This is a genomic window from Janibacter sp. LM (genome assembly GCF_039631275.1).
Taxonomy (GTDB): Bacteria; Actinomycetota; Actinomycetes; order Actinomycetales; family Dermatophilaceae; genus Janibacter; species Janibacter terrae.
Genome location: NZ_JBDIVG010000006.1, coordinates 1 through 112,140 on the forward strand (window position 1 = coordinate 1; position 112,140 = coordinate 112,140).

A 112,140-nucleotide genomic window follows, 5' to 3' on the forward strand; every position below is an offset into this window, starting at 1 on the left:
CGTCAACGGCTCGCCAGAACACCCACGGAAGCGTCAGGAGAGCCTCAAAATGACGGTTGTCGCCTCGCCGCACCTGCACGAGCCGAGCCAGTGCGCTGGCCGCGGCGAGCCCCGCAAGCACCAGCATCGGAGCCGAGGCGCCGATGCTGTCCTCGTAGGTGTTGAGGACGAAGGGCAGGGCGAAGCCCGTGTACGTGACGACGTAGAAGATGCCGATGACCAGCCCCCGGGTGGAGCGGGGTGCGAGCCGGTCGACGTCGCGCAGGCCCTGCCCGAGGCACAGGCCGTACGCGGCCCCGAAGATGAGCGAGCACAGGACGAAGGTCGCGATGCTCATCCGGCCACCGGCCACACCGGAGATGACGAAGGCGGTGGCCGCCAGCGCCGCTCCGACGACCCCGAGCGGTCGCCAGCCGGCGAGCGGGCGCGTGCCGAGCTGGACGAGGATCCCGGTGCCCAGGGCCAGGACGGCCGCCACCGCCGGCGCATCGGCCCCCCGTACTGGCCACCGATCCGCTCGGTCAGCACGATCATGGCGATGACGACGCAGGAGAAGACCCACAGCCCCATCGGCAGAGAGGCGGCGAGGTCGGGGCCGATGCGCCGGTCCTCGACGAAGGGGGCGGAGCTGCCGTCGCGCGCCGGATGAGGCTTCGTGGCGGGCGCCACGACGCTGGCGTGGTCCGGGAGCAGGCACAGCAGCGCCGAGAGGCCGGTGAGGAGCGCGGGGACGGCGAAGGCCACGACCAGTCCGATCCGGCCGGGGGTGAACTGCGCGATCAGCCCGGAGGCCAGCGGGCCGGCCGCGAACCCGGTGGTGAGCACGACCCCTGCCCGCGCGGCTCCCTTCGTCCAGTCCTGGTCGGCCGCTCACGCGGTCCCCGCACTGGCCACTAGGCCGACTCCCACGCCGACGACGAGCCTGCCGATCAGCACCCCGGCCAGCGTCGGCCAGAGCAGCATGACCACGTTGCCCGCGGCGCACAGGATCAGCCCGGTCAGCACGACCGGCCGTCGACCCCTGCGGTCGGACAGGCCTCCGCCGAGCAGCAGACCCGGCAGCAGACCGAGGGCGTAGAGGCCGAACGCCGCATCCAGACCCGGCTTGGAGATGTGCGCGACCTCCGCAAGCACGGGTAGGAGGGCGGCGAAGTGGTTCGTCGACCATCCCGCGGCCAGAAGCGCCGCGAGCGTGATCGATATCGATCGACGGCGGCCGGTGATCGCAGTACCCGAGTCGCAGATCAAGCGGGATCAGCCGGCCAGATCTCTTCCGACATCTCCAAGAGCCTCTGCAGGGCGGGGGAGGGCTCCTCGGAGCGCCAGGCGAGGTACACCGGCAGATGGTGGGCCGACTCCGCCAGCGGGCGAAAGGTCACCCCTTCGATGTTGAAGCGCGCCACCGAGTCGGGGAGCACTGCCACACCCACCTCGGCGCTCACCAACGACGCCATCATCTGCGTGTCCTTCACCTCCTGGATGATGCGTGGTCGGAACCCGGCGTCGCTGCAGGCGCTGAAGAACACTCCGCGTAGGCTCGAGCCCTGTCCTGGTGGGTACGCGACGAAGTTCTCATCGGCGAGGTCCGCGATCGAGATATTCGATGCCTGGGCCAGCGGATGGTGCGCCGGCACCGCTGCGACGAGGGCCTCCTTCGCGATCAATCGGCCGGTGAGCGCTGAGGTCGATACGCGGTGCCGCAGGAACGCCACGTCGATCCTGCGATCGAGGAGGGCCTCCTCGTTCGCCCCGCTGAAGGGCTCCGGTCGCAGGTCCAGCTGGACGTTGGGGTAGCGCAACCGGTAGGCCCGAGCGAGCTGCGGCAGCAGGAGGCCCGTCGTGATGCCGGTCAGCCCCACGACGATCCTTCCGCGATCGCCGCCGAGAGCCATGAGAGCGGCCTCGCGCGCTCGATCGAGGTCGGCCAGGGCGACTTCGACGTGCTCGCGGTACACCTCGCCCGCACTGGTCAGCCGAACTCGTCTCGTCGTGCGCTCGAACAACATGCAACCGAGGTCGGCCTCGAGCTGCTTGATCAGATGACTCAGGGGTGGCTGCGCCATGTGCAGCCGCTCCGCCGCCCGGCTGAAGTGCAGCTCCTCGGCCACGATGAGGAACGCCCGTAGGTGCTTGAGCTCCATGTCAGTCGGCTCCGATTCATCACTGAAGCATATGAATAGCGTCGATTATTGGTCTTTCAGCATCCCTAAATCCTCCCCTAGTGTTCCAGATCACCAGACCAGAGAAGGCAAAGGAGCCCTCATGCAAGACGTCAGTCTGCGCACCGCCGCGGCACCACGGTGGCACTCACAGATGTACCGATTGCCGGGCGTGATCCTGCTGGTCCTCTCGGTCTACTTCGCCCTGGAGTCGCTGAAGCTCGGCCTCGGCGACGCGACGCGAGTCGGCCCGGGCCTGTGGCCGCTCATGATCTGCGTCTTCACCGCTGCGGCTGCGGGCACGCTCCTCCTCATCGACAAGCGGAGTGACTACGAGGCATGGACGAGGCGCAGCCTTCGCCTGCTGGTGGGCGTCGCGGCCCTGGCCCTGTTCATCGTGGCCTTCGGTCTGGTCGGCTTCGTCCTGCCCGCAGCCGCCCTCATGCTCTTCCTCCTGCGCTTCTTCGCCGCAGAGCCGTGGCGTCTGGCCATCCCGATCGCCCTCGCTACCGCTGTGTGCCTGTACCTGATCTTCGTGGTCGCGCTCGGTGTGCCCTTCCCCGCCGGACCGATCGCCGGGGGGCTGTGACATGGACGTCCTCAACGGCATCAGTCAGGGGTTCGCAGTCGCCCTCGACCCCGTCAACCTGTTGTACGTCTTCCTCGGGGTGCTCATCGGCACCATCATCGGGGTGCTGCCAGGACTCGGCCCCACGGCCACCATCGCGCTCCTGCTGCCGCTGACCTACACGCTGGAGCCGACCACCGCGGTGATCATGCTCGCGGGTATCTACTACGGGTCGATGTACGGCGGGACGATCACCTCCGTCCTGCTGCGGCTTCCCGGTGAAGCGGCCTCGGTCGTGACCACCTTCGACGGTTACCAGATGGCGCGCCAAGGGAGGGCCGGTGCCGCCCTGGGCATCGCGGCCATCGGATCCTTCGTCGGTGGCACGCTCGCCGTGATCGGGCTGACCCTGCTCGCGCCCCTGCTGGCCGGTATCGCGGTCGCCTTCGGCCCGCCGGAGTACGTCGCCCTGGCTCTGCTGGGCATCCTGCTCATCACCTACCTCGGCAGCGGCGCCCTGACGAAGAGCTTGCTCGCCGCCGGACTCGGACTGTTCCTCGCCACCGTCGGGCTCGACCCGATCTCGGGTGGCACCAGGTTCAGCTTCGGACAGGTGTCCTTGATGGAGGGATTCGACTTCGTCGCCGTGGCCATGGGCCTCTTCGGCGTCGGCGAGCTGCTGCACACGCTGGAGCAGGACGAGAAGGTCCAGGCCGTCAAGGTCACGGTCCGCAAGGTCCTCCCTTCGCGCCAGGACATCAAGGACTCGGCCGGTGCCATCGGCCGCGGCTCGGTGCTCGGCTTCTTCCTCGGTGTACTTCCCGGCGGAGGTGGCGTGATCTCCTCGCTGACCTCCTACGCCGTCGAGAAGCGACGGGCAAAGGACCCCAGCCGATTCGGCAAGGGGGCCATCGAGGGCGTGGCCGGTCCAGAGACGGCCAACAACGCCTCGTCGACCGCGGCCTTCATCCCGCTGCTGACGCTCGGTCTGCCGGCCAACGTCGTGCTCGCGCTGATCTACGGAGCGCTGCTGATCCAGGGCATCACCCCGGGACCGCAGATGATCCAGGAGCGTCCGGACGTCTTCTGGGGTGTCATCGCCTCGATGTACATCGGAAACCTGATGCTGCTGATCCTCAACGTCCCACTCGTGACGATCTTCGTGCAGATGCTGCGCATCCGCGCCGGGATGCTGGCGGCACTGGCGCTGATGGTGACGATGGCCGGCGTCTACTCGGTCAACAACAACATCTTCGACATGTGGGTCGTCCTCGGCTTCGGTGTCGTGGGCTGGCTGATGAAGAAGACCGGCTTCGAGCCAGGACCGTTCGTCCTGGCCTTCGTGCTCGGGCCGATCCTCGAGCGGGCGTTCCGACAGTCGCTGATCCTGTCCGGTGGTGACTACGGCATCTTCGTCACCAGACCGATCTCCGGCGGGATCCTCGCGACCATCGCCCTCGTGATCGTGGTCGGCACGCTGATGTCCAAGCGTCGCAACCGGGCCTTCGCCCACGTCGACGGCGACACCTTGCCCGACGGGAGCGACGCGGAGCGCGTCGACGGCGACCACGAGCTCGAGGGGGCCGGCCGTGATCGATAAGACCGTGGCGACCGTCGAAGAAGCGGTCACCGGCATCAAGGACGGCGACACCGTGCTCATCGGCGGTTTCGGCGAGTCGGGGATCCCGAAGACCCTGATCGACGGCGTGCTGGACCTCGGCGTCACCGACCTCACGCTGGTGACCAACAACGCCGGCACCGGCGAGGGCGACATCGCCGCACTCATCCGAGAAGCCCGCGTCGCGAAGATCATCTGCAGCTATCCGCGCTCCGCCGGCTCGATCTGGTTCGAGAAGTACTGGGAAGCCGGACGCATCGAGCTCGAGGTAACCCCTCAGGGCACGTTGAGCGAACGCATGCGAGCAGCGGGCGCCGGCCTGGGGGGCTTCTTCACCCCGGCCGGCGCGGACAGCGAGCTGGCCAATGGAAAGGAGGTCCGGGTCATCAACGGGCGGCAACACGTCTTCGAAAAGCCACTGCCCGGAGACGTGGCACTGGTCCAGGGCCTTCGGGCAGATCGGTGGGGAAACATCATCTACAACAACGTCGCACGCAACTTCGGTCCCACGATGCTCACCGCGGCGAAGCTCGCGGTCGTCGAGGTGCGCGAGATCGTCCCGCTGGGAAGTCTCGACCCCGAAGCCATTGTCTCGCCCGGCATCTTCGTCGACCGGGTGGTCCAGGTGGGGGAGCGGGCATGAACCTGACACCCACACAGGTCGCAGCCCAGGTGGCACGCGACATCCCGGACGGCGCCTACGTCAACCTCGGCATCGGCCAACCGGTGCTCGTGGGCAACGAGGTACCGCACGACCGCGAGATCGTCTTCCACAGCGAGAACGGCATGCTCGGCATGGGCCCGGCACCCGCGCCCGGTGAGGGCAACACCGACCTCATCAACGCCGCCAAGGGCCCGGTGACCCTCCTGCCCGGCGGCTCGTACTTCCACCACACCGACTCGTTCCTGATGATGCGCGGCGGACACATCGACATCAGCGTGCTAGGCGCCTTCGAGGTCTCCGCAGCCGGTGACCTGGCGAACTGGTCGACCGGTGACATGTCCAAGCCGCCCGCCGTGGGCGGGGCGATGGATCTCTCGGTCGGCGCAAAGCAGCTCTTCGTGATGATGACCCACCGGACGAAGGGGGGCACCCCCAAGATCGTCGAGAGGTGCAGCTACCCGCTGACCGCCGCACGCGTCGTCAGCCGGATCTATACCGATCTGGCTGTCCTCGACATCGATGACTCAGGCCTCGTGGTCACCGCCATGGTCGAGTCCCTCAGCCCTGACCGCCTTCGTGAACTCACCGCGGCTCCGCTCCGGTTCGCCGAGGAGGTGAGGACCATCCCGGCACCTCGGACGGCCGATCGGTCCGCTCCGACGATGTAAGCATCTGCACCACCCACCGAACCATGAAGCAAAGGAACACCATGAAGCGACTTCACGTCCTACGTACCGTCGCGGCGGGTATCACCGTCGCCACCCTGACCGCCTGCAGTGCTGGTTCCAGCACCACCGAGTCAGCCGAGCAGTACCCCAGCGACACGATTCGCCTGGTCACGCCCTATGACGCGGGTGGCCCCTCGGACCTGACTGCCCGCACCTATGCCGAGGCCCTCTCCAAGCACCTGGATGGCAACGTCGTCGTGGAGAACAAGCCGGGCGGCTCCGGTGCCGTCGGCACCCAGGAGCTCATGACCGCGGATGCGGACGGTTACACGCTCGGTCTGGTCACCACCGGCACCCTGGTCTCCACCCCGCTCGTCAACGACGTGTCCTACACGCCAGAAGACTTCACCATGCTCGGCGTGATGGCCGAGGTGCCGACCGCTCTCGTGACGAGTGCTGACGCACGCTGGGACAGCGCTGAGGACTTCTTCGCGGAGGCGAAGGCGAAGCCCAACTCCATCTCGGTCGGCGTTCCGGGTGCCTCCACGCCCCAGGCGGTCGAGCTGCGCCGCCTGAAGGACAAGTACGGCATCAAGCTGCGCGTAGTGCCCTTCGACGGCAATGCCGAGCTGATCGCGGCTCAGCTGGGCGGAAACGTCGACGCACTGTGGATCAACTCGTCCGACGACATCATCGGCAACATCGAGAGCGGCAAGTTCAAGGCGCTCGCCGTCGGCAACCCGGAGCGCGACAAGGCAATGCCTGACGCGCCCACCCTCGAGGAGCTGGGTTACAAGGGCCTGGACGACTCAGGGTCCGTCTTCGGCCTGGCTGCTCCCGCCGGCCTCCCCGAGGACATCGCCGCGGAGCTCACGGAAGCACTGGGCAAGGCGAGCGCGGAGCCGAAGGTCAGCAAGACGATCGGCGAGCGTTTCGTCCCGGACGAGTTCAAGGACGGTCAGGAGCTCAAGCAGATCATCAACGAGACCAGCGACATCTACGAGCCGATCCTCGGCAAGTGAACCGACCCGAGGACCAAGGAGAAGTCACATGACTGACGCCTATCTCGTGGACGGTGTCCGGACACCGATCGGTCGTTACGGTGGTGCCTTGGCGCCAGTACGGGCGGATGATCTCGCGGCCCACGTGCTGCGAGACCTGATGGGACGGCACCCGTCCGTCGACTGGGACGCCCTGGATGATGTCGTGCTCGGTTGCGCCAACCAGGCCGGCGAGGACAACCGCAACGTCGCCCGCATGGCGGTCCTTCTGGCCGATCTCCCCGTTGACGTCCCGGGGAGCACGGTCAACCGGCTGTGCGCCTCCGGACTGGACTCTGTGGCCATCGCAGCACGCGCGATCCGCGCCGGTGATGCGGACCTGATGATCGCCGGGGGAGTGGAGAGCATGACGCGGGCCCCCTTCGTCATGCCCAAGTCGTCAAGCCCGTGGGGCCGCTCGGCCGAGGTACACGACACCACCATCGGTTGGCGATTCGTCAACCCGCGCATGGAAACGCTCTACGGCACTGACTCGATGCCGCAGACGGCACAGAACCTCGCTGACGAGCACGGCATCTCCCGGGAGGACCAGGACGCCTTCGCCCTGCGTTCCCAGGAGCGCACTGCCAAGGCGATCGCCAATGGCCGGCTGGCGCGGGAGATCGTCCCGGTCAGCTACGAGACGCGCAGCGGCACAGTGGTGATCGACACGGACGAGCACCCGCGCGAGACGACGCTGGAGAAGTTGGCCGGCCTCCGGCCGATCGTGGCCGGCGGGAGCATCACCGCGGGCAATGCGTCCGGCGTCAACGACGGGGCAGCTGCCGTGCTGGTCGCCTCGGGCGACGCGGTACGTCGGTACGGGCTGATCCCCTTGGCGCGGGTCACGGGTGCGGCAGCCTCTGGCGTGCCGCCGCGGACGATGGGTATCGGTCCCGTCCCCGCCACCCGCAAGCTGCTCGCTCGGCACGGGTTGACGACCGAGCGGATCGATCTGATCGAGCTCAACGAGGCGTTCGCCGCGCAGTCGTTGGCGGTCACCCGCCAGCTCGGCTTGCCCGACGACGCCGACCACGTCAACCCGAACGGCGGCGCGATCGCCCTCGGTCATCCTCTGGGTGCAACCGGTGCCCGTCTGGCTCTGACCACGGCCATGGAGCTGCACGACCGCGGTGCCAACCGGGCCCTGGCGACGCTGTGCGTCGGTGTCGGGCAGGGACTCTCGGTCCTGCTGGAGGCAGCATGAGCACCGGCGCGCAGTTCGAGACCCTCGACTACGAGATCGCCGACGGCATCGCCACGGTCACCATCTCCCGGCCCGAGGTGCGCAACGCACTCAACCGCGCTGTCCTGGCAGACCTGCGTGGGGTGCTGGCCGCCGCGCGTGACGACGACAGCGTCGGGGCGGTGGTGTTCACCGGTGCCGGAGAGAAGGCATTCGTCGCCGGTGCGGACATCAGCCAGCTGGTGAAACACAATCTCCACACCGGTCTGGAATCGCAGATGCAGCGCACGTTCGACGAGCTGGAGTCGTTCGAGAAGCCGACCATCGCGGCGGTCAACGGCTTCGCCCTCGGCGGTGGTTGCGAGCTGGCGATGTCGTGCGACATCCGCATCGCCTCGGCCTCGGCGCGCTTCGGTCTGCCGGAGACCACGCTGGGCATCATTCCCGGGGCCGGCGGTACCCAGCGACTCGGTCGTCTCGTCGGTGTCGGTCGTGCCATCGAGCTCGTACTCACCGGCCGGCTCGTGGGCGCCGACGAGGCCCTGCGCATCGGTCTGGTGACGAGCGTGGTCGAGCCGGAGGACCTGCTCGCCGAAGCACGTAGCACCGCGGAGACCATCCTGACCAAGGGCCCTCTCGCCGTGCGACTGGCGAAGATCGTCATCCGCTCAGGGCTCGACGCGGACCGCACCACCGGCCAGGTCGTCGAGCGGCTCGCACAGTCACTGCTCTACACCACCCAGGACAAGGCCGAGGGCACCACGGCCTTCATCGAGAAGCGCGTCGCGCAGTTCGGAGGACACTGATGAGGCTCACCATCATCGGATCGGGAGCGATGGGCTCACAGATCGCCATGGTCAGCGCACTGTCAGGGCACGACGTCGTGCTGTACGACCTTGATCCGGACGCTCCCGCCCGGGCCGTCACCTCCCTTCGTCACCGCCTGGACCGGCAGGTGGACAAGGGGCGGCGCTCACGTGAGGACGTCGACGCCGCCTTTGCCCGGCTCGGTGTCGTGAGCGACCTCGAGAGTGCCGTCGCCGACGCGGACCTGGTCATCGAGGCGGTCGTCGAGCGGGTCAGCGTCAAGCGGGACCTCTTCGCGCGGATCGGTCGGGTGTGCCCGCAGCACACGGTCCTGGCCTCAAACTCCTCCTCGATCGTCCCGTCGAAGCTCGCGGACGCATCGGGGCGACCGGACCGGTTCTGCAACATCCACTTCTTCAACCCCGCGCTGGTGATGAAGGGCGTCGAGGTGGTGCGCGGACAGGAGACCTCTGACGCGACGATGACCACCGCGGTCGAGTACGTCGAGGGGCTCGGCAAGCAGCCGATCGTGCTCGAGAAGGAGATCTTCGGGTTCGTCGCCAACCGGGTCCTCAACGCGGTCCGTGACGAGGCCATCAGTCTCCACGAGGGCGGCTACGCCTCGGTCGAGGCGATCGACGCCGCCTGCCGCACGGCGCTCGGCTACCCGATGGGGCCCTTCGAGCTGATGGACCTCACCGGCATCGACATCGGCTACCACAGCAAGACCGAGCGGTACGCGGAGACCGGCGATCCCGCGGACCGACCCAGCCGCAGCGTCACCGAGCTCGTGGAGGCCGGCCACCTCGGACGCAAGACCGGCCGCGGCTGGTACACCTACGAGACAGCAGGAGACTGACATGGTGGATCTGTCGCTCAGCGAGGACCAGCAAGCATTCCAGAAGATCGCCCGTGACTTCCTCGACAACGAGGTCGTGCCCCATCGCGCCCAGTGGGACCGCGACGAGCGCGTGGATACCGCGATCATCCCCAAGCTCGGGGAGCTCGGGTTCTTCGGGCTCACCATCCCGGAGGAGTACGGCGGCCTGGGTGGGGACTACATCACCTACTGCATCGGGATGGAGGAGCTCGGGCGGGCCGACTCCTCGGTCCGCGGCATCGTGTCGGTTTCCATGGGTCTGTTCGGCAAGATCGTGCTCGACCACGGCACGGAGGCCCAGAAGCAGGAGTGGCTGCCCGGCATCGCCACGGGCGAGAAGCTGGGCTGCTTCGGCCTGACCGAACCCGACACCGGTTCCGACGCGGGAAACCTGCGGACCCGCGCTACGCGCAACGGCAGCGACTGGGTCATCAACGGGTCCAAGATCTTCATCACCAACGGCTCCTGGGCGGACGTGTGCATCGTCTTCGCGCGCACCGGTGGCCCCGGTCCCAAGGGCGTCTCGGCGTTCCTCGTGCCGACTGATACGCCCGGATTCATCCGGGAGGAGATCCACGGCAAGCTCGGACTCCGAGGCCAGGTGACCTCCTCCCTGACCTTCGAGGACGTGCGCGTTCCCGACAGCGCCATGGTCGGTCAGGAGGGAGGCGGCTTCAAGATCGCCATGAACTCCTTGGACAAGGGTCGGGTCTCCGTCGGCGCCGGGTGCACCGGCATCATCCAAGGCTGCCTCGAGGCAGTGGTCGACTACTCGACGACACGCAAGCAGTTCGGCCGCCAGCTCGCGTCGTTCCAGATGATCCAGGACATGATCGCCCAGATCTCGCTCGATGCGGACGCCGCCCGATTGCTCTCGTGGCGTGCTGCAGACCTCATCGAGCGCGGCCTGCCCTTCAGCATCGAGGCATCGAAGGCGAAGCTCTTCGCGTCCGAGAAGGCGGTCGACGCGGCGAACATGGCGATCCAGGTCTTCGGTGGGTACGGATACGTCGACGAGTACCCCGTGCAGAAGTACATGCGGGACGCCCGGGTCATGACTCTCTACGAAGGCACCTCCCAGATCCAGAAGCTGCTCATCGGTCGCGCCGAGACCGGCGTCAACGCGTTCCTCTGATCTGCACCGACGAAAGGAAAGGACACCCATGCCGCGCAGCCGCCTCGATCCCCTCGATGTCCCGACAGCGGAGCACTACGTCGTCGAGGTGGCGGTCCGGTGGAGTGACCAGGATGCATTGAGCCATGTGAACCACGCTGTCGTGGTCGAGCTCATGGCTGAGGCCCGGATGCTGTGGCTTGCGCGGGACGCGGTCGCCGCGGGCTACGAGGACTTTCTGCGAGCGAAGATGGTGGTCTCGATGAGCATCGACTACTCCGCACCGGTCGAGTACGGCACTCCACTGTCGGTGGGCATGTCCGTTAGCCGCATCGGCGACAAGTCCTACACCCTGAGGCATGTCGGAATCCAAGGTGATCAGACGTGTTTCAGCGGGACGGTCGTGCTGGTCCCTCGGGACGCCGAGAGCGGACGGGCGCGCGCGGTCACCGATGAGGAGCGCGCGTACCTCGAACGCTTCCTGATCGCGAGCAGCGAATGATCGCACTGGACCCCACGGTGTGGGGTCTGCTCGTCGTCGGGGCCTTCGTCGGGGCCGCCTTCCAAGGGATGGTTGGTTTTGGGTTGGCCTTCACGGTGGTGCCCCTGCTGGCGGTCGTGGAGCCCTTGGCCATCCCCACGGTGCCCTTGCTCCTGACCCTTCCCATGGTCGTGGGCAACATGATCGCCGATCTGGCGCACATCGACCTGCGCGGGAGCGGCCTGATCGTCGCGGGACGGGTACCGGGGACACTGATCGGTGCTGGCTTGTTGCTGATCGTGCGGCCGGAGGTTCTGGGGATCGTCGTGGCGTGCGCTCTGCTCGCCTCGGTCCTGATCGGGGTACGTGAGGCGCCTGCGCTGACCGATCGGAATCGACTGGCTGCGGGTCTGGCGTCGGGCATCATGGGGACTGCCGCCGGGCTGGGCGGACCGCCGGTGAGCATGGTCTACCGAGGTCAACCAGCGGCAGTCTTCCGGGCAACCGTCAGCACTGCACTGCTGGCCGGTATCGCTCTGTCCATGGCAGCAGTGGTGGTCCTCGATCGCGGCAGCCAGCAGCATGTGCTGCTGTCCCTCGCCCTTGTGCCCGCGGCAGTGCTGGGCCTCGCCGTCAGCCGGAAGTGGGGACGGAATGTCTCCGGACGACGGCTCCAGCAATTCGTGCTGGGACTCGGCGGCGTTGCCGCCCTCGCCACCATTACCCAGGCAGTCGTCAACCTCTAACCGTCAGCGTCGCGGGGACGGCCACGGCAGGGCGAGGAGATCGCGGTGGTGCACGGTGACGGTCAGCTGCCTGGCAGCCAACTGCTGGAGACGCCAGTTCACGTATTCCGCGGCATCCACCCGCACGGACGGCGACTGCTCGCACGCAGCCGCGACCCAGCCCTCGAGCCACGCCCGCAGCAGGGGAGCGGTGCCCGCGTCCAGACGCCACACGGTCGGGACCAACCGGATGGTGCAGCCCGCGTCCTTCAGCACGTTCGCCGCCACATACACCCCATCCGGTCCGAGCAGCTGGCCCTGCTTCGTGTCCCGTGTCTGGTGTTCATTGAACGCCGTGGCGACCTGCTGGTCATAGGGGTGCGCGGGCATCAGGTCCACGACCCCGACGACGCTCAGCGTGATGAGGGCAGGGCGCCCGGCTGTGGCGATGCTCGCGACCATGCGCTCGATCTCCTCGCGCGTCATCATGTCCAGCAGCGCAGACGCCGTGATGAGTGAGGCGCCGTCGAGGTCCTCAGCCGGGAGACGAGTGATGTCGCGCAGGCGCGTCTCGATGGTGACCTGATGGCCGTCGAGGGACAACGGTGGGGGAGCAGCGGCGGCACGCGCCAGGAGGTCCTCGTCGCGCTCGTAGCCGATCCAGTGCTGGTGGCCCGGCAGCTGGGGTGCGAGCCAGTGGACCATCGAGCCCGAGCCGCAGCCGAGATCGTGGATGACCAGACCGTCTGTCGGGAGGTGGGGGCGGAGGGCTTCGACGAGGTCCTTTGAGCGGGCGGCTGCGTCGGCTGGTTCGCGGAGGGCGAGCCAGTCGGCGTCGGCGCGGGCGAGTTCGTCGGGCATCCTCGCGGGCCAGCGCGAGGACGGCGTTGGGGCCCACCATGACCTCGCCGTCGATCCGCGGCGTGAGGTGCACGCCGAGGAAGGGGTAGCGAGGATCCGGGACCGGGTAGACCAGACCGTGCACGAGATCGCGTCGTTCCGGTCGCAGCAGGTAGTACTCCCCTCGGAAAGGGACGATGCGTGGGTCCTCGTCATCCCCGGCGAGAAGTGCCACGCGGTCGGCCTGCAGACCGGCGCAGAGCACGATCTGCTCAGCACGCACCTCTTGGCCGTCGGCTCCGGTGAGGACGGTCTGAGCACCGGTGGTGTGGATGCCGATGACCTCGAACGACGTGCGGACCGTCCCGCCTGACGTCATGATGTCTGCGGCCATCGCGCGGGTTACGGCTGCATAGTCCACGATCGCGGTGTGGGGGGAGTGCAGGCCGGCCACACCCATCACGTGCGGCTCGATCTCGCGAAGTTCGACTGCATCCAACTCACGGACGTCGGGGACACCGTTGGCCGAGGCCCTCTCCCTGATGGCGGTGAGTCGGGAGCGTTCGACGTCGTCGAGGGCGACGAGGACCTTGCCGCACTCGTCGTAGGAGATGTCGTGCTCGCTGCAGAACTCCTTGAGGAGGTGGATGCCGCGACGGCAGAGTCGTGCCTTGAGCGAGCCCGGCTCGTAGTAGAGGCCGGCATGGACAACACCGCTGTTGTGGCCGGTCTGGTGTGCGGCGAGCACCGACTCCTTCTCCACGACGGTGACCTCGGCTCCCGGACGCAGTTGGAGAATCCGTCGGGCGACGGCGACGCCGAGGATCCCGCCGCCCACGACCGCGTAGCTGGTCGAGGTCATGCCTGCCCCTCGCCCATGACCACGTCCTCATAACGGATCGCCAGCCCGTCCAGGAGGCACGCAAGGCCGAGCTCGAAGCTCTCGGCATCGATCTCCTCGGCGAGCTCGGGTAGGCGGTGTGCCTGCGCGAGGGCGGGGTAGCGCTCGAGGTAGACCTGCGCGTCGTCGGCGAAGCCGCTCGCGAACGTGGTCGAGGCCGCCCCCACGACGAGGTACTTCACCGACCCGGAGATCTCGGTGGCGATGCGGGCCGGCCATCCGGCGGCCAGGAGGCCGCTGTGCACGCGCTCGGACATCGCGAGGAAGTCGTCGCGACGACCGGCCCCCGAGGCGACGAGCGGAACGGCATTGGGGTGAGCTGCCAAGGAGGCCCGGTAGGAGCGTGCCCAGGTCTCGACCCCCCTTCGCCAGTCGCCGTCGGCGAAGCCGCTCGTGTCGACCTGCTGGGTGAGGAGGTTGGCGACGGCGTCGAGGACCGCGTCCCGGTTGGCGTAGTGGCTGTAGAGCGAGGGCGCCTGGACGTCGAGTCGTGCGGCCAGGCGCCGCATGGAGAACTGCGCCAGCCCGTCCTCGTCGATCAGGGCGAGCGCGGCGTCGCGGATGCGTTCCCGGCTGAGGATCGGGGTGCTGGGACGGGCCACGACCACACCTTTCATTGCGTTGACTAACGCTGTTAGGTTAGCATTCCCGCTAAACCTCACACTGTTCGTTTAACTATCCCGGAGGACCCCATGGCTGCGACTCAGACCCTGACCTCGATCTTTGCGATCGACACGCTGCTGACCGATGAGGAGCGCGCGATCCAGGAGACGGTGGCGCGCTACTGCACCGATCGGCTGCGCCCGAACCTTGCCGAGTGGTTCGAGGCCGGGAGCCTGCCGGCCCGCGAGCTCGCCAAGGAACTGGGTGAGCTCGGCGTCCTCGGCATGCACCTCGAGGGCTATGGGTGCGCCGGCATGAGCGCGACCGCCTACGGTCTGGCCTGCCTAGAGCTGGAGGCGGCAGACTCGGGTCTGCGCAGCCTCGTGTCCGTGCAGGGGTCGCTGGCGATGTTCGCCATCCACCACTGGGGCAGTGAGGACCACAAGCAGGAGTGGCTGCCGCGGATGGCGAAGGGGGAGGCCATCGGCTGCTTCGGTCTGACCGAGCCGGACTTCGGCTCCGACCCGGGAGGCATGCGCACCCGAGCCCGTCGCGATGGCGACGACTGGGTCCTCAACGGCACGAAGATGTGGATCACCAATTCCCCGATCGCCGACGTCGCCGTCGTGTGGGCCAACACCGACGAGGAGGAGGGGTCGCGCGGTATCCGCGGCTTCGTCGTGCCGACCGACACCCCGGGCTTCTCCGCTCCGGAGATCAAGCAGAAGCTGTCCCTGCGCGCCTCCATCACCGGTGAGATCGTCCTGGAGGACGTGCGGCTGCCGGGCTCGGCGATGCTCCCCAAGACCGCCGGCCTCTCCGGCCCGCTGTCCTGCCTCAACGAGGCCCGCTTCGGCATCGTGTTCGGTGCGGTCGGGGCGGCGCGTGACTGCATCGAGTCAGCGCTGTCGTACGTCGCTGATCGCCAGGTCTTCGGCAAGCCGCTCGCCGGCTACCAGATCACCCAGACCAAGCTGGCGGACATGAGCCTCGAGTACGGCAAGGGCATGCTCCTGGCCATCCAGCTCGGGCGACTCAAGGACGCCGGGAACATTCGTCCGGAGCAGGTGAGCCTGGGCAAGCTCAACAACGTCCGCGAGGCCATCGCCATCGCCCGTGAGTGCCGAACCCTCTTGGGAGCCAACGGCATCACCCTGGAGTACCCGGTCCTGCGCCACGCCAACAACCTCGAGTCGGTCCTGACCTACGAGGGCACCTCCGAGGTGCACCAGCTGACGATCGGTCGTGCGCTGACTGGGGTTGGCGCCTTCCGCTGACCCAGAGGACGTCATTGCGTGGAAACAGCGCGAACGCGGACCCGTCTCCAGGTCCGCGTTCGCACGGGTGCAACGAGGTTCATCGTTGCCTGCGTTTGACGATCAGATGTCGAAGTACATCTCGAACTCGTGCGGGTGCGGGCGCACCTGCAGCGGGAGCACCTCGTTCTCGTACTTCCAGGTGATCCAGGTGTCGATGAGGTCCTGGGTGAAGACGTCGCCCTCGAGCAGGAACTCGTGGTCGGCCTCGAGAGCCTTGAGGACCTCGGGGAGAGAGGTCGGGACCTGCTCGATGGCCTCGTGCTCCTCCGGCGGCAGCTCGTAGAGGTCCTTGTCGACCGGCTCCGGGGGCTCGATGCGGTTCTTGATGCCGTCGATGCCGGCCATCAGCTGGGCCGCGAAGCACAGGTACGGGTTGCTCGAGGGGTCCGGGATGCGGAACTCGACGCGCTTGGCCTTCGGCGAGTTGCCCGCGATCGGGATGCGGATGCAGGCCGAGCGGTTGCGCGCGGAGTACACGAGGTTGATCGGGGCCTCGAAGCCCGGGACCAGGCGGTGGTAGCTGTTGGCCGTCGGGTTGGTGAAGGCGAGCAGCGCCGGGGCGTGCTTGAGCAGGCCACCGATGTACCAGCGGGCGAGGTCGGACAGGCCGCCGTAGCCCTGCTCGTCGTAGAAGAGCGGCTCGCCGTCCTTCCACAGGCTCTGGTGGGTGTGCATGCCGGACCCGTTGTCGCCGAAGATCGGCTTGGGCATGAAGGTCGCGGTGTGGCCGGCCTGCCAGGCGGTGCTCTTGACGACGTACTTGAACTTCATGATGTCGTCGCCGGACTGGAGCAGGGTGTTGAACTTGTAGTTGATCTCCTGCTGCCCCGCGGAACCGACCTCGTGGTGGCTGCGCTCGACCTCGAGACCGACGTCCTTCATCCTCAGGCAGATCTGGTCGCGCAGGTCGGCGAAGTGGTCCACCGGCGGCACGGGGAAGTAGCCGCCCTTCATGGCCGTCTTGTATCCCTTGTTGCCGCCCTCCTCCTTCCGACCGGAGTTCCACTTGGCCTCGATCGAGTCGAGGAAGTAGTAGGAGCCCTGCGGCTGGGTGTCGAAGCGGACGTCGTCGAAGACGTAGAACTCGGCCTCGGCACCGAAGTACGCGGTGTCGGCGATGCCGGTCGACTTCAGGTACGCCTCGGCCTTCGCCGCGACGTTGCGGGGGTCACGGCTGTACTGCTCGCCCGTGAAGGGGTCGACGATCGAGAAGTTGACGATGAGCGTCTTCTCGTCGCGGAAGGGGTCCAGGTACGCGGTCTTGATGTCCGGCACGAGCTTCATGTCGGACTCGTGGATGGCCTGGAAGCCGCGGATGGAGGAGCCGTCGAACATCTGGCCCTCGGTGAAGAAGTCCTCGTCGATCGACTCGGCCGGCACGTTGAAGTGCTGCATGATGCCCGGCAGGTCGCAGAAGCGGATGTCGACGAACTTGACGTCCTCGGCCTTGATGAACTCAAGAACCTCGTCAGGGGAGCTGAACAAACCATCCTCCTGGGGTGGGGCGGCAGCCCACTCTGACCTGCCGCATCAACTTGTTGGCGTCACCGTAGGCCGGGCCGGTTTCCCGACCATGACCCGGATGTTTCGCCGGTGTTACACGAGACGGTGGTCCCACGCACTGAGATCGAGCCTACCGAGTGGCGGGCCCGGCCGGTGGTCGCGTCCATCGACGGGACGCATAGGCTGCTCCGGTGAGCAGCAGCGCCGGCCGTCGTGTCCCCACCCAGGACGAAGGGGGGAGCGCCGCCCCCTTCGGTCGTCGCGTCCTCGCCCTGCTCGTGGACTGGATCGCCTGCCTGGTCATCACCCACGGCCTGGTCGGCCGGGTCGTCGAGCTGAGCCCGGAGGGCTTCTCCTTCGTGCCGCTCGGTCTGCTCTTCGTGCTCAACACGCTCGGCGTGACGCTCGGCGGCGCGACCTTCGGCCACCGCCTGCTCGGCCTGCGGGTCGTGCCGGTGCACGGGCAGTGGGTCACCCCCCTTCGCTCCGCCGTCCGGGCCGCGCTGCTGTGCCTCTTCATCCCGGCGATCATCATGCTCAAGGACGACGGGCGGGGACTGCACGACCTCGCCGCCGGCACGCGGGTCACGCGCCCCTGACGAGGACGTCGGCTCAGCGACCGCGCAGGGCGCGGCGGTCCATGCGCGCGCGCGTGGGGTCGACCCCGGCGGGGACGCCCTGGCGCAGGCCCGGGAGGGACTTCAGCCGCTTGTTGACGACGGCCATCTCCTCCTTGGACAGCTCGGGGCGCAGCTTGGTGAGCGTCATCCGGATCTTGCGGGGGGCGAGCTCGCCCTCGCCCGAGCCGACGCGGAAGGTGTGGACCGTGACGCCCGGGGCGACCCGGTTGATCTTCTTGGTCTCCTTGACGAAGAGTCGGTCGACGCGGTGCTTGGGGCCCTCGCCGAGGAGCACGACGCCCGGCCGGCCGAGCGCCCGGAAGACGACGGCCGCGGTGTTGATCTCGCTCGGCTTGGTCGCGTCGGCCGCGACCGGCTCCTGGTCGTAGTACCAGCCACGCCGCAGGGCGGACAGGCCACCGATCGAGGCGCCGCGCTGGCCCTCCATCTGCGCGAAGGCCGCCCGCTCACCCCGGCGGGACATCATGATCATCGCGGCCAGCGCGGCGAAGGGGAGCGCGACGAGCAGCGAGGCGAGGACGTGCCCCATGACCAGGCCGATGACGGCGCCCACGGCCAGCACCGCGACGAAGGCGAGCAGCATCCACAGACCGATCTGCGGGTCGATCTGCTTGATCGTCGTGTAGACGGTGCGGAGGCGCTTGAAGGGGTTCTCGCGCTTCGGCTTCTCGGGCTGCTCGTTCTTGCTGGCCATGGGGGTTGAGTCTAGTTCCTCGGGAAGGGGGTGGGGTTCAGCCGTCGGTGCCGGTGGCGGGCTGGTCGAGCAGGGCCTGGGCGCGGGACTTCGCGACGAGCGAGGAGGCCTCCTGGCGGGCCGGCTCGTCGATGGCCTGCTCGAGGTGCGACAGGTGCTCCGGGATGGCCCGGCCCCACTTGCGCATGGCCGTCGCGTAGAGGCGACCGGCGCGGTAGCTCGAGCGCACCAGCGGCCCCGCCATGACGCCCTTGAAGCCGATGTCCTCGGCGAGCTCGCTCCAGTGGACGAACTCCTCCGGCTTGACCCACCGGTCGATCGGGTGGTGCAGCTTGGAGGGGCGCAGGTACTGGGTGATCGTCAGGATGTCGCAGCCGGCCTCGTGCAGGTCGCGGATCGCCTCCTCGACCTCGTGGTCCTCCTCGCCCATGCCCAGGATGAGGTTGGACTTGGTGACGAGCTCCGCCTCGCGGGCCATCGACAGGACCCTGAGGGACTTGTCGTAGGTGAAGGCGGGGCGGATCTTCTTGAAGATGCGCGGCACGGTCTCGAGGTTGTGGGCGAAGACCTCGGGGCGGGCATCGAACACCTGCCCGACGAGCTCGGGCTTGGCGCCGAAGTCGGGCGGCAGGATCTCGACACCGGTGTGCGGGTTGAGCTCGTGGATCGCCCGGATCGTCTCCGCGTACAGGGCGGCGGCACCGTCGGGCTGGTCGTCGCGGGCGACGCCGGTCACGGTCGAGTAGCGCAGGCCCATCTCGCGCACGGACTCGGCCACGCGGCGCGGCTCGTCCATGTCGAGCGACGTGGGGCGGCCGGTCGCGATGTCGCAGAAGTCGCAGCGCCGGGTGCACACGTCACCACCGATGAGGAAGGTCGCCTCACGGTCCTCCCAGCACTCGAAGATGTTGGGGCAGCCGGCCTCCTGGCAGACGGTGTGCAGGCCCTGGCCGCTCACCCGCCCGCGGATGGCGTTGTACTCGGGGCCCATCTTCGCCGTGGTGCGGATCCACTCCGGCTTCCGCTCGATGGGTGTCTCGGCGTTGCGCGCCTCGACGCGCAGCAGACGACGTCCTTCGGGTGCGACGGTCACGCAGCTCTCCTGGCAATCTCGGTGGTCCCGGTGGTGTCCGGAAACCGCTCCAGCCTACGCCGCCCCCGCGGAGGGTCGAAGGGGGGCGACGGGCACCCCCTTCGTCACTAGGATCGAGGTGTCGGGCACACGGACCCGCACGGGGTCACAGGAGGTCGGAATGACGCAGTCACCCATCCACGGGATGAGCCGGGACGAGTGCTGGCAGGAGCTGCGCGGGCACGAGTTCGGGCGGCTCGCCTTCCACCTGGCGGGGGAGGTGCACATCGTCCCGATCAACTACGCGATCGACCGCGAGGTCCTGCTCTTCCGGACCGCCCAGGGCAACAAGCTGCTCGGCGTCGTCATGCAGTCGGACGTGGCCTTCGAGATCGACGGCTACGACTCCGCGCAGGCGTGGTCGGTCGTCGTGCGCGGCCGGGCGCGCGTGCTGGAGTCCACCGATGACCGCGAGCGCGCGGAGGCCTCCCGGCTGCGGTCGTGGGTGCCGACCGACAAGGACGTCTTCGTCGAGATCGCCCCCGAGGAGATCAGCGGGCGGCGCTTCGACCTCGACAAGCCGTGGGAGCACGCGATCCCGCTCCGGTGATCAGGCGGTGGCCGCGGCTCCGCGGGTGAGCGGCAGGTCCTCGGTCATGACCTCGAGCAGGTGGGCCCTGGCCGAAGGGAGGATGTCGGCCACGGTGAGGTCGCGCCCGGTCTCCAGGGCGAGGGTCGAGACGTCCGCGTCCGGGATGCCGCACGGCACGATCGTCTGCGTCCACGACAGGTCGCAGTCGACGTTGAGGCTGAACCCGTGCATGGCGACGTCCCGGGAGACGCGGATGCCGATCTGCCCGAGCTTGCGGTCGCGCGCACCGTCGGCGCCGGGCACCCAGATGCCGGAGCGTCCCGGCACGCGGGTCGCGGTGACGCCCACGTCGGCGGCGACGCGGATCATCATCTCCTCGAGCCGGCGCACGTGGGCGATGACGTCGCGGCGACCGGGCAGGTGGGCGATGGGGTAGCCGACGAGCTGCCCGGGGCCGTGCCAGGTGATCTTGCCTCCGCGGTCGACGTCGATGACCGGCGTGCCGTCGACCGGCCGCTCGTGCGGCTCGGTCCGCTTGCCGGCGGTGTAGACCGCCGTGTGCTCGAGCAGGAGCGTCGTGTCCTCGAGCTCGCCGGCCACGACCGCGGCGTGAACCCGCTTCTGGTGCTCCCAGGCGGTCAGGTAGTCGACGGTGGCGGGCGCGAAGCCCAGCTCCTCAAAACGCATCGGGCCAGCCTACGCCCGGCTCAGCGGGGGAGTCGTCGGGTCTCGACGGGGGTCTCGACCGCCCGGCCGTCCTCCCCCTTCGTCACGATGTACGCCCCCTTGCCGTCGACCTCGGTGACGGCCTCGACGAGCTGGGTGCCGCGGTAGACCAGGCCGACGCCGTCGTCCGTGCAGTGGGTCTCGCCGAGCGTGCCGTCGGCGACCAGACGGTGCACCGTCGGCCGGCGACGGGCCTCGTTGTCGTAGTGCACGCCGTTGTCGTACGGGAGGAGACCAAGCCCGTCGGTGACCGCCCGCAGCTCCGGCCCGAAGGAGTCGGTCGTGCCCCCGCGGAACCAGCAGATCGAGCCGGCGCTCACGCCGGCGAGGACGACGCCGGCCTCCCACACGCGGCGGAAGACCTCGTCGAGCCCGTGCACCCGCCAGACCGCGAGCAGGTTGGCGACGGACCCGCCGTTGACCCAGACGACGTCCTGCGCGAGGAGGTGGTCCTCCATGTCCTCCACCGTCGGCATCGGGAAGAGGTTGAGGTGGGTGACGTCGTACCCGGCCGCCGCGCCCGCCTCGGAGAAGGCGGCGTTGAAGGTGCGCGGGTCACCCATGGCCGTGCCGAGCTGGCAGATCCGCGGGCGCGAGGTCGTGCCGGACAGCTCGACGGCGTGGTGGACGAGCCCGGCGAAGACGAGGTCCCCCCGCTCCGGCCGGACGTAGCCACCGGAGGTGGCGAGGATCGTGGGCTGGTCTGCGGTCATGACCGCAGGTTAACCAGCGTCATCCGAGGAGGCGGCGCCACCACGGCCGGCGGGGCTCCTCGAGCGGCTGCCCGGCGACGCGTTCGGTGAAGGACCCGCCCGGCGTCGTCCCCGAGGCCAACGCCCGCTGGAGGTGCGCCCGCACGTCCGGCGGCAGCTCGTCGAGGGAGGTGTACTCGGTGCCGTTGACGGAGTACGTGGTGGTCACCGCCGGCTCGGGCAGGGGACCGCCCTGCAAGACGTCGGGGATCCCGTCGCCGTCCGTGTCGGGCATCCGCGTGCGGACCAGGTCCTGCACCTCGGGCGGGAGGTCCGCCCAGGAGTCGTAGACCGTGCCGTTGTACTCGATGCGCTCGGAGCGAGGGGCCATGCGCGTCAGGCTAACGAAGGGGGAGCAGGACCGACGGTGAGGTCCGCGGCCGCCTCGTGCCTGTGGAGAACTCCGCGGCTGGATCGACGATCCGGGCCATGGTGGGGGCATGGACGAGATCCCGCCCCAGGTGCCCGGCTACCGGCTGACCCGCCTGCTCGGTCGCGGCTCGACGGCCACGGTGTGGCGGGCCCGGCGCGAGAGCGACGACGAGCTGGTCGCGGTCAAGATCGTGCGCGGTGGCCTGGACGACGAGAGCGTGCGCGAGTACGCGATGCTCCAGCACGCGGCCGGAGAGCACGTGGTCGGCCTGCACGAGATCCTCGAGGTCGAGACGGACGAAGGGGGGTCCACCGCCCTCGTCCTGGAGCTCCTCGCCGGCGGCTCGCTGGAGCGCGTGGTCGCCGAGCGCGGGCACCTCACGCCCGGGGAGACGGTCACGATCATCGCGCCGATCGCCGAGGCGCTCGCCGGCCTGCACGACCTCGGCATCGTCCACGGTGACCTCAGCCCCGGCAACATCCTGCTCGACTCCACCGGGCGGCCGGCGCTCGCCGACCTCGGTTACTCGCGCCTCACCGGCGAGGCACCGGGCGACGTGCACGGCACGGACGGGTTCGTCGCGCCGGAGGTCCTCGAGGGCGGGGACCCGGGGCGGGCCAGCGACGTCCACGCGGTCGGTGCGATCGCCTGGCTCTGCCTCGCCGGCTCGGCTCCGGGGCACATCGCCGCGCGCCCGGAGCTGGGCGACCTCGTGCCCGACGAACCCGCCCTGGTCGAAGCCGTCGAGTCCTGCCTCGCGACCGACCCGGCGCTGCGGCCTGAGGCGGACGAGGTGGCGCGCGCCGTCTTCGACGCGGTGCCCGCGCAGCCGCTGCGGATGACCTCGCCCGGCGACGTCGCGTCGGGCCTGACCCGACGCATCCGCGAGGCGGCGGCCGAGGACGAGCTGCGCACGCCCGCGTGGCAGCTGGAGCTGGCGGCGGCTCGCCCGGCGCAGCCACGTCGTCGGTGGTGGCAGCGTCGCCCCCAGCAGGCCGAGGGGGAGCGGGTACGGCGCGAGCCGCGCCGTGGAGGTCGTCACGCCGCGCCGCGCCGCAGGGACGAGCCCGTCGACCTCTCGCGCGACCCGGACGAGGTGAGCGAGCCGCGCGCGATCGCCCGGTCGGCCGTCGACACGCCTCTGCTCGGCCGGCGAGTCGGGACCGTCGTCGTGCTTGCCGTCGCCCTGCTCCTCGCCGTGATCGTCCCGTGGCGACAGATCGCGACCGCCGAGGACGAAGGGGGCGCCACCCCGAGCCACCCGTCCGCCCGGACGTCATCGGCGCCCGGGCCGGCGACCTCGCTCGCCACGGACCGCTCGGCGCCCAGGCAGGCGGCGAGGGGACTCGCGCAGGAGCTGACCACGCTGCGGCAGCACCTCGTCCTCGACCTCGACCGAGAGGTCGTCGCCCGGCTCGACGAGCCGGGCTCGCCCGCGGCCGCGCGGGACGGCCGGCTCGTCACCTCGTTGCGCGAGAGCGGTCACCGCTACCGGGGGGTGGAGCTGACCGTGCGCTCCGCGCAGCTGCAACGGACGGCGGGGTCGACGGCCGTCCTGCGCACCGTCGTCGACGAGAGCGCCTACACGGTGGTCGGACCGGACGGCGGGCGACGGACCCGGCCCGCGCGCCCGGGGCAGCGGGTCGACCTCGTCCTCGTCTGGCACGACGGGGCCTGGCGCGTCCGGGACGTCCGCGCTGTCCCGGACGTCGCGTCGTCGCCACGGGCGGCCGGACGCACCTGAACCCGCATTCCCCTAGGGCAATGCAGGACTCAGTCGTCGAGCAGGTGGGCGAGCGCCCCGTCGAGGTCGGGGTGGCGGTGCTCGAAGCCGAGATCCTGCAGACGCTGGGGGAGCACCCGGGCCGAGGCGAGGGCCTCGTCGGCGAACTCGCCGAGCACGACCCGGATCGCGGCACGCGGAGCCGGCAGGAGGGCCGGGCGGTGCAGCCGACGGCCGATGGCGCGGGCGACCTCGCGCTGGCGGGCCGGGTGCGGACCGGTGAGGTTGACGGCGCCGGTGACGGAGGGGTCCTCGACGAGCAGGGTGTAGGCGGCGACGACGTCGTCGATCGTGACCCACGGCATCCACTGGCGACCGGAGCCGAGCGGGCCGCCGAGCCCGAGCCGGCCCACTCGCAGCATCGGGGTCAGGGCGCCGCCGTGCGCCGACAGGACGATGCCGGTGCGGGCGTGGGCGACCGGTACGCCGGCTTCGCGGGCCGGGGTGGTCGCGGACTCCCAGTCGCGCACGACATCGGCGAGGAAGGTGTCCGCCTCGGCGGAGTCCTCGGTGAGGACCTCGTCGCCCCGGTCGCCGTAGATGCCGACCGCCGAGGCCGTGACGAGCCGGGTCGGACCCGCACCATCGGCGATCGCCCGCGCCACCAGGTCGGTGCCGTCGACCCGCGAGGAGTGGATCAGTGCCTTGTACTCAGGGGTCCACCGGCGGTCGCCTACCCCGGCGCCCGCGAGGTGCACCACGGTGTCGACGCCCGAGAGGGCCTGCGGCGGCAGGTGCTCCGCGGAGGGGTCCCACTGCCGCTCGTGCCCGGCCGAGGGCTCCCGGCGCACGAGGTGGACGACGTCGTGACCCCCTTCGCGCAGGGACGACGACAGCGCGCCGCCGATCAGTCCGGAGGCTCCGGTGATGGCGACGCGCTGTCGGGGTGAGGTCATGTCAGGCCTCGAAACGGCCTTCCTCGAGGCGTGCCTTGACGGTCCCGAGGAAGCGGGCCGCGTCGGCGCCGTCGACGACCCGGTGGTCGTAGCTGAGCGCCAGGTACATCATCGAGCGGATCGCCAGGGTCTCCCCGCCGTCGTCCGTCGTGATGACGACCGGGCGACGCACGATGGCACCGGTCCCGAGCATCGCGACCTGGGGCTGATTGAGGATCGGGGTGTCGAAGAGCGCACCCCGGCTGCCCGTGTTGGTGATGGTGAAGGTCCCGCCGGACAGGTCGTCCGGCGTGATCTTGTTGTTGCGCGTGCGATCGGCGACGTCCGCGATGGCGCGGGCGAGACCGGCGACGTTGAGGTCACCGGCGTTCTTGACGACCGGCGTGAAGAGGCCCTTCTCCGTGTCCACCGCGATGGAGAGGTTCTCCTGGCCGTGGTAGACGATCTCGTCACCCTCGACGCTCGCGTTGACACCCGGGTGCGCCTTGAGCGCCTCGGCCGTCGCGAGGGCGATGAAGGGGAGGAAGGAGAGCTTCGTGCCCTCACGGCTGACGAAGTCGGCCTTGGCGGCGTCGCGGACGCGGGCCACCTTGGTCATGTCGACCTCGACGACCGTCGTCAACTGGGCGCTGACCTGCAGCGACTCGACCATGCGCTCGGCGATGACCTTGCGCAGGCGCGACATCTTCTCGCGGGTACCGCGCTTGGACGTCGGGACATTGGACTCCATGCCCGCCGGCACACCGGAGGGGGCGGAGGCCACGGCCGGAGCGGCCGGTGTCGCCGCGGCCGGGGCAGCGGGGGCCTCGGCCGGCTGGTTCTTGGCCTTGGCCGCGTCGAGGACGTCCTGCTTGCGGATCCGGCCACCGATGCCGGTGCCCGTCACCTGCGCGAGGTCGATGTCGTTGTCCGCAGCGAGCTTGCGCACGAGCGGCGTGACGTAGGCAGCGGCGTCGCCGGCTGACGACTCCTGCTTCGGAGCCTCCTGCTTCGGGGCCTCGGCCTTGGGGGCCTCCTGCTTGGGTGCCTCGGCCTTCGGGGCCTCCTGCTTGGGAGCCTCCTCTGCCTGGGCGGCCTCGGGCTCCTGCGCAGCGGCCTCGTCGGCGGTGGTGCCCGCGGTGGCGGGCTGCTCCTCGTCGGCCTGCGGCGCGGGCGACTCCTCGGCTGCGGGCGCGGAGCCCGAGCCGGAGCCGCCGACGATCGCCAGGTCGGCGCCGACCTCGACGGTCTCGTCCTCCTGGACGAGGATCTTGGTCAGGGTGCCGGCGACCGGTGAGGGGATCTCGGTGTCGACCTTGTCCGTGGAGACCTCGAGCAGCGGCTCGTCGACCTCGACGGTGTCGCCCTCGGCCTTGAGCCAGCGGGAGACGGTGCCCTCGGTGACGGACTCGCCCAGGGCCGGCATCGCGACCTTGGTGCCCTCGCCGCCCTCGGCGGGGGTGGTCTCGGCGGCCGGGGCCTCCTGCGCCTTCGGCTCCTCGGCGGGAGCCTCCTGCGCCTCCGGCTCCTCCGCGGGAGCCTCTTCGGCCTGGGGCTCCTCGGCGGGGGCCTCCTGCGCGGGCTCGGCCGCGTCACCGGAGTCGTTCGACGCCGGGGCGTCGCCGTCCCCGATGACGGCGAGGTCGGCTCCGACCTCGACGGTCTCGTCCTCCTCGACGAGGATCTCCTGGATCGTCCCTGCCACGGGGGACGGGATCTCGGTGTCGACCTTGTCGGTCGACACCTCGAGCAGTGGCTCGTCCACCTCGACGGTGTCGCCGACGTTCTTGAGCCAACGGGTCACGGTTCCTTCGGTGACGGACTCACCGAGCGCCGGCATGGTCACCCGCTCAGACATGGGCCTCTGCTCCTTCTATCGAGATGGGGTACGTCACAGACTCTCACGAGTCCGTGCGCTGTTGTCCACGGGGTTCGTCACCTGATCAGTGGCGAGCGACGCCTCTCGGCGCCTGAGCTCGTCCTCGTGGCGGCGCCACGCGTCCTGGTAGGAGACGTACCCCTCGACCCACGGCTTCTGGCCGCCGGCCCAGTGGATGATCTTGGGGTCCACGACGTCCTCCTGCGACGGCCTGGCGTTCCAGCCGGGAGCGAGGCCCAGCCGGTCTGCGCCGACGTAGACGTTGAGGATGTGCTGGTCGTGCATGCCGAAGTTGTTGGCGTACGGCAGGAACCGCTCGCAGAAGTCGTCGGCGCGCATCCTGGCCAGGTCGAGGACCATGATCCCGGCGTTGAACCCGACGAAGTCGAAGGGGTGGCGCCGGGTCTCGCGCCGGATGAGCTCCGAGCCCATGCCCGGCTCGAGATCCTTGAGCGAGGCCGGGTTGAAGATGTTGGTGTAGCCGCTCTGCATCGTGCTGGCCTCCGAGTCACGAGCTGCCAGCGGGTGCCCCTGCAGGTCGGTCTCGTAGAGCTCGGCGACGTCGGCCACGGGCAGCGCGTCGATGTCGTGGTAGACCACCCGGTCGACGTCGGTGAGCAGCTGCGGCAGCACCAGGCGGTCCATCGTCGAGACGGTGATGTGCGGGATCATCGCGTGGATGTCGCCGTAGGTCACCTCGTCGCACGGCCACCACGAGAAGGACACGGTCGGGAAGAGCGCCGCGGCCCGGTCGAAGTCGGCCTGCTCGTGCTCGCGCACGAGGACGTTGAGGTGGATCGGTCGGCTCGCGTGCTCCACGAGCCCGTCGACGACGACGAGGAACTGGTCCTTGAGGTTGCCGTCGAGGGCGAGGACGATCTCCATCTCCTCACCGTCCGGACCGTCCTGCGTGCGCGGCACGTCGACACGGCCGGTACGGATCGTCGCGACCGCCTCCTCGACGTCCACGAGCGAAGGGAGGACCACGTCCTGCTCGTTGCGACGTCGGGCGGCTGCCACCCGCTCCGCGGTCACCTCGGACCAGATCGCGCGCACGCTCCCTTCGTCCTCACCGCGCAGGATCGCCGCGAAGACCGGCTCGAGGAGGTCGGCGATACCGCGGCCCATCTCGAAGACCTCGTCACCGGAGAGCGGGGCCAGGCCCGCGAAGCGGATGTCGGACGGGTTGCGCGGCGCGAAGTCGACCTCGCACCCGAGCGCGCGCGCGGGCAGGTAGGCATGCAGGCGACCGGTCACGACCTTGCCGATCGAGCCGGCGTACTCGTCGAGGCTGGCCAGGGCGGTGCGCAGGTTGGTCGCCATGTCGGCGCCCCGCACGTCCTCACGCTCGTTGTGGATGCGGCGAGCCCCACGGGGGGCCGGCAGGTCGATCCACACGGTGGGGGCGTCCGCGGGCCGGGGCGGGGTGTCGTCGGGCCGCACGTAGCGCACGGTCGTCGTCAGGCAGCCGGAGAAGAAGGCCGGGATGCCCTGCCCGAGGAGCAGGTCGACGGTCGAGTGGTCGCGGCAGCCGATCGGCGCGTGCGCCTTGAGGTGCTCGATCGTCTCGTCGGTGAGCAGCGCCCGCTTGTTGAGGTGGAAGGAGACGTACAGCGGCTTGAGGTGCCCCGGGAAGGGGAAGTCGTGCCGGACGCCACCGAGCTTGTGGGCGTACCAGCCGAAGGCGAGCATCCACGTGCCCTCGGGCACCTGCGAGTACGTCGAGGCGTCCCGGTCGACCTGGTGGAGGGTCACCGGCACCTCGGGGGAGTCGACGCGCAGGTCGGCCGGGACCCGCGTGGCGAGGTCGGTGGCGAAGCGCCCGAGGTCACCGTCGTCGAACCGCGCGCCGGTGTGGCGCACGAGGTGCGAGAGCGAGGCGATGGTCTGCACGTAGTCGCCGATGTTGCTCGAGGTGTTGCGGGGGTCGGGCTGGTCGTAGCCGATGACGCCGATCGAGACCGTGCCCGGGGTCGCCGGCGTCGGCTCCGTCGGCCCGGCGGCGATGCGCGGCGCCCACCTGGACATCCACGTGCGGTCGCGGACCAGCGCCTCGGTCTGGGCCTCGTCGAGCTCGCCGCTCGCGAGGTCCGCCGCCGCCGCGGCGTCGAAGCGCTCGGCCAGCCGCGTGCACTGCGCTCCGAGGTCCAGGCCCATGGCGCGGCGAGTGAGGGTCAGCCAGGTGTGCGTGCTGAGCGGCCCCGGGTGCTCCAGTGCGCGCTCCACCGCGTGCTCCGCGAGTGCCCGGTCGTGCTGCCCGGCGAGCAGCACGTACTCGTTGGCGGCGTGGCGCAGCCAGACCTCGTCGGGCAGGGTCGACAGCCGCTCCCAGGCGAACTTGGGCAGGCCCATCTGGTGGGCGATGAGGCCGGTGGCGAGCGTGCCCGCCTGACGGGTCGGTTCGTTGTCGTACAGCCACTGCGCGATCTGCCGGGCGACCGTCAGCTGCGGCGACCCCTTGGCCTCGCGCACGAGCAGCTCCATCGCGCCCTCGAGGCCTTCGCCGTGGGCGAGCGCGGTCGTGAACTGGGCGCGGGTGTGCAGCCAGCGGACGTCGCGCTCGAGCTCACGGCGCTCGTCCGCGGCGGGTGCGTGGCCCGGCGCCGGGCCGAGCTCGCTGGGCAGGCGGTGGCCCTCGGCGGCGGCGCGCAGGCCACGGTAGGCGTAGCCCAGGCCGGCGGCACGATCGGCTGCCTGGGCGCGCTTGGCCTCCAGCGCCTTGAGCGAGTCCTCGGCCGCAGCGAGCTTCGCCGCGGTCGCGTCGAGCTGCGCCCTGGCCTCGTCACGCTGCCGGCGAGCCCGGTCGCGCTGCTCGCGGGCCTTGCGCAGCTCCCCCTTCGCCGTGTCGAGGCGCGCGCGCACCTCGTCGACGCCGCCGATACGGGCGGCCGCGCGCTTGGTGACGCGCTTGGTGGCGCGGGGGAGTGAACGGGGGTCAGGACTCATGGTGCTCCGTGGTCAGGTCGGTGGGGACTGCAGGACAGCCTAGGACGATCACGACGGGCGGTCTCAGGCGTGCGCGTGCAGCGGACGGCCGGCGGCGAGCATCGCGGCCTCGCCAAGGGCCTCGCCCTGGGTGGGGTGCGCGTGCACGAGGGGCGCGACGTCCTCCGGGTGGGCCTCCCAGCCGACGACCAGCTGCGCCTCGCTGATGAGCTCGCTGACGCCGAGGCCGACCATGTGCACGCCGAGCACCGGGCCGTCCTTCGCCCGCACCAGGGTGACCGAGCCGGTCGTGCCGCGGATGATGCTGCGACCGTTGCCGCCCAGCGGGTAGGTGACGGTCTCGACGTCGTGGCCGGCTCCCTTCGCCGCCTCGGTGGACAGCCCGACCGAGGCGATCTCGGGGTCGCAGTAGGTGACCTTGGGGATCGTCACGTCGTCGACCGGGCGCGGGTCGAGGCCGGCGACGTCCTCGGCGACGAAGATGCCATGGGCGAAGCCGCGGTGCGCCAGCTGCAGGCCCGGCACGAGGTCACCGACGGCACGCACGCCCTCGACATCGGTCCGCAGCCGCTGGTCGGTCGGGACGAACCCCCGCTCGAGCGTCACCCCGGCCTCCTCCAGGCCGATGCCCTCGCTGCGGGGCCCGCGACCCACGGCGACCATCACGAGGTCGACCTCGAGCGGGTCGGCGCCCTCGAGGTGGACGACCGCGCGGTGCTCGTCGGCCTCGACGGAGGCGACCCGGGTGGAGGTGAGGGTGGTGATCCCGCGCTTCTTGAACTCGCGCGTCAGGTGCTTGGAGATCGACGGCTCCTCGGCCGCGACGATCCGGTCGAGGGCCTCGACGACCGTCACCTCGGCACCGAAGCTGCGCAGCATCGACGCGAACTCGACGCCGATGACGCCGCCGCCCAGCACGGCGACGCGCTGCGGGATCTCGGCCAGGTCCATCGCCCGGTCGCTCGTCATGACCCGCGGCCCGAGCTCCACGCCCGGGATGGTCCGGGCGTACGAACCGGTCGCCAGGACGACGGTCCTCCCGCTCAGGCGCGTCGTGCCCCCTTCGCCCTCGACCTCGACGGTGCTCGCGTCGACCAGCCGGCCGCGACCGGTGACGACCTCGATCCCGGCCTGTCCGATGAGCCCGGTCAGGCCCCTGTGGAGCTGGGCGACGACCTTGTCCTTGCGCGCGTGCAGCGCGGCCGTGTCGATGCCCTCGAAGCTCGTGAGCACCCCGTGCGACGCCGCCACCCGCGCCCCGTCGGCCAGCTCGGCCGCGTGCAGCAGCGCCTTGGTCGGGATGCATCCGCGGTGCAGGCAGGTCCCCCCGATCTTGTCCTCCTCGACGAGCGCGACCGTCAGGCCCAGCTGCGAGGCCCGCAGCGCGCAGGCGTAGCCGCCGCTCCCCGCTCCGAGGATGACGAGGTCGAAGGGGGACGAGGTCGTGGGGTCGGCCACGGCGAGGCTCCTTTGCGCGTTGGTGTGTCCGGGGTCACGGACCGGCCCAGCGTACGGCCTCGTGCGCGTGGTCCTGCGCGCGTGGTCGTGTGGTCACCCGAGCGGGCGCAGGGCTGGGGGTGGCCCTAAGGACGAAGCCGGCGGACTCTCCCTTCGACTCCCGTCGACCGGACGTGCCGGCTTCGCCCATGAGTCGGGCCGACCCCCACCCTGCGTCCGCTCCGCGTGCGGCGCGGGCTCAAGAGGCGGGGTCCAGCGCCACCCCGTGCCCTGGGCCACGCCGGGACGAGGGCGCGAGGACTCAGCCCAGGCTGGTCAGGTGCTCCAGGAGGGTGCCGACGGCGACGCCGGTGCCGCCCTTGGGGACGTGGCCCCAGGGGGCGCCCTCGTTGAAGGAGGGGCCGGCGATGTCGAGGTGGGCCCAGGGGATCTGCTCGCCGGAGGAGTCCTTGGCGAACTCTTGGAGGAACAGGCCGGCGGTGAGGGCGCCGCCCCAGCGGTCGCCCTTGTGGGCGATGTCGGCGACGGCGGAGTCGAGGCCGGAGCGCAGGTCGGCGGGCAGCGGGAGCGGCCAGCTCGCCTCGTCGGCCCGCTCGGAGGCCACGGTGATGGCGGTGCGCAGGGCGTCGTCGTTGCCCATGACACCGAAGATCTTCGGGCCGAGGGCGACGACGCAGGCGCCGGTGAGGGTGGCGACGTCGAGGATCTGGTCGGGGCCGGACTCGGCGGCCAGGGCCATGCCGTCGGCGAGGACCATGCGGCCCTCGGCGTCGGTGTCGATGATCTCGACGGTCGTGCCGTTGCGCATGGTGACGACGTCGCCGGGGCGCTGGGCGTTGCCGCCGGGCATGTTCTCGGCGAGGCAGAGGTAGCCGGTGACGGCGATGGGCAGGCCGAGCTCGGCGGCGGCGACGACGGTCGCGGCGACGGCGGCGGCGCCGGCCATGTCGGACTTCATCGTCGTCATGCCGGCGGAGGGCTTGATGCACACGCCGCCGGTGTCGAAGGTGATGCCCTTGCCGACGAGGGCGACGTGGGGGACCTTCTTGCTGCGCGGGGCGTAGGAGAGGGTGACGATGCGCGGCGGGCGGCTGCTGCCCTGACCGACACCGACGATGCCGCCGAAGCCGCCAGCGACGAGCGCCTCGTCGTCGAGCACCTCGACGGTGAGCTTGCCGGAGGACGCCTTGGCGACCTGCTGCACCTGCTCGGTGAAGGACTGCGGGTAGAGCAGGTTGGGCGCGGTGTTGACGAGGTCACGGGCCCAGGCGACGTTGCGCGCGACCGTCTCGGCACGGGCGATGACGTCCTTGGGGGAGTCCTTGCGGCCGAGCCCGGAGAAGACGGTGATCTCCCGGTCCTCGGCGGTCGGGGCCGCGGACTTGTGCGCGGTGAAGGCGTAGGCGCCGGAGAAGGCCCCCTCGGCGATCGCGGCCAGCCCGGCCTCGTCGGTGTGCGGGAGGGACAGGGCGACGGAGCCCTTGCCGGCGGCGCGCACGGCGGCACCGGCGGCACGACGAAGGGGGTCGCTGCCCCCTTCGCCCTCACCGAGACCCACGAGCACGACCTTGTCCGCGGAGACGCCCGGGACGGCCGCGAGGGTCGTCGTGTCCCCGACCTTCGTGCTGACCTCGAGGACCGGGACGACGCCAGCGAGGTGCTTGGCCGTGGCCCTGGGCAGGTCCGCGGCGGCGACGACGGTGGCGTCGCCCACACCGGTGACCCCGAGCACGAGGGTGCGACCGGACCACGCGGAGAAGGATCGGGAACCATGGATCAGCGAGGGCACGTCGGGGGCACCTTTCGGTTGGGGAAACGGTGGGTGTACCTCCGGCAGGCTATCCCGGATGACGAGACGGTAGCGTCTGGCGCATGACCGACAGCGACGCCCTGCGCACCTCCCCGATCCACGAGCGCCACGTGGCGCTGCAGGCCAAGATGGCCGACTTCGGCGGCTGGGAGATGCCGATCGAGTACCCGGGCGGCGGAGTCGTCGCGGAGCACACCGCGGTCCGCGAACGGGTGGGCCTGTTCGACGTGAGCCACCTGGGCAAGGCGCGGGTCTCCGGGCCCGGGGCCGCCGAGCTCGTCAACTCCACCCTGACCAACGACCTCGGGCGCATCGCCCCCGGGCAGGCCCAGTACACGATGTGCTGCAACGAGTCCGGCGGCGTCGTGGACGACCTCATCGCCTACCTGCGCAGCGACGACGACGTCTTCCTCATCCCCAACGCGGCCAACACCGCGACCGTCGTGCAGATGCTCCGGGACGCCGCGCCCGAGGGCGTCGAGGTGAGCGACCTGCACGAGGACTACGTCGTCCTCGCCGTGCAGGGCCCCAAGAGCGACGAGGTGCTCACCGCCCTCGGCCTGCCCGTCGACCACGACTACATGTCCTACGACGACGCGCAGTGGCAGGGCCACGACATCACCGTCTGCCGCACCGGCTACACGGGGGAGCGCGGCTACGAGCTGGTCGCCCCGGCCGCGGCCGGCCTCGAGCTGTGGGACGCGATCGTCGAGGCGATGGCCCCCTTCGACGGGCTGCCGTGCGGTCTCGGTGCCCGCGACACGCTGCGCACCGAGATGGGCTACCCGCTGCACGGCAACGACCTGTCGCCGGAGATCACCCCGGTCATGGCGCGCTCCGCCTGGGCGGTCGGCTGGGACAAGGAGACCTTCTGGGGCAAGGACGCGCTCGTCGCCCAGCGGGTGGCCAAGTCCTCCAGGCTCCTGCGGGGCCTGCTCGTCACCGGCCGCGGCATCCCGCGCAGCCACTGCGCGGTCCTCGTCGACGGCGTCGAGGTCGGTGAGGTCACCTCCGGCACCTTCAGCCCCACCCTCAAGCAGGGCATCGCCCTCGCGCTCCTCGACCGCTCGGTCACCGACGGCGACGAGGTCGTCATCGACGTCCGCGGCCGCGAGGTCGCGGCCACGGTGACCAAGCCCCCCTTCGTGCAGGTGCAGGTGAGGCAGGCATGAGCGACTCCTACCGCTGGCGGCTCGAGGACTCCTCGGGCGCGCCGTTGGTCAACGGCCCGGGCCACACCGTGCCCTTCCCGACGCAGGCGGACGCTGAGGCGTGGTTCGCCGAGTCGTGGGAGGACCTCGCCGACGCCGGCGTCGCGCAGGTCAGCCTCCTGCACGAGTCGGAGGTCGTGTACGGCCCGATGTCGTTGACGCAGGCCTGAGCCCTCAGCGGGGGGTGCCGCCGCGCTCGACCATCGGCTTGGGCATGCGCGTGCGCCGGATCTGGAAGCAGCGCATCACGGTGTACATGGCCAGGCCACGGGTCGGGGTGTCGGCGCCGAAGCGCTCGTGGATCCTGACCTTGGTCCGGCGCCACAGCAGCACGGCGTCGATGACCGCGATGATGATCAGCAGGTAGACGGCGAGGAAGACGTAGGTCGCCCACTCCGCGGCGAAGAGGCTGAGCACGAGGACCGCCAGCATGAGCGGCAGCAGCCACTCGCCGAGGTTGAACCGTGCGTCGACGCTGTCGCGCACGAAGCGGCGCACGGGGCCCTTGTCGCGCGGCGGCAGGTGCTCCTCGTCGCCGGTCATCATCGCCTGACGCGTCTTCTGCGCGTGCTCGCGGCGGGCGGCGCGGTCCGCGGCCTTGGCGGCCTTGCGGTCGGTCTGCACGAGGGGACGCCTGCGCGCGGCCTCCTGGTCGCGGCGCTTGGGGGTCGGGCGGTTCTTGGCGCCCTCCCGCTGGGGGCGGTCGCCGGGAGCGCGGTCGGCAGAGACCGCCTGGGCATTGTCCTTCTTGCGTCCGAACACGAGGAGAACTCTAGGTGGTGCGGGTGGACGTCCCGGACCCGCCCGGTCGCGATAGCGTCGGGCCCGTGACCGACACCACCCTCACCGCAGACCAGATCGAGGCCATCCGCGGGCGCGTCCGCGAGCTCATGCCGCAGGTGCGCGCCGACCTCGAGGACCTCACCCGGATCCCGAGCGTCAGCCTCGACTCCTTCGACCAGGCCCACGTGCAGGCCTCCGCCGAGCGCACGGCGCAGCTGCTGCGCGCGGAGGGCCTGGACGTCGAGATCGTCAGCGAAGGGGGCCGTCCCGCCGTCATCGGGCACGTCGACGGGCCCGAGGGCGCACCGACCGTCCTGCTCTACGCGCACCACGACGTGCAGCCCCCGGGTGACCTCGACGACTGGGACAGCGACCCCTTCGAGCCGACGGAGCGCGACGGTCGTCTCTACGGCCGCGGGGCGGCAGACGACAAGGCCGGCGTCATGGCGCACGTCGCCGCCCTGCGGGCGCACTCCGGCGACCTGCCGGTGGGCGTGACGATCTTCGTCGAGGGCGAGGAGGAGATCGCGAGCGAGTCGCTGCCGCGGCTGCTCGAGCGGCACGGCGACAAGCTGACCTCGGACGCGATCGTCCTCGCCGACTCGCTCAACTGGGCCATCGGCACGCCCGCGCTCACGACGACGCTGCGTGGCTCCCTTCGGGCCGTCGTCACGGTGCGCACCCTCGACCACGGGGTCCACTCCGGCATGTTCGGCGGTGCCTGCCCCGACGCGATCACCACGCTGTGCCGCCTCCTGGCCACGCTCCACGACGACCAGGGCGATGTCGCGATCGAGGGCCTGGTCCACGGCGACGCCCCCGAGATCGACTACGACGAGGCGCGGCTGCGCGAGGAGTCGGGCCTGCTCGAGGCGACCGAGCTCATCGGCACCGGCACGATCCCGTCGCGCCTGTGGACCAAGCCGGCCGCGGTCGTCATCGGCATCGACGCCCCGGCCGTCGACGAGGCGGGCAATGTCCTCGCCGCGAGCGCGCGGGCCAAGATCAACCTGCGGCTCAACCCGACCCAGGACCCGCAGGAGGCCTGGGCCGCCCTGCAGCGCCACCTCACCGAGTACGCGCCGTGGGGTGCGACGGTCGAGGTCGAGCTCGACGAGCAGGGCTGGGGCTTCGCCGCGGACGCGACCGGACCGGTCTACGACGAGGCGCGGGCCGCCTTCGCCGACGCGTGGGGCAACGACCCGGTCGACGTGGGCATCGGTGGGTCCATCCCCTTCGTCCAGGCCTTCGCCGAGAAGTTCCCCGACGCGGCGATCCTCGTCACCGGCGTGGAGGACCCCGACACCCGCGCCCACGGGGCCAACGAGTCGCTGCACCTGGGCGAGTTCGAGAAGGTGTGCATCGCCGAGGCGCTGCTGCTCGCCCGGCTCGGCGCGATGCCGCGGGGCTGAGCGATGCCGTCCCTCGTCGCGGTCCACGGTGACATCACGACCCAGCAGGTCGACGCGATCGTCAACGCCGCCAGCACCGCCGTGCGCGGCGGCGGGGGAGTCGACGGTGCGATCCACCGGGCCGGGGGGCCGGCGGTGCTCGAGGACTGCATCGCCCGCTTCCCGCAGGGGCTGGCGACGGGGGACGCCGGGTGGACGACGGCGGGGGACCTCCCTTCGCGCTGGGTGATCCACACCGTCGGGCCCAACCACGCCGCGGGACAACGCGATCGCTCGCTGCTGGTCTCCTGCTACACGCGCTCGCTCGCCGTCGCCGACGAGCTCGGCGCCCGCAGCGTGGCCTTCCCGCTCATCAGTGCGGGGATCTACGGCTGGCCCAAGGGCGACGCGATCGATGCGGCCGTCGAGACGATCGCGGGGGCGTCGACGGCGGTCGAGGAGGTGCGGATCGTCGCCCTCGACGCGGCGACCTTCGCGCAGGTCGGCGCGAGGCTGGATTGAAGTTCAAATTTCAACTAATATGGCTCCCATGGCACAGGGCACATACGTCGAGAAGGACTTCAACCGCGACACCGCGTACATCGAGGACCGGATCACCGCGGACGGCAGCAGCGAGTGGCCGGTCGAGCCGGGCCGCTACCGGCTCGTCGTCTCGCGCGCGTGCCCGTGGGCCAACCGCGCGATCATCGTGCGCCGCCTGCTCGGTCTCGAGGACGTCATCTCCATGGGCGTCACCGGCCCGACGCACGACGCCGACTCCTGGACCTTCGACCTCGACGAGGGCCACCTCGACCCGGTGCTGCAGATCCCGCGGATCAAGGACGCCTACCTCCGGCGCTTCCCCGACTACCCGAAGGGGATCACCGTCCCCGTCATGGTCGACGTGCCGAGCGGGCAGGTCGTGACCAACAACTTCCCGCAGATCACGGAGGACCTCACGACGCAGTGGCGCGAGTACCACCGCGAGGGTGCTCCCGACCTGTGGCCCGAGCACCTCCGCGAGGAGATGGCCGAGGTCAACAAGCGCGTCTACACCGAGGTCAACAACGGCGTGTACCGGTGCGGGTTCTCCGGCGACCAGGCCGCGTACGACGCGGCGTACGAGCGGCTGTGGGCCGCGATGGACTGGCTCGAGGAGCGCCTCGCGACGCGCCGGTACCTCATGGGCGACCACATCACCGAGGCCGACGTCCGGCTGTTCACGACGCTCGCGCGGTTCGACGCGGTCTACCACGGGCACTTCAAGGCCAACCGGTCCAAGCTCACCGAGATGCCCGTGCTGTGGGCATACGCGCGTGACCTCTTCACCACGCCCGGCTTCGGTGACACGACGGACTTCGTGCACATCAAGAGCCACTACTACGAGGTCCACACGGACATCAACCCCACCGGCATCGTCCCCGCGGGGCCGGACTACTCCAGCTGGCTGCAGCCGCACGGCCGCGAGTCGCTCGGGGGGTCCCCCTTCGGTCCCGGTGGCACCGCCCCCGGCGCGCCGAGCGAAGGGGAGCGCGTCCCCGTCGCGCACAACCCGCTCCTCGACGAGACGGGCATGGTCCGCACGGCCTGACCCTCGTGCGGGGAGCCGTTCGGGAGACGTTCACGCGGGATCAGCGGGGGCGACACCTGCTGTCGGCAGGCTCGCGGGTGCCATCTCGCCCCCCTTCCCGAGGAGCTCCCATGACCCCCGCAACCCGCGCCCTCGCGGCCACCGTCGGCGCACTGGCCCTGACCATGCCCGTGGGCGCGGCCACCGCTGCCCCCGTCGAGCTCGGCACGCCGCTGGCCCAGGCGCACGCGCACAACGACTACGAGCACGAGCGACCGCTCCTGGACGCGCTGGAGCACGGCTTCACCTCGGTCGAGGCCGACGTCTGGCTCGTCGACGGTGAGCTCCGCGTCGCGCACGACTCGTGGGAGCTCGCGGACGCCCCGACCCTCGAGGAGGCCTACCTCGACCCGCTCAGCGAGATCGCCGGCCGAGGCGGCCAGGAGATCTACCCGGGCTACGACGGGGACTTCCAGCTGCTCATCGACATCAAGAGCGAGGGACCGACGACCTGGGCGGCGGTCGAGGACGAGCTCGAGGAGCACCAGCAGGTCTTCACCCGCGTGCACAGGGGCAAGGTCAAGGACCGCGCAGTGGAGGCCGTCATCAGCGGCAACCGCCCGCGGGCGGAGATGGCCGCCGCCACGACGCGGTACTCCTTCTACGACGGTCGCTCGAGCGACCTCGGCTCCGGCGCCGACGAGACCTTCATGCCACTCGTCAGCGAGAACTGGACCAAGCTCTTCACCTGGCAGGGCGTCGGAGAGATGCCCGCCGCGGAGCGCGAGCGCCTGCACACGTACGTGCAGCAGGCCCACTCCGACGGGTACCGGGTCCGGTTCTGGGCGACCAACGACCTGGACGGCCAGGCGCGCGAGAACCTGTGGCGTGAGCTGCAGGAGGCCGGTGTCGACCACATCAACACCGACGACCTCGACGGGCTGCAGGAGTTCCTGACCCGGCAGTGACCGCCCCTCGGCGAGGACCCCGCAGGCTGAGCAAGAGTTACCTCGCCTTCGCAGGAGTTTCAAACTCTTGCGAAGGCGAGGTTTATCGGGTGACCCGAGAATCGTGGGGCAGGTGAGGCGCCGCCCGTCAGTCCTTCGAGGTCTCGCCCGGCAGCGCCAGCATCTGGTCGAGCGCCACCTTGGCCCAGTGGGCGACGTCGGGGTCGACGGAGATCTGGTTGACCACGCGCCCCTCGACGAGGGACTCGAGCGCCCAGACGAGGTGGGGCAGGTCGATGCGGTTCATCGTCGAGCAGTAGCAGACGTTCTTCTCGAGGAAGCTGATCTGCTGCTCGGGGAACATCTGCCCCAGCCGCTGCACGAGGTTGAGCTCGGTGCCGACGACCCACTTCGTGCCGTCGGGCGCTGCGGCGACGGTCTTGATGATCTTCTCCGTCGAGCCGACCTCGTCGGCCAGCTCGACGACCTCGTGGCGGCACTCGGGGTGGACGATGACGCGGACGCCGGGGATCTCCCTTCGCGCCGTCTCGACCGCGTCGACGGTGAAGCGGCCGTGCACGGAGCAGTGCCCGCGCCACAGGATCATCCGCGCGTCACGGATCTGCGCCGGCGTGAGGCCCCCCATGGGCCGGTGGGGGTTCCACACGACGCAGTCGTCGAGGTCGCGTCCGAGGTCGCGCGCCCAGGTGTTGCGGCCGAGGTGCTGGTCGGGGAGGAAGAGGACCTTGCCGCCCCCGTCGATGCCACCGGTCTGGTCGAAGGCCCACGTGATGGCGGTCTCGGCGTTGGACGAGGTGCAGACCGTCCCGCCGTGGCGGCCGGTGAAGGCCTTGATCGCCGCGGAGGAGTTCATGTACGTCACGGGGACCGTCGACCCGGCGACGCCGGCCTCGACGAGCTCGTCCCAGCACTCCTGCACCTGGTGCAGCGCGGCCATGTCGGCCATCGAGCAGCCGGCGGCGAGGTCGGGCAGGACGACCGCCTGCTCGTCGCTGGTGAGGATGTCCGCGGACTCGGCCATGAAGTGCACGCCGCAGAAGACGATGTAGGGCGCGTCCGGACGGGCCGCCGCCTCCTTGGCCAGCTTGAAGGAGTCACCGGTGGTGTCGGCGAACTCGATGACCTCGTCGCGCTGGTAGTGGTGACCCAGGACGAAGACCGAGTCGCCGAGCGCCGCCTTGGCCGCGCGGGCCCGGGCGACGAGGTCGGGGTCGGACGGCGCGGGCAGGTCGCCCGAGCACTCCACACCCCGCTCGGAGTGCGGGTCGGTGCCCTGCCCGAGGACGAGCAGGGACAGCGGGGTCGGCGAGGACTGCGTCGGGGCGCTCACGGCAGGCATGATCCCACAGCGCCCACCCGCTCCTCGGTACAGTCCATGGGTGCACGTGATCATCGCTCCTGACTGCTTCACCGGCACCCTCACGGCCACGCAGGCCGCGGAGGCCATGGCCGCCGGCTGGCGCCGCAAGGCCCCCGAGGACCTGCTGACGCTGGTGCCCCTCTCCGACGGCGGTCCCGGCTTCCTCGACGTCATCACCAGAAGCGTGCCGGGGGAGTCCTCGATCGTCACCGTCACCGGGCCGGGCGGCATGCCCGTCCCGGCCGCCGTCCACATCACGACGGACGAAGGGGGGCGCCGCACGGCCTGGGTGGAGTCCGCCCAGGCGATCGGGCTGCACCTGCTCGACGCACCCGAGCGGGACCCCGGGGTGACGACCACGTGGGGCCTCGGCGAGCTGCTCGCCGCCGTCCTCGAGCACGACGTGCAGCGCATCGTCGTCGGGCTCGGCGGCTCGGGCACCAACGACGCCGGGGCGGGCATGCTCGGCGCGCTCGGCGCGGGCCCGCGCGAGGTCCTCGGGGGCGGGGGAGCGGGGCTCATCGCGACGCGGGAGCACGACCTCGCCGGCCTGGCCGCGACGCGGGAGCGCTTCGCCGGGATCGAGCTCGTCGCCGCGACCGACGTCGCCTCGCCGCTCCTCGGGCTGCAGGGCGCGAGCGCCGTCTTCTCCCCCCAGAAGGGCGCCACCCCCGAGCAGGCGCAGGTGCTCGAGGGGTCGCTCGGCCACTTCGCCGACCAGGTGCGCCACGTGCTGCCGCCCGGCACCGACCTGCTCACCGGCCGCGAGCGCCGGCTGGACCGCGAGCCGGGAGCCGGTGCGGCCGGGGGCGTGGGCTACGCCCTCATGCTCCTCGGCGCACGTCGTGTCAGCGGCGTCGACACCGTGCTCGAGGCCGTGGGCCTCGGCCGCCTGGTCGCCGCGGCGGACCTCGTCCTCACGGGGGAGGGCTGCCTCGACTGGCAGAGCCTGCAGGGCAAGGTCGTCGCCGGCGTCGCCGAGCTGGCCCAGGGCCACGGGACCCCGGCCGTCGCCCTCGCCGGGCAGGTCCTCATCGGCCGCCGGGAGGCGATGGCGCTCGGTCTGGGCGGCTGCTACGCCGTCGCCGAGCGACCCGAGGAGCTCGAGACCGCGATGGCCGACCCGGTCGGCACGCTCGAGGCCCGGGCGGCGCGGGTGGCCACGACGTGGTCACCGCGACGGTGACCCCCTTCGCCGCCTGACGTATGGTGGACGGACGGGAACAACCCGCGCACACCACGTGTTGACCCCGTCGTGGCGGACACCGTCACCCCACAGAACCCCGAGCCGTGAGGACATCGCATGAGCGTCCAGGACACCCAGGCCACCACCCCCGAGACCACTGACGCGGCCACCGAGGCCCACGGCGTCGTCCTCACCGACGTCGCCGCCGGCAAGGTCAAGTCGCTGCTCGAGCAGGAGGGTCGCGACGACCTGCGCCTGCGCATCGGCGTCCAGCCGGGCGGCTGCTCCGGCCTGATCTACCAGCTGTACTTCGACGAGCGCTCGCTCGACGGTGACCTCGTGCGCGACTTCGACGGTGTCGGGGTCGTCGTCGACCGGATGAGCGCCCCGTACCTCACCGGCGCGACGATCGACTTCGCCGACACCATCGAGAAGCAGGGCTTCACCATCGACAACCCCAACGCGGGCAGCTCCTGCGCCTGCGGCGACAGCTTCAGCTGAGCCGACCCCGCGTCCACGAGGCCCCCACCGTTCGACGGTGGGGGCCTCGTCGCGCTCTGTAGGGTGTCGGCGTGCCCATCGCCATCGCCGGATCCATCGCCACCGACCACCTGATGACCTTCTCGGGTCGCTTCGCCGACTCCCTCGTCGTCGAGCAGCTCGACAAGATCTCCGTGAGCTTCCTGGCCCACGCGCTCGAGATCCGCCGCGGGGGAGTGGCCGCCAACATCTCCTTCGGCATGGCCAACCTCGGGCAGCGTCCCGTGCTCGTCGGCGCGGTCGGCGAGGACTTCGCCGACTACCGCAGCTGGCTCGAGCGCCACGGCGTCGACTGCGAGTCGGTCAAGGTCTCCGAGACGCTGCACACCGCGCGCTTCGTCTGCACCACCGACGACGACATGGCCCAGATCGCGACCTTCTACGCCGGGGCGATGAGCGAGGCGCGCGAGATCGAGCTGGCCCCCATCGCCGCCCGCGTCGGCGGCCTCGAGCTCGTCCTCGTCGGTCCCGACGACCCGGAGGCCATGCGCCGGCACACCCGGGAGTGCCGCACGCGCGGCATCCCCTTCGTCGCCGACCCGAGCCAGCAGCTCGCCTTCGGCGACGGCGAGCTCATCCGCGACCTCATCGACGGTGCCGAGTACCTCATCACCAACGAGTACGAGTCGCACCTCACGGAGCAGAAGACCGGCTGGAGCCAGGACGAGATCAACTCCCGCGTCCGCTACCGCGTCGTCACGCTCGGCAAGGACGGCGTGCGCATCACGGGGAAGGACCTCGACGAGGAGATCGTCGTCGGCGTGGCCCGCGAGGTCACCAAGGCCGACCCGACCGGCGTCGGTGACGCCTTCCGGGCCGGCTTCATCACCGGTGTCGCCGAGGGCCTGCCGCTGCGCGAGTCGGCCGAACTCGGCTCGATGCTCGCGACGTACGTCATCGAGACGGTCGGCACCCAGGAGTACGAGCTCGGCACCGGGCGCTTCCTCGAGCGCCTCGCCGAGGCGTACGGCCGGGAGAGCGCCGACCTCATCGCCGAGCACATCTCCTGCCCGCGACCCTGACCCGCCCGGCGATGCCTCCCTTCCCGCCCATCGAGCCCGCGGGCGGGTCCGCGCTGTGGGCCGGCTACCTGCGGGCCGGGCTGGAGGCGGCCGACGCCGCCCCCGGTGAGGTCGCCGAGGTCGTGGGCGTCGGTGGTCGCCTCGACCCGTCGTCGCTGCTCACCGCCTACCGCCTCGGGATCTTCCCCATGGGCCTGGGCGAAGGGGGGTCCCCGCCGATGGGGTGGTGGTGCCCGACGTGGCGCGGCGTCCTGCTCCCGGGCACCGCGCACGTGAGCCGCTCCCTGCGCCGCTCCCTGCGGGGCTTCGAGGTGAGCGTCGACGAGGACTTCGCCGGGGTCGTCGCCGCGTGCGCCGACCCCCGGCGTGACGGGGCCTGGATCACCGACGACGTCGCCCTCGCCTACCTCGAGCTGCACGCGCTCGGGTGGGCGCACAGCATCGAGGTGCGGGACGCGGACGGGACGCTCGTCGGCGGGCTCTACGGCGTCGCGATCGGTGGGCTCTTCGCGGGGGAGTCGATGTTCCACCACGCGACCGACGCGTCCAAGGCGGCGTTCGTGCACCTCGACCGGATGGTCGGTGCCGACGGCGACCCCCGGCGGATCATCGACGTCCAGTGGCGCACGCCGCACCTCGGCTCGCTCGGTGTCCGGGAGATCCACCGTCGCGAGTACCTCGCGCGCCTGCGGCAGGCGGTGCAGGCGCCGCAGCTCGACCTCGCCGCGCTCGTCGGCGGGTCGGGCGACACGCCCTAGGCCCCGAGTCGGGCCCGGCACGTCGCGACGACGTCGCCCAGCTCCGTGACGAGGCGCTCGACCGAGGTCGCGCGGTCCGGTGCGACGGCGGCCAGCGGCAGGGTGAGGCGCACATTGCCCTGCGTGAGCGCGCCCATCGCGGCGAGCACGTGGCTCGGCTCGAGGGTGTCAGCGGTGCACGCCGAGCCGGAGGCGACGGCCAGACCCCGTCGGGCGAGCTCGTCGACGATGGTCTCGCCGTCGACGTAGAGGACCGAGAAGGTGCACACGTGCGGCAGCCGGTCCTCCGGGTCGCCGACGACGTCCACCTCGGGCAGCGACGCGGCGGCGGCGCGGACACGGGCGACCAGCCGGCGGGCCTGGACCTCCTCGTCGGCGCGCTGAGCGGCCGTGTGCTGCCAGGCCTCGGCCGCCGCGAGGACCGTCGGGACGTCCACGGGGTCCAGGGCGTAGCCCCCTTCGTGCGGGCTCGGTGGGTGGTGCGGCGCCACCCGGGTGCCGGTCCGCACGACGAGCACCCCGAGCCGCGGACCGCCCCAGCCGGTCGCGTCGGCGACGAGCACGTCGTGCTCGCCGGGCACCTCGTCGCGGCCGGCGGACGCGCGGGCGTCGACGAGCAGCGGGACGCCGTGGGCGGAGGTGACGCGGCGGGCGGCCGCGAGGGGCTGGCGGGTCCCGACCTCCTGGTTGGCGGACTGCAGGACGGCGAAGGGGGTCTCCTCGCCGACCGCCTCCTCCCAGGCCGCGAGGTCGACGGCTCCGAGGGCGTCGACGGGCACGAGGGTCGGTTCCCGGTCCCCGGCGGCCAGGTGCCGCAGGAGCACGGAGTGCTCGACGGCGGAGGCGACCGGGGCAGCGGTGCGGCGGCGCCGACCCCGGCCGAGGGCGAGGAGGGCCGTGCGGGCCGCCTGGTCGCCGCTGGCGTGCAGGGTGACCTCGTCGGGACGGGCGCCGAGCCCGTCCGCGATGACCGCGCGGGCGTGGTCGAGCAGGGCGCGGGCGTGACGCCCGGCGGCGTGCCGTGCGGTGGGGTCGGCCCACGCCACCGACAGTGCCGAGGAGAGCATCTCGCGGGCCTCGGGGCGCAGCGGCCCGGGGGATGCGTCGAGGAGGCCGACGACCCCCTTCGTCGTCGAGGTCCCGGGGGACGAATCGCTCTCTCTCGCCACGTGTCGAGGCTAGTGCCCCCCCTCCGCCGGGGTGCGTCCGGGCTGGGGTAACGTTGGCTACGTCTTCTGCAAACCTTCGGATCAGTAGTAGGTGCCCCTTGCCTCAGTCTTCGAGCGCGAACTCCCGGCGGTCTCGCCGCGGGATCGGTGCCATCGGACTTGTCATCGCCGTCGTGGCGCTCTCGGCGTGCAGCGCGGTTGGTGTCCACACCAGCCCCAGCAACGGGTACCTCCCCGAGGGGGTGACCGAGGAGTCGGCCATCGTCGAGAACCTGTGGATCGGCGCGTGGATCGCGGCGCTCGCCGTGGGTGTCCTCGTGTGGGGCCTGATCCTCTGGTGCATGGTCGCCTACCGCCGCCGCAAGAACGACGACGGCTCGCTGCCCATCCAGCTGCAGTACAACGTGCCGCTGGAGATCCTCTACACGGTCGTGCCCATGCTGATGGTCGGTGCGCTCTTCTACTACACGGAGGACGCCCAGTCGAAGCTGCACGACGTGTCCCAGGAGCCGGACACGACGATCAACGTCGTCGGCAAGCAGTGGAGCTGGGACTTCAACTACGTCGACGAGGACGTGCACGAGGCCGGCCAGATGGCCAAGCTCGACGGCAAGGAGGGCGCGGAGGCGGAGCTGCCGACCCTGTACCTGCCGGTGGGCGAGCGCGTCGAGTTCGTGCTCACCTCGCGTGACGTCATCCACTCCTTCTGGGTGCCGGCCTTCCTCGAGAAGCTCGACGTCAACCCGGGGCTGGTCAACCGCTTCCAGGTGACGCCCAACCAGACGGGCACCTTCCAGGGCAAGTGCGCCGAGCTCTGCGGCGCCTACCACTCCCAGATGCTCTTCAACGTCAAGGTCGTCGAGCGCGAGGAGTACGACGCGCACATGGAAGAGCTGAAGAAGAAGGGTCAGACCGGTCTGCTCGACAACGGCCTGAACCGCGAGGCGGTCTCCGACCGGGACCAGCACCTCATCGACGAGATCGAGGGGACCAACTGATGTCCACGACATCCGGCGCACTCGCCAGGAACACCTCCGAGACCGAGGTCCCGGAGCGGACCATCGCCCGGCGTGAGAAGGCGGGGTCGCAGTTCTTCCGCCACGTCACGACGACCGACCACAAGGTCATCGGCAACCTGTACATGATCACCAGCTTCGTGTGGTTCCTCATCGGGGGACTCATGGCGCTGGTCATCCGGCTCGAGCTGTGGGCCCCGGGCCTGCAGGTGGTGGACAACCCCGAGCAGTTCAACGAGATGTTCACCATGCACGGCACGATCATGCTGCTGCTCTTCGCGACGCCGGCCTTCGCGGCCTTCGCCAACGCGTTGATGCCGCTGCAGATCGGTGCCCCCGACGTCGCCTTCCCGCGGCTGAACATGTTCGCCTACTGGCTCTACCTCTTCGGTGGCATCATCGCTGCGGCCGGCCTGTTCACCCCGGGTGGCGCGGCCTCCTTCGGCTGGACTGCCTACACCCCGCTGTCCGACCCGACCTACAGCCCCGGCCTCGGCGGCGACCTGTGGGTCTGGGGCCTCGCCCTCAGCGGTTTCGGCACCATCCTCGGCGCGGTCAACTTCATCACCACGATCATCTGCATGCGCGCGCCCGGCATGACGATGTTCCGGATGCCGCTGTTCACCTGGACCGTCCTGATCACGTCGGTGCTGATCCTCATGGCCTTCCCGGTCCTCGCGGCCGCCCTGATCGCCCTGGGTGTCGACCGACGCTTCGGCGGGCAGATCTTCGATGCGGCGAGCGGCGGGGCGCTGCTGTGGCAGCACCTCTTCTGGTTCTTCGGCCACCCCGAGGTCTACATCCTGGCGCTGCCCTTCTTCGGCGTGATCTCGGAGATCCTCCCGGTCTTCTCCCGCAAGCCGATCTTCGGCTACAAGGGTCTGGTCTTCGCGACCATTGCCATCGCGGCACTGTCCGTCTCCGTGTGGGCGCACCACATGTACGGCACGGGCCAGGTCTTCCTGCCCTTCTTCGCAATCATGACGATGGCGATCTCGGTCCCGACCGGTGTGAAGTTCTTCAACTGGATCGGCACCATGTGGGGCGGCAAGCTCGTCTTCGACACCCCGATGTACTGGGCGATCGGCTTCCTCGTGACCTTCCTCTTCGGTGGGCTCACGGGCGTGATCATGGCCAGCCCCGCGCTGGACTTCCACATCACCGACACCTACTTCATCGTCGCGCACTTCCACTACGTCCTCTTCGGCACGATCGTCTTCTCCTTCTTCGGCGGCCTGTACTTCTGGTGGCCGAAGCTCACGGGCAAGATGCTCGACGAGGGCCTGGGCAAGCTGCACTTCTGGCTGCTGTTCGTCGGCTTCCACACGACCTTCCTCATCCAGCACTGGCTGGGTGTCGAGGGCATGCCGCGCCGTTACGCGGACTACATGCCGGAGGACAACTTCCAGCTGGCCAACCAGATCTCCACGGTGGGCTCGCTCATCCTGGCCATCAGCTTCCTGCCCTTCTTCTACAACGTGTGGAAGACCCAGGCCAGCGCGCCGCTGGTCGAGGTCGACGACCCGTGGGGCTACGGCGGCAGCCTCGAATGGGCCACCTCGTGCCCGCCCCCGCGGCACAACTTCACGTCGATCCCGCCGATCCGCTCGGAGCGGCCGACCTTCGACATGAACCACCCCGAGTACGCCCCGGCCGCGATCCGCTCGCGCTTCGCGCAGGCCCAGGTCGCGTCCTCCGCCACGACCGACGGTGAGGGAACCCGATGAAGGACGAGGTCAAGTTTTTCGCCCAGATCGGCGTCTTCTTCGTCGCCGTCGCCACCGGCTACGGGTTCTGGACGGAGTGGGTCGAGCCGGTCGGCTGGGTCGCCCTGTACCTGTGCGGTGGGCTGGGCCTGATGGTCGCCTTCTTCCTGTGGAACACGGCGCGCCACCTGCCGCCGCGCCCGGACGACGACCCGGACGGTGACATCGAGCAGATCGAGGGCCCCTACGGCTCGTTCTCGCCGTACTCCTGGTGGCCGCTCTGGCTCTCCCTGTCCGCCGCGCTGGTCTTCCTGGGCGTGGCCGTGGGCTTCTGGGTCGCCGCCCTCGGCGCCATCCTCGGCGTCTGGGCGGTCTGCGGCTGGGTCTTCGAGTACTTCAAGGGTGAGCACGCCCACTGAGCGCACGTACACTCGGCTGAAGGGGCCACGGACTGGTCAGGTCCGGGCCCCTTCAGCGCGTCCGGGAGCAGGGCTTCCACGGACGCACGATCCACACCAAGGGGTGCTCCTCACGTGATGTCCGTCGTCCGTCGGGTGCGAGCGATCGCACTGACCGTCGTCCTGCTCCTCGTCGCCACGGCATGTGCCGAGGGATCGAGCTCGTCGACCGGCACGGTCACCACCTCCCAGCACCCGCAGAGCGTGAGCACGACCCGTGAGCTGCCGCCCGCGCAGGTCAAGGTCAACCCTGGCAAGGGCACCACGGGCGTCATGCCGGACGACCCCATCAGCGTCCAGGTGATGCGCGGTGACCTCTCGGCGGTCACCGTCACGGGGGCCGGGGGCGGGAAGGTCGACGGCAAGGTCACGGGGCAGACGTGGACCTCCACGTCCAGGATGCGGCCGGCGACGACGTACACCGTCGCGGTGACGGCCGAGGGCCCCGAGGGCGGGACGACGACCCAGAGGTCGACCTTCACCACCCACGAGCCGCAGGTCACGGCCACCTACGGCGTCGTCTACGACGGGCAGACCGTGGGCGTGGCCATGCCGGTCAGCCTCCAGTTCGACTCCGTGGTCACCGACGCGAGGTACCGCCGGGCCATCGAGCAGGCCGTCTCCGTGACGACCGAACCCGTCACGGAAGGCTCGTGGGGGTGGCTGGACAACCGACAGCTGATGTGGCGACCCAAGGACTTCTGGGTGCCGGGGACCGAGGTCACCGTCGACGCGCCCCTCACCGGCTTCCAGACCGGCGAGGACAAGTGGATCGCCGAGGACGTCTCGGGGTCGATGACCATCGGCCGCGAGCAGCTGGCCCGGGTCGACATCGACCGGCACCGCATGGTCGTCACCCGCGGCGGGAAGCAGGTCAAGGCCTTCCCCGTGAGCAGCGGCAAGCCGGGCAAGGAGACCGAGACCCGCTCGGGCATGAAGGTCGTCATCGGGAGGCAGCGCGAGATGACCATGGACTCGGCGACCGTGGGGATCGACAAGGGCGAGCCCGGGTACTACAAGGTCGACACCAACTTCAACGTGCGCGTCACGTGGACGGGGGAGTTCGTCCATTCCGCGCCATGGTCCGTGGGGTCCCAGGGCAGCAGCAATGTCTCGCACGGCTGCGTCAACATGGCTCCGGAGGACGCGAAGTGGTTCTACCACAACTCGCTGCCGGGTGACCCCGTCGACTTCCGCGGCTCGGACCGTGAGTTCCTCCCGACGGAGGGCATCGGGGTCTGGCAGTACGACTACGCGCACTGGCAGCAGCTGAGCGCCTCGGCCTGACGCGGGTCGCTGCGGCCTAGCCCCAGCCGAGCTCGTGGAGACGCTCCTCGTCGATCCCGACGTGGTGCCCCGCCTCGTGCACGATCGTGATCGCGATCTCCTCGCGCAGCTCCTCCAGGTCCGCACACATGCGGGACAGCGGTCCGCGGAAGAGCACGATGCGGTCCGGCAGCGCGCCGGCCGCCCACCCGAGGTCCCGCTCCGTGAGCGGTGTGCCGAGGTAGATCCCGAGCAGTTCGGCGTTGTCCTGCGGCGTGAGTCCCGGATCGGCGTGGTCGGGCCCCGGCTCGTCCTCGACGAAGAAGGCGACGTTGTCGAGCATGGCGAGCAGGTCCTGGGGTACGCGGTCCAGCGCCTCGCTCACCGCCGCCTCGAAGTCCTCGACACTGATCTCGACCATGGTCAGACCACCTCCGGTGGGATGGGTCGTCGGGAGGGTGGACGCCGGGCGCGTCCCCGGTGCAGGTGGAACAGGGCGATGCCGATGGCGAGCAGACCGAGCGAGGTCGCCGCGAGCCGCGCCAGGGAGGCCGCCGCGATCGGCACCACGGCGCTGGTGAGCACCGAGTTGAGCAGGAGCATCAGGAAGGTCGACACGGACGCCGCCGTACCCCTGGCGTGGGGCACGGCGTCGAGCAGCGCCAGCTGGTAGACGGGCAAGGAGATGCCCGTGCCGAAGGCGATGGCCGAAGGGCCGACGACCGCCCACGGCAGGGTGGCGGTCGAGGGAGCGAGCGCGAGCCCGAGGCCGGCGACGGCACCCGTGAGGGCGACCGCCTGGCCGCCGATGATGAGGTGGTCGCCGCTGACCCGCCCGGCGAGCCGAGCGCCGGTGAAGGAGCCGAGGACCATGGCTGCGACCATCGGGACGAAGAAGACCCAGAAGTCCTGGGGTCCCTGACCCAGCAGCGTCACGACGAAGATCGGGGCGGCGGCGATGTAGAGGAACTGGCCGGCGAAGGAGAACGCGCTGGCGGCCGAGAGGACCTGGAAGCTGCGCATCCGACCCACGGTGCGCACGCCGCGCACGATCGCCCCCAGGTCCAGGGGCGTGCGCTGCTCCGGCGGGTGGCTCTCGGGCAGCAGCACGAGGACGGCGACGGCCAGGACCCCGCCGAAGAGGGCGAGGAACCAGAAGATCAGCGGCCACGGGCCGACGAGGAGCAGCAAGCCCCCGATGATCGGCGCCAACGCCGGACCGATGCCGAAGATCATGGCGATCGTGCTCATCAGCCGCTGCGCCCGGACCCCCTCGAAGAGGTCACGCACGACGGTGCGCGAGACGATGGTCCCGGCACCGGCCGACATGCCCTGCAGCACGCGGAAGGCGAGCAGGACCGGCAGGGACGGGGCGAGGGCGCACCCGATGGACGCGAGGGCGTAGACGGCGGCCCCGGTGACCATGACGGGCTTGCGGCCGACGGCGTCGCTGAGCGGCCCGTGGATGAGGCTCATCAGGGCGAAGGCCCCGAGGTAGGCGCTGACGACGAGCTGCATCGCCGCCTCGCCGACGACGAGGTCGCGACCCATCTGCTGGAAGGCGGGGAACGGGGTGTCGATCGAGAAGGGTCCGAACATGCCGAGCAGCGCCAGGAGCAGCGTGGTGACGGCCAGGGGAGCGGTCGTCGGTGGCGCAGGAGTGGGTCTGTCTCGGATCATGTCGCGCTCATCCTCGCACCGTGCCCCAGCAGGGGCGCCGCAGGCCCCGGAGGGCGAACCTCCGGGGCCTGCGGACGATCTCTGACCGGGGTCAGTGGGTGGAGACCTTCTCACCCGACTCGATGGCCTCGTGGCCGTGGTCGTGGTGCGCGGCCTCGAGCTCGGCCGGGGTGACCGGCTCGACGGCGCCGCCGAAGTAGAAGTCGTGCAGCTTCGCGCGCAGCTTGTTGCGGCGGGCTGCCTTCTTGTCCTCGACGCCGTTCTCGTCGACGGCCGGGGCCAGCTCGAGCTGCGGCGTGGCCTCGTGCTGGACGAGGTTCCAGCGCGTGTACTCGTCGAGCGGCTCGTGGATCTCGTGGAAGGAGCCGGATGCACCGCGCTGGATGCGACCCGTCTCGCGTCCGTGGAGGACGAGGTCACGGTCGTGACGCTGCAGGCTCAGGCAGATCCGCTTCGTCGCCCAGAAGGCGAGGACCGGGCCGAGGAAGACGAGCACCCGCAGGATCAGCGTGATGTCGTTGATCGACATCCCGAACTTGATCGCGATGATGTCGTTGGCCGCGGCGAACATGAGCACGCCGTAGAGCGTCAGACCGGCCATGCCGATGGCGGTGCGGGTCGGGGCGTTGCGCGGACGCTGCAGGAGGTGGTGCTCCCGCTTGTCACCCGTCACCCAGTTCTCGATGAACGGGTAGGCGATCATCGCGCCGTAGAAGGCGGGGATGACCCCCAGGGCGCCGATGATGACCGGCCAGGCCCACGTGTACCCGAAGGTCGTGAACTCCATCCAGCCCGGGAGCAGACGCAGGGCGCCGTCGGGGAAGCCCATGTACCAGTCCGGCTGGGCGCCGGCCGTGGTCGCGTTGGGTTCGTAGGGACCGTGCACCCACACCGCGTTGATCTGGATCAGCGAGGAGATCAGGGCGATGCCGCCGAAGACGATGAAGAAGAAGCCACCGGCCTTGGCCGCGTAGACCGGCATGACGGGGAAGCCGACGACGTTGTCGTTGGTCTTGCCCGGGCCGGGGTACTGGGTGTGCTTCTGCAGGGCCACGAGCACGATGTGCACGGTGAACAGCGCGATGAGGATGCCCGGCAGCAGCAGGATGTGCACCGAGTACAGGCGGGGCATGATGTCGTCGCCGGGGAAGGTGCCGCCGAAGACGGCGTAGCTCAGGTAGCTGCCGATGACCGGGGCGGCCACCATGAAGCCCTGCGCGGCGCGCAGGCCCGTACCGGAGAGCAGGTCGTCGGGGAGGGAGTAGCCGGCGAAGCCCTCGACGAGCGCCAGCAGGGACAGCACGCAGCCGATGACCCAGTTGATCTCGCGCGGCTTGCGGTACGCGCCGGTGAAGAACACGCGCAGCATGTGCACCGACAGCGCGACGATGAAGAGCAGCGCCGCCCAGTGGTGGATCTGGCGGATCAGCAGACCGCCCTTGACGTCGAAGGAGATGTCGAGCGTCGAGGCGTAGGCGCGGGACATGCCGACGCCGTTGAGCGGCGCGTAGCTGCCCTCGTAGACCGTGTGGGCCATGGACGGGTCGAACCAGAAGGTGAGGAAGACACCCGTCAGCATGCAGACGATCATCGAGTACATCGCGATCTCGCCGAGCATGAAGGACCAGTGGTCCGGGAAGACCTTGCGCATGAGGTAGCCGACGCCCTTGGCGGAGCCGGTGCGGTCGTCGATCCATCCGGCGACGCCGCCGACCTTCTTCATGCCGGGGGAGAGGGGGGCCGTGACCGGCGCGTCATCTGCGCGCAGGGCGTCGGCGGGGCGAGTGGTGCTCATCAGGACTCACGCTCCCAGAAGCTCGGGCCAACCGGTTCCTGGAAGGGCTGGTCGGCGATGAGGTAGCCCTCGCTGTCAACGGTGATCTTCAGCTGCGGCAGCGGGCGGCCGGCGGGGCCGAAGATGACCTCGCAGTCGTTGGTGACGTCGAAGGTGGACTGGTGGCAGGGGCAGAGCAGGTGGTGCGTGGTCTGCTCGTAGAGGCCGACCGGGCAGCCGACGTGGGTGCAGACCTTGGAGTAGGCGACGATCCCCTGGTAGCCCCAGTCACGGGCCTTGCGGCCCTGGTCGGTGTTCTGGAAGTCCTGGGGGTCCAGGCGCATGAGCAGGACGGAGGACTTGCTCATCTCGTCGAGCTTGTCGTCCTCGAGCTCGAGCAGACCCTCGGGCTGGATGTGGAAGACCGAGCCGATGGTGACCTCGCCGGGCTTGATCGGGGTGTCCTCCGGGTCGCGGTGCAGGCGGCGCTTCTTGGCCGTCCAGTGCCCGTCCTCGCCCTTCTCGCCGTTCCAGAACGTGACCGACAGGTCGTTCTTGGGCAGCGGACCGAGGGAGCCGACGAGCTGCACGAGCAGCGGCACGGCGAAGAGGCCCATGGCGGCACCGAAGGTGGCCTTGAGCAGCGGACGGCGCGTCAGCTGCGAGGACTCACCACCATCGAGCATCGTGTCGACGAAGCCCTGACGGTCCTCGGCCTGCGAGCGAAGGGGGTGACGCATCTCGACGGACTCGGCGTCCGGCATGAGCGTCTTGGCCCAGTGCACGGCGCCGAGACCGATGCCGAGCAGGGAGAAGGCCAGACCAAGGCCCAGGAAGAGGTTGGTCGCGCTCATCTCGCCGGTGATCGGGACCCAGACGGTGTCCTCGACGTCGAAGAGGAAGTAGGCGACGACGAAGAGGACCGTGCCGAGGATCGACAGGAGGAACAGGACCGAGACCTGTCGCTCGGCTCGCTTCGCCGCCTTGTCGTCACGGTCGGCGTTGCGCAGCACGTGGGGCGGCAGCCCCGGGTTCGTGAACCGCTCCGGGATACCACCGGAGCCCTGCACGTGGCCCTGGTCGAGGCGCACCGGGTCGGAACCCGTGGGCTCCTCCGGCTGTGCCCCTGTCGGGGTGTGCTCACTCATCTGTTGTCGGTCCTGTCTGTGTGGCGAGTTGTCAGGGTCAGGCGGACTTCTGGCCGAGCCAGACGGCGAAGCCCACGAGGAGGCCGAGGCCGATCGTCCAGGCGAAGAGGCCTTCGGGTACCGGGCCGAGGCTGCCGAGCGGGTTGCCACCGGGGTTGCCGGCCTCCTGCTGGGCCTCGATGTACGCGATGACGTCGCGCTTGTTGTCGGGGGTGAGGTTGGTGTCGTTGAAGACGGGCATGCTCTGCGGGCCGGTGACCATGGCCTCGTAGATGTGCTTGCCGGAGACGCCGGTCACGGCGGGAGCGTCCTTGCCGCGGGTGAGGGCGCCACCGGCGCCGGCGCTGTTGTGGCACATGGCGCAGTTGACACGGAAGATCTGACCACCCTTGCCGGGGTCGCCTTGGGAGCCGTCCGTGTACTCGCTGTCGGGGACCGCCGGGCCGGGGCCGAGGGTGGCGACGTACGCGGCCACGTCGGAGATCTCCTCCTCGGTGAACTTCACCTGCAGGTCGGGCTGGGCCTGGACACCGGGCTCGGTCATCGGCATGCGGCCGGTGCCCATCTGGAAGTCGACGGAGGCGGCACCGACGCCGGCGAGGCTCGGGCCGACCTGGTCGACGCCCAGGCCGTTGGCGCCGTGACAGGTCGCGCAGTTGGCGACGAAGAGCTTCTTGCCGTTGGCGACGTCGTCAGCGCTGGCGCTGGCGACGGTGGCCTCGGCGTCCTGCGGGGCGACGGCCGCGTAGGCGGTGCCGGTCACGAAGAGCCCCAGCATGATCAGCAGGGCGATCGCCGCGGGGTGGCGACGAGAGAGGGTGGGCATGGAGAGTCCTGTCCTCGTGGTGCGGTTGGGGCGGGGCTGACGCATCGGGATCACCCGAGGAGGTAGATCGCGGCGAAGAGCGCGATCCACACGACGTCGACGAAGTGCCAGTAGTACGAGGTGACGACTGCACCGGTCTGCTGGGCGTGGCTGTAGTTGCGGGTGGTGTACGTGCGGCCGATGATCAGCAGGAAGGCGATCAGACCGCCCGTCACGTGGATGCCGTGGAGGCCGGTCGTCAGGTAGAAGATCGAGGCCCAGGCGTCGGTGTCGATCGACACGCCCTCGCTGACGAGGGTGGCGTACTCGAGGATCTGACCGGAGACGAAGACGGCGCCGAAGATGTAGGTGAGGACGTACCACTCACGCATGCCCCAGCCGGCGACGTTGAGGATCGAGCCGGTCCGCGACTTCTGCCCGTGCTCGGCCCGCAGCACGCCCAGCTGGCACCACACCGACGAGACCACGAGGATCAGGGTGTTGGCGGCCGCGAAGGGGACGTTGAGCAGCTCGCTGTTCTGCTGCCACAGGTCCGGACGCATCCCCCGGACCGTGAAGAAGATGGCGAAGAGCCCGGCGAAGAACATCAGCTCGCTGGACAGCCAGACGATGGTGCCGACGGACACCATGTTGGGGCGGCTGACCGGACCCATCGTGGGGTCGGCGGGCACGTGCCCGGACACGTTTGAAGGCAGAGAAGTTGCAGTGGCCACGGAGCCATTATGTCCCCCTCCCTCCCGGGGTGTGCGCCACCCCCCTCCGCGAGTCTCGTGAGGCATCTCACCGCTACGATCTGGGGCATGACCGGTACCTCCCAGGAGACCCCCTTCGCCCGCGCACAGGACGGCACCGCCGCCGCCACGGGCGTCGTCTCGGTGCAGGTCCTCCTGCACAGCGACAACATCACCACCCGCGACGCCGTGCGCGCCGCGCTCGGGCGCCGCCCGGCCAAGGACGTCGAGATCGCGGGGTGGCGCGAGTGCGCCACGGCCGACGCGGTGATCGAGGCCGTGGAGGCCGGGGGCATCGACCTGCTGATCCTCGACGGCGAGGCAGCCAAGCTCGGCGGACTCGGCCTGTGCCGTCAGCTGAAGTCCGAGGTCCTCGGCTGCCCTCCGGTCCTCGTGCTCACCGGTCGCCCCCAGGACGGCTGGCTCGCGACCTGGTCGATGGCCGACGACCACGTGCCCCACCCCGTGGACCCGATCGTCCTCGCCGACGCGGTCGCCGGCCTGGCCCGGGGCGTGGCGGCCCGATGACGGGTGCGGGCACCCACACCTGGCCTGTCCTGCTCACGCAACTCCTCTCCGGTGGTGACCTGAGCTCCGACCAGACCTCGTGGGCCATGCGGGAGATGATGTCCGGCGACGCGGCCCCCGCGCAGATCGCCGGCTTCCTCGTCGCGCTGCGGGCGAAGGGGGAGACCGTCACCGAGCTGCGCGCGCTGGCCGACGTCATGCTCGAGCACGCGCTGCCGATCCAGGTCTCGGGCCCCACGCTCGACATCGTCGGCACCGGCGGCGACATGGCCGGCACGGTCAACATCTCGACGATGTCCTCGATCTGCATCGCCGCGACCGGTGTGCGCGTCGTCAAGCACGGCAACCGCGCCTCGTCCTCCAAGTCCGGCTCGGCGGACGTCCTCGAGGCCCTCGGCGTCAACCTGACGCTGCCCGCGGACGAGGTGGCCGCGATCGCGGGCACGGCCGGGATCACCTTCTGCTTCGCGCAGACCTTCCACCCCTCCTTCCGGCACACCGCGGCCCCGCGCCGCGACCTCGGGGTGGGGACGGCGCTCAACGTCCTGGGCCCGATGACCAACCCCTCGCGCCCGACGTACTCCGTCGTCGGCGTCGCGGACTCGTCCGTGGCGCCGCTCATGGCCGGCGTCTTCGCGCAGCGGGGGACCGATGCCCTCGTCTTCCGCGGGGACGACGGGCTGGACGAGCTGACCGTCGCCGACGGCTCGCACGTGTGGTGGGTCGCCGGGCAGGAGATCCGCGAGCTGCACCTCACCCCGGAGCAGGTCGGGCTGCCCCGCAGCCCGCTCGAGTCGCTCAAGGGCGGTCTGGCGGAAGACAACGCGCAGGTCGCGCGTGATCTCTTCGCCGGGGCACGCGGCCCGGTCCGTGACGCCGTGGTCCTCAACTCCGGGGCCGCGGTCGCCCTCTCCCGGGCCGGCGGGCGGGTCCCGCAGGACCCCGTCGCGGCGATCCGCGCCGGCATGGACGTCGTCGAGGAGGTCCTCGACTCCGGCGCCGCCGCCACCCAGCTCGATCGCTGGGTCGAGGCGACCGCCCGCCCCGCGTCGTCCTAGGGCGAGGCGGGGCAGCGGTCGGTCGGGGTCACTCCAGGCCGATGCTGAAGGCCGCGTCGAGGTCGTGCCGGCTGTAGGCGCGGAAGGCGATGTGCGTCGAGGTGTCGACGATCCCCTCGACCTTGTTGAGCCGGCCGGCGATGACCTCGTTGAGCTGCTCGTGCTGGTGGACGCGCACCATCGCGATGAGGTCGGCGTCCCCGGCCACCGAGTAGACCTCGCTGACGCCCTCGAGCTCGGCGACGGTCTCGGCGACCTCGGGGATCCTGGCGGTGTCGGCGTGGATGAGGACGATGGCGGTGATCACGAGGCCCACCCTAGAGCAGGCGCCAGCTCGCCGTGGGCGGCCGCTGCGCCTCCCACGGGGCAGGTCCACTCGCCCTCGATGTCGACCAGTCGGGTGCCCTCGGCCTCGAGCCAGCGCAGGACCAGCTCGGTCTCCTCGGCGAGCGCCCCGGTCCCGGGTGCGGTCGGTGCGGCGACGACCTCGGCGCTGGCCCGCAGCGCCGCGACGTAGGGCATCGGGTCGGCGCCGACGGGGGAGTGCGAGCTGCCGGCGAGCCGGCCGTGGCGCACGCACACGAGGTCCCAGCCGCCGCGCGGGGTACGGCGGGCCGCGACGATCTCCGCCGCCTGCCGCACCGGCGCCGCGCGCTGGGTGCGCGACGCGGCGCGGACGAGGGCCGCGAGCCGGTCGCGCAGCGCGGCCGCCTCCTCGTAGCGCTCGTCCCCGGAGAGCGTGGTCATCCGCTGCCGCACCGCCGCCACGGCCGCGCGGGAGTCGCCGACGAGCACGTCGACGGCCTCGCCGACGGTGACGGCGTACTCGTCGACGCCCACCGCGCCCGTGCACGGGGCCGCGCACCGACCCATGTCAGCCAGGGCGCACGCCGACGTCGGGCGGCGCGGGGAGATGCGCGTCAGGCACTGGCGCAGCGGCACCGCGTCGTGCAGGGCGGCCATCGCGTCCTCGGCGCCGCCCCGCGAGCCGAAGGGTCCGGCGTAGGCCAGGTCGTCCGGCCCGACGCTGCGCACGATCGACAACCGGGGGAAGGCCTCGTCGGTCAGCTTCAGCCACCACACCCTCTCCGGGTGGCGCGAGCGGCGGTTGTAGCGGGGTTTGTGGGCGGCGATGAGCCGCAGCTCGCGCACCTGGGCCTCGAGGGTGGTGGCGCAGACGATCGGCGTCACCTCGGTCGCCAGGCGCACCATCTCGCCCATGCGTCGGCGCTGCTCGGAGGCGGTGAAGTACGAGCGCACGCGCGAGCGGATGTCGACGGAGGTCCCCACGTAGAGGGCCTCGCCCCGGTCGTCCTTGAAGACGTAGACCCCCGGGGCCGAGGGCAGGCCGTCGGCGAGCACCCGCTTGCGCCGCACCTCGTCGCTCACCCTCGAGGTGTAGGAGCCGAGCTCCTCGAGCGTGTCGACGCCGACGGAGCCGAGCCGGCCGATGAGGCCGTGGAGGACGTCGACCGTCGCGCGGGCGTCGTGCAGCGCCCGGTGGTCCGGCGTCGTCGTCGCGCCGAAGACACGTGCCAGCGTCGCCAGCTTGTGGTTGGGGACCTCGTCCCGGGAGACCACCTGTCGCGCCAGCCGTACCGTGTCGAGCACCTGCGGGGCCGGCCACCGCAGGTCGTGGGCGGCGCACGCGGCCTTGAGGAAGCCGATGTCGAAGCTCGCGTTGTGCGCGACGAGCACCGCTCCCTTCGCGAACTCGAGGAAGCTGGCCACCGCCTCCCCGGTGCGCGGTGCGTCGCGGACCATGGCGTCGGTGATGCCGGTGAGCGACTGGATGAAGGCGGGGATCGGCTCACCCGGGTTGACGAAGGTCTGCAGCTCGCCCAGCTCCACGCCACCGCGGACCTTGACCGCGCCGATCTCGGTGATCCCGCAGTCGCGCGGTGACCCGCCCGTCGTCTCGAGGTCGACGACGACGAAGGTGACCTCGGCCAGTGGTGTGCCGAGATCACCGAGCCTGTCCTGGACGACCTCCATGCCGACGACCGTAGGTGGGGCCACCGACAACCCGGGGGATGCGCGCCGTGGCAGACTCGTCGCATGCGCACGATGGACGACCTGGAGGACGTGGCCGGGTACTACACGTACTTCGCGCGGCAGGAGGCGAAGGGGGAGTCACCCACCTTCGAGAGGTGGGCGGCGGGCGTGGTCGAGGACCCGACGGTCCTCGACCTGCTGTCCGGGCTGCCGGTGCCCAAGCGCCAGCCCAACCTCGTCTTCGCGGCCGCCCGGTGGCACGGCGCGGTGACGCCCTCGGACTACCCGGTGCTGCGTGAGGTCCTGCTGACCCGCTGGGAGCAGGTGCGGGCCACCGTCCTGGAGCACTCGACGCAGACCAACGAGGTGGGGCGCAGCGCGACGCTGCTGCCCGTGCTCGCCGGGCTGCCCGGCCCGCTCGCCCTCGTCGAGGTGGGCTCGAGCGCCGGGCTGTGCCTCCACCCCGACCGTTGGTCTTATCGGTACGTCGACGAGGCGGGCACCGAGATGGCCCGGCTCGACCCGGCCGAGGGCGTCTCGCCGGTCGTCCTCCGGTGCACCGTGCGCGGACCGGTGCCGCTGCCCCCTTCGCTCCCGCAGGTCGTGCACCGCGGTGGCGTCGACCTCAACCCGCTCGACCCGTCCGACGAGGAGACCGCGGCCTGGCTCGGGACGCTCGTGTGGCCCGAGCACGAGGACCGGCGCGCTCGTCTGGCGGCGGCCTGCCGGGTGGCCGCGGGAGCGCCCGTCGACGTGGTCCGCGGCGACCTGCTCGTGGGGGTGGACGAGGCGGTCGCCCGCGCCCGGGCAGCGGCGCCGGACGCGACCCTGGTGCTCTTCCACTCCGCGGTCATCGCCTACCTCGACGCTGCCGGCCGTCGCCGGTGGTCCGAGGTCGCCACGGCCACGCTCGAGCGGGTGCGGGCGGAGGGCGGCCGGGCGCACTGGGTGAGCAACGAGGGGCCGGGTGTGCTCCCGGAGGTGGCCGCGGGCGCGGGGTGCGGGCCGGCGACGTCGGCCGACTTCTGCCTCGGTCTCGACGGTCGCGGCATGGGCTGGACCCACGGTCACGGTCGTCACCTGACATGGTGCTGAGGAGCGTTGTCGGGGGTCGCTCCTAGCGTGGTCGGTGCCGGGATGGACCCGGTGACGACGAGGAGGTGACGGACATGGCCCGTCGACCCGGAGCACCCCTGACGATCGACTGCGGTACCTGCCCCGTCCAGCACGTCGGCTGCGCCGACTGCATGGTCACGGTGCTCTACTCGCCCGAGGTGCCGGTGGCCGGCGAGGGGGAGGAGATGCCTCTGGACCGCCGTGAGCGGGAGGTGCTCTCCCGGCTCGTCGCGTCGGGGCTCGTCGCGCCGCAGACGGCGACCGGGGCCCGCGCCGTGCGCGAACCCCGGTCCCGGTACGACGACCTGCGCAGCGCCGCGGGCTGAGCCCGGGACCCCGCGGCCGTGAGGCCGGTCAGTTGCCGTAGAGGCTCTCCACCTCGTCCTCGAAGTCGCGCATGATGATGTTGCGCTTGAGCTTCAGCGACGGGGTGAGGGTGCCGTTCTTCTCGGTGAAGTCCTCGGCGAGGACGGAGAACTTTCGGATCGACTCGGCCTTGGACACGGCCTTGTTGGCCTCGTCGACGGCGCCCTGGATCTCGGCGAGCACGGTCTCGTCGGTGCGGGCCTGCTCGAGCGTGAGCGTGCCCAGGCCGTGGTTGGCGGCCCATCCCGGCAGCATCTCCTCGTCGAGCGTGACGAGCGCGGCGATGAAGGGCTTGCCGTCGCCGACGACGAGGCACTGGCTGATGATCGGGTGCGCGCGCAGCCGGTCCTCGAGCACCGCCGGGGCGACGTTCTTGCCGCCCGCCGTGACGAGGATCTCCTTCTTGCGGCCGGTGATCTTGAGGTAGCCGTCCTCGTCGAGCTCACCGAGGTCGCCGGTGTGGAACCAGCCGTCCTTGATGGACTCGAGGGTGGCCCCCTCGTTGCCGTGGTAGCCGGCGAGGATGTTCAGACCCTGGATGAGCACCTCGCCGTCGTCGGCGATGCGCACGCTCACGCCCGGCAGCGGCGGGCCGACGGTGCCGATCTTGACCTTGTCCGGGACGTTGACCGTCGCGGGGGCGGTGGTCTCGGTGAGGCCGTAGCCCTCGAGGATCGTCACGCCGATGCCGCGGAAGAAGTGGCCCAGGCGCGTGCCGAGCGGCGCGCCGCCGGACACGGCGTACTCGACCTTGTCGCCCATCTTGGCGCGCAGCTTGCTGTAGACGAGCTTGTCGAAGACGGCGTGCTGGACCTTGACCTTGAGCGGGATGCTCCCGGTGTCCTGGCCCTCGGACCAGGCGATGGCCACGTCGGCGGCCCGGGCGAAGATCTTGCCCTTGCCGTCGGCCGTGGCGGTCTCGTTGGCCTTGTTGAAGATCTTCTCGAAGACCCGCGGCACGGCGAGGATGAAGGTCGGTCGGAAGGACTGGAAGTCCTCGAGGATGTTGGCGATGTCGGCGCTGTGGCCCATCCGGCGGTTGGCGACGACGGCGAGGACCTCGATGAACCGGGCGAAGACGTGCGCGAGCGGCAGGAAGAGCAGCGTCGACGCGTCGTCCTTGCCCAGCACGGCATCGAGCTTGGCGACCGTGTTCTCCGCCAGGCCGAGGAAGTTGTCGTGCGTCAGCTCGCAGCCCTTGGGCCGACCGGTCGTGCCGGAGGTGTAGATGATCGTGGCGATGGAGGAGCGGCCGCGACCGGCGACGCGCTCGTCGAGCTGCGCGTCGTCCACCCGGGCGCCCTCGACGGTGATCGACTCGAGGTCGCTGTGGTCGATGACCCAGACCTGCTCGATGCCGGGCACCGCGGCGCGGGCCTCCTCGGCGACCGAGGCGTGGTGGGCGGTCTCGACGACGAGGAAGCGCACCCCGGCGTCCTGGGTGATCCACTCGACCTGCTCGGGGGAGCTGGTCTCGTAGATCGGCACGGGCACGCCGCCCGCCATCCAGGTCGCGAAGTCGAGGAGGGTCCACTCGTAGCGCGTGCGGGCCATGATCGCGAGCCGGTCACCCTCGTCAAGGCCCTTGGCGATGAGTCCCTTGGCGAGCGCGCGGGCCTCGTGGTTGAACTGGGAGGTCGTGACGTCGCGCCACGCACCGGACTCCTTGATGGTGAAGGCGACCCGCTGCGGGTCCGTCGCCGCGTTGCGACCCGGCAGGTCCGCCAGGGAGTCGGTGGGGTCGCCCTCGATGAGTCGGGGCATGGAACTGTCGATCACGGGATCTCCTTCGTTCGGCATCGGTGCACGGACCGGGCACGTGCGGGCCTGCGGCGAGCCTACCCATGCGCCCGGCCGCCCCCGGGGAGAACGGTCGTGACCGTGGCCATACTGGTCCCATGCCCGTCCGCCGCCGCACCGTCGACGTCGTCGACGAGACCTTCGTGCGCGCCGCGCCCGACGTCGTGCGCGCCGCGCTCGACGTCCCCGGCCTCCTCGACGGGTTGTGGCCCGGGCTGCAGCGGGAGGTCGTGCAGGACCGCGGGACGAAGGGGGTGCGCTGGCGGACCGGGGGAGAGGTCGAGGGCCGTCTGGAGATCTGGCTCGAGGAGGGCCACGGCGGCACGATCATCCACCACTACGTCCACGGCGAGCAGCGGGGCGGGCCGTGGCGCTGGACCAGGGCGCACCGCCGCCGGTGGAAGGCCGGCGTCCACGACATCAAGGACCGTCTCGAAGGGCGTACGCGCTAGTCTCCCCACCATGGCCGACAGCACCCGCTCCAGCATCGTCATCGACTCCGCGCCCGGCGAGGTGCTCGACATCATCGCCGACCTCGAGGCGTACCCGGAGTGGGCCAAGGAGATCAAGAACGTCGAGATCCTCACCGAGGACGGCGACGGCTGGCCGGACCAGGCGGTCTTCACCCTGGACGCCGGCGCGATCAAGGACACCTACACGCTGGACTACGCCTGGGAGGTCGACGAGGACGGTGTCGGCGTCGCCTCGTGGACGCTCGTCGAGGCCACGGTGCTCAAGGCGATGGACGGGTCATACACGCTCGCCGCGACCGAGGGCGGCGGCACAGAGGTCAGCTACGCCCTGACCGTCGACGTCAAGATCCCGATGCTCGGCATGCTCAAGCGCAAGGCCGAGAAGGTCATCGTCGACACGGCCCTGCGGGACCTCAAGAAGCGCGCCGAGGGCTGAGGGGGACGTGCGCGCCCACCTCGTCGTCGGCGGGGGCGACCACGGTCCCGCGGTCAGAGACGGGGTGCTCGCCGCCCTTCGCCCCCACCACCACGTCGTCCGGCCCGGTCCGGTCGACCGCCCGGACGACCCCGTGACGACGGCGATCGAGAGCCACCTCGACCGCCTGCTGTCCGCGCTCGACCTGCCCGCCCCGGTCGTCGGGGACCTCGTCGCGGCCGTCCTGCCGTCCGAGCTCTCGGCGCTGCTGCGCCTCGCCCGCGGCATCGAGCAGGCCGGCGTCGCCGGGCACGAGCTCGTCGTCGACCTCGACATCGAGGTGGCCCGGGTCCTCGACGTGCCCCAGCGCGTCGCACGGGCGTGCGCGGCCTTCGTCCCCGTCGTCGCCCGGTGGGAGGTGCTCGTCGCCCCGGAGGGCATCGGCGCCCTGCCGCACCCCGACCGACCGGTGCTCGTGGCTCTACGGGAGGCCGCCCGGCTCCTCGAGCTGCTCGACGCCGCCCTGGCCGACCCGACCGACACGACGATCCACCTCGCACCACCCGAGGGCCCGGTCGGTGCCGCCCGCCGCGCCGACGCCGAGGTGCTCCTGGCCCTCATGGGGCGCACCCTCACCGCCGTGCACCCCAGCGGAGGAGCCGGCGTCGAGCACCTGCCCTCCCCACCGGCCGAGCACGGCGCACGCGTCGAGCGTGGGGCCGGCTGCTGGTACCTGCACCTCGACGTCCCGGGCGTGCGCGCGAGCGACCTCGACCTCGTGCGGCACGAGGACGAGATCGTCCTCGGGTGTGCCGGACGCACCCGCCGCGTGCGGCTGCCCTCGGTGCTGCGCCGCTGCGACATCGACCGCGCCGGGGTCGCCGGCGGTGTCCTCACGCTGACGATGACCCCCGACGAGGCGGTGTGGCCGCGTGGTTGACGACCCGGACCCCTTCGGCGAGGCCCAGGCCGTCGTCGTCCAGCTCCTGCGCGTGCTCGCCGAGGTCGACCTCGACGGGCTCGGCGAGGACCTGCGCCGGCTCGACAACGCGACGAGCCGCCGTGCGGTCACCGGCGCCACGCTCCTCGCCGAGGCCATCACACGCGCCACCCTCGGCGCCGGGCCCGTGGCCGACGCCCTCGGCGTCGAGCTCGGCGCGCCGCCGGAGCACGTGCCCCTGCGCGCCCGGGGTGTGAGGATTCAGGTCCACGACGACGAGCTCACCGCCGGCCGCGCCGGCGCCACCGACCCACGAGGGGACAGATGACCTCCACCACCGCCATCGGCATCGACATCGGCGGGACCAAGATCGCCGGGGCGCTCGTCGGCCCCGCCGGGCTCGTCACGCACCGCGTGCGGGTCGCCACCCCCGACGACACCGCCGCGATCGTCGACGTGACGGCCGAGCTCGTCGAGACCCTCTCCGCCGCGGCGGACGGTGAGGTCGCCGGCACCGGCGTCGCGTGCGCGGGCCTGGTCGACGGACGCACCGGCAAGGTTTGGTACGCCCCCAACCTGCCCTGGCGTGACCTCGACCTCGGGCAGGAGGTCGGCCGCCGGGTCGGCCGCGCGGTCCTCGTCGAGAACGACGCGAGCGCGGCGGCGTGGGGCGAGTACCGCTACGGCGCCGGCCGCGACTGCGACGACATGGTGCTCGCCACCGTCGGCACCGGCGTGGGGGGTGGCTGCATCATCGGCGACCGGCTGCTGCGCGGGGCCTTCGGCATCAGCGGCGAGATCGGGCACGTGACCCTCGACCCGCGCGGTCCGCGGTGCGGCTGCGGCAACGACGGCTGCCTCGAGGCCTTCGCCTCCGGCACCGCGCTGGAGCGGCGGGCTCGTGAGGTCCTCGCCTCGGGGGTCCCGCAGGCCGCCGCCCTGCGCGAGCGGTGCCGCGGCGACGTCGAGGCACTCACCGGCCAGGACGTCACCGAGCTCGCCCAGCAGGGCGACCCGGCCTGCGTCGAGCTCCTCGCCGAGCTGGGGACGCACCTGGGCCACGGGCTCGCCTCCGTCTGCGCGGTGCTCGACCCCTCTCTGGTCGTCGTCGGCGGCGGGGTCGCCGACGCGGGCGACCTCCTCCTGCGGCCGACCGCGGAGGCCGTGGCCAGCCGGCTCGTCGGGCGGGGTCACCGCCCTTCGCCCCGGGTCGTGCCCGCCACCCTCGGCAACGACGCCGGTCTCGTCGGAGCCGCCACGCTCGCCCGGGAGGCGAACGCATGAGCACGAGCATCGGCATCGACATCGGCGGGACCAAGGTCTCCGGCGGCGTCCTCGACGCGGACGGGCGCATCCTCGTGCGCACCCGCAGGGACACGCCGGACCGCTCCAACGCCCCGGCCGTCGTCGAGGACACGATCGTCGAGGTCATCGAGGAGCTGCTCGGCCTCGCCGACGAGCAGGGGGTCGAGCGCCCCACGACCGTCGGCGTCGGTGCCGCCGGCTTCGTCGCCGCCGACCGGTCGACGGTGGTCTTCGCGCCGCACCTGTCCTGGCGCAACGAGCCCCTGCGCGAGGCCCTCGGCCGGCGCATCGACCTGCCGATCTCCATCGACAACGACGCCAACGCGGCCCTGTGGGCCGAGCACCGCTTCGGCGCCGCCCGGGGCGCCACGCACGCGGTGATGATCACCCTGGGCACGGGCATCGGCGGCGCCATCATCGTCGGCGGGCACCTCGTGCGCGGCCGCTACGGCATCGCCGGCGAGTTCGGCCACATGCAGGTCGTGCCCGGCGGCCAACGCTGCGAGTGCGGCAACCGGGGGTGCTGGGAGCAGTACTCCTCGGGCAACGCGCTCGTGCGCGAGGCCCGCGGCCTCGCGATGGCCAACTCGCCGATGGCCACGGACCTGCTCGCGCACGCCGGCGGTGACCCGGCCTCGCTCACGGGCCCCATGATCACCGAGGCAGCCAAGCAGGGCGATGCCACCGCGACCGAGCTGCTCACCGAGATCGGCCACTGGCTCGGCGTCGGCATCGCCAACCTCGCCGCAGCGCTCGACCCGGAGGTCTTCGTCATCGGCGGCGGCGTGAGCGCGGCCGGGGACCTGCTGCTCGCGCCGGCCCGCGACACCTTCGCGCGCCAGCTCACCGGTCGCGGGTACCGCCCCGCGGCGACGATCGTCGCCGCGCGCTTCGGACCCGACGCCGGGCTCATCGGGGCCGCCGCGCTGGGGGCCGAGGAGCAGGTGTGAGCCTGCGCGTCGCCTCGTACAACCTGCGGGCCCTCCAGGACGACGTCGCGGCCCTGGCCCGGACGGTGCGGGCCATCGACCCGGACGTGCTGTGCCTCCAGGAGGTCCCGTGGATCGGGCCGGTCAACCACCGGATCAGCGACTTCGCCCGGCGCTGCGGCCTCGTCTGGTCCGGGCGCAGCCAGCGCGCGGGGCAGACGAGCGTCCTGACCAACCTGCGCACCAACGTGCTCTCGGTGACCCACCACCCCCTCCCCGCGAGCTCCTGGCGCGACCGGCGCGGCTTCGCGGTCACCCGGGTCGCCCCCTTCGGCCACACCTCCGTCTCGGTCGCGAGCGTCCACCTGGGTCTCGACGCGCAGGAGCGCCTGCGGCACGCCCGGCAGATCATGGAGACGCTCGTGGCGGTCCCCGGGCCGGCGCTGCTCGCCGGCGACCTCAACGAGCAGTCCGACGGTGCCGCCTGGCAGCTCTTCGGCGGGGCGATGCGGCCGGTGAGCCAGCTCGTGCCGACCTATCCGTCGGCCTCGCCCGACCGGGTCCTCGACGTCGTCTTCGCCACGCCGGACGTCACCGTGCTGCCGCACACGGAGGTGCCGTGGGTGTGGGAGGACCTCAAGGCAGGGACCGACCACCGACCCGTCTGGGTCGACATCGAGACCACGCAGCTGCCCGGGGGCGCGAGGACCAGCACGGGGGAGTGAGCCGCCGGCTCAGACCTGTGCGCCGCGGGTCGGGTCGTCGTCCCGGTCCGGCGGCTGGCGCACGACGAGGCAGGCGAAGCCGCCCACGGTCAGCCCGAGCACGACCCACATCGCCCAGGCGCCGACGTCCGGGCGCACGACGACGAGCCAGATGAGGCCGAGCGGGCCGAGGACGAGACCGAGGATCGCGCCCCAGAAGAGTCGGTCGGTCGTCGGCGGCAGCGGCCGCGGCGGGGGCGGCGTGTAGCCCTCGTCGTCGCCGGCCGAGCCGGGGTCCTCGTCGGACGACAGGAGGGCGTCGGCGACGGAGCTGGTCGGGTCGACGCGCCACGGCACGGGGTGCTGCGCCTCGGGACCGGGTCCCGGGTCGACCTCGGGTGCGGGCTCGGGGGTGCGCGGCCGCAGGGCGTCGCGCACATCCGCGGTGCTCTGCCGGCGCTCGTGCCCGGGCACCTCGTCGGGGACCTCGTCCCACCGCGCGATGATGGACTCGAAGACGGCGTCGACGTCCGGCTCGTCAGGGTGCTGTCGCTCCACCATCACCGTGTCCCGCCCGTCCGTGCCCGCCCGCTCCGTCGCACCCATCCTCGCACGCGCCGCAAGGCCGCTGGCTACCGTAGAGTTCGCTCGATCTGGAGGTGGTGTGACGGTGCTGTACTGGTTGCTGAAGAAGGTCGTCCTGGGACCCGTGCTCAAGGTCCTCTTCCGACCGCGCGTCGAGGGACTCGAGCACGTGCCCGAGCGGGGCGCCGCCATCTTCGCGAGCAACCACCTCTCGTTCTCGGACTCGATCTTCCTGCCGCTCGTCGTCGACCGCCGGATGACCTTCCTCGCGAAGTCGGACTACTTCGAGGGGCCGGGGATCAAGGGGTGGCTCACCGCCGCCTTCTTCCGCGGGGTCGGCCAGCTGCCGATCGACCGCAGCGGCGGCAGGGCCAGCGAGGCCGCCCTGCGTGCCGGGCTCAGCGTGCTGGAGGAGGGCGACTTCCTCGGCCTCTACCCCGAGGGCACGCGCTCGCCCGACGGGCGCCTCTACCGCGGCCGCACCGGCGTCGCCCGCATGGCGCTCACCGCCGGTGTGCCGGTCATCCCCGTCGCGATGATCGACACCGACAAGGCCCAGCCGACCGGTCAGGTCATCCCCAACATCCGGCGCATCGGCGTCAGGATCGGCGCTCCCCTCGACTTCTCCCGCTACGAGGGGATGGAGGGTGACCGGTTCGTCCTGCGCTCGATCACCGACGAGATCATGTACGAGCTCATGCAGCTCTCCGGCCAGGAGTACGTCGACATGTACGCGACGTCGATGAAGGAGAAGCTGCTGACCCGCGCGAGGCGCCGGGCCCGCGCCCTGCAGGACGCTGCCCGCCCCGGGCGGGCCGCGCCGGAGCTCGAGGAGGCCATCGAGCGGGCCGACACCCCCGGCCCCGACCCCTGGGCCGAGGAGAGCCGGGACGGGCTGTAGCCCATGACGCTCGACCCGGGCGCGAGCTCCCTGCGCCGGCACTACCACCCGACGCCGCTCTTCGACAGCGCAGGTGGACGTGGGCTCGCGGTCTACCGATTCGTCTCCCTCGCGTACGCCGCCATCCTCGTGGGCACCCACCGCGAGCACGTCGTGCTGTGGTGGCCGATCATCGCCTTCTTCGGCGTCGCCCTCGCCTGGTCGGTGGTGGCGCCGCTGCTGCCCCGGCCGACGTGGTGGGCGATCGGTCTCGAGCTGACCATCGCCTGCGCCGGCATCTTCCTCACCAGCGAGGTCTACACGCCGGCGCAGGTGAGCGCCGGCATCTCGACGGTGCCGGGGGTCTGGAGCGCCTCCGGCGTCGTCGCGGGCGCGCTCCTGGCCGGGATGCGCGGTGGCGTCATCGCGGCCACCGTCATCGCCGCCGCCAACCTCGTCCAGGCCGAGGAGGCCGGGCAGCTGACCTGGCACAACATCTTCCTGCTGTACATCCTCGGCCTCCTCATCGGTCTGGCCGTCCAGCTGGCCCGCGAGAGCCAGAAGCGTCTCGAGCAGGCGCTCGCCGTCAGCGAGCGGCTCGCCGAGCGGGAGCGCATCGGTCGGGAGGTGCACGACGGCGTGCTCCAGGCCCTCGCGCTGATCCACCGGCGTGGACGGGCGCTCGGGGGCGAAGGGGAGGTCCTCGCCGACCTCGCCGCTGACCAGGAGCGGTCCCTGCGCACCCTCATCACCCGCTTCGAGCCGGCAGCCGGGCAGGACCGCGGGACCGGCGCGACCGCGGTGACCGACCTCGCGGCCCGGCTCGCCTCCCTTCGCTCCGGGGTGGTGGACGTCGTCCTGCCCGCCGGCGCGGTGCGGGTCGCGGCCGGCACGGCGGACGAGGTCGAGGCAGCCGTCCGCGCGGCGCTCGACAACGTCGCCCGGCACGCCGGGGACGGCGCCCGGGCCTGGGTGCTCCTCGACGCGGACGACCACGGGATCGAGGTCGTCGTCCGGGACAACGGGATCGGGCTGGCCCCCGACCGGCTCGTGCAGGCGGCGCAGGAAGGACGGCTCGGGGCGAGCAGCTCGATCCGCGGGCGCATGCTCGACCTCGGCGGCGACGCCAGCTGGCGCACCCCCGCCGCGGGTGGCACGACGCTCACCCTGACCCTCCCGACCTCGCCCGTGGCAGGCTCCACCCCATGAGCGAGCCCGCCGTCCCCCTGAAGGTCCTCGTGGCCGACGACCACCCGCTGTGGCGGGACGCCCTCGTGCGCGACCTCGAGGAGGCCGGTTTCGACGTCGTCGGCACGGCGGCCGACGGTCCCTCGACGGTGCGCCGCACCCGGGCGACGGTCCCGGACGTGCTCGTCCTCGACCTCAACCTGCCGCAGATGCGCGGCGACGAGGTCTGCACCGCCATCAACGACCTGCCGACGACGGTCCTCATCCTCTCCGCGAGCGGCGAGGAGCACGATGTGCTCGCAGCGGTCAAGGCCGGTGCCAGCGGCTACCTCGTGAAGTCCGCGTCGCCGGCCGAGATCCGCGATGCCGTGGCCGCGACCGGGGCCGGCGAGGCCGTCTTCACCCCCGGGCTCGCCGGGCTCGTGCTCGGCGAGTTCCGGGAGATGAGCTCGCGGGCGCGCGCCGCCCCGGAGCCCACCGCGGCGGCGTCCTCACCGGTGCCCGAGCTCACCGAGCGGGAGACCGAGATCCTGCGGTACGTCGCGATGGGCATGACGGCCAAGGAGATCGCCGCGGACCTCGTCCTGTCGCACCGGACGGTGCAGAACCACGTGCAGAACATCCTCGGCAAGCTCCACCTGCACAACCGGGTCGAGCTGACCCGCTTCGCGATCAGCCGCGGCCTCGACACCCCGGAGTGATCCTGTGCCTCCTGTGCGCCGGCCTGTGCCGTCCTCTGGCTGGACGGGTGCGGGGGCGAAGGGAGCCGCGGCCTATCCTTGTCGGGTGACCACCGCAGTGCCCTCGCCCATGACCGCCGCCTCCATCGACAGCGACCTGCCGGCCGCCCAGCAGCCGAGCTGGCCGGACCGCGGTGCCCTCGACGCCGCCGTGGCGCAGCTGGCGACCTATCCGCCGCTCGTCTTCGCCGGCGAGTGCGACAACCTGCGTGACCGGATGGCTGCGGCCTCGGTCGGCGAGGCCTTCGTGCTCCAGGGTGGCGACTGCGCCGAGACCTTCGTCCACGCCACCGCCGACAACATCCGCGACCGGATCAAGACGGTCCTGCAGATGGCGGCCGTCCTCACCTACGGCGCCGGCATGCCCGTGGTGAAGATGGGCCGGATGGCCGGGCAGTTCGCCAAGCCCCGCAGCAAGGACACCGAGACCCGTGACGGCGTGACCTTGCCTGCCTACCGCGGCGACATGGTCAACGACTTCGCGTTCACCCCCGAGTCGCGCCACCCCGACCCGCAGCGCCTGCTCCGCGGCTACCACACGAGCGCCGCGACGCTGAACCTCGCCCGGGCGTTCACTCAGGGCGGGTTCGCCGACCTGCGCCGCGTGCACGACTGGAACGTCGGCTTCGTCTCCAACGCCGCCAACCGTCGCTACGAGGGCCTGGCCCGCGAGATCGACAAGGCCATGCGCTTCATGGCGGCCTGCGGCGTCGACTTCGAGGCGATGCGGGCCACCGAGTTCTGGTCCGCGCACGAGGCGCTGCTGCTGGACTACGAGCGGCCGATGACGCGTGTCGACTCGCGCACCGGCGACCTGTACGACACCTCGGGGCACTTCCTGTGGATCGGCGAGCGCACCCGCCAGATCGACCACGCGCACCTCGACTTCGTCAGCCGCATCCGCAACCCCATCGGCATGAAGGTCTCCGACAAGGCCGACCCGGACGAGCTGCTGCGGATCATCGACCTGCTCGACCCGCACCGCGAGCCGGGCCGCCTGACCTTCATCACCCGCATGGGTGCGGACAAGATCCGTGCGGCCATGCCGCCGATCGTGGAGAAGGTCCGCGACTCGGGTGCCATCGTCACCTGGATCTGCGACCCCATGCACGGCAACACCTTCGAGTCGGCCTCCGGGTTCAAGACGCGCAACTTCGACGACGTCGTCGACGAGGTGCGCGGGTTCTTCGAGGTCCACCGCTCGCTCGGGACCGTCCCCGGCGGTCTGCACGTCGAGCTCACCGGCAACGACGTCACCGAGTGCCTCGGTGGAGCCGAGCGGATCCTCGACGAGGACCTCAACAAGCGCTACGAGAGCGTCTGCGACCCGCGCCTGAACCACCAGCAGAGCCTCGAGCTGGCCTTCCTCACCGCGGAGATGCTCGGCGAGGTCTGAGCCGAGCGTGCCGGGGGGCGCGCCCCCCGGCACTCACCGGCCCGGGTGTCCGCCCCGGCACACGAGCACGGCGACGATCGACGCCGTGCTCGTGAGCACCCCGCCCCACAGGGTGTCGGCGACGGAGACCACCATCGGCCAGCCCTCGAGGACGGCGAGGTTGGTGAACCCGAAGGTCGCGTAGGAGCAGACACCGAGCAGTGCGCCGCGCACGAGCGCGGTGCGCACGGAGCGCGCGTCGAGCGCCGGAGCGACGACGAGCGCGGTCGTGCCGATGACGTACACGACGTAGAAGACGGCGGCGGCCCACGCCACCACCGGCTGGGCGAGACGCCCCCCCGAGCTCGGCCTCGTACAGGGGGCCGGCGACCAGCCCGATCCACAGCGCGTCGAGCAGGCCGATGACGAGCGCGACGACGGCTGCCGGCAGCACCCACCGGCGCACCGGTCCCGTCCTGTCGGCGGCGGGGTCGTCGGCGGCCATCAGACGACGAGGATCGTGACCGTGGAGCCCTTGGGCGCTGTGCCGCTGCCCGGGCGGGACGCGCGGACCTCGTCGAGCACGCCGCCGAGGAAGGTCTGCACCGAGACCTTGAACCCGGCGGCCTGGAGCTTCTGCGTGGCGGCGGCGCGGCTCAGGCCCTCGACCTGCGGGACCGTCACCATCTCGGGGCCCTTGGACACCGTGAGCGTCACGGTCTCGCCGCGGGTGAGGGTGCCGCTCGCCGGGGTCTGGCTGATGACGCTGTCCTTGGGCACGGTGGTCGACCAGGCGTCGTCGGCGCGGGCGACGTCGAAGCCCTTGCCCTCCAGCGTGCTCGTCGCGGCCGCGGTGGTCTGCCCGACGACGGACGGCACGGGGATCGGCTCGGGGCCCTTGGAGACGACGAGGTCGACCGCGGCGTCGCGCTTGAGCTCGGTGCCGGCCGCGGGTGCGGACGAGACGACCTCGCCGGCAGGGACCTCCTCGTCCCAGGCCTGGGTCGTCGTGCCGGTCGCGAGGTGGCGGCGCTCCAGGTCGGCGGTGGCCTGCGCCGTGGTCCGTCCCTCGAGGTCGGGGACCTCGTACCGCTCGGGCCCGCGGGAGAAGACGACCGTGACGTCCGCTCCCTTCGACAGCTCGGTGCCGGTGGGCGGGTTGGAGGTGATCGCGGCGCCGGCGGGCACGGACTCGTCGAAGGCGCGCTCCTCCGCCAGCCGCAGCTCGTGGGCGCCGAGGGTGGCCTCGACCTCGGTGCGCTCCTGCCCCGCGACGTCGGGGACGAGGACGACGCTGCCGGGGCCCTCCTGGGTCCACCACCAGCCGCCGCCGGCCGCCACCAGCGCGGCGAGCAGGAGGGCGACGAGGGCGCCGCGACGGCGCCGCCGCACCCGGGAGGACGAAGGGGGAGTCCCCGCACCTGCCGCAGCGGGCGAGTCCTCGCTCGCCGGCTGCGCGCTCGGCCTCGCGATCGCACGTGTGTGGGAGGGGCGCGGGTGCGCCACCGTGGCGGCCGCGCCGGCGGACGCGCGCTCCGTCGGTGCGCGGCGGTGGTCCAGCTCGTCAGGGGTGAGGTCGGCGCGCACGCGCTGCACCTCGGCGAGGTAGGCGCCCGCGTCGCGGGGTCGCTCGTCGGGGTCGCGGTGGGTCGCGAGCGCGACGAGGTCGTCGAGCCCTTCCGGCAGCCCGGCCACGCGCTCGGAGGGCGCGGGGACGGAGCCGTGCACGTGCTGGAAGGCGACGTGGATCGGCGACTCGCCGGCGACGGCGCGCTGCCCGGTGAGCAGCTCGAAGAGGATCAGGCCGGCCGCGTAGACGTCGCTGCGGGCGTCGGCGATGCCCCGCTCGACCTGCTCGGGGGAGAGGTAGGCGACGGTGCCGAAGAGCACGCCGTCGTCGGCGGTGGTCGTCTGCGAGGTGACGGCGCGGGCGAGCCCGAAGTCCGCGACCTTGATCGGGCCCCGGTCGGGGATCAGGATGTTCTCGGGCTTGACGTCGCGGTGGATGTAGCCCGCCTCGTGCGCGGCGGCGAGCCCGGTGAGCACGGCCTCGATGATGTCGAGCGCGGCACGCGGGGTGAGCGCGCCCTCCTCGTCGAGCACGGCACGGGCGGTGCGTCCCTCGACGTACTCCATGGCGAGGAAGACCCGCCCCCCGTCCTCGCCCTGGTCGAAGACCGGGACGACGTTGGGGTGGCTGAGCCGGGCGGCCGAGCGCGCCTCGCGGCGGAAGCGGGAGACGAAGGTCTCGTCCGCGGCGAGGTCGCGCCGCATGACCTTCAGGGCGACCTCGCGGTCGAGGCGGGTGTCGGTGGCCAGCAGGACCGTCGCCATGCCGCCGTCGGCGATGTGCCGCAGCACCCGGTACCTGCCGTCGACGAGCTCGCCGACGAGGGGGTGCGCGGATGCGGTGGTCATCCTCGAAGTCTAGGTTCGACCCCGACGAACGTCCGTCACATCCGGCTTCGGAGCGCCTTGACGTTGGCGACGTACTGCTTGGTGTCGCTGTACATGCCGTTGCGCTGCACCGAGGCGAGGCCCTGGTAGTAGCCGGCGATGGCGTCGGAGGTCGAGCCGGCCTGCTGGGTCAGGGTCTTCAGCAGCAGCACGCCGGCGGTGATGTTGTCGTCGGTATCGAGCAGGTCGAGCTCTCGCCCGGCCATCTGGGAGGCCCAGTCGCCGGAGCTCGGGATGACCTGCATCGTGCCGACGGCGTTGGCGACGGAGACCTGCCGCTGGTCCCAGCCGGACTCCTGGTAGGAGATCGCGAGCGCGATCGAGGGGTCGAGGCCGTGCTGGCGGGAGATCCGGGAGATCTTGCGACGGACCTCCTCGCGGCTCGGGACGGAGCGCCCCGCCAGGGTCGAGCGGTTGCGCTCGGCCGCGGCGACGATCTCGTCGGGGTAGGTGCGTCCGGCGAAGGTGTTGGCCGAGGTCTGCTGCGGGCTCGCGGGCCGCGCGGCCGTACCGGTGACGAGCAGCCGGGTGCCGGGGTGGATGAAGTCGTCGGTCGAGACGCGGTTGAGCTTGGCCAGGCGGGCGAGGCTCATGTCGTAGCGCACGGCGATGCCGGAGAGGGTCTCGCCGGAGCGCACGGTGTGGCGGCTCGTGGGACGGCCCGCCGACCGCTTCGCCGGCTTGGCGGCGGTGCCGGTGACGCGCAGCGACTGGCCGGGGTGGATGAACCCCTCGGCGAGGTCGTTGAGCGAGCGCAGCCGGTCGACGCCCATGCCGTGGCGGGCGGCGATGCCGCTCAGCGTGTCGCCGCTGCGCACGGTGTAGGCGCGGGTCGAGCCGGAGCGCTGCGGTCGCGAGGACGAAGGGGAGGACGCGCCCGAGCCGCGGCCGGGCACCGTGAGCCGCTGGCCCGGGTGGATGAACTCGTCGGCGGACAGGTGGTTGCGCGAGAGCAGCGCCCGGACGGAGACGCCGTAGCGGGCGGCGATGTCATAGGCGGTCTCGCCGTCACGCACCGTGTGGTGGCGGCCGTGGACGGCGGACGAGGCGCTGGAGTGGGTGCTGGTCTCGGCGGTCAGGTCGATCGCCGGGGCCACAGGGGTGGCCGGGACGGGGACGAGCAGCGGAAGGACCACGATGACTCCTGGGTCGGGGGGTGTTCAGGTGCGTGTGTGACCTGTGTGGCGGGTGTGGCGGAAGTGTTTGGTGTCTCGACGGTACCGAAGATCTTCCCGGGGCGCCGGACGAGACCGGGGCGCGTCCCCCTTCGTCACGGGCGGTGACACACTGGCCGACGTGAACGAGACGACCTCCACCGACACCTGGCTGACCCTCCCCGACCTCGCCGAGCAGCTCGGCGTGCGCATCTCCGAGGTGCGCCGCTGGCTCGACGAGCGCCAGCTCGTCGCCGTGCGTCGCGGCGAGCGCAAGGTGCTCTCGGTCCCGGCCGCCTTCATCGGCGAGGACGGGCCGCTGCCGGAGCTCGCCGGGACCTTCACCGTCCTCGCGGACGGGCGCTTCAGCGACGACGAGATCGTCGAGTGGATGTTCGCCCACGACGAGACGCTGCCCGGCGGGACGACCCCGATCGAGGCGATCCGCGCCGGCTTCAAGACCGAGGTGCGGCGCCGGGCGATGGAGGAGGCGCTCTAGCGCCTCAGGTGGCCCGGGCGGTCGTGACGTCGACGAGGTCGGCGAGGACCGTGCGGGCCGGCTCGCTGACGCCGGTCGCGTCGGCGAGGGCCGCGCGGGCGGCGTCGGCGCCGGCGGTGATGTCGGCCTCCACGCCGTCGAGCGCGCCGGTGTCGACGAGCAGCTCGCGAAAGGCCCCGACCTCGTCGCCCGTGAGGTCGGGTGCCCCGAGCCACTGGTCGATCCTGGTCGTCATGACGTCGTCGGCCCCGGCGAGCGCCCGGGCGATGAGCACGGTGCGCTTGCCCTCGCGCAGGTCGTCGCCCGCCGGCTTGCCGGTGACGTCCGGGTCGCCGAAGACGCCGAGGACGTCGTCGCGCAGCTGGAAGGCCTCGCCGAGAGCCAGGCCGTAGCGCGAGAGCGCCGCGAGGTCGGTCGCGGACGCGCCGCCGGCGGTGGCGCCGATGAGCAGGGGGTGCTCGATGGAGTACTTGGCGCTCTTGTAGCGGATGACCTGCCGGGCGGCGGCGACGCGCTCGTCGTCGTCGAGTCGCTGCCAGGGGCGCATCGAGGTGACGATGTCGAGGAACTGGCCGCCCATGAGCTGGCCGCGCATCCGCTCGAAGACCGGACGGGCGGCGGTGAGGGCCTGCGGGGGCAGGCCGGAGTCGGCGAAGAGGTCGTCGCACCAGCCGAGGCAGAGGTTGCCGGCGAGGATCGCGCCGGCCACGCCGAAGCGGTCCGGGTCGCCGTGCCAGGCGCGGTCGGCGTGGGAGCGGGCGAGCGCGCGGTGCATCGCGGGCCGACCGCGCCGGGTCTCGCTGTCGTCCATGACGTCGTCGTGGATGAGCGCCGCGGCCTGGAAGAGCTCCATCGAGGCGGCGAGCGAGACCGCGCCGTCGTGGTCGTCCTGCCCGGCGGCGCGCCAGCCCCAGTAGGCGAAGCCGGCGCGCAGGCGCTTGCCGCCGCGCAGCAGGGTGCGCACGGGCGCGGTGAGGTCGACGACGTCGGGGCCGACCTCGGCGAGCTCGCTCTCCCAGCGGTCCAGCTCGGCGTCGATCCGGTCCTGGACCCGCGAGCGCAGGTCATCCCGGTCCAGCGGGTGCGGCACGTGTGCTCCAGTGGCGAGGGGGACAGGGCTGGACCCAGCCTACGTGGCGGGGGTTGACGCGCTGTCGGGACCTCGGTCTATCGTTGTTCGAACAGGTGTTCGAGGACGAAGGAGTGGTCATGGTCAGGCGCGTCGAGGAGACCATCGAGGTGCGGGTGGGCGAGACCTCGCCGGAGCAGTTCCTGTGGAGGGGGCGGCTGTACCGGGTGACCGAGGTCGTCGACCACTGGCAGGAGCGGCACGCGTGGTGGCGCTCGAGCGGTGGGCAGCCGCTGGCGCAGGTGCCGCTCGCCCGGGAGGTGTGGCGGGTGAGCGCCCAGCGCGGCCGGAGCAGCTCGCCCGGCGTCTACGACCTGGGCGTCGACAGCGCAGCGGGTGACGGCGCGTCCGTCGCCGGCGGGTGGCTGCTCCTGCGGACGCAGGACTGAGGTGGGGGTGATGGCCGCCGTCGCCCTGCTCGCCGCGGCCGGCGAGAGCCTGGCCACAGCGCACATGGCCCGCTCCGTCCCGGGTCGCAGCGCCGGCACCCGGCTCGCCGTGCTCCGCGCCGCCGCGGCCGTGCTGTCCGTGCGCGGCGGGACCGCCGGCAGCGACGGTCCCGTCGACGTGTGGCGCCTGCTGCCGCGGGTGGCGCCCGAGCTGACCGAGTGGGCGGACTTCTTCGCGACCGTCCTGCCCGAAGGGGGCGCCCACCCCGGTCACGGCGCGTCCGGGCCGATGTCGGTCCGGCAGGCCGACGACCTGCTGCGCCAGGGGGAGGAGTTCGTCGACCTCGTCGCGGGGATGCTCGGGCTGCCGCCGGTGCGCGTCACCGGTGACCTCGTCGCGATCACCGGGGGTGGGGCCTGATGGGATTCGCCCACCTGCACGTGGCGTCGGGGTTCTCCCTGCGTCACGGCACGACACCACCGGAGGCGCTCGTGGCCCGGGCGGCCGAGCTCGGGCAGCCCGCCCTCGCCCTCACCGACCGCGACGGCCTCTACGGGGCGGTGCGCTTCGTGCGGGCCGCGACGGCCGCGGGCATCGCGCCGGTCCTCGGGGTCGACCTCGCCGTCGACGGAGGGGGCCGGGCCCCCGCCCGCGGCCGGACCCCGGTGCGCGGCGGTGCCGAGGTCGACCCGCGGCACCCTCGCGTCACCGTCCTCGCCCGGGGGGCCGGGGCGGGCGTGCCGCACGGGGTCGGGTGGGCGCGGCTGTGCCGGCTCGTCAGCGAGGTGCACCTCACGGGGGAGCGCGGTGAGGCCGTGGCCACGCCGGCGATGATCACGCGGCACGCCACCGCGCCCGGACCCGAGGAGCCCGCCCCGCTGCTCGTGCTCCTCGGGCCGACCTCCGACGTCGGGGCCGCGCTGCTCGCCCGCCGGCCCGACATCGCCCGGCAGCGCCTGCGGGCCTGGCAGCAGGCCCTGCCCGCCGGTGCGCTCGCGATCGAGGTCGTCGACCACGGCGGTCCGCCGGGCACGCCCGCCTCGACGGGCCACGCCGCCCACCTGCTCGGCCTCGCCGACGCGTGCGGCGTCCCGGCCGTGCTCACCGCGGCCGTGCGCCACCTGCACCCGCAGGACGCGAGCACCGCCGACGTCCTCGACGCGACCCGCCGGCTCGTCGTCCTCGACACCCGGCACCTCGACCGGGTGACGACCGCCGGGCACCTCGCCGACGACGCGACGATGGCCGCCTCCGCCCACCGGGTGGCCACGGTCCTCGGGGGCGGCGCCGGCGGGTGGTCCTGCGCGAGCCCCGCCGAGCGGGCGGCGGCGCTGCTCGACGCGACGGTCGCCACGGCGCTGGCCTGCGCCCAGGACGGGCGCAAGGACATCGGCATCGGCCGCGTGCACCTGCCCGAGGCGCACGTGCTCGGGCTGCGGCCGGACGAGGACCCGCAGGCGGTCCTCGCGCAGCGCTGCCGGGCGGCGATCGGCGCGCGCTACCCGGACGCGTCGCCGTCGCTGCTGCGGCAGGTCGAGGAGCGGCTCGCCGACGAGCTCGACGTCGTCGCGGCCCTCGGGTACCCGACCTACTTCCTCACCGTCGCCGAGGTCGTCGACCTCATCGTCGGGGCCGGGGTGCGGGTCGCCGCCCGCGGCTCCGGCGCCGGCAGCCTCGTCAACCACCTGCTCGGCATCAGCGCCATCGACCCCATCCGGCACGACCTGCTCATGGAGCGCTTCTGCTCGCCGCTGCGGGCCGAGCTGCCCGACATCGACATCGACGTCGAGTCCGCGCGGCGCACCGAGATGTACGAGCTGATCCTGCAGCGCTTCGGGCGCGACCGGGTGACGTGCGTGTCGATGATGGACACGTACAAGGCGCGGCACGCGATCCGGGACGTCGGCGCGGCCCTGGGGGTCCCCCCTTCAGAGGTCGACGAGATCGCCAAGGCCTTCCCCCACATCCGGGCCAAGGACGTGCGCTCGGCGATGGCCGAGCTGCCCGAGCTGCGCACCCGCAGCCTCGACGCGGGCCGGCTCTCGACGCTCTTCGACCTCGTCGAGCGGCTCGACGGACTGCCGCGGCACATCGCGCTGCACCCGTGCGGCGTCGTCCTGTCCGACGGTGGCCTGCTCGACCGCACGCCCGTGGAGTCGAGCTGGCTGGGCTTCCCGATGAGCCAGTTCGACAAGGACGACGTCGAGACGCTCGGGCTGCTCAAGCTCGACGTCCTCGGCATCCGGATGCAGTCGGCGATGGCGCACGCCGTCGGCGAGGTCGAGCGGGTCACGGGGGAGCGGATCGGCCTCGACGACCGCGAGGACGTACCGCTCGACGACCCGGCCACCTTCGCGATGATCCGCACGACCCGCACGCTCGGGTGCTTCCAGATCGAGAGCCCGGGGCAGCGCGAACTCATCGGCAAGCTCGCGCCCACGGTCTTCGACGACCTCATCATCGACATCTCGCTCTTCCGTCCCGGCCCGGTGAAGTCGGACATGATCCGCCCCTTCCTCGAGGCCCGGCACGGGTGGAGCCGGCCGCAGTTCCTCCACGACCGGCTCGTGCGCGCGCTCGCCGAGACCGAGGGCGTGGTCGTCTTCCACGAGCAGATGCTGCGGATCATCTCCGAGACGAGCGGTGCGACGCTCGCGCAGGCCGACGAGGTGCGGCGGACCATGGGCAGCCCCGACGGGCAGGCCCGCATCGAGGCGTGGTGGCGTCCCGCCGCGGCCGCGCGCGGCTACCCGCCCGAGGACGTCGACCGCATCTGGGCGGTGCTCGCGGCCTTCGCCTCCTTCGGGTTCTGCAAGGCGCACGCCGCGGCCTTCGCCATGCCGACCTACCAGTCCGCCTGGCTCAAGGCGCACCACCCGGCGGCCTTCCTCGCCGGCGTCCTCACCCACGACCCCGGCATGTACCCCAAGCGGCTGCTGCTCGAGGAGGCGCGCTCGCTCGGGGTGAGCATCCTCGGCGTCGACGTCAACGCGAGCACGGGGGAGTACCGCATCGAGCGCGCCCCCGTGCCCGGCCGGGCGCCGGACGACCCGGACCTGCCCGACGGCTCGGCCTGGGGGATCCGCCTCTCGCTCGCGGACGTCAAGGGCATGAGCGAAGGGGAGGTCGCCCGCGTCGTCGCCGGCGCGCCCTACGACTCGCTCGCGGACTTCTGGCAGCGGGCGCGGGTCTCGCGGCCGGTCGTCGAGCGGCTGGTCCTCGTCGGGGCCTTCGACTCCGTGCACGGGACGGGCGCGGGCCGGGGCGGGCCGGGGCTCGGCAGCCGCGGCCGGCTCACCCGGCGCGACCTGCTGCTGCACGTCGCCGAGCTCGACCGGTGGTCACGGGCGACGGCGACGGGACGCTCGCCGGGAGGCGGTCGTGGCCCGTCGCGTCGGGCCGGGACGCCCGCGTGGGCGGCGGGGCAGCCGGGGGCGCAGCAGGTGCGCGCCACGACGACGGTCACCCCCGTCGCGAGCCAGCTGACCCTCGACCTCGGTGACTCCCCGGAGCTCGGCGAGGGCGTCGGGCTGCCCGAGATGACCGTCCCCGACCAGGTGGGCGCCGAGCTGGAGATCCTCGGGCTCGACGCGTCGCGGCACGTCATGGACTTCTACGCGCCGATGCTCGAGGCGCTCGGGGTGACCCGCAGCGCCGACCTGCTCTCGGTGCGCAGCGGTGCGCAGATCCTCGCCGCGGGGGTCAAGGTCGCGACCCAGACCCCGCCGATCAGGTCCGGTCGGCGGGTCGTCTTCCTCACCGTCGACGACTCGACCGGACCGGTCGACGCGACCTTCTTCGAGGACGTCCAGGGGCCCTATGCGGCGACGATCTTCCACTCCTGGCTGGTGCTCGTGCGCGGCACGGTCCGCCGGGCCGGCCCGCGCGGGGTCTCGGTGCTCGCCTCCGGGGCGTGGGAGCTGTCGACGCTGTGGGAGGCCTGGCAGTCCGGTGGGCTGGCCGCAGTCCACGCCGCGCTCGACGAGGCCGACGACCTCGCGCGGGCCCGGGACGCCGCGCACCAGCAGCCCGCCGGGCACCGGGTGCTCGTCCACGCCTCGGGGTTCCGGCAGTCGCCGTGGGCCGACATCCGCCCCGCAGGCACCGGCGTGGAGCCCCCGCGCAAGCTGTGGCACTCCTCGCCGGGCAGCTCTGGCCACTGAGCTGCAGGACCGGGCGGGGCACCGCCGGGGCGAAGGGGGTGTCGCCCGCGCCGACTAGGGTTGGGGCCATGAACGACGAGCGAGCATGGCGCCGTGGCGGCAGCGGGGTCGAGGGCAATGTCCGGACCGCCGCGATCTGGGCGCAGGTCCGTGAGCTCAGCGCGTCCCGGCAGCGCGAGCTCTCCCGCCCACTGCGCGTCCTCGACCTCGGGGGTGGCACCGGCGGCATGGCCGTCGCGCTCGCCGAGCACGGTCACACGATCACCGTCGTCGACCCGAGCCCCGACGCCCTCGCCTCGATGCGCCGCCGGGTGGCCGAGTCCGACGCCGGCTCGCGGATCAGCGCGCTGCAGGGCGACGCCGACACCCTCCACACCATCATCGAGCCCGGCAGCATCGACCTGCTGTGCTGCCACGGCACCCTCGAGTACGTCGAGGACCCCGGGGCCACGCTCACCCGCATCGGCGAGGTCCTCGCCCCGGGCGGGCACCTCTCGCTCGTCACCGCCCAGCGCGTCGCGGCGGTCATCGCCCGCGCCATCGCCGGCCGCTTCGACCAGGCCCGGGCAGCGCTCACCAGCCCCGAGGGCCGCTGGGGTGAGGACGACCCGGTGCCGCGCCGCTTCGACCGCGCCGACCTCGGCGAGATGCTCACCCGCGCCGGCTTCACCACCCTCGAGGCCCGCGGAGTGCGGCTTTTCAGCGACCTCGTCCCGAGCACCTTCGTCGACACCGACGCCGACCGGCAGGCCCTGCTCGAGCTCGAGGAGCTCGCCGCGCAGGACGCCGGCCGCACCGGTCTCGCCGCGCTCGGCGCGGCGGTGCACCTCATCGCCCGCCGCGACTGAGAGCCGATGAGCCGGCGTCAGTACCGGCCCCCGCCACGGGTCGGCCAAGGGCCCCCGGACGACACGGGGTGCACGGTCCTGCACGTCGACATGGACGCCTTCTACGCGTCCGCGTCGCTCCTCGCCCGCCCCGAGCTCGTCGGGACCCCGGTCATCGTCGGCGGCGGCACCCGGGGCGTCGTGCTGTCGGCGACCTACGAGGCGCGCGCCTTCGGCGTCACCTCGGCGATGCCCATGGGTCGTGCCCGTCGGCTCTGCCCGCAGGCGACGATCCTCACCCCCGACCACGAGCTCTACGCGCGGATCTCCGCGGCGGTGATGGCCACGTTCGCCGACATCACCCCCTTCGTCGAGCCGTTGAGCCTCGACGAGGCCTTCCTCGACGTGGCCGGGGCGGTGCGTCTCATGGGCCCGCCCGCGACGATCGCCCAGCGGATCCGCGACACCGTCGCCGACGAGCAGGGGATCACCTGCTCCGTCGGCGTCGCCAGCAGCAAGTTCGTCGCCAAGCTCGCCTCAGGGCTGGCCAAGCCCGACGGGCTGCTCGTCATCCCGGCGGCCGAGGTCGTCACCTTCGTCCAGCAGCTGCCCGTCGGCGCCCTGTGGGGGGTGGGGGACAAGACGGAGGAGGCCCTCGCCCGGCTCGGGCTCAAGACCGTCGCCGACATCGCCCACACCCCGCGCTCGACCCTCGTGCGCGCCCTCGGCGAGGCGACCGGCAACCACCTGCACGACCTCGCCTGGGGGCGGGACCCGCGCTCGGTCGAGCCGGTCCGCCGCGAGCGCAGCATCGGCAACGAGCGCACCTACGACCACGACGTCGACGACCCCGAGGTCGTCCACCGCACCCTGCTCGCCCTCGCCGACAAGACCGCCTCGCGCCTGCGTGCCGCCGGGCTGGTGGGGCGGACCGTGAGCATCAAGGTGCGCTTCGCGGACTTCACGACGATCACCCGCTCCCGCTCCCTGCGCGATGCCACCGACGTCTCCCGAGACATCGCCGCGCTGGCCCGCGAGCTCTACGACGCCCTCGGGCTGCAGCGTGCCCGGGTGCGGCTCGTCGGGGTGCGGGTCGAGCAGCTCTCCGATGCCTCCGCGACCCCGGTCCAGGTGGCCCTCGACGAGCCGGAGCACGGGTGGCGCGAGGCGGACCGGGCCGTCGACCGGGCGAGCGCACGGTTCGGCGCGGGCAGCGTGCGACCGGCGAGCCTCATCTCGGATCGGGAGCGGCGAGGACGCCCACCTATCGCAGGGCGTGGCGGGGACATATCATGAGAGGGACCACGGTGGTATCTCCTCCGTGGGACATCGCGGGCCCCAGGCCCGCCCGACGTCAGGCTGGTAGGGAGGTCACCGTGGCGCTGTCGGAGCGCGAGCGGCAGATGCTCGAGGAGATGGAAGAGGCCATCCGGGCCGAGGACCCCCGTTTCGCCTCGCAGATGAACGGCGCGCACCCGGGTGGGAGTGATCGTCGTCGGATCGTCGTCGGGGTCATCGGTGCGCTCGCCGGGCTCGGACTCGTCCTGCTCGGCATCAACACCAACCTGTGGGTCGGCGTCGCCGGCTTCGTCCTCATCGTCGCCTCGGTCGCGCTGGCCTTCGCTCCCGGGTCGTCACGCCCGCGCGCGGGCCTCGGGGTCGTCGGGGCGGATGGCTCCGTGCAGCACCACCGCACGCTGCGCGGGCACGGGGCGAAGGGGAGGCGCAAGGCGGCCGGGCAGGCCACCTTCATGCAGCGGATGGAGCAGCGGTGGGAGCACCGGCGCCAGCGGGGCCAGGGCTGGTAGAGCCGGCAGGCTGGTAGAGCCGGCAGGCTGGTAGAGCCGGCAGGCTGGTAGAGCCGGTGGGCAGGGCCTCAGTGGGCGACGATGCCGCCGACCCACACCACCGCGACGAGTGCGGCCGTCGCCAGCTCGATGCCCATGCTGTGCAGGACGCCGCGCAGGGCGGCCTTGGTCGCCTGCCAGGCGCGGTCGAGCTCTCGGTAGCGCAGGTACTCGGCAGCGAAGACACCGACGACGAAGCCGATCGGCAGGCCGACGCCCGGGATGACGAAGAGGCCGATGATCGCGCCGACGACGCCCAGGGCGAGCGTCAGCCCGCCGACTCCGTCACGCTTCATCCGGCGGCCGGGGAGCAGGAGCTGCAACGCGACACCCAGGGCGTACAGCGCCAGGACGATGCCGAAGGTCACCCAGGCCGTCGCGCCGCCGGTCTCGGTGGCCCAGAGCAGGACCGCCGCCACGCACAGCAGCAGGCCCGGCAGGACCGGGACGACGATGCCGAGGACGCCGACGACGTAGATCGCGACAGCCACCCACAGGACCCAAGAGGTCGGGTCGGGGGCGGTCTGCGAGACCGTGGTCAGCACCGGGGGCGGTGGATCAGCGCTCGTCTGCCGGGGCCGAGGCAGGGGTGCTCTCGTCCAGGCGCTCGCTGTGGTCGTCGATCTCGGCGAGGTCCTTCAGCGCCGGCAGGTGCTCGCGGCCGTGGTGCGCGCAGAAGAGCAGCTCGCCGCCGGCGTGCAGGCGGGCGCGCACGTAGGCCTTGGCTCCGCAGCGGTCGCAGCGGTCGGCTGCGGTCAGGGGGCTGGCCAGGGTCGCGTTCACGTGGTGCCTCTTCTCTTGCGTAGATCGTGGACGTCCGGGTCAACAGTCAAACATGCCAAACCCTTCCCGGGCAGCACCCTTTCCGCGTGGCGTGACGCAACCGACACCGTGAGCGAGCCTGCGCGGCGCTGTCGGGACCGCGGTTTACGCTGCGAGGAGCCCACCTCCCCGACGACGAAGGACCGGCCACCTCGTGCCTCCGGCAGCCACCACCGCCAAGAAGACCGCCAGCAGCAAGTCGGTCCAGGACTACTCCGCGCACCACCTGCAGGTGCTCGAGGGTCTCGAGGCCGTGCGCAAGCGGCCCGGCATGTACATCGGCTCGACCGACCAGCGCGGCCTCATGCACTGCATGTGGGAGATCATCGACAACGCGGTCGACGAGGCGCTCGGCGGCCACGGCGACCGCATCGAGGTCATCCTCCACGGCGACGGCTCGGTCGAGGTCCGCGACAACGGCCGCGGCATCCCCGTCGACATCGAGCCGCGCACCGGTCTCACCGGCGTCGAGGTCGTCTACACCAAGCTGCATGCGGGCGGGAAGTTCGGCGGCGGCTCGTACACCGCCTCCGGCGGCCTCCACGGCGTCGGCGCCTCCGTCGTCAACGCCCTCTCCTCCCGCCTGGACGTCGAGGTGGACCGCGGAGGCAAGACCTACGCGATGAGCTTCCGCCGCGGCGAGCCCGGCACCTTCTCCGACGTCGCGGGGGCGAAGGGGGTCAAGTCGCCCGACCACGACTTCGTCGCCTACGACAAGGGCAGCGAGCTCGAGGTCATCGGCAAGGCCGGGCGCGGCGTCACCGGCACCCGGGTGCGCTACTGGGCCGACCCGCAGATCTTCCTCAAGGGCGCCGAGCTCGACGGCGAGGCCCTCGCCGCGCGCGCCCGTCAGACCTCCTTCCTCGTGCCCGGCCTCACGCTCGTCGTGCGCGACGCGCGTGGCGACGAGCCGGTCGAGGAGGTCTTCCACCACGACGGCGGCATCAGCGAGTTCGTCGAGTTCCTCGCACCGGACGCGCCGGTCACCGACGTGTGGCGGCTCGAGGGCACCGGCACCTTCACCGAGACCGTGCCGGTCCTCGACGCCAAGGGACACATGACCCCCACCGACGTCGAGCGGGAGTGCGGTGTCGACATCGCGGTACGCTGGGGGACCGGGTACGACGCCAAGGTCTCCTCCTTCGTCAACATCATCGCCACGCCGAAGGGCGGCACGCACGTCGCGGGCTTCGAGCAGGCGCTGCTCAAGGTCTTCCGCAAGCAGCTCGAGGTCAACGCCCGCAAGCTCAAGGTCGGCAACGACAAGGTCGACAAGGACGACATCCTCGCGGGCCTGACCGCTGTGGTCACGGTGCGTCTGGCCGAGCCGCAGTTCGAGGGGCAGACCAAGGAGGTGCTCGGCACCAACGCCGTGCGCTCCATCGTCACCAAGGTCGTGGAGACCGAGCTGACGAGCCTGCTCACCTCGACCAAGCGCGCCGAGAAGCAGATGGCCGGCCAGCTGCTCGACAAGGTCGTCGCCGAGATGAAGTCGCGGATCTCGGCGCGGCTGCACAAGGAGACCCAGCGCCGCAAGAACGCGCTCGAGACCTCTTCGCTGCCGCCGAAGCTGCGCGACTGCCGCAGCACCGACGTGGAGGCCACCGAGCTCTTCATCGTCGAGGGCGACTCGGCGATGGGCACGGCCAAGGAGGCGCGCAACAGCGAGTTCCAGGCGCTGCTGCCGATCCGCGGCAAGATCCTCAACGTGCAGAAGGCCGCCGTCGGGGACATGCTCAAGAACGCCGAGTGCGCCTCGATCATCCAGGTCATCGGTGCCGGCTCCGGGCGCAGCTTCGACGTCGACGCCGCCCGCTACGGCAAGGTCATCATCATGACCGACGCCGACGTCGACGGCGCCCACATCCGCACCCTGCTGCTCACGCTCTTCTTCCGGTACATGCGTCCGCTCGTCGAGGCCGGCAAGGTCTTCGCGGCCGTGCCGCCGCTGCACCGCATCGAGGTGGTCAACCCGGGCTCGAAGAAGAACGAGCTGATCTACACCTACTCCGAGGCCGAGATGCGCAAGAAGCTCGCGTCGTTGGGCTCCCGCGGCAAGAACATCAAGCAGCCCATCCAGCGCTACAAGGGCCTGGGGGAGATGGACGCCGACCAGCTCGCCGAGACCACGATGGACCCCCGCCACCGGATGCTGCGCCGGGTGACGACGGCCGACCTCGAGGCCGCCGAGGAGGTCTTCGAGCTGCTGATGGGCAAGGACGTCGATCCCAGGCGCGACTTCATCGTCTCCTCGGCGGACCAGCTCGACCGGGAGCGCATCGACGCCTGACCGGGGCTACTCCCTTCCCGGACGGCGTCACGATTGCGACCGATCTCGGCGCGTCGGAGCGTCAGTGGTTGCACGAGACGGTGGCGTGGGTCACGGTTAGGGGATTGGTACGCACCAGCGTGCCCCGACCCAGGGAGGACCCATGACCGACGTCGCCACCTCGGACCGCGACGCAGGCGAGGAGCCCACCGAGCTCAAGCGGGTCATGGGACCCAGGCTCCTGCTGCTCTTCATCGTCGGCGACATCCTCGGTACCGGTGTCTACGCCCTGACCGGCGATGTCGCCGCGGAGGTGGGCGGGGCCGCGTGGGCTCCCTTCATCGCGGCCTTCGTCGTGGCCACCATCACGGCACTGTCCTACCTCGAGCTCGTGACGAAGTACCCGCAGGCCGGCGGTGCCGCGACCTTCGTGCACAAGGCTTTCGGCCTGCACTTCGTCACCTTCATCGTCGCCTTCGCCGTCATGTGCTCCGGCATCACCTCGGCCTCGACAGCCTCCAGCGCCTTCGCGGGCTTCCTGCGGGACGGTCTCGGTGTGGGCTGGGAGGACGGCTCGACGCCGCTGCTGCTCATCGCCCTCGGCTTCATGACGATCATCGCGCTCATCAACTTCCGGGGCGTGGGCGAGAGCGTCAAGGCCAACGTCGTCCTGACCTGCGTCGAGCTCTCCGGCCTCCTGCTCATCATCTTCGTCGGCCTCTACGCCGTCACCCAGGACAAGGCCGACTTCTCCCGGGTCGTCGTCTTCGAGAGCGCGAGCGACAAGAGCGTCTTCATCTCGATCTCCATGGCCACGGCCCTGGCGTTCTTCGCGATGGTCGGGTTCGAGGACTCCGTCAACATGGCCGAGGAGACCCACGAGCCGTCCAGGATCTTCCCCAAGGTCATGCTCTCGGGTCTGGCGATCACCGGCATCATCTACGTGCTCGTCTCGATCACCGCCGTGGCGCTCGTCCCGGTCGACCAGCTCGTCGGTGGCGAGAAGTCCGCGCTCACCCAGGTCGTCGCGACCGGTGCCCCCGGCCTGCCCTTCGACAAGATCTTCCCCTTCATCGGGATGTTCGCCGTCGCCAACTCCGCCCTGATCAACATGCTCATGGCCTCGCGCCTCGTCTACGGCATGGCCCGGCAGGAGGTCCTGCCCCCCGGCATGGGACTGGTGCACAAGAAGCGCCGGACGCCGTGGGCCGCGATCATCTTCACGACCCTCGTCGCGTACGGGCTGATCACCTACGTCGTGCTCGGCAGCGACAGCCCGGTCGTCAAGCTGCTCGGGGGCACCACGGCGCTGCTGCTGCTCGCGGTCTTCACCGTCGTCAACATCGCGGTGCTCGTGCTGCGCCGCGAGCCGGTCGGCCACCAGCACTTCCGCACCCCGACGTTCATGCCGATCCTCGGAGCCCTCACCTGCGCCTTCCTCGTCGGCCCGTGGGCCCGCAGCGAGGAGCAGCAGGAGCAGTACGTCATCGCCGGCGGCATGCTGGCGCTCGGCGTGCTGCTGTGGGTCGTCACCTGGTTCCTCAACCGCGCGCTGTACGCGAAGAAGACGTTCATCCGCGACCCGGAGCACATCGACCACGAGTGAGCCGCACGGCGAAGGGGGCGGGGCCGGATCACCGGCCCGCCCCCCTTCGTCGTGCCGGGAGGTCTGCATTGCCCTAGGGGAATGCACCATCGTGACGTCGAGACGGTGCATTGCCCTAGGGGAATGCACCGTCTCGGGGTGGTCAGCGTCAGAGGGAGCCGATGCCGCCGATCACGGCGGTGGCCGGGGTGCCGGAGCCGTCGCGGCGCCCCTCCGCCTCCGGGAGGGTGATCGCGACGCCGTTGGGCTGGGCGGCGCGAGCGCCGGAGCGGCCGACCCAGGCCGTGGTCAGGGCGTCCTCGCCCTTGAGGAACCTGTGGGCGCGCACGCCCCCGGTCGCCCGGCCCTTGCCCGGGTACTCGTCGAAGGGGGTGACCTTCCACGAGCCGGGGTCGGTGCCGGGCAGCGCGGCGGAGGAGCCGGAGACGGTGACGACGATGTTGTCGTAGTTGAGGTCCACCGCCCCGAAGAAGACGACCTGCGCCCCGTCGGTCAACCGGACGCCGGCCACGCCGCCGCCGCCGCGGCCCTGCGGCCGCACGTCGCTGGCGGGGAAGTGCAGCAGGCTCGCCTGGCTCGTGACGAAGACGAGCTCCTCCTCGCCCGTGGTCAGCTCGACGGCCCCGACGACGCGGTCGCCGTCCTTGAGCGAGATCGCCTCCCAGGAGCTGCCCCTGGGGTAGTCGGTGCCCACCCGCTTGACGACGCCGTGGGCGGTGCCGAGCGCCAGGCCGGGGGAGTCGGGCGACAGGCTCATCAGGGTCAGCGGGGCCTCGTCGCCGGGCAGGTCGACGTAGGCCGCGAGCGGTGCGCCGCCGGAGAGGTTGGGGGCGCCGTTGGAGGGCGGCAGGGTGGGCAGCTCGAGGGCGCCCAGGCGAACGACCCGGCCGGTCGAGGTGACGACGGCGACCTCGCCGCGCGCGCTCGTGCGGACCGCGGCGACGATCGCGTCGTGCTTGCTGCGGCCGCCCTCGCGGCTCAGCGGCTCGTCCCCGCTCGTGCGCGCGAGGAGCCCGGTGCTCGACAGCAGGACCCAGCACGGGTCGTCGGCGACCTCGAGCGGGGACGTCGCGGTGGCGGGGGCACCCGCGGACTCGAGCAGCACCGTACGGCGCGGGTCGCCGTGCTCCTTGGCGACGGCGGCCAGCTCGGAGGAGATGAGGCGGGTCATGACCTTGGGGTCGCCGAGGATCTCCTCGAGCTCGGCGATCTGCTCGAGGAGCTCCCCCTGCTCCTTCTCCAGCTCGAGCCGGGAGAACTTCGTCAGGCGGCGCAGCTGCAGGTCGAGGATGAAGCTCGCCTGCACCTCGGACAGGTCGAAGACCGCCTGCAGGCGCTCCCGGGCGATCGTCGCGTCGTCGCTGGAGCGGATGACCTGGATGACCTCGTCGATGTCGAGGATCGCGATGAGCAGGCCCTCGACGAGGTGCAGCCGCTCGCGCCGCTTGGCGAGTCGGTACTCGCTGCGGCGGCGCACGACGTCCCGCCGGAAGTCGACGTAGACGGTGAGCAGCTCCTTCAGCCCCATGGTCCGGGGCTGGCCGTCGACGAGCGCGACGTTGTTGATGGAGAAGGAGTCCTCCATCGGCGTGAGCTTGTACAGCTGCTCGAGGACGGCGTCGGGGTTGAAGCCGTTCTTGATCTCGATCACCAGCTGCATGCCCGAGACGCGATCGGTGAGGTCCTTGACGTCGGCGATGCCCTGCAGCTTCTTGGACTGGACGGCGTCCTTGATCTTCTCGATGACCTTCTCGGGGCCGACGAGGTAGGGCAGCTCGGTGACGATGATGCCCTGGCGGCGGGGCGAGACCTTGTCGATGCGGGTCGTCGCCCGGGTGCGGAAGCTGCCGCGCCCGGTGAGGTAGGCGTCCCGGATGCCGTCGAGCCCGATGATCCGTCCGCCACCGGGCAGGTCGGGGCCGGGGACGAACTTCATGAGGTCGTCGAGGCTCGCGTCGGGGTGGGTCAGCAGGTGCCGGGCGGCACCGACGACCTCGACGAGGTTGTGCGGGGGCATGTTGGTCGCCATGCCGACGGCGATGCCGGTCGTGCCGTTGACGAGGAGGTTGGGGTAGGCGGCGGGCAGGACCTCGGGCTGGAGGAGCTGGTCGTCGTAGTTGGGGACGAAGGGGACGGTGTCCTCACCGAGCCCGGTGACCATGAGCAGCGCGGCCGCGGCCATGCGGGCCTCGGTGTAGCGGCTCGCCGCGGGGCCGTCGTCGAGCGAGCCGAAGTTGCCGTGGCCGTCGACGAGGGGCAGGCGCATCGAGAAGGGCTGGGCGAGGCGCACGAGCGCGTCGTAGATCGCGGTGTCGCCGTGGGGGTGGTACTTGCCCATGACCTCGCCGACGACGCGGGAGGACTTCACGTGGCCGCGCTCGGGTCGTAGGCCCATCTCGCTCATCGAGAAGAGGATCCGTCGGTGCACCGGCTTCAGGCCGTCGCGGGCGTCGGGGAGTGCGCGAGCGTGGATCACCGAGTAGCTGTACTCGAGGAAGGCATTGCGCATCTCGTCCGCGACGTCGATGTCGACGATCCGCTCGGGGGCGTCGGCGGGCGGAGTGGCGGCAGGACGGCGGGCCATGCGGGTGGGGGGCTCCTCGTGGGGATGGTGCTCGAACCGTCCCATCCTCCCCCCTTCGTCCCCGTACGGGCGGCACCGACACACGTGGGGGACCGACCACGCCGCACGGGAGCCCGTGGCAGGATTGAGCCATGACCGAGCTCCCCGCGGGCTACCCGGTGCTGGCCGAGGCCGATGTCGTCCTGCGCGACGGCTCGGTGTGCCGGCTGCGGCCCATCAGGCCCTCCGACGCGGACGCCGTGCGCCGCTTCCACGCCGGGCAGTCCGACGAGTCGATCTACCTGCGCTTCTTCGCGCCGATGCGCAACCTCAGCGACCGCGACGTCAAGCGGTTCACCGAGCTGGACTACCACGACCGCATGGCGCTCGTGGCGACGATCCGCGACGACATCATCGGCATCGGCCGCTACGACCGGGTGAGCGAGCACTCCGCCGAGGTCGCCTTCAACATCTCCGACCACTACCAGGGCAAGGGGATCGGCTCGGTCCTGCTCGAGCACCTCGCGGCGATCGCGCAGTCGCACGACATCACCGCCTTCGAGGCCGAGGTCCTGCCGCACAACCGCAAGATGCTGCGCGTCTTCTCCGACGCCGGCTACCAGGTCACCCGCCACCTCGAGGACGGCGTGGTGTCCGTCCACTTCGACATCGAGCCGACCGCGGAGTCGCTGTCCGTGCGCTTCGCCCGCGAGCACCGCGCCGAGGCGCAGAGCGTGCGGGCCATGCTCCACCCGCAGTCGGTCGCCGTCGTCGGCGCCAGCCGGCGCGAGCGCGCCATCGGCCACCAGGTGCTCAAGCAGATCCTCGACGGCGGCTTCACCGGCGCGGTCCACGCGATCAACCCCGAGGCCGGCGAGATCCTCGGTCTGGACGCCGTCCGGTCGGTGGGCGAGGTCGAAGGGGGAGTGGACCTGGCCGTCATCGCCGTCCCGGCGGAGCGGGTCCCGCGGATCGTCGGCGAGTGCGCGGCGGCCGGCGTCAAGACCCTGCTGATCATCTCCTCCGGCTTCGCGGAGGTCGACGAGCACGGCGCCCGGATGCAGCAGGAGGTGCTGCGGCTGGCCCGCAGCAACGGCATGCGCGTCGTCGGGCCCAACTCCTTCGGCCTCATCAACAACGACCCCGCGGTGAGCCTCAACGCGACCCTCACGTCGGTGATCCCGCGACCCGGCTACCTCGGTCTCTTCTCGCAGAGCGGCGCGCTGGCCATCGCCAACCTCGACTCGGCCGCCCGCCGCAACCTCGGCATCTCGGTCTTCGCCTCCGCCGGCAACCGGGTCGACGTCTCCGGCAACGACCTCATGCAGTACTGGGTCGACGACGAGCGGACCCACGCGGTCGGCCTCTACCTCGAGTCGATGGGCAACCCGCGCAAGTTCTCGCGCATCGCCCGCCACCTCGCCACCAACAAGCCGGTCATCGTCGTCAAGCCGGCGTCTGCGGGCTACGGCGCCCCTCCCGGGCACAAGGTGCGCAAGCCCAAGGTCAAGCAGCACGCCTTCGCGGCCATGCTCGAGCAGGCCGGTGTCATCCACTGCGAGAACGTCCACCAGATGTTCGACGTCGCCCAGCTCCTCGTGCACCAGCCGCTGCCGGCCGGTCGCCGCGTGGCCATCGTCGGCAACTCCAGCCAGCTCGCGGCGCTGTGCGCGGACAACGCCACCGAGCGCGGGCTCGAGGTCACCCACGGGCCGGTGGCCGTGCGCACCGAGGCGACGGCCGCGGAGTTCCGCGAGGCGGTCGGTGCGGCCTTCGCCGACCCCGAGGTCGACTCGGTCGTCGTGTGCTTCATCCCGCCGGTGGGTGCGCTCGACCAGGAGGTCGTCGAGGCCCTGCGCGAGGCCGCCTCCACCTCCGACAAGCCCTGCGTCGCCACCCTGCTCGGCATGCGCGGTGTCGACATGGCCGGCGACCCGAGCTTCCTCCACGAGCTCGGTGAGTTCCCGGACGACGCCCCGCGGCAGGCGGTGCCGCTGTACGCCATGCCCGAGGAGGCCATCCGGGCGCTCGCGGCCGCGACCGACTACGGCGCCTGGCGCGACAAGGACAAGGGCGAGACCGTCGTGCGCGAGGGCATCGACCGCTGGGCGGTGCGCCACCTGCTCGACCGGGTCCTCGAGGAGGACCCGGAGGGCCGTGCGCTCACGACCGACGAGGCCCATGAGCTCCTCTCCGCGTACGGCATCCAGGTGTGGCCGCGGATCGAGGTCGACAGCGTCGAGGAGGCCGTCGCCGCCGCGGAGCAGGTCGGCTACCCGGTCGTCGTGAAGTCGCTCTCGCCGCTCGTCCGGGGCCAGGCCGTGCTCGAGGGCATCCGTGTCGACCTGCCGGACGCCGACGCGGTGCGGGTGGCCTACGAGACCCTCGACCGTCGGCTCGCCCCGATGGACGCCAACTACCTCGTCGTGCAGCGCATGGCCGGTCCCGGCGTCGCGACCGTGCTGTCGACGATCGAGGACCCGCTCTTCGGGCCCGTCGTCTCCTTCAGCATCGCCGGTGCCCCGACCAAGCTGCTCGACGACATCGCCTACCGCATCCCGCCGCTCACCGACGTCGACACCCGCGAGCTCATCCAGGACATCAAGACCGCGCCGCTGCTCATGGGGCACGGCGGCGCCGCCCCCGTCGACCTGGCCGCGCTCGAGGACGTCCTCGGCCGGCTGTCGGTCATGTCCGACGACTTCCTCGAGCTGTCGTCCGTCGAGCTCAACCCGGTCATCGCGCACCCGAGCGGGGTGACCGTGCTCGGGGCAGACATCATGATCACGCCGGCCCACCGGCGCATCGACCCCGACGCGCGGAGCATGACCTGAGGCTGGGGCACAATGGCGAGCATGCCCGCTCCTTCCGACCTCACGGCCATCACGCTGCCTGACGAACTCACCGCCGACATCGAGCGCGCCGGCTACTACCCGGCGCTCGTCGCGGACGTCATCAAGGCGGCCGTGGGTGCAGAGGAGGTCCACGGGCACCTGGTGCACCAGGAGACGACCTTCGACCAGGACACGGTCCGGCGCCACATCACCGTCTTCGCCCGGACCGCGTCCCGACTCGTCATCGCACACGCCGACGACTACCCCGACCACTTCTCGGGTGCCCAGGAGATCGCGACGGCGACGACGGAGTGCATCCCGCTGTCGTCGGTGCGTGGCGTCATGCTCACCCACGTCGTCGGCGACCCCTCGAGCTATGTCCCCGGCTCGCTCGGCCGCGAGCTGACGCTCACCGTCGGCTGGGGCGCGGTCAGCCGCGTCGACCTGCTCCCCGCCCAGTGCTCCGACCCGGACTGCGACGGGGGCGACCACGGCTACGAGGGCACGGTCACCAGCGACGACATCGCGCTGCGGATCAGCGCCGAGGCCGAGGGCCGGACGGCGCTGGACCGGGCCACCGAGTTCGCCAGGGACCTCTCGGCGAGCATCGGGCGCTGACGTCGTGGGCGCGACGCCGCTGCTCGTGACCACCCCGCGCCTCGACCGGCTCCTGCCCGCCGTCGCCACCAGCCTGGCGGTCCCTGCGCTGGCGAAGGGGGGAGACCGCCCCCTGCGACCCGCCCGCCGGTCCGTCGTCGTCCTCGTCGACGGTCTCGGCGCCCAGCTCCTCGCGCGCCGGGCCGGGCACGCCCCCTTCCTGCGCGGGCTGCTGCAGCAGCCGGACGCCGCGATGACCCTCGACTGCGGCTTCCCGTCGACCACGGCGACGTCGATGGGCACCTTCGGCACCGGCGCGCTCGCCGGCACGCACGGCCTCGTCGGCTACGAGGCCTACGACCCCGAGACGGACACCGTCTTCAACGAGCTGTCCTGGGAGGACGGGCCCGAGCCGCACCGCTGGCAGCCCGCCCCGACCGTCTTCGAGGCCGCGGACGCCGCGGGCGTCGCGGTGACCCGCATCGGTCCGGGCTACTTCGACGGCTCCGGGCTCACCGAGGCGGCGCTGCGCGGTGGTCGGTTCGTCGCCGCCCGCGGTCTGGCCGCCAGGGTGGACGCGACGGTGACCGCCGTGCGTGCGCAACCACGCTCGCTCGTCTACCTGTACTGGGGCGACCTGGACAAGATCGGCCACGTCCACGGCTGCGACTCGCAGGAGTGGGTCGCCGAGCTCGAGGAGGTCGACGCCCAGCTGGCGCGCCTGGCCGCGCTGCTCCCCGCGGACACCTCCCTGCACATCACCGCCGACCACGGGATGGTCGACGTGCCGCTCGACGCCCGCCCGGACATCGCGACCGATGGCGAGCTCGACGCCGGGGTGCGGCACGTCGCGGGCGAGCCCAGGTGCGTCCAGCTGCACGTGCGCCCCGGGGCCCTCGACGACGTGCTCGCCACCTGGCGGGCCCGGCTCGGGCAGGACGCCCTCGTCCTCACGGCGGACGAGGCCATCGCCGCGGGGTGGTTCGGGACGGTGAGCGAGACGGTGCGGCCGCGCATCGGTGACGTCATCGCCGCCATGACCGGCCCGATCGCCGTGCAGGACTCGCGCCGGCACCGACCGGAGCTGCGCGCCCTCCTCGGTGTCCACGGCTCGATCACCGCGGACGAGGTCGCCATCCCGTGGCTGGCGCTCGACGCCCGGGAGCAGTGACGTGGCCGAGCTGACCTTCTTCGCGGGGACGATGGACTGCGGCAAGTCGACCCTCGCGCTGCAGATGGACCACAACCACCGGGCCCGCGGACGCGTCGGGCTGGTCTTCACCCGGCTCGACCGCGCGGGGGAGGCCCGACTGTCCTCCCGGCTCGGGCTCGACGTCCCTGCGATCGAGGTCACCGAGGACCTCGACTTCTGGGAGACCGTCGTCGGGCACCTCACCGCAGGCGGTCGCGTGGACCACCTCATCTGCGACGAGGCGCAGTTCTACACGCCGGGTCAGGTCGAGCAGCTCGCCCGGGTCGTCGACGAGCTCGACATCGAGGTCTTCGCCTTCGGCATCACGAGCGACTTCCGCACCGAGCTCTTCCCCGGCAGCCGTCGGCTCATCGAGCTCGCGGACCGCACGCAGGCCCTGCAGGTCTCGGCGCTGTGCTGGTGCGGCCGCCGGGCGACGCACAACGCCCGGGTCGTCGACGGCGTCATGGTCGTCGAGGGCGACCAGGTGGTCGTCGGTGACACGGCCACGGTCGAGCCCGGGGCCGCGGAGCCGGAGGTCGAGTACGAGGTCCTCTGCCGCCGCCACCACATGCGCCGGATGAACTCCGTCGCCGCGCAGGCGGCCGCGCTCTCCGCCGATGTGCTGCCCTTCGACCTCGACGCCTGCCCGGTCCGGCCGCCGGGCTGACGAGCCGCGCTCAGTCGCGCGTCGTCCCGAACATCACGTCGTCCCAGCTCGGCACCCTCGGGCGTCCCTTGCGACCGCGCGCGCCCTTGCCCGCGTCGCTCGTGTCGTCGGCCGGCGCGTCGTCCCCGGACGTCGCCTCGGGCTGCGTCTTGGTCTTCGGCTCGGTGGTCTTCGGCTCGGTCTCCGGCTGCGCCTTCGCAGCAGCGGTCGCTGCCGGTTCCGCGACGGCCTCGGGCTCGGGCTCGGGTACGACCTCGGCCTCGGGCTCGGGATCCGCGGTCGGCATGGGCGTGGCCACCTGCTCCGGCTCGGCCTTCATCTCGGCGGCCGGGGCTTCCTCGTCGCGCTCCTCCGGCTCCGGCTCAGCGGCAGCGGGTGCGGGCGCGGGTGCGGGCGCGGCGGACGGGGCGAGGGTGGCCCCCTTCGCCTCCTCGAGGTCACGCGGGTGGGTGCCGCGTGCGGGCGGGGGGACCTCCTCGGCGGTCTCGAGCGGTAGCGGCTCCTCGGTGGACGTCGGTCCGGCCTCGGCGCGCGGTTTGCGCCGCCCGCCGCGACGACGGTTCTTGGCGCCCGAGTGCTCGCGCATCGAGGTGACGAGGTCGTCGGTGCCGACGCGGGTGGTGCGCTCGACCTTGGTCTCCTCGACCTCGACGTCGAAGACCGCGGTCGGTCGGTGCACGGCGGTCGGGACCGGGCCGGACGGGGTGTCGGCCTCGGAGAGCCACTTGGCCTCGTCGTTCCGGGCGACGACGCTCATGCCGGCGAGGTCGAACCACCACGTCGCCGTGCGCTCGCGACCGCCGGCGGCGAAGGTCGCGGACACCGTCCACTGGCCCTCCGCGTCGCGGGAGGCGTCCCACAGCACCGACGACGCCTCGACGCCGCGCCCGGTGAGCCGCGTCGCGGCGCGCTGCGCGAGCGTCTCGGGGGAGCCGGCCTGGTTGGTGCCGCGCAAGCGGACGGCCTGGGCGCGCGAGGCGACGTGCTCGCGCTCGGCGAGCACCGGACCCTCGAAGCGGGCGATCTTGTCCAGGTCCCACCCCGTGCGCGCGGAGACCTCGTCTGCGGAGGCGCCGGCCCGGATCATCGCCTGAACCTCGGCCGGGCGCACGTTGTTGTCGATGGCGATCTGCAGCTGACCCAGCCTGGGTCGGTCCCGCCGCGCGGCGGCACGCAGCGGCTCGTCGATCCGCAGCCGGAACTCCTCGCCGGTGTCGTCGGTCACGACGAGGTGCTCACCGTCGTCGTGCACCCCGATGAGTCGTAGGTCGCGCATCACAGATCCCTCTCGTCCAGCCGTACTGCCACGACTCTGCCACCTGCCCGGGGGGATCCGGCAACGCACACGCCGCGCGTTACCTTGTCTGCATGCCCAACGATTCCTCCGAGCACCCCCTCAGCCCCTATGACGGCGTGCTGCTCCAGTCCTTCGGTGGTCCGGAGGGGCCGGACGAGGTCCTGCCCTTCCTCCGCCGCGTCACGGCCGGGCGGGGTGTGCCCGACGAGCGCCTGGTCGAGGTGGGCTCCCACTACGAGCGCGTCGGCGGCGTCAGCCCGCTGCCCGCCCTCAACCGTCGGCTCGTCGCCGACCTGACCGCCGAGCTGGCGGCCCGCGAGTGCCCGCTGCCGGTCGTCCTCGGCAACCGCAACTCCGCCCCCTTCGTCACGGACGCGCTCGACGAGCTCCAGGCGAGGGGTGCCCGGCGGGTCCTCGTCGTGCCGACCAGTGCCTGGCGCAGCTACTCCTCCTGCCGCCAGTACCGCGAGGGCCTGGCCGACGCGGTCGACGGGAGGGACGGGCTCGTCCTGGACAAGGTCCGACCCTTCGGTGAGCTGCCGGGGTTCGTGGCGACCGTCGCGCGCGACACGGTCGCGGCGGCCCGCGCCGCGGTCGCCGACGTCGGTGCCGATGCCGTCGCCCTGCTCTACGTGACCCACTCCATCCCGGACGCGATGGACGAGACCTCCGGGCCGGGTGATGGTGACGGGCGCGCCTACTCGGGCGACCAGGCGGAGGCCGCCGCGGCGATCACCGCCGAGGTCGACGCGGTCCTCGGCACCGACCTGCCCGCGGGCCTCGCCTTCTGCTCGCGCTCGGGCTCCCCGCGCACCCCGTGGCTCGAGCCGGACGTCAACGACCGCCTGCGTGAGCTGGCCGACGAAGGGGTGCGCCACGTGGTCGTCGTGCCGATCGGCTTCGTCTCCGACCACATGGAGGTCACCCACGACCTCGACTTCGAGGCCGCCGCGACGGCCGAGGAGGTCGGCCTGGGCATGACCCGCGTCGCGACGCCGGGCACCGACCCCGCCTTCGTCGCCGGTCTCGTCGACGTGATGCTCGAGCGCGCGGCCCAGGCCCGCGGCGAGCAGCCGGTGCGAGCGACCTGGCGCGACCTCGACTCCCACCCGGCCGTCTGCCCCGTCGGGTGCTGCCCCAACCTGCGCGAGGCCCGCCCCGCGCTCTGCGGGTCGGACTGACGTGGACCGGCTGCCCGCCGGCGTCGACCCCGCCGAGCTCGCCGACATCGCCCTGAAGGTCGCCGTGGAGGCGGGTGTGCTCGTCGTCGACGACCGCCCCCGCGACCTCGGCGTCGCCGAGACCAAGTCCTCGGCGACCGACGTCGTCACGGTCATGGACCAGCGCAGCCAGGACCTGCTGCTGCGCCGGCTCGGGGAGCTGCGCCCGCAGGACGGCTTCCACGGTGAGGAGCGCGGCGCGCGGACCGGTACGTCCGGGATCACCTGGGTCGTCGACCCGATCGACGGCACGGTGAACTACCTCTACGAGATCCCTGCCTACTGCGTCTCCGTCGCCGCGGTCCTCGGCGACCCCTCGGTCGACGGGGCGTGGCGCCCGGTCGCCGGCGCCGTCGTCAACCCGCTGACGGGGGAGCGGTACACCGCCGCCCTCGGTGGGGGCGCGTGGCACCGTGTCGGGGACGGGCCGGCGCAGCGGCTCACGGTCGCCGACACCTCCCTCGACCAGGCGCTGTGCGGGACCGGCTTCGGCTACGACGCCGACCGACGGGCGTGGCAGGCCGCGGTGCTCACCCACGTCCTGCCGAGAGTGCGCGACATCCGCCGGATCGGCAGCGCCGCGCTCGACCTGTGCCGCGTGGCCGACGGGAGCCTCGACGTCCACTACGAGCGCGGTCTCAACCCCTGGGACATGGCCGCCGGGTGGCTCGTGGCGACCGAGGCCGGTGCGGTCGTCACCGACCTCGACGGTGGTCACCCGCGGGCGGGGTTCACGGTGGCCGGGCCGCCGGCCGCCCAGGGCTCGCTGCGCACCCTGCTGCGGTCCGCCGTGGAGCAGGTCGGACCCGAATCGGCCCGTTAGCGCGGAACGAGGTGGCGTCCCGCCGGTGGATGGGGCACAATCCGGCGCGCCGGGCACAAATTCAGCACCTGCTGCGTTGATGACGGCGCACGACCCACACTGCCCCGCTGACCCCCAAGGAATCAGGAGAGATGGCGACCGATTACGACGCCCCTCGCAAGACCGACGACGACCTGTCCGAGGACTCCATCGAGGAGCTCAAGTCCCGTCGCGGTGACGCGACCTCCGCAAACGTCGACGTCGACGAGACCGAGATGGCCGAAGGCTTCGAGCTGCCCGGCGCCGACCTCTCCGGTGAGGAGATGTCGGTGCGGGTCGTCCCGCGCCAGGCCGACGAGTTCACCTGCACGAGCTGCTTCCTCGTCCACCACCGCAGCCAGCTGGCGAGCGACGGCAAGAACGGCCCGGTCTGCACCGAGTGTGCTGCGTGACCCGTGGCTGACGGACCCCGTCAGGTCGCGGTACCGGTGCAGCTGCTGCACCGGCACGCCGTCGTGCCCGCGTACGCCAAGCACGGCGACGCGGGCGCGGACCTCAGCTCCGTCGCGGAGCTGACCCTCGAGCCCGGGGAGCGGGCCCTCGTGCCCACCGGGGTCGCGCTCGCGCTGCCCCACGGGTGGGTCGGCCTCGTGCACCCGCGCTCGGGACTGGCCGCGCGCCACGGGATCTCGGTCGCCAACGCCCCCGGGACCGTCGACTCCGGCTACCGGGGCGAGGTCCTCGTCAACCTCGTCAACCTCGACCCTCGGGAGTCCTTCACGGTGCGGGTCGGCGACCGGATCGCCCAGCTCGTGCTCCAGCAGGTGGGCGAAGGGGAGTTCCTCCCCCTCGATTCGCTTCCACCCAGCCCACGGGGCGAGACTGGACATGGATCAAGTGGGGGCTTCGGCCCACCCTCGAGGACAGGACGAGAGTGATGTTCGGGCGCAAGAAGAAGACTGCCGATGCCGACGTGGTGTCGACCGAGCAGGACACGACCACGCAGACCGCGGCCACGAGCGAGCCGGGGTCCTCGTCGCAGCCGCTGACGGCCGGTCCGCACGACATCTCCGACGTCGCTGACACGAGCACCCGGGTCGACCTGGGTGCCCTGCACCTGACGCCCGCGCCGGGCACCGAGCTGCGGCTCGAGGTCGACCAGAAGAACGACGAGGTCTCGGCCGCCCAGGTCGGCGACGACCACGGCGCCGTCCAGCTGCAGGTCTTCGCCGCCCCCCGCTCCTTCGGCATCTGGGACGAGATCCGCGAGGAGATCGCCGAGATGATCGGCGGCAACGGGGGCACCGTCGAGGAGGTCACCGGCCCCTTCGGCACCGAGCTGCGCGCCCGGCTGGCCCAGCCCGGACCCCAGGGACGCACCGTCTTCGCCCCGGTCGTCTTCGCCGGCGTCGACGGGCCGCGCTGGTTCCTGCGCGCCGTGTACTCCGGCGCCGCCGCGGTCGACGAGTCGGCCCGGGCGGCCCTCGACGAGGTCGTGCGATCGGTGGTCGTCGACCGCGGCGAGGAGCCGCGCGCACCGCGCGAGATGCTGCCCCTGACCATGCCGAGCACCCAGCGCGCGGCGCGCCCCGCCGCGGACGAGCCGGCCGACGCTCCCGTCGAGGACGACCTCAGGCCCTTCGAGCGCGGCCCCGAGATCACCGAGGTCCGCTGATGTCCACCCTGCTGCGACGACTGGTCGACCTCACCCGGTCCGACGACGACCTCGCGGCGGGGGAGCTGCGCGAGGCCGCCCACGCCCACGGCTGCCGGCCCATCACCGACGAGACCGACCGCGAGGTGGTCACCGTGGCGGGCACGATCACTGCCGTCACGCTGCGCCCGCGGGCCACGGTCCCGGCCCTCGTCGCCGACCTCTACGACGGGTCGCACACCGTGCAGCTCGTGTGGCTCGGACGACGCAGCATCCGGGGGATCGACCCGGGGGCCTACCTCAAGGCCAGCGGCCTCATCTGCCGTCCCGAGGGGGAGCCGACGATCTACAACCCCGCCTACGAGCTGCTGACCCACCATGGCTGAGAGCGCCGGCGTCTCGATGCCGGTGCACCCGACGGTCGAGGCACTCATCCGCCATCGCCTCGGCGAGGCGCTCGGGGGGTTGCGCGGCTCGATCGAGACCGCGTTGCCGATGCTCGTCTTCGTCATCGCCTGGGCCGCGACGACGGACCGCGCCATCTCGCTCGGCTCGGCCGGGGCCGTGACGGCGGTGCTCGCCATCGCCCGGCTCGTGCAGCGGCAGACGCTGCAGTTCGTCCTCGGCTCGCTCGTCGCGACCGGCCTCGCAGCCTTCTTCGCCCTGCGCTCGGGGCAGGCTGAGGACGCCTTCCTGCCCGGCATCCTCACCTCGTGCGCCTACCTCGTCGGCTCGCTGCTCTCGGTCGTCGTGCGGTGGCCGGTCGTCGGGATCATGGTCGGCGTGGCCGACCAGGCGGCCGTCGCCGCGGGCGACCCCTTCCGCTGGCGGCGCAGCGACGCCGCCGTGCGGGTCTGCACACGCCTGACGCTCGTGCTCGTCGCGGTCTACGTCATCCGCGTCGGGATCATGGGTCCGCTCTACCTCGCCGACAACCTCGCCGGGCTCACGGTGGCCAAGGTGCTCCTCGGCTGGCCCCTCTGGGCCGGAGCCGTGGCGGTCATGGGCGCGATGCTCCTCAAGGGACACACGCCGATCGACCCCGACGACGAGCTCGTCCAGCCGGTCGACGTCCGCCGCGCCTGACCCTCAGGGGGCAGGACGCCGGCGCGCCTTGGCGCCCGGCCGCAGCATCGCCTCGAGCTCCGGCTCGGCCTCGGCGGTCGTGAGGAGCAGCAGCTCGTCGTGCGCCTCGAGCGAGTCGTCCGCCGTCGGGCCGAAGGGCCGGCCGTCCCGGATGATCCCGACGAGCAGCGTGTCCGCCGGGAAGGTGATGTCGCCGACGCGCCGACCGACGTTGGGGTTGTCCGCCGGGAGGGTGATCTCGGTCATCGACGCGCTGCCCTGCTGGAAGTCGAAGATCCGCACGAGGTCTCCCACGCTGACGGCTTCCTCGACGAGCGCCGTCATCAGGCGCGGTGTCGAGACGGCGACGTCGACGCCCCAGGACTCGTCGAACATCCACTCGTTCTTCGGGTTGTTGACGCGCGCGACCGTGCGCGGCACGCCGAACTCGGTCTTGGCGAGCAGCGAGACGACGAGGTTGGCCTTGTCGTCACCGGTCGCGGCGACGACGACGTCGCAGCCCTGGATCTCGGCCTCCTGGAGGGTCGAGATCTCGCAGGCGTCCCCCGAGAGCCAGCTGGCCTGCGGCACCTTGGCGACCCGGGCCTCGTCGGCGTCCCGGTCGATGAGCAGGATGGCGTGGTCGTTCTCGAGCAGCTCCTTGGCGATGGAGCGGCCGACCGACCCGGCACCGACGATGGCGACGCGCATCAGATCTCCTCCGTGGGGGCGGCGTCGAGGACGCGCTCGACGTCGTGGACGCGATCACGTGGGATGACCAGGTGCACGAGGTCGCCTTCCTGGTGGACGGTCTCGGGCGAAGGGAGCATCCCCTCGCCGAGTCGGGTGATGTAGGCGACCCGCGACCCGGTCGCCTCCTCGAGCGAGGTGAGGCGGCGGCCGACCCACGCGGGGGAGACGTGGATCTCGGCGACGACGAGTCGCCCGGAGGCATCGGTCATCTCGGGGGCCTGGCCCTGGGGGAGCAGCCGGCGCAGCACCTGGTCGGCGGTCCACCGGACCGTCGCGACCGTGGGGATGCCGAGGCGCTGGTAGACCTGCGCGCGGTCCGGGTCGTAGATGCGCGCGACGACGTGCTCGACGCCGAAGGTCTCGCGGGCCACCCGGGCCGCGAGGATGTTGGAGTTGTCACCGCTGGAGACGGCGGCGAGGGCGTAGGCCTGCTCGACCCCCGCCTGGACCAGGGTGTCCCGGTCGAAGCCGACGCCGGCGACCCGGCGGCCGCTGAAGTCGCTGCCGAGGCGGCGGAAGGCCGCGGGGTCCTGGTCGACGACCGCGACGTCGTGCCCGATGCGTTCGAGTGAGCGGGCGAGCGAGGCGCCGACGCGGCCGCAGCCCATGATGACGAAGTGCACGGGACGACGGTACCCCCGGGAGCAGGCCTACACTCGCGTGGTGTCTTCCGGACGACTCATCAAGCGCGTCCTCGTCGGCCGCGCCATGCGCAGCGATCACCTCGGCGAGACCCTGCTCCCCAAGCGCCTTGCGCTCCCCGTCTTCGCCAGCGACGCGCTCAGCTCCGTCGCCTACGCCCCTGACGAGATCCTGCTGACCCTCGGCCTGGCCGGTGGGGCGCTGGCGATGACCCACTCGTGGCCCGTCGCGCTCGCCGTCGTCGCCGTCATGGTGGTCGTCGTCGCGAGCTACCGCCAGAACGTGCACGCCTACCCCTCCGGGGGCGGCGACTACGAGATCGCCAGCACCAACCTCGGCCCCCGGGCGGGTCTGACGGTCGCGAGCGCCCTCCTCGTCGACTACGTGCTCACGGTCGCGGTCTCGATCTCCTCGGGCGTGCAGAACGCCGCGGCCGCCTTCGCCTGGTTGCGTGGCCACGAGGTCCTGGCCGCCGTCGTCCTCATCGCGGCGCTCACCGCGATGAACCTGCGCGGCGTGCGCGAGTCCGGCACGGCCTTCGCCGTCCCCACCTACCTCTTCATGCTGTCGGTCCTCGCGATGGCCCTCGTCGGCATCGTGCGTCGCACGACCGGCACCCTACCGTCGGCCGAGAGCGCCTCCCTGACGCTGGCGCCCGAGCCGGGGATGGAGCAGCTGGGCACACTGGCGATGGCCTTCCTGCTGCTGCGTGCCTTCAGCTCCGGCGCGGCGGCCCTGACCGGTGTCGAGGCGATCAGCAACGGTGTCCCGGCCTTCCGCAAGCCCAAGAGCAAGAACGCGGCGACGACCCTGCTGCTCATGGGCGCCGTCTCGGTGACGATGCTGCTGTCGATGATCGCGCTCGCCAGGTGGACCGGCGTCAAGATCGCCGACGACCCGGCCCAGCAGCTGCTCCGGGACGGTGTGCCGGTCGGTGACGGCTACGAGCAGCACACGGTCATGGCCCAGGTCGCGACCGCCGTCTTCGACGGCTTCCCTGCGGGCGTCGTCATCGTCTCGATCGTCACCGGCCTGATCCTCGTGCTCGCCGCCAACACCGCCTTCAACGGCTTCCCCGTGCTCGGCTCGATCCTGGCGCGTGACGGCCTCCTGCCCAGGCAGCTGCACACCCGGGGCGACCGGCTCGCCTTCTCCAACGGCATCATCCTGCTCGCGGGCGCGGCGGGGTCCCTCGTCATCATCTTCGACGCCAGCGTCACCCGGCTCATCCAGCTGTACATCGTCGGTGTCTTCGTCTCCTTCACGCTCAGCCAGACCGGCATGGTGCGGCACTGGAACCGCCACCTGGCGGTCGAGAAGGACCGGGCAGAGCAGCGGGCGATGCTGCGCCGTCGGGCGATCAACGCCGTCGGTGCCGCGATGTCCGGCACGGTCCTCGTCGTCGTCATCCTCACGAAGTTCATGCACGGCGCCGGGTTCGCCATGGCGGCCATGGCCGTCCTCTTCGTCCTGATGAGCGCGATCAGCCGCCACTACCAGCACGTCAGGGAGGAGCTCGCCGTGCCGGAGGGGGACACCAAGCACCAGCTCCTCCCTTCGCGCGTCCACGCGATCGTCCTCGTGAGCACGATCCACCGGCCCACGCTCCGGGCGGTCGCCTACGCCTCCGCGACGCGCCCCTCCCGCCTCGAGGCGGTGACGGTCGACGTCGACCACGAGGCGACCAAGGCCCTGCAGGCCGAGTGGGACCGGCGGGGGATCCCCGTGCCGCTCAAGGCCCTCGACTCGCCGTACCGCGAGATCACCCGGCCGGTCGTGGACTACGTCAAGTCGATCCGCTCGGGCAACCCGCGTGACCTCGTCGTCGTCTACATCCCGCAGTACGTGCTCGGCCACTGGTGGGAGCAGGCCCTGCACAACCAGTCCGCGCTGCGGCTGCGCAGTCGGCTGATCTTCACCCCGGGTGTCATGGTGTCCTCGGTGCCCTGGCAGCTCGCGAGCTCCGAGGGTGCCGAGGACAAGATGGACGGCCCGGTGGCCGGCGACGTGCGACGAGGTGGACTGTGACGAGTGCGGACGAGCTCACGACGGGCGACGAGGTGGAGGTCGAGGTCGGGCCGGTGGCCCACGGCGGCCACTGCGTGGCGCGGTACGAGGGGCGGGTCGTCTTCGTGCGGCACTCCCTGCCCGGTGAGCGGGTGCGCATCCGGGTCACCGAAGGGGGGCCCGGCGACCGCTTCCTGCGCGCCGACGCCATCGAGGTCCTTCAGGCCTCGCCGCACCGGGTCCCGGTGCGCTGTCCCGTCGCCGGACCCGGTGGGTGCGGCGGCTGCGACTTCCAGCACGTCTCCACCGCGTACCAGCGCGAGCTCAAGGCCGACGTCGTCGCCGAGCAGCTGCGCCGCCTGGCGGGGGAGGAGCGCCCGGTCGTCGTCGAGCCCCTCGACGACGACGACGGGCTGCGCTACCGCACCCGGGTCGAGTTCGCGGTCGCCGACGGGGTGGTCGGCCTGCGCCGGCACCGCAGCCACGACGTCATCCCGGTGACCGGGTGCCCGATCGCCGTGCCGGACGTCGATGCGGCGCTCGCGGAGACCCTCGCCGAGCTCGCGGACGCCCCGTCGCAGCTGCGCGGCATCAGCGCCCTGGACGTCGTCGCGGCGTCGGGCGAGGCCGACACGGTCGTCGTCGAGGTGCCGGCGGACCAGCCGACGCCGCCCATCGACATCACCGAGGTCGTGCGCACCGACGCGGGGGAGCGCGCGATGGGCGTCGACGCCCGCGGCTTCTGGCAGGTCCACCGCGACGCCCCGCGCGCCTTCGTCGAGGCCGTCCTCGCCGCGGCCGGTGTCCGCGAGGGCGAGCGCGTGCTCGACCTCTACAGCGGCGTCGGCCTCTTCTCCGTCCCCCTCGCCGAGGCCGTCGGCCGGGACGGCCAGCTCGTCGCCGTCGAGTCCGACCGGCGCGCGGTGGACCACCTGCGCGACAACCTCGCCGGCCACCCCTGGGCGCTCGTCGTGCCGGGCCGGGTGGACGACCTGCTCGGTGTGGCCCGCAAGGGCCGCCGTCGCGGGCCGCGGCGCCCGGCGCGCTCCGACCTGCTGCCGCCGAGCGCGGACGTCATCGTCCTCGACCCGCCCCGGACGGGGGCCGGCCGCGAGGTCGTCGCCGCGCTCACCTCCCTTCGTCCCCGTCGCCTGGTCTACGTGGCCTGCGACCCGGCGGCGCTCGCCCGCGACACCGCCTACCTTGCCGACCTCGGCTACGACCTGGTGGGCCTGCGGGCCCTCGACGCCTTCCCCATGACCCACCACGTCGAGTGCATCGCGACCTTCGAGACGAAGGGGGAGGACGCGCAGCCGTGACGTGCGGCCGGGTTTGCGCAAGAGTGGCAGGGAGCGGCGGGCGGTCCCCGGCCCGTCGGAGCCCTGTGATAGTTTTATCTTGACGTCAAGATAACCACGACAGAGGAGTCGACTGTGGCCAGTGCGAACACCTTCAACGCCAAGGACCAGCTCACCGTCGGTGACGAGTCCTACGAGATCTACCGGATCGACGCCGTCGAGGGGTCCAAGGACCTGCCCTACAGCCTCAAGGTCCTGCTGGAGAACCAGCTGCGGACCGAGGACGGCGAGAACGTCACCGCCGATCACATCAACGCGCTCGGCTCCTGGGACAAGGACGCCCAGCCCAGCACCGAGATCCAGTTCACGCCCGCCCGCGTGATCATGCAGGACTTCACCGGCGTGCCCTGCGTCGTCGACCTGGCCACCATGCGCGAGGCCGTCGCCGAGCTCGGTGGCGACCCGACGAAGATCAACCCGCTCGCGCCCGCGGAGCTGGTCATCGACCACTCTGTGCAGATCGACGAGTTCGGCACCGCCGGGGCCTTCGCGCACAACGTCGACCTCGAGTACGAGCGCAACAACGAGCGTTACCAGTTCCTGCGCTGGGGCCAGACCGCCTTCGACGACTTCAAGGTCGTCCCCCCGGGTACCGGCATCGTCCACCAGGTCAACATCGAGCACCTGGCCCGCGTCACGATGACCCGTGACGGCATCGCCTACCCCGACACCTGCGTCGGCACCGACTCGCACACGACGATGGAGAACGGCCTGGGCGTCCTCGGCTGGGGCGTCGGCGGCATCGAGGCCGAGGCCGCGATGCTCGGCCAGCCGGTCTCCATGCTCATCCCGCGCGTCGTCGGCTTCAAGCTCTCCGGGGCCATCCCGGCCGGCGCGACCGCCACCGACGTCGTCCTCACGATCACCGAGATGCTGCGTGAGCACGGCGTCGTCGGCAAGTTCGTCGAGTTCTACGGCGAGGGCGTCGCGGAGGTGCCGCTCGCCAACCGCGCCACCATCGGCAACATGAGCCCCGAGTTCGGCTCCACCGCCGCGATGTTCCCCATCGACGACGTCACCCTCGAGTACCTGCGCCTCACCGGCCGCTCCGAGCAGCAGGTCGCGCTCGTCGAGGCCTACGCCAAGGCGCAGGGCATGTGGCTCGACCCGGCCGTCGAGCCGCGCTTCTCCGAGTACCTCGAGCTGGACCTGTCGACGGTCGTCCCGTCGATCGCCGGCCCGAAGCGCCCACAGGACCGCATCGCGGTCACCGACGCCAAGCAGCAGTTCCGCGGCGACCTGAAGAACTACGTCGTCGACGGCAACGGCATCGAGAAGTCCTCGGTCGACCAGGAGCTGCGCGACACCTTCCCGGCCTCCGACTCGCCGAGCCACGACGCGCTCGAGGCCTCCGAGAGCGCCGGCCACCCGTCGCGCTCGGAGCCGCGCACCAACGGTGACCGGGCCACCAACCCGACGAAGGCCGTCATCGGCGGCACCGAGGTCGAGATCGACCACGGTCACGTCGTCATCGCCTCGATCACGAGCTGCACCAACACGTCCAACCCCTCGGTGATGATGGCGGCCGCGATGCTCGCCAAGAACGCCGTCGAGCGCGGCCTGCAGGTCAAGCCGTGGGTCAAGACGTCGATGGCGCCCGGCTCCAAGGTCGTCACCTCGTACTACGAGAAGGCTGGCATGTGGCCCTACCTCGAGAAGCTGGGCTACCACCTCGTCGGCTACGGCTGCACGACCTGCATCGGCAACTCGGGCCCGATCATCGAGGAGGTCTCCGAGGCGGTCAACGCCAACGACCTCGCGGTGACCTCGGTCCTCTCGGGCAACCGCAACTTCGAGGGGCGCATCAACCCCGACGTGAAGATGAACTACCTCGCGTCGCCGCCGCTCGTCATCGCCTACGCCCTCGCCGGCACGATGGACTTCGACTTCGAGACCGAGGCCCTGGGCCAGGACCCCGAGGGCAAGGACGTCTTCCTGCGTGACCTCTGGCCGGCCCCGGCCGACGTCCAGGGCGTCATCGACGAGGCCGTCAACCAGGAAATGTTCGTCGAGAAGTACGCCGACGTCTTCGCCGGTGACGAGCGCTGGACCTCGCTGGAGACCCCGGAGGGCAACACCTTCGAGTGGGCGCAGGAGTCGACGTACGTGCGCAAGCCCCCGTACTTCGACGGGATGACCAAGGAGGTCGACGCGGTCGAGGACATCTCGGGTGCGCGCGTGCTCGCCAAGCTCGGCGACTCGGTCACGACCGACCACATCAGCCCGGCCGGCGCGATCAAGGCCGACAGCCCGGCGGGCGTCTACCTCGCCGAGCACGGTGTCGAGCGCAAGGACTTCAACTCGTACGGCTCGCGCCGTGGCAACCACGAGGTGATGATCCGCGGCACCTTCGCCAACATCCGCCTGAAGAACCTGCTGCTCGACGGCGTCGAGGGTGGCTTCACCCGCGACTTCCTGAACGGTGGCGAGCAGACGACGATCTTCGAGGCCTCCGAGAAGTACATCGAGGCCGGCGTCCCGCTCGTCGTCCTCGCGGGCAAGGAGTACGGCTCCGGCTCCTCGCGTGACTGGGCCGCCAAGGGCACCCGCCTGCTCGGCGTCCGCGCCGTCATCGCCGAGTCCTACGAGCGCATCCACCGCTCCAACCTCATCGGCATGGGCGTCATCCCGCTCCAGTTCCCGGAGGGCCAGAACGCCGACTCGCTCGGCCTGGACGGCACCGAGACCTTCGACTTCACGGGCATCACCGAGCTGAACAACGGCTCGACCCCGAAGACCGTCAAGGTCACGGCGACCAAGGGCGATGCGGACGGGAGTGCTGTGACCTTCGATGCCGTCGTGCGCATCGACACCCCCGGCGAGGCGGACTACTACCGCAACGGCGGCATCCTGCAGTACGTGCTGCGCTCGCTCGTCGGCTGACGAGGCGCGCACGGCGAAGGGGGACGTCCATCGGGCGTCCCCCTTCGTCATGTCGCCACGACGGCGTACACTCGAACACATGTTCGATCAGCAGGTGCGTCCGCCCGTGCGGACCGCGCTGCCCGGGTCACCCGGCGCGCAGACCGCCGCGGCCGGGACGAAGGGGGGACCGCCCGGCTGGCCGGACCGGGTCCCGCCGCCCGGCGTCCGCGGGTGGCAGCCGGCGATCACCTCGTGGCTGCTCGACCTCTGCCCGTCCGAGTACCGCGGTCACGCCGTCCTGCGTCGGCACCCGGTCGCCCTGGCCTGGCTCGCCGAGCTGCACGTCCAGGCGCAGGTCGAGGCGATGCGGCAGGCGTACCGGACGGTCCGCGTCGACCTCGCCGAGGTGCTGCCCGACGGCACCGTCGACGCCCTGCTCGTCTGCCTCGAGCACGAGGGGCTGCGGCTGCGCTCGGCGCAGCGCTCGATCGTCCTCGTCCGGGAGGCGCTCGACGGCAACGTCTTCGTCGAGCGGTTGTGACCCCCTTCGTCCGATGCGGTGACAGGCTGGGCAGGTCACAGCCACTACCCAGCCCACGAGACGTAGACTCGGGCGGTCCCCGACACCGGAAGGAAGCCCAGCGTGGCAGTCCTCGAGACGATCACCTCACCCGCAGACCTCAAGCGGGTCCCCGCGGAGCTGCTCGACACCCTCGCGGAGGAGATCCGGGCCTTCCTCGTCGCCGAGGTCTCGCGCAGCGGTGGCCACCTCGGGCCCAACCTCGGGGTCGTCGAGCTGACGATGGCGATCCACCGGGTCTTCGACTCCCCGCACGACACGGTCGTCTTCGACACCGGTCACCAGACCTACGTGCACAAGCTGCTCACCGGCCGCCAGGACTTCGCCGCGCTGCGCACGCGCGGCGGGATCTCCGGGTACCCGAGTCGCGCCGAGTCCGAGCACGACGTCGTGGAGAACAGCCACGCCTCGACCGCGCTGTCGTGGGCCGAGGGCATCGCCACGGGTTACCGCCTGCGCGGCGAGGAGCGCCACGCGGTGGCCGTCATCGGCGACGGCGCACTCACCGGCGGCATGGCCTGGGAGGCGCTGAACAACATCGCCGCGGACAAGGACCTGCCGCTCGTCATCGTCGTCAACGACAACGAGCGCTCCTACGCCCCGACGATCGGCGGGCTCGCCGACCACCTGGCGATGCTACGCACCAACCGCCAGTACGAGCAGGTGCTCGACTGGGGCAAGGACCGGCTCAACCGCACCCCCGTCGTCGGCCGCGCGGTCTACCAGGCCTTCCACTCGATGAAGAAGGGCGCCAAGGACTTCTGGGCTCCGCAGGGGATGTTCGAGGACCTCGGCATCAAGTACCTCGGGCCGGTCGACGGCCACGACGAGCCGGCCGTCGAGCAGGCGCTGCGCCGGGCGCGGGCCTTCGGCGGGCCGGTGCTCGTGCACGTCATCACCCAGAAGGGGCGCGGCTACGAGCACGCGGTGGGCGACGTCGCCGACCAGTTCCACGCCGTCGGCAAGATCAACCCCGAGACGGGCCTCCCGCTGGAGATCGCCGGCAGGTCGTGGACCGACGAGTTCAGCGACGAGATGGTCGCGCTCGGCGCGGAGCGGCCCGATGTCGTCGCGATCACGGCGGCGATGATGATGCCGGTCGGGCTGCAGCCCTTCGCCGACGCCTACCCGGAGCGGATCTTCGACGTCGGGATCGCCGAGCAGCACGCGGCGACGATGTCCGCCGGCCTGGCCTACGCCGGCATGCACCCGGTCGTCGCGATCTACTCGACCTTCCTCAA

Annotated in this window: 108 protein-coding genes and 2 pseudogenes (1 of these 110 only partly in view); 69 read left to right on the forward strand and 41 right to left on the reverse strand. The window is 71.6% G+C overall.

Features of this window, described 5'->3' with window-relative positions; genetic code table 11:
• The 4 genes and pseudogenes from ABC138_RS03770 to ABC138_RS03785 form a co-directional block, all read right to left on the reverse strand.
• Positions 1-337, reverse strand: a pseudogene (locus ABC138_RS03770) (hypothetical protein); the annotation flags it as partial.
• Positions 334-825, reverse strand: coding sequence for a hypothetical protein (locus ABC138_RS03775; RefSeq protein ID WP_345912790.1), 492 nt, complete (start codon positions 823-825; stop codon positions 334-336). The gene ABC138_RS03775 and the pseudogene ABC138_RS03770, both read right to left, overlap by 4 nt.
• Positions 826-870: 45 nt before the next feature.
• Positions 871-1,248 carry an MFS transporter gene (locus ABC138_RS03780; RefSeq protein WP_345912791.1) on the reverse strand — a complete coding sequence of 126 codons (378 nt, stop codon included), beginning with the start codon at positions 1,246-1,248 and terminating at the stop codon, positions 871-873.
• Positions 1,245-2,141, reverse strand: a complete 897-nt coding sequence (locus ABC138_RS03785) for a LysR substrate-binding domain-containing protein (protein WP_345912792.1) — start codon at positions 2,139-2,141, stop codon at positions 1,245-1,247. Before ABC138_RS03785 ends, ABC138_RS03780 begins: the two co-directional genes overlap by 4 nt.
• Positions 2,142-2,262: 121 nt before the next feature.
• Here ABC138_RS03785 and ABC138_RS03790 point away from each other — a divergent pair, with 121 nt between their 5' ends.
• Genes ABC138_RS03790 through ABC138_RS03840 form a run of 11 tightly spaced genes read left to right on the forward strand, consistent with a single transcriptional unit; the run spans position 2,263 to position 11,931 of the window.
• Entirely contained in the window at positions 2,263-2,748 is a 486-nt protein-coding gene (locus ABC138_RS03790; RefSeq protein ID WP_345912793.1) for a tripartite tricarboxylate transporter TctB family protein, read from the forward strand.
• 1 nt (position 2,749) lies between these two features.
• Positions 2,750-4,327 carry a tripartite tricarboxylate transporter permease gene (locus tag ABC138_RS03795; protein ID WP_345912794.1) on the forward strand — a complete coding sequence of 526 codons (1,578 nt, stop codon included), beginning with the start codon at positions 2,750-2,752 and terminating at the stop codon, positions 4,325-4,327.
• Positions 4,317-4,988 (forward strand): 3-oxoacid CoA-transferase subunit A, encoded by a 672-nt coding sequence (locus ABC138_RS03800; RefSeq protein WP_345912795.1) that lies wholly within the window; start codon positions 4,317-4,319, stop codon positions 4,986-4,988. Before ABC138_RS03795 ends, ABC138_RS03800 begins: the two co-directional genes overlap by 11 nt.
• Positions 4,985-5,677, forward strand: coding sequence for a 3-oxoacid CoA-transferase subunit B (locus ABC138_RS03805; protein WP_345912796.1), 693 nt, complete (start codon positions 4,985-4,987; stop codon positions 5,675-5,677). The genes ABC138_RS03800 and ABC138_RS03805 overlap by 4 nt, the downstream gene beginning before the upstream one ends.
• 41 nt (positions 5,678-5,718) lie before the next feature.
• Positions 5,719-6,699: a tripartite tricarboxylate transporter substrate binding protein gene (locus ABC138_RS03810; protein WP_345912797.1), complete on the forward strand. Its 981-nt coding sequence runs from the start codon at positions 5,719-5,721 to the stop codon at positions 6,697-6,699.
• Positions 6,700-6,727: 28 nt separating this feature from the next.
• Complete coding sequence (pcaF, locus tag ABC138_RS03815) at positions 6,728-7,924, forward strand: 3-oxoadipyl-CoA thiolase (protein WP_345912798.1); 1,197 nt, start codon at positions 6,728-6,730, stop codon at positions 7,922-7,924.
• Positions 7,921-8,709 (forward strand): enoyl-CoA hydratase-related protein, encoded by a 789-nt coding sequence (locus tag ABC138_RS03820; RefSeq protein ID WP_345912799.1) that lies wholly within the window; start codon positions 7,921-7,923, stop codon positions 8,707-8,709. Before pcaF ends, ABC138_RS03820 begins: the two co-directional genes overlap by 4 nt.
• Entirely contained in the window at positions 8,709-9,569 is an 861-nt protein-coding gene (locus tag ABC138_RS03825) for a 3-hydroxyacyl-CoA dehydrogenase family protein (RefSeq protein WP_345912800.1), read from the forward strand. Before ABC138_RS03820 ends, ABC138_RS03825 begins: the two co-directional genes overlap by 1 nt.
• A 1-nt stretch (position 9,570) precedes the next feature.
• On the forward strand, positions 9,571-10,725 hold the full coding sequence (locus ABC138_RS03830; protein WP_345912801.1) for an acyl-CoA dehydrogenase family protein: 1,155 nt from the start codon (positions 9,571-9,573) through the stop codon (positions 10,723-10,725).
• A 28-nt stretch (positions 10,726-10,753) separates the two neighbouring features.
• Positions 10,754-11,206, forward strand: coding sequence for a thioesterase family protein (locus tag ABC138_RS03835; protein ID WP_345912802.1), 453 nt, complete (start codon positions 10,754-10,756; stop codon positions 11,204-11,206).
• A complete protein-coding gene (locus ABC138_RS03840; protein ID WP_345912803.1) occupies positions 11,203-11,931 on the forward strand; it encodes a sulfite exporter TauE/SafE family protein in 729 nt (242 codons plus the stop codon). Before ABC138_RS03835 ends, ABC138_RS03840 begins: the two co-directional genes overlap by 4 nt.
• Before the next feature lie 3 nt (positions 11,932-11,934).
• On the opposite strand, the gene ABC138_RS03845 is transcribed toward ABC138_RS03840, so the two are convergent.
• The 3 genes and pseudogenes from ABC138_RS03845 to ABC138_RS03855 form a co-directional block, all read right to left on the reverse strand.
• The gene (locus ABC138_RS03845; protein WP_345912804.1) at positions 11,935-12,771 is read right to left on the reverse strand and encodes a class I SAM-dependent methyltransferase; all 837 of its coding nucleotides are present in this window, start codon (positions 12,769-12,771) and stop codon (positions 11,935-11,937) included.
• A 34-nt stretch (positions 12,772-12,805) separates the two neighbouring features.
• Positions 12,806-13,612: pseudogene (gene lhgO / locus ABC138_RS03850) on the reverse strand (L-2-hydroxyglutarate oxidase); the annotation flags it as partial.
• Positions 13,609-14,253, reverse strand: a complete 645-nt coding sequence (locus tag ABC138_RS03855; RefSeq protein ID WP_345912805.1) for a TetR/AcrR family transcriptional regulator C-terminal domain-containing protein — start codon at positions 14,251-14,253, stop codon at positions 13,609-13,611. The gene ABC138_RS03855 and the pseudogene lhgO, both read right to left, overlap by 4 nt.
• Positions 14,254-14,343: 90 nt before the next feature.
• Between ABC138_RS03855 and ABC138_RS03860 the strand changes: the two genes are divergently transcribed.
• Complete coding sequence (locus ABC138_RS03860) at positions 14,344-15,531, forward strand: acyl-CoA dehydrogenase family protein (protein WP_345912806.1); 1,188 nt, start codon at positions 14,344-14,346, stop codon at positions 15,529-15,531.
• Between the two features lie 102 nt (positions 15,532-15,633).
• Here the strand turns inward: ABC138_RS03860 and glnA are convergent, their stop codons facing one another.
• Positions 15,634-17,058 (reverse strand): type I glutamate--ammonia ligase, encoded by a 1,425-nt coding sequence (gene glnA, locus ABC138_RS03865; RefSeq protein WP_068324840.1) that lies wholly within the window; start codon positions 17,056-17,058, stop codon positions 15,634-15,636.
• A gap of 209 nt (positions 17,059-17,267) precedes the next feature.
• Between glnA and ABC138_RS03870 the strand changes: the two genes are divergently transcribed.
• Complete coding sequence (locus ABC138_RS03870) at positions 17,268-17,675, forward strand: RDD family protein (protein ID WP_068421969.1); 408 nt, start codon at positions 17,268-17,270, stop codon at positions 17,673-17,675.
• Positions 17,676-17,688: 13 nt separating this feature from the next.
• Here the strand turns inward: ABC138_RS03870 and ABC138_RS03875 are convergent, their stop codons facing one another.
• Together ABC138_RS03875 and lipA are read right to left on the reverse strand one after the other, a co-directional pair.
• A complete protein-coding gene (locus ABC138_RS03875; protein WP_338538258.1) occupies positions 17,689-18,411 on the reverse strand; it encodes a DUF4191 domain-containing protein in 723 nt (240 codons plus the stop codon).
• Positions 18,412-18,448: 37 nt separating this feature from the next.
• Complete coding sequence (gene lipA, locus ABC138_RS03880) at positions 18,449-19,504, reverse strand: lipoyl synthase (protein WP_068324835.1); 1,056 nt, start codon at positions 19,502-19,504, stop codon at positions 18,449-18,451.
• Between the two features lie 160 nt (positions 19,505-19,664).
• Here lipA and ABC138_RS03885 point away from each other — a divergent pair, with 160 nt between their 5' ends.
• The gene (locus ABC138_RS03885; protein ID WP_068324833.1) at positions 19,665-20,093 is read left to right on the forward strand and encodes a pyridoxamine 5'-phosphate oxidase family protein; all 429 of its coding nucleotides are present in this window, start codon (positions 19,665-19,667) and stop codon (positions 20,091-20,093) included.
• On the opposite strand, the gene lipB is transcribed toward ABC138_RS03885, so the two are convergent.
• From lipB to ABC138_RS03900, 3 genes are read right to left on the reverse strand one after another with little or no spacing between them, the layout of a single operon-like run.
• Positions 20,094-20,762, reverse strand: coding sequence for a lipoyl(octanoyl) transferase LipB (lipB, locus tag ABC138_RS03890; protein ID WP_338538257.1), 669 nt, complete (start codon positions 20,760-20,762; stop codon positions 20,094-20,096). It lies immediately after the preceding gene.
• Between the two features lie 20 nt (positions 20,763-20,782).
• Entirely contained in the window at positions 20,783-21,514 is a 732-nt protein-coding gene (locus ABC138_RS03895; RefSeq protein WP_345912807.1) for a peptidase E, read from the reverse strand.
• 19 nt (positions 21,515-21,533) lie between these two features.
• Positions 21,534-21,884, reverse strand: a complete 351-nt coding sequence (locus ABC138_RS03900) for a hypothetical protein (RefSeq protein WP_345912808.1) — start codon at positions 21,882-21,884, stop codon at positions 21,534-21,536.
• Positions 21,885-21,993: 109 nt separating this feature from the next.
• On the opposite strand from ABC138_RS03900, the gene ABC138_RS03905 reads away from it, so the two are divergent.
• Positions 21,994-23,670: a serine/threonine-protein kinase gene (locus tag ABC138_RS03905; RefSeq protein ID WP_345912809.1), complete on the forward strand. Its 1,677-nt coding sequence runs from the start codon at positions 21,994-21,996 to the stop codon at positions 23,668-23,670.
• 29 nt (positions 23,671-23,699) lie between these two features.
• On the opposite strand, the gene ABC138_RS03910 is transcribed toward ABC138_RS03905, so the two are convergent.
• The 5 genes from ABC138_RS03910 to ABC138_RS03930 all read right to left on the reverse strand — a co-directional run bounded on the left by ABC138_RS03910 (position 23,700) and on the right by ABC138_RS03930 (position 32,656).
• Positions 23,700-24,605, reverse strand: coding sequence for a TIGR01777 family oxidoreductase (locus ABC138_RS03910; protein ID WP_345912810.1), 906 nt, complete (start codon positions 24,603-24,605; stop codon positions 23,700-23,702).
• A gap of 1 nt (position 24,606) precedes the next feature.
• A complete protein-coding gene (sucB, locus tag ABC138_RS03915) occupies positions 24,607-26,442 on the reverse strand; it encodes a 2-oxoglutarate dehydrogenase, E2 component, dihydrolipoamide succinyltransferase (protein WP_345912811.1) in 1,836 nt (611 codons plus the stop codon).
• Between the two features lie 33 nt (positions 26,443-26,475).
• Positions 26,476-29,409 (reverse strand): glycosyltransferase, encoded by a 2,934-nt coding sequence (locus ABC138_RS03920; RefSeq protein ID WP_345912812.1) that lies wholly within the window; start codon positions 29,407-29,409, stop codon positions 26,476-26,478.
• Between the two features lie 63 nt (positions 29,410-29,472).
• Entirely contained in the window at positions 29,473-30,867 is a 1,395-nt protein-coding gene (gene lpdA / locus ABC138_RS03925; RefSeq protein WP_345912813.1) for a dihydrolipoyl dehydrogenase, read from the reverse strand.
• A gap of 301 nt (positions 30,868-31,168) precedes the next feature.
• On the reverse strand, positions 31,169-32,656 hold the full coding sequence (locus ABC138_RS03930) for a leucyl aminopeptidase (protein WP_345912814.1): 1,488 nt from the start codon (positions 32,654-32,656) through the stop codon (positions 31,169-31,171).
• An 83-nt stretch (positions 32,657-32,739) separates the two neighbouring features.
• Here ABC138_RS03930 and gcvT point away from each other — a divergent pair, with 83 nt between their 5' ends.
• Positions 32,740-33,849 (forward strand): glycine cleavage system aminomethyltransferase GcvT, encoded by a 1,110-nt coding sequence (gene gcvT, locus ABC138_RS03935; RefSeq protein ID WP_068324800.1) that lies wholly within the window; start codon positions 32,740-32,742, stop codon positions 33,847-33,849.
• Complete coding sequence (locus ABC138_RS03940) at positions 33,846-34,058, forward strand: hypothetical protein (protein WP_068324798.1); 213 nt, start codon at positions 33,846-33,848, stop codon at positions 34,056-34,058. Before gcvT ends, ABC138_RS03940 begins: the two co-directional genes overlap by 4 nt.
• A 4-nt stretch (positions 34,059-34,062) precedes the next feature.
• Here ABC138_RS03940 and ABC138_RS03945 read toward each other — a convergent pair whose 3' ends face one another.
• Entirely contained in the window at positions 34,063-34,650 is a 588-nt protein-coding gene (locus ABC138_RS03945; protein WP_345912815.1) for a DUF3043 domain-containing protein, read from the reverse strand.
• Positions 34,651-34,715: 65 nt separating this feature from the next.
• Between ABC138_RS03945 and ABC138_RS03950 the strand changes: the two genes are divergently transcribed.
• From ABC138_RS03950 to ABC138_RS03965, 4 genes are all read left to right on the forward strand, one after another.
• Positions 34,716-36,083 carry a dipeptidase gene (locus ABC138_RS03950; RefSeq protein ID WP_345912816.1) on the forward strand — a complete coding sequence of 456 codons (1,368 nt, stop codon included), beginning with the start codon at positions 34,716-34,718 and terminating at the stop codon, positions 36,081-36,083.
• Between the two features lie 3 nt (positions 36,084-36,086).
• The gene (locus ABC138_RS03955) at positions 36,087-36,584 is read left to right on the forward strand and encodes a macro domain-containing protein (RefSeq protein WP_068324794.1); all 498 of its coding nucleotides are present in this window, start codon (positions 36,087-36,089) and stop codon (positions 36,582-36,584) included.
• A gap of 28 nt (positions 36,585-36,612) precedes the next feature.
• Positions 36,613-37,653 (forward strand): glutathione S-transferase C-terminal domain-containing protein, encoded by a 1,041-nt coding sequence (locus ABC138_RS03960; RefSeq protein WP_345912817.1) that lies wholly within the window; start codon positions 36,613-36,615, stop codon positions 37,651-37,653.
• A gap of 110 nt (positions 37,654-37,763) precedes the next feature.
• Positions 37,764-38,600 carry a phosphatidylinositol-specific phospholipase C/glycerophosphodiester phosphodiesterase family protein gene (locus ABC138_RS03965; RefSeq protein WP_338538245.1) on the forward strand — a complete coding sequence of 279 codons (837 nt, stop codon included), beginning with the start codon at positions 37,764-37,766 and terminating at the stop codon, positions 38,598-38,600.
• Between the two features lie 127 nt (positions 38,601-38,727).
• Here ABC138_RS03965 and nadA read toward each other — a convergent pair whose 3' ends face one another.
• Positions 38,728-39,939, reverse strand: a complete 1,212-nt coding sequence (nadA, locus tag ABC138_RS03970) for a quinolinate synthase NadA (RefSeq protein WP_345912818.1) — start codon at positions 39,937-39,939, stop codon at positions 38,728-38,730.
• Positions 39,940-39,979: 40 nt separating this feature from the next.
• Here nadA and ABC138_RS03975 point away from each other — a divergent pair, with 40 nt between their 5' ends.
• The 4 genes from ABC138_RS03975 to aat all read left to right on the forward strand — a co-directional run bounded on the left by ABC138_RS03975 (position 39,980) and on the right by aat (position 43,466).
• The gene (locus ABC138_RS03975; RefSeq protein ID WP_345912819.1) at positions 39,980-41,146 is read left to right on the forward strand and encodes a glycerate kinase; all 1,167 of its coding nucleotides are present in this window, start codon (positions 39,980-39,982) and stop codon (positions 41,144-41,146) included.
• Between the two features lie 117 nt (positions 41,147-41,263).
• Positions 41,264-41,647, forward strand: coding sequence for an iron-sulfur cluster assembly accessory protein (locus tag ABC138_RS03980; protein WP_068324782.1), 384 nt, complete (start codon positions 41,264-41,266; stop codon positions 41,645-41,647).
• A 71-nt stretch (positions 41,648-41,718) separates the two neighbouring features.
• Positions 41,719-42,708 (forward strand): carbohydrate kinase family protein, encoded by a 990-nt coding sequence (locus ABC138_RS03985; protein ID WP_068324780.1) that lies wholly within the window; start codon positions 41,719-41,721, stop codon positions 42,706-42,708.
• Between the two features lie 11 nt (positions 42,709-42,719).
• Positions 42,720-43,466: a leucyl/phenylalanyl-tRNA--protein transferase gene (gene aat, locus ABC138_RS03990; protein WP_082807510.1), complete on the forward strand. Its 747-nt coding sequence runs from the start codon at positions 42,720-42,722 to the stop codon at positions 43,464-43,466.
• On the opposite strand, the gene ABC138_RS03995 is transcribed toward aat, so the two are convergent.
• Complete coding sequence (locus tag ABC138_RS03995; protein WP_255218273.1) at positions 43,463-44,635, reverse strand: aminotransferase class V-fold PLP-dependent enzyme; 1,173 nt, start codon at positions 44,633-44,635, stop codon at positions 43,463-43,465. The genes aat and ABC138_RS03995 overlap by 4 nt on opposite strands.
• Before the next feature lie 173 nt (positions 44,636-44,808).
• On the opposite strand from ABC138_RS03995, the gene coxB reads away from it, so the two are divergent.
• The 4 genes from coxB (at position 44,809) to ABC138_RS04015 (ending at position 49,102) form a co-directional block, all read left to right on the forward strand.
• Positions 44,809-45,633 (forward strand): cytochrome c oxidase subunit II, encoded by an 825-nt coding sequence (gene coxB / locus ABC138_RS04000; RefSeq protein ID WP_338538242.1) that lies wholly within the window; start codon positions 44,809-44,811, stop codon positions 45,631-45,633.
• A gap of 143 nt (positions 45,634-45,776) precedes the next feature.
• Positions 45,777-47,378 carry a cytochrome c oxidase subunit I gene (gene ctaD / locus ABC138_RS04005; RefSeq protein ID WP_345912934.1) on the forward strand — a complete coding sequence of 534 codons (1,602 nt, stop codon included), beginning with the start codon at positions 45,777-45,779 and terminating at the stop codon, positions 47,376-47,378.
• Positions 47,375-47,776, forward strand: a complete 402-nt coding sequence (locus ABC138_RS04010; RefSeq protein ID WP_068324774.1) for a cytochrome c oxidase subunit 4 — start codon at positions 47,375-47,377, stop codon at positions 47,774-47,776. The genes ctaD and ABC138_RS04010 overlap by 4 nt, the downstream gene beginning before the upstream one ends.
• A 117-nt stretch (positions 47,777-47,893) precedes the next feature.
• Positions 47,894-49,102: an Ig-like domain-containing protein gene (locus ABC138_RS04015; RefSeq protein WP_068421917.1), complete on the forward strand. Its 1,209-nt coding sequence runs from the start codon at positions 47,894-47,896 to the stop codon at positions 49,100-49,102.
• Between the two features lie 16 nt (positions 49,103-49,118).
• On the opposite strand, the gene ABC138_RS04020 is transcribed toward ABC138_RS04015, so the two are convergent.
• From ABC138_RS04020 to ABC138_RS04045, 6 genes are all read right to left on the reverse strand, one after another.
• The gene (locus tag ABC138_RS04020) at positions 49,119-49,502 is read right to left on the reverse strand and encodes a metallopeptidase family protein (RefSeq protein ID WP_068324770.1); all 384 of its coding nucleotides are present in this window, start codon (positions 49,500-49,502) and stop codon (positions 49,119-49,121) included.
• Positions 49,503-49,504: 2 nt separating this feature from the next.
• Positions 49,505-50,761: a multidrug effflux MFS transporter gene (locus tag ABC138_RS04025; protein WP_082807508.1), complete on the reverse strand. Its 1,257-nt coding sequence runs from the start codon at positions 50,759-50,761 to the stop codon at positions 49,505-49,507.
• A 91-nt stretch (positions 50,762-50,852) separates the two neighbouring features.
• Positions 50,853-52,556, reverse strand: a complete 1,704-nt coding sequence (locus ABC138_RS04030) for a ubiquinol-cytochrome c reductase cytochrome b subunit (protein WP_068324768.1) — start codon at positions 52,554-52,556, stop codon at positions 50,853-50,855.
• Positions 52,556-53,683, reverse strand: coding sequence for a Rieske 2Fe-2S domain-containing protein (locus ABC138_RS04035; RefSeq protein WP_338538240.1), 1,128 nt, complete (start codon positions 53,681-53,683; stop codon positions 52,556-52,558). Before ABC138_RS04035 ends, ABC138_RS04030 begins: the two co-directional genes overlap by 1 nt.
• A gap of 37 nt (positions 53,684-53,720) precedes the next feature.
• The gene (locus ABC138_RS04040; protein WP_338538239.1) at positions 53,721-54,509 is read right to left on the reverse strand and encodes a c-type cytochrome; all 789 of its coding nucleotides are present in this window, start codon (positions 54,507-54,509) and stop codon (positions 53,721-53,723) included.
• Positions 54,510-54,559: 50 nt separating this feature from the next.
• Positions 54,560-55,138 (reverse strand): heme-copper oxidase subunit III, encoded by a 579-nt coding sequence (locus ABC138_RS04045; protein WP_345912935.1) that lies wholly within the window; start codon positions 55,136-55,138, stop codon positions 54,560-54,562.
• Positions 55,139-55,309: 171 nt separating this feature from the next.
• On the opposite strand from ABC138_RS04045, the gene ABC138_RS04050 reads away from it, so the two are divergent.
• Together ABC138_RS04050 and trpD are read left to right on the forward strand one after the other, a co-directional pair.
• The gene (locus ABC138_RS04050) at positions 55,310-55,768 is read left to right on the forward strand and encodes a response regulator (RefSeq protein ID WP_068421903.1); all 459 of its coding nucleotides are present in this window, start codon (positions 55,310-55,312) and stop codon (positions 55,766-55,768) included.
• On the forward strand, positions 55,765-56,826 hold the full coding sequence (gene trpD / locus ABC138_RS04055; RefSeq protein WP_338538238.1) for an anthranilate phosphoribosyltransferase: 1,062 nt from the start codon (positions 55,765-55,767) through the stop codon (positions 56,824-56,826). The genes ABC138_RS04050 and trpD overlap by 4 nt, the downstream gene beginning before the upstream one ends.
• Before the next feature lie 28 nt (positions 56,827-56,854).
• Here the strand turns inward: trpD and ABC138_RS04060 are convergent, their stop codons facing one another.
• Positions 56,855-57,133, reverse strand: coding sequence for an Lrp/AsnC ligand binding domain-containing protein (locus tag ABC138_RS04060; RefSeq protein WP_068325425.1), 279 nt, complete (start codon positions 57,131-57,133; stop codon positions 56,855-56,857).
• The gene (locus ABC138_RS04065) at positions 57,130-58,821 is read right to left on the reverse strand and encodes a DEDD exonuclease domain-containing protein (protein ID WP_345912820.1); all 1,692 of its coding nucleotides are present in this window, start codon (positions 58,819-58,821) and stop codon (positions 57,130-57,132) included. Before ABC138_RS04065 ends, ABC138_RS04060 begins: the two co-directional genes overlap by 4 nt.
• A 63-nt stretch (positions 58,822-58,884) precedes the next feature.
• On the opposite strand from ABC138_RS04065, the gene ABC138_RS04070 reads away from it, so the two are divergent.
• Together ABC138_RS04070 and ABC138_RS04075 are read left to right on the forward strand one after the other, a co-directional pair.
• A complete protein-coding gene (locus tag ABC138_RS04070; protein ID WP_345912821.1) occupies positions 58,885-59,916 on the forward strand; it encodes a DUF2332 domain-containing protein in 1,032 nt (343 codons plus the stop codon).
• Positions 59,917-59,990: 74 nt separating this feature from the next.
• A complete protein-coding gene (locus tag ABC138_RS04075) occupies positions 59,991-60,263 on the forward strand; it encodes a hypothetical protein (protein WP_245634694.1) in 273 nt (90 codons plus the stop codon).
• 28 nt (positions 60,264-60,291) lie between these two features.
• Here the strand turns inward: ABC138_RS04075 and ABC138_RS04080 are convergent, their stop codons facing one another.
• The gene (locus ABC138_RS04080; protein ID WP_345912822.1) at positions 60,292-62,082 is read right to left on the reverse strand and encodes an AMP-dependent synthetase/ligase; all 1,791 of its coding nucleotides are present in this window, start codon (positions 62,080-62,082) and stop codon (positions 60,292-60,294) included.
• Between the two features lie 119 nt (positions 62,083-62,201).
• Here ABC138_RS04080 and ABC138_RS04085 point away from each other — a divergent pair, with 119 nt between their 5' ends.
• From ABC138_RS04085 to ABC138_RS04115, 7 genes are read left to right on the forward strand one after another with little or no spacing between them, the layout of a single operon-like run.
• Complete coding sequence (locus tag ABC138_RS04085) at positions 62,202-62,555, forward strand: hypothetical protein (protein WP_068421894.1); 354 nt, start codon at positions 62,202-62,204, stop codon at positions 62,553-62,555.
• Between the two features lie 10 nt (positions 62,556-62,565).
• Positions 62,566-63,012 (forward strand): SRPBCC family protein, encoded by a 447-nt coding sequence (locus tag ABC138_RS04090; RefSeq protein ID WP_068324748.1) that lies wholly within the window; start codon positions 62,566-62,568, stop codon positions 63,010-63,012.
• A gap of 7 nt (positions 63,013-63,019) precedes the next feature.
• A complete protein-coding gene (locus tag ABC138_RS04095; RefSeq protein ID WP_068421893.1) occupies positions 63,020-63,931 on the forward strand; it encodes a hypothetical protein in 912 nt (303 codons plus the stop codon).
• Positions 63,924-64,259 carry a hypothetical protein gene (locus ABC138_RS04100; RefSeq protein ID WP_068324744.1) on the forward strand — a complete coding sequence of 112 codons (336 nt, stop codon included), beginning with the start codon at positions 63,924-63,926 and terminating at the stop codon, positions 64,257-64,259. The genes ABC138_RS04095 and ABC138_RS04100 overlap by 8 nt, the downstream gene beginning before the upstream one ends.
• Complete coding sequence (locus ABC138_RS04105; RefSeq protein WP_345912823.1) at positions 64,256-65,215, forward strand: ROK family protein; 960 nt, start codon at positions 64,256-64,258, stop codon at positions 65,213-65,215. Before ABC138_RS04100 ends, ABC138_RS04105 begins: the two co-directional genes overlap by 4 nt.
• Positions 65,212-66,186, forward strand: a complete 975-nt coding sequence (locus tag ABC138_RS04110) for an ROK family glucokinase (RefSeq protein ID WP_068324740.1) — start codon at positions 65,212-65,214, stop codon at positions 66,184-66,186. Before ABC138_RS04105 ends, ABC138_RS04110 begins: the two co-directional genes overlap by 4 nt.
• Positions 66,183-66,890: an endonuclease/exonuclease/phosphatase family protein gene (locus ABC138_RS04115; protein WP_068324738.1), complete on the forward strand. Its 708-nt coding sequence runs from the start codon at positions 66,183-66,185 to the stop codon at positions 66,888-66,890. Before ABC138_RS04110 ends, ABC138_RS04115 begins: the two co-directional genes overlap by 4 nt.
• Positions 66,891-66,899: 9 nt before the next feature.
• On the opposite strand, the gene ABC138_RS04120 is transcribed toward ABC138_RS04115, so the two are convergent.
• Positions 66,900-67,475 (reverse strand): hypothetical protein, encoded by a 576-nt coding sequence (locus ABC138_RS04120; protein WP_068324736.1) that lies wholly within the window; start codon positions 67,473-67,475, stop codon positions 66,900-66,902.
• Positions 67,476-67,539: 64 nt separating this feature from the next.
• Between ABC138_RS04120 and ABC138_RS04125 the strand changes: the two genes are divergently transcribed.
• The 4 genes from ABC138_RS04125 (at position 67,540) to ABC138_RS04140 (ending at position 71,658) form a co-directional block, all read left to right on the forward strand.
• Positions 67,540-68,355: a lysophospholipid acyltransferase family protein gene (locus ABC138_RS04125; RefSeq protein ID WP_068325421.1), complete on the forward strand. Its 816-nt coding sequence runs from the start codon at positions 67,540-67,542 to the stop codon at positions 68,353-68,355.
• Positions 68,356-68,358: 3 nt separating this feature from the next.
• Positions 68,359-69,543 carry a DUF5931 domain-containing protein gene (locus ABC138_RS04130; RefSeq protein WP_345912824.1) on the forward strand — a complete coding sequence of 395 codons (1,185 nt, stop codon included), beginning with the start codon at positions 68,359-68,361 and terminating at the stop codon, positions 69,541-69,543.
• Positions 69,540-70,223 carry a response regulator transcription factor gene (locus ABC138_RS04135; RefSeq protein ID WP_068324732.1) on the forward strand — a complete coding sequence of 228 codons (684 nt, stop codon included), beginning with the start codon at positions 69,540-69,542 and terminating at the stop codon, positions 70,221-70,223. Before ABC138_RS04130 ends, ABC138_RS04135 begins: the two co-directional genes overlap by 4 nt.
• Before the next feature lie 109 nt (positions 70,224-70,332).
• On the forward strand, positions 70,333-71,658 hold the full coding sequence (locus ABC138_RS04140) for a 3-deoxy-7-phosphoheptulonate synthase class II (protein WP_068324730.1): 1,326 nt from the start codon (positions 70,333-70,335) through the stop codon (positions 71,656-71,658).
• Between the two features lie 33 nt (positions 71,659-71,691).
• Here the strand turns inward: ABC138_RS04140 and ABC138_RS04145 are convergent, their stop codons facing one another.
• The 3 genes from ABC138_RS04145 to ABC138_RS04155 form a co-directional block, all read right to left on the reverse strand.
• Complete coding sequence (locus tag ABC138_RS04145) at positions 71,692-71,976, reverse strand: DUF2177 family protein (protein WP_345912825.1); 285 nt, start codon at positions 71,974-71,976, stop codon at positions 71,692-71,694.
• 165 nt (positions 71,977-72,141) lie between these two features.
• A complete protein-coding gene (gene pknB, locus ABC138_RS04150; protein ID WP_345912826.1) occupies positions 72,142-74,055 on the reverse strand; it encodes a Stk1 family PASTA domain-containing Ser/Thr kinase in 1,914 nt (637 codons plus the stop codon).
• A 35-nt stretch (positions 74,056-74,090) separates the two neighbouring features.
• On the reverse strand, positions 74,091-75,230 hold the full coding sequence (locus tag ABC138_RS04155; protein WP_338538228.1) for a LysM peptidoglycan-binding domain-containing protein: 1,140 nt from the start codon (positions 75,228-75,230) through the stop codon (positions 74,091-74,093).
• Positions 75,231-75,390: 160 nt separating this feature from the next.
• Here ABC138_RS04155 and ABC138_RS04160 point away from each other — a divergent pair, with 160 nt between their 5' ends.
• The gene (locus ABC138_RS04160; protein ID WP_082807505.1) at positions 75,391-75,747 is read left to right on the forward strand and encodes an Rv2175c family DNA-binding protein; all 357 of its coding nucleotides are present in this window, start codon (positions 75,391-75,393) and stop codon (positions 75,745-75,747) included.
• Between the two features lie 4 nt (positions 75,748-75,751).
• On the opposite strand, the gene ABC138_RS04165 is transcribed toward ABC138_RS04160, so the two are convergent.
• Positions 75,752-76,837 (reverse strand): polyprenyl synthetase family protein, encoded by a 1,086-nt coding sequence (locus ABC138_RS04165; RefSeq protein WP_068324712.1) that lies wholly within the window; start codon positions 76,835-76,837, stop codon positions 75,752-75,754.
• Between the two features lie 119 nt (positions 76,838-76,956).
• On the opposite strand from ABC138_RS04165, the gene ABC138_RS04170 reads away from it, so the two are divergent.
• From ABC138_RS04170 to ABC138_RS04195, 6 genes are all read left to right on the forward strand, one after another.
• Positions 76,957-77,265, forward strand: coding sequence for a DUF6504 family protein (locus ABC138_RS04170; protein WP_068324710.1), 309 nt, complete (start codon positions 76,957-76,959; stop codon positions 77,263-77,265).
• 10 nt (positions 77,266-77,275) lie between these two features.
• Positions 77,276-77,686 carry an SAV_6107 family HEPN domain-containing protein gene (locus ABC138_RS04175; RefSeq protein WP_169701880.1) on the forward strand — a complete coding sequence of 137 codons (411 nt, stop codon included), beginning with the start codon at positions 77,276-77,278 and terminating at the stop codon, positions 77,684-77,686.
• A complete protein-coding gene (gene dnaE / locus ABC138_RS04180) occupies positions 77,686-81,429 on the forward strand; it encodes a DNA polymerase III subunit alpha (RefSeq protein ID WP_345912827.1) in 3,744 nt (1,247 codons plus the stop codon). Before ABC138_RS04175 ends, dnaE begins: the two co-directional genes overlap by 1 nt.
• 68 nt (positions 81,430-81,497) lie before the next feature.
• Positions 81,498-82,277, forward strand: coding sequence for a class I SAM-dependent methyltransferase (locus ABC138_RS04185; protein ID WP_068324703.1), 780 nt, complete (start codon positions 81,498-81,500; stop codon positions 82,275-82,277).
• Between the two features lie 6 nt (positions 82,278-82,283).
• The gene (gene dinB, locus ABC138_RS04190; RefSeq protein ID WP_068324701.1) at positions 82,284-83,552 is read left to right on the forward strand and encodes a DNA polymerase IV; all 1,269 of its coding nucleotides are present in this window, start codon (positions 82,284-82,286) and stop codon (positions 83,550-83,552) included.
• An 80-nt stretch (positions 83,553-83,632) separates the two neighbouring features.
• Positions 83,633-84,064, forward strand: coding sequence for a DUF3040 domain-containing protein (locus ABC138_RS04195; protein ID WP_338538226.1), 432 nt, complete (start codon positions 83,633-83,635; stop codon positions 84,062-84,064).
• Positions 84,065-84,132: 68 nt separating this feature from the next.
• Here the strand turns inward: ABC138_RS04195 and ABC138_RS04200 are convergent, their stop codons facing one another.
• Together ABC138_RS04200 and ABC138_RS04205 are read right to left on the reverse strand one after the other, a co-directional pair.
• Positions 84,133-84,594, reverse strand: a complete 462-nt coding sequence (locus tag ABC138_RS04200) for a DUF456 domain-containing protein (protein ID WP_338538225.1) — start codon at positions 84,592-84,594, stop codon at positions 84,133-84,135.
• A 67-nt stretch (positions 84,595-84,661) separates the two neighbouring features.
• A complete protein-coding gene (locus tag ABC138_RS04205) occupies positions 84,662-84,886 on the reverse strand; it encodes a hypothetical protein (RefSeq protein WP_068324695.1) in 225 nt (74 codons plus the stop codon).
• 193 nt (positions 84,887-85,079) lie between these two features.
• On the opposite strand from ABC138_RS04205, the gene ABC138_RS04210 reads away from it, so the two are divergent.
• Positions 85,080-87,215 (forward strand): DNA topoisomerase IV subunit B, encoded by a 2,136-nt coding sequence (locus ABC138_RS04210; protein WP_068421864.1) that lies wholly within the window; start codon positions 85,080-85,082, stop codon positions 87,213-87,215.
• Positions 87,216-87,357: 142 nt separating this feature from the next.
• On the forward strand, positions 87,358-88,800 hold the full coding sequence (locus ABC138_RS04215) for an APC family permease (protein ID WP_068324690.1): 1,443 nt from the start codon (positions 87,358-87,360) through the stop codon (positions 88,798-88,800).
• Between the two features lie 148 nt (positions 88,801-88,948).
• Here ABC138_RS04215 and ABC138_RS04220 read toward each other — a convergent pair whose 3' ends face one another.
• The gene (locus tag ABC138_RS04220; RefSeq protein ID WP_068324688.1) at positions 88,949-91,384 is read right to left on the reverse strand and encodes a DNA topoisomerase IV subunit A; all 2,436 of its coding nucleotides are present in this window, start codon (positions 91,382-91,384) and stop codon (positions 88,949-88,951) included.
• A gap of 131 nt (positions 91,385-91,515) precedes the next feature.
• Between ABC138_RS04220 and ABC138_RS04225 the strand changes: the two genes are divergently transcribed.
• From ABC138_RS04225 to ABC138_RS04240, 4 genes are read left to right on the forward strand one after another with little or no spacing between them, the layout of a single operon-like run.
• The gene (locus tag ABC138_RS04225) at positions 91,516-94,197 is read left to right on the forward strand and encodes a bifunctional GNAT family N-acetyltransferase/acetate--CoA ligase family protein (RefSeq protein WP_068324685.1); all 2,682 of its coding nucleotides are present in this window, start codon (positions 91,516-91,518) and stop codon (positions 94,195-94,197) included.
• A 12-nt stretch (positions 94,198-94,209) separates the two neighbouring features.
• Complete coding sequence (locus tag ABC138_RS04230; protein WP_068421860.1) at positions 94,210-94,815, forward strand: DUF5998 family protein; 606 nt, start codon at positions 94,210-94,212, stop codon at positions 94,813-94,815.
• A gap of 4 nt (positions 94,816-94,819) precedes the next feature.
• Positions 94,820-95,965, forward strand: coding sequence for a nucleotide pyrophosphatase/phosphodiesterase family protein (locus tag ABC138_RS04235; RefSeq protein WP_068324680.1), 1,146 nt, complete (start codon positions 94,820-94,822; stop codon positions 95,963-95,965).
• Between the two features lies 1 nt (position 95,966).
• Positions 95,967-96,656: a thymidine kinase gene (locus ABC138_RS04240; protein ID WP_068324676.1), complete on the forward strand. Its 690-nt coding sequence runs from the start codon at positions 95,967-95,969 to the stop codon at positions 96,654-96,656.
• Between the two features lie 10 nt (positions 96,657-96,666).
• Here ABC138_RS04240 and sepH read toward each other — a convergent pair whose 3' ends face one another.
• Complete coding sequence (gene sepH / locus ABC138_RS04245) at positions 96,667-97,932, reverse strand: septation protein SepH (RefSeq protein WP_068324674.1); 1,266 nt, start codon at positions 97,930-97,932, stop codon at positions 96,667-96,669.
• Positions 97,933-98,024: 92 nt separating this feature from the next.
• Here sepH and ABC138_RS04250 point away from each other — a divergent pair, with 92 nt between their 5' ends.
• The 7 genes from ABC138_RS04250 to ABC138_RS04280 all read left to right on the forward strand — a co-directional run bounded on the left by ABC138_RS04250 (position 98,025) and on the right by ABC138_RS04280 (position 102,715).
• Positions 98,025-99,134 (forward strand): ferrochelatase, encoded by a 1,110-nt coding sequence (locus ABC138_RS04250; RefSeq protein ID WP_068421856.1) that lies wholly within the window; start codon positions 98,025-98,027, stop codon positions 99,132-99,134.
• A gap of 1 nt (position 99,135) precedes the next feature.
• Complete coding sequence (locus tag ABC138_RS04255; protein WP_082817024.1) at positions 99,136-99,996, forward strand: inositol monophosphatase family protein; 861 nt, start codon at positions 99,136-99,138, stop codon at positions 99,994-99,996.
• A gap of 131 nt (positions 99,997-100,127) precedes the next feature.
• On the forward strand, positions 100,128-100,427 hold the full coding sequence (locus tag ABC138_RS04260) for a DUF4193 domain-containing protein (protein WP_068317285.1): 300 nt from the start codon (positions 100,128-100,130) through the stop codon (positions 100,425-100,427).
• A 3-nt stretch (positions 100,428-100,430) separates the two neighbouring features.
• A complete protein-coding gene (gene dut / locus ABC138_RS04265; RefSeq protein WP_068324665.1) occupies positions 100,431-100,913 on the forward strand; it encodes a dUTP diphosphatase in 483 nt (160 codons plus the stop codon).
• A complete protein-coding gene (locus ABC138_RS04270) occupies positions 100,913-101,650 on the forward strand; it encodes a DUF3710 domain-containing protein (RefSeq protein ID WP_068421855.1) in 738 nt (245 codons plus the stop codon). Before dut ends, ABC138_RS04270 begins: the two co-directional genes overlap by 1 nt.
• Entirely contained in the window at positions 101,650-102,015 is a 366-nt protein-coding gene (locus tag ABC138_RS04275; protein WP_068324659.1) for an OB-fold nucleic acid binding domain-containing protein, read from the forward strand. Before ABC138_RS04270 ends, ABC138_RS04275 begins: the two co-directional genes overlap by 1 nt.
• The gene (locus ABC138_RS04280; protein ID WP_068421854.1) at positions 102,008-102,715 is read left to right on the forward strand and encodes a DUF3159 domain-containing protein; all 708 of its coding nucleotides are present in this window, start codon (positions 102,008-102,010) and stop codon (positions 102,713-102,715) included. The genes ABC138_RS04275 and ABC138_RS04280 overlap by 8 nt, the downstream gene beginning before the upstream one ends.
• Before the next feature lie 3 nt (positions 102,716-102,718).
• On the opposite strand, the gene ABC138_RS04285 is transcribed toward ABC138_RS04280, so the two are convergent.
• Both ABC138_RS04285 and ABC138_RS04290 read right to left on the reverse strand, forming a co-directional pair.
• A complete protein-coding gene (locus ABC138_RS04285; RefSeq protein ID WP_068324654.1) occupies positions 102,719-103,405 on the reverse strand; it encodes a TrkA family potassium uptake protein in 687 nt (228 codons plus the stop codon).
• Positions 103,405-104,070 (reverse strand): TrkA family potassium uptake protein, encoded by a 666-nt coding sequence (locus tag ABC138_RS04290; RefSeq protein WP_068324651.1) that lies wholly within the window; start codon positions 104,068-104,070, stop codon positions 103,405-103,407. Before ABC138_RS04290 ends, ABC138_RS04285 begins: the two co-directional genes overlap by 1 nt.
• 85 nt (positions 104,071-104,155) lie before the next feature.
• On the opposite strand from ABC138_RS04290, the gene ABC138_RS04295 reads away from it, so the two are divergent.
• From ABC138_RS04295 to dxs, 5 genes are all read left to right on the forward strand, one after another.
• Positions 104,156-106,117, forward strand: coding sequence for an APC family permease (locus tag ABC138_RS04295; protein WP_068423076.1), 1,962 nt, complete (start codon positions 104,156-104,158; stop codon positions 106,115-106,117).
• A complete protein-coding gene (locus ABC138_RS04300) occupies positions 106,114-107,415 on the forward strand; it encodes a TRAM domain-containing protein (protein WP_345912828.1) in 1,302 nt (433 codons plus the stop codon). Before ABC138_RS04295 ends, ABC138_RS04300 begins: the two co-directional genes overlap by 4 nt.
• Positions 107,416-107,529: 114 nt before the next feature.
• A complete protein-coding gene (locus ABC138_RS04305) occupies positions 107,530-110,337 on the forward strand; it encodes an aconitate hydratase (RefSeq protein WP_345912829.1) in 2,808 nt (935 codons plus the stop codon).
• Positions 110,338-110,416: 79 nt separating this feature from the next.
• Positions 110,417-110,860, forward strand: a complete 444-nt coding sequence (locus ABC138_RS04310; RefSeq protein WP_255218271.1) for a hypothetical protein — start codon at positions 110,417-110,419, stop codon at positions 110,858-110,860.
• Positions 110,861-110,962: 102 nt separating this feature from the next.
• Positions 110,963-112,140: the 5' portion of a 1-deoxy-D-xylulose-5-phosphate synthase gene (dxs, locus tag ABC138_RS04315; protein WP_068324642.1), read on the forward strand. The gene runs 685 nt beyond the window's last position; 1,178 of the gene's 1,863 nt are visible here — the first part of the coding sequence; it begins with the start codon at positions 110,963-110,965; its stop codon lies beyond the right edge, outside the window.

What these genes read in the sequence shown, in the direction of transcription:
- ABC138_RS03785 (WP_345912792.1), bottom strand. Translation starts at nt 2,141, where the DNA reads ATGGAGCTCAAGCACCTACGGGCGTTCCTCATCGTGGCCGAGGAGCTG.
- ABC138_RS03790 (WP_345912793.1), top strand. Translation starts at nt 2,263, where the DNA reads ATGCAAGACGTCAGTCTGCGCACCGCCGCGGCACCACGGTGGCACTCA.
- ABC138_RS03795 (WP_345912794.1), top strand. Translation starts at nt 2,750, where the DNA reads ATGGACGTCCTCAACGGCATCAGTCAGGGGTTCGCAGTCGCCCTCGAC.
- ABC138_RS03805 (WP_345912796.1), top strand. Translation starts at nt 4,985, where the DNA reads ATGAACCTGACACCCACACAGGTCGCAGCCCAGGTGGCACGCGACATC.
- ABC138_RS03810 (WP_345912797.1), top strand. Translation starts at nt 5,719, where the DNA reads ATGAAGCGACTTCACGTCCTACGTACCGTCGCGGCGGGTATCACCGTC.
- pcaF (WP_345912798.1), top strand. Translation starts at nt 6,728, where the DNA reads ATGACTGACGCCTATCTCGTGGACGGTGTCCGGACACCGATCGGTCGT.
- ABC138_RS03820 (WP_345912799.1), top strand. Translation starts at nt 7,921, where the DNA reads ATGAGCACCGGCGCGCAGTTCGAGACCCTCGACTACGAGATCGCCGAC.
- ABC138_RS03825 (WP_345912800.1), top strand. Translation starts at nt 8,709, where the DNA reads ATGAGGCTCACCATCATCGGATCGGGAGCGATGGGCTCACAGATCGCC.
- ABC138_RS03830 (WP_345912801.1), top strand. Translation starts at nt 9,571, where the DNA reads ATGGTGGATCTGTCGCTCAGCGAGGACCAGCAAGCATTCCAGAAGATC.
- ABC138_RS03835 (WP_345912802.1), top strand. Translation starts at nt 10,754, where the DNA reads ATGCCGCGCAGCCGCCTCGATCCCCTCGATGTCCCGACAGCGGAGCAC.
- ABC138_RS03840 (WP_345912803.1), top strand. Translation starts at nt 11,203, where the DNA reads ATGATCGCACTGGACCCCACGGTGTGGGGTCTGCTCGTCGTCGGGGCC.
- ABC138_RS03845 (WP_345912804.1), bottom strand. Translation starts at nt 12,771, where the DNA reads ATGCCCGACGAACTCGCCCGCGCCGACGCCGACTGGCTCGCCCTCCGC.
- ABC138_RS03860 (WP_345912806.1), top strand. Translation starts at nt 14,344, where the DNA reads ATGGCTGCGACTCAGACCCTGACCTCGATCTTTGCGATCGACACGCTG.
- ABC138_RS03875 (WP_338538258.1), bottom strand. Translation starts at nt 18,411, where the DNA reads ATGGCCAGCAAGAACGAGCAGCCCGAGAAGCCGAAGCGCGAGAACCCC.
- ABC138_RS03885 (WP_068324833.1), top strand. Translation starts at nt 19,665, where the DNA reads ATGACGCAGTCACCCATCCACGGGATGAGCCGGGACGAGTGCTGGCAG.
- lipB (WP_338538257.1), bottom strand. Translation starts at nt 20,762, where the DNA reads ATGCGTTTTGAGGAGCTGGGCTTCGCGCCCGCCACCGTCGACTACCTG.
- ABC138_RS03895 (WP_345912807.1), bottom strand. Translation starts at nt 21,514, where the DNA reads ATGACCGCAGACCAGCCCACGATCCTCGCCACCTCCGGTGGCTACGTC.
- ABC138_RS03900 (WP_345912808.1), bottom strand. Translation starts at nt 21,884, where the DNA reads ATGGCCCCTCGCTCCGAGCGCATCGAGTACAACGGCACGGTCTACGAC.
- ABC138_RS03905 (WP_345912809.1), top strand. Translation starts at nt 21,994, where the DNA reads ATGGACGAGATCCCGCCCCAGGTGCCCGGCTACCGGCTGACCCGCCTG.
- ABC138_RS03910 (WP_345912810.1), bottom strand. Translation starts at nt 24,605, where the DNA reads ATGACCTCACCCCGACAGCGCGTCGCCATCACCGGAGCCTCCGGACTG.
- sucB (WP_345912811.1), bottom strand. Translation starts at nt 26,442, where the DNA reads ATGTCTGAGCGGGTGACCATGCCGGCGCTCGGTGAGTCCGTCACCGAA.
- ABC138_RS03920 (WP_345912812.1), bottom strand. Translation starts at nt 29,409, where the DNA reads ATGAGTCCTGACCCCCGTTCACTCCCCCGCGCCACCAAGCGCGTCACC.
- gcvT (WP_068324800.1), top strand. Translation starts at nt 32,740, where the DNA reads ATGACCGACAGCGACGCCCTGCGCACCTCCCCGATCCACGAGCGCCAC.
- ABC138_RS03940 (WP_068324798.1), top strand. Translation starts at nt 33,846, where the DNA reads ATGAGCGACTCCTACCGCTGGCGGCTCGAGGACTCCTCGGGCGCGCCG.
- ABC138_RS03955 (WP_068324794.1), top strand. Translation starts at nt 36,087, where the DNA reads ATGCCGTCCCTCGTCGCGGTCCACGGTGACATCACGACCCAGCAGGTC.
- ABC138_RS03960 (WP_345912817.1), top strand. Translation starts at nt 36,613, where the DNA reads ATGGCACAGGGCACATACGTCGAGAAGGACTTCAACCGCGACACCGCG.
- ABC138_RS03965 (WP_338538245.1), top strand. Translation starts at nt 37,764, where the DNA reads ATGACCCCCGCAACCCGCGCCCTCGCGGCCACCGTCGGCGCACTGGCC.
- nadA (WP_345912818.1), bottom strand. Translation starts at nt 39,939, where the DNA reads ATGCCTGCCGTGAGCGCCCCGACGCAGTCCTCGCCGACCCCGCTGTCC.
- ABC138_RS03980 (WP_068324782.1), top strand. Translation starts at nt 41,264, where the DNA reads ATGAGCGTCCAGGACACCCAGGCCACCACCCCCGAGACCACTGACGCG.
- aat (WP_082807510.1), top strand. Translation starts at nt 42,720, where the DNA reads ATGCCTCCCTTCCCGCCCATCGAGCCCGCGGGCGGGTCCGCGCTGTGG.
- ctaD (WP_345912934.1), top strand. Translation starts at nt 45,777, where the DNA reads ATGATCACCAGCTTCGTGTGGTTCCTCATCGGGGGACTCATGGCGCTG.
- ABC138_RS04010 (WP_068324774.1), top strand. Translation starts at nt 47,375, where the DNA reads ATGAAGGACGAGGTCAAGTTTTTCGCCCAGATCGGCGTCTTCTTCGTC.
- ABC138_RS04015 (WP_068421917.1), top strand. Translation starts at nt 47,894, where the DNA reads ATGTCCGTCGTCCGTCGGGTGCGAGCGATCGCACTGACCGTCGTCCTG.
- ABC138_RS04020 (WP_068324770.1), bottom strand. Translation starts at nt 49,502, where the DNA reads ATGGTCGAGATCAGTGTCGAGGACTTCGAGGCGGCGGTGAGCGAGGCG.
- ABC138_RS04025 (WP_082807508.1), bottom strand. Translation starts at nt 50,761, where the DNA reads ATGATCCGAGACAGACCCACTCCTGCGCCACCGACGACCGCTCCCCTG.
- ABC138_RS04030 (WP_068324768.1), bottom strand. Translation starts at nt 52,556, where the DNA reads ATGAGCACCACTCGCCCCGCCGACGCCCTGCGCGCAGATGACGCGCCG.
- ABC138_RS04035 (WP_338538240.1), bottom strand. Translation starts at nt 53,683, where the DNA reads ATGAGTGAGCACACCCCGACAGGGGCACAGCCGGAGGAGCCCACGGGT.
- ABC138_RS04040 (WP_338538239.1), bottom strand. Translation starts at nt 54,509, where the DNA reads ATGCCCACCCTCTCTCGTCGCCACCCCGCGGCGATCGCCCTGCTGATC.
- ABC138_RS04045 (WP_345912935.1), bottom strand. Translation starts at nt 55,138, where the DNA reads ATGGTGTCCGTCGGCACCATCGTCTGGCTGTCCAGCGAGCTGATGTTC.
- ABC138_RS04050 (WP_068421903.1), top strand. Translation starts at nt 55,310, where the DNA reads ATGACCGGTACCTCCCAGGAGACCCCCTTCGCCCGCGCACAGGACGGC.
- trpD (WP_338538238.1), top strand. Translation starts at nt 55,765, where the DNA reads ATGACGGGTGCGGGCACCCACACCTGGCCTGTCCTGCTCACGCAACTC.
- ABC138_RS04065 (WP_345912820.1), bottom strand. Translation starts at nt 58,821, where the DNA reads ATGGAGGTCGTCCAGGACAGGCTCGGTGATCTCGGCACACCACTGGCC.
- ABC138_RS04070 (WP_345912821.1), top strand. Translation starts at nt 58,885, where the DNA reads ATGCGCACGATGGACGACCTGGAGGACGTGGCCGGGTACTACACGTAC.
- ABC138_RS04075 (WP_245634694.1), top strand. Translation starts at nt 59,991, where the DNA reads ATGGCCCGTCGACCCGGAGCACCCCTGACGATCGACTGCGGTACCTGC.
- ABC138_RS04085 (WP_068421894.1), top strand. Translation starts at nt 62,202, where the DNA reads ATGCCCGTCCGCCGCCGCACCGTCGACGTCGTCGACGAGACCTTCGTG.
- ABC138_RS04090 (WP_068324748.1), top strand. Translation starts at nt 62,566, where the DNA reads ATGGCCGACAGCACCCGCTCCAGCATCGTCATCGACTCCGCGCCCGGC.
- ABC138_RS04105 (WP_345912823.1), top strand. Translation starts at nt 64,256, where the DNA reads ATGACCTCCACCACCGCCATCGGCATCGACATCGGCGGGACCAAGATC.
- ABC138_RS04110 (WP_068324740.1), top strand. Translation starts at nt 65,212, where the DNA reads ATGAGCACGAGCATCGGCATCGACATCGGCGGGACCAAGGTCTCCGGC.
- ABC138_RS04120 (WP_068324736.1), bottom strand. Translation starts at nt 67,475, where the DNA reads ATGGGTGCGACGGAGCGGGCGGGCACGGACGGGCGGGACACGGTGATG.
- ABC138_RS04130 (WP_345912824.1), top strand. Translation starts at nt 68,359, where the DNA reads ATGACGCTCGACCCGGGCGCGAGCTCCCTGCGCCGGCACTACCACCCG.
- ABC138_RS04135 (WP_068324732.1), top strand. Translation starts at nt 69,540, where the DNA reads ATGAGCGAGCCCGCCGTCCCCCTGAAGGTCCTCGTGGCCGACGACCAC.
- ABC138_RS04140 (WP_068324730.1), top strand. Translation starts at nt 70,333, where the DNA reads ATGACCGCCGCCTCCATCGACAGCGACCTGCCGGCCGCCCAGCAGCCG.
- pknB (WP_345912826.1), bottom strand. Translation starts at nt 74,055, where the DNA reads ATGACCACCGCATCCGCGCACCCCCTCGTCGGCGAGCTCGTCGACGGC.
- ABC138_RS04170 (WP_068324710.1), top strand. Translation starts at nt 76,957, where the DNA reads ATGGTCAGGCGCGTCGAGGAGACCATCGAGGTGCGGGTGGGCGAGACC.
- ABC138_RS04175 (WP_169701880.1), top strand. Translation starts at nt 77,276, where the DNA reads ATGGCCGCCGTCGCCCTGCTCGCCGCGGCCGGCGAGAGCCTGGCCACA.
- dnaE (WP_345912827.1), top strand. Translation starts at nt 77,686, where the DNA reads ATGGGATTCGCCCACCTGCACGTGGCGTCGGGGTTCTCCCTGCGTCAC.
- ABC138_RS04185 (WP_068324703.1), top strand. Translation starts at nt 81,498, where the DNA reads ATGAACGACGAGCGAGCATGGCGCCGTGGCGGCAGCGGGGTCGAGGGC.
- dinB (WP_068324701.1), top strand. Translation starts at nt 82,284, where the DNA reads ATGAGCCGGCGTCAGTACCGGCCCCCGCCACGGGTCGGCCAAGGGCCC.
- ABC138_RS04215 (WP_068324690.1), top strand. Translation starts at nt 87,358, where the DNA reads ATGACCGACGTCGCCACCTCGGACCGCGACGCAGGCGAGGAGCCCACC.
- ABC138_RS04220 (WP_068324688.1), bottom strand. Translation starts at nt 91,384, where the DNA reads ATGGCCCGCCGTCCTGCCGCCACTCCGCCCGCCGACGCCCCCGAGCGG.
- ABC138_RS04225 (WP_068324685.1), top strand. Translation starts at nt 91,516, where the DNA reads ATGACCGAGCTCCCCGCGGGCTACCCGGTGCTGGCCGAGGCCGATGTC.
- ABC138_RS04230 (WP_068421860.1), top strand. Translation starts at nt 94,210, where the DNA reads ATGGCGAGCATGCCCGCTCCTTCCGACCTCACGGCCATCACGCTGCCT.
- sepH (WP_068324674.1), bottom strand. Translation starts at nt 97,932, where the DNA reads ATGCGCGACCTACGACTCATCGGGGTGCACGACGACGGTGAGCACCTC.
- ABC138_RS04250 (WP_068421856.1), top strand. Translation starts at nt 98,025, where the DNA reads ATGCCCAACGATTCCTCCGAGCACCCCCTCAGCCCCTATGACGGCGTG.
- ABC138_RS04260 (WP_068317285.1), top strand. Translation starts at nt 100,128, where the DNA reads ATGGCGACCGATTACGACGCCCCTCGCAAGACCGACGACGACCTGTCC.
- ABC138_RS04270 (WP_068421855.1), top strand. Translation starts at nt 100,913, where the DNA reads ATGTTCGGGCGCAAGAAGAAGACTGCCGATGCCGACGTGGTGTCGACC.
- ABC138_RS04275 (WP_068324659.1), top strand. Translation starts at nt 101,650, where the DNA reads ATGTCCACCCTGCTGCGACGACTGGTCGACCTCACCCGGTCCGACGAC.
- ABC138_RS04280 (WP_068421854.1), top strand. Translation starts at nt 102,008, where the DNA reads ATGGCTGAGAGCGCCGGCGTCTCGATGCCGGTGCACCCGACGGTCGAG.
- ABC138_RS04285 (WP_068324654.1), bottom strand. Translation starts at nt 103,405, where the DNA reads ATGCGCGTCGCCATCGTCGGTGCCGGGTCGGTCGGCCGCTCCATCGCC.
- ABC138_RS04295 (WP_068423076.1), top strand. Translation starts at nt 104,156, where the DNA reads ATGCGCAGCGATCACCTCGGCGAGACCCTGCTCCCCAAGCGCCTTGCG.
- ABC138_RS04310 (WP_255218271.1), top strand. Translation starts at nt 110,417, where the DNA reads ATGTTCGATCAGCAGGTGCGTCCGCCCGTGCGGACCGCGCTGCCCGGG.